Raw genomic sequence first — 110,721 nt, forward strand, 5'->3', positions numbered from 1 at the left:
AGGGAACTGAAAAGGAGACAGTCATGAACAGCATCGTATGGCTCGTTGGGGCCGTCGTTATCGTTCTCGCCGTCCTGTCCTTCATCGGCATAGGCTGATCGGTGAGAAGCAAGGCTGAAGGATATCGAAAAGGCGCCGTCCGTTTTAGGATCGGCGCCTTTTCCTTGTGAGGCTCTTTGACGTAGCGGCACTATTCCGCCAGCAGAAGCGCGAAGGGGTGGTCGCCGAACGCCCAGTTGACGGCGATGCGATCCTTGGGATCGACGACCTTGCCGGTGCAGACATCGCGATAGCGGCGGTGTCCCAGCCTTTCGGGCAGGGTTATCTCCGTTTCCGCCCAGCGTTCCGACCGGGACGGAGCAAGGCCCGCATGCAGCGCACTGAACACCAGCCGCGGGGCGATAACGATGAAGGCGTCGTCCATGTCGGCGCGGGCGAAGGCGATGACGTTGTCGGCGCGCTTCCCCGACGCTCCGAGAGGCAGGTATTCCCCCCGCCGGAACAGGGTCGGCGCCTCCTGGCGAACGCGCAGCAGGGTGGCAATGACGTGCTGCTTCAGCCGGCCGGTCTGCCATTCGTCTTCCTCGGCGGAGGCAAGCTTTTCCTTCTCCGTCAACCGTTGCTGCAGCCTGTCGAAATCCGGCTCGCGGCGGTTGTCCGGATCGACGAGGCTGAGGTCGAGGCCTTCGCTGCCCTGATAGATGTCGGGTACGCCCGGCGCCGTCAGCTTGATGATCGTCTGGGTGATGCTGTTCACCAGGCCCGCACGGATGAAGGGGCGCAAGGTATCGGTAAAGTCGGTCAGGAAGGCTTGGTTGCCAGGTGACAGAAGCGTGCGGGCGTACTCCAGGACCGCCTTCTCGTAGGTCTCATTGGGATCGCCCCAATTGGTGCGCAGCTTCGCCTCGCGCAGTGCCTTTTTGACATAGCCGAGGAAACGCGTCTCCAGCGCCTTGAGGCCTGCCGCGTCTTCCGTGTGGAGATCATCCGGCCAGGCGCCGGCGAGCGCCTGGTAGAGCATCCATTCGACCGCAGGTTCCGGAGCGGGGCCGTCGTCCAGCGCGCGGACGGCTTGGCTGTTGATCCTGCGCCAGCGATCCACGCCATCGGCCCACAGATCAGGGGCTTCGGTGATCGCATAAAGTCGGGCGCGGGCATCCTCGCCGCGCTTGGTATCGTGGGTCGAGGTGCCAGACAGCGCGTCGGGCTGTCTTTCCAGCCGCACCTGCATTTCCGCGTGGAAGCGATCGAGCGAGAAGCTGCGGGGCAGCGGATCGGCTCCGACCTCGTTGAGCGCCAGCGCCATATGCTGCCGGAAGAACAGTGTATCTTCCACGGATTTCGCCATCAGCGGGCCGGTAAGCTGCTGGAACCGGGTGCGGAAGATCGACGCCTGGCTGGCCGCCGCCTGTTCGACATCGCCGATCAGGATGCGTTCGAGGAAGGCGAGCGCCGTATCCGCCGGCGGGTTCGGGCCGTTGCGCACCTTGTCGAGAACCTTTGCCAGCATCTCCCGGCCCTCGGACGGAATGCCCTCCCGCGTGCCATAGGTGCGGTAGACCGGGAAGGCGACGAGCAGTTCCCGAAGCGCCGATTTTACCGCCGCCTCCGACAGAGCGGATTCGCGGTCCTCCGTAGGCTGGATCTGCATGGCGATATTCAGCAGCGTTGAGACCTCGCCGGCGAAATTATTGTCGGCCATCAGGAGCTTTGCGGCGCGCAGTTCGGCTTCCGTGTCGACCGGTTGGCCGGTCATCCTTTCATAGGCGCTGCGCAGTTCGTCCAGCTTGCGGCCGTCGACCAGGGCGTCGCTGACGGCTGAGATGAACTCATAGCCGGTCGTGCCGGAGATCGGCCAGTCTGCCGGGATCTGTTCGCCTTCTCCGAGGATCTTTTCGACGGTGATATAGCAATCCGGCCCGGCCTCGTGTCGAAGGCGGTCGAGATACCCCTTCGGGTCGGCGAGGCCGTCGACGTGATCGACGCGCAAGCCGTCCACCTTGCCGTCATGGACGAGTTCGAGGATCAGCCGGTGGGTATCGTCAAATACGGCGCCATCCTCGACCCGCACGCCGGCAAGCCCGGTAATCTCGAAGAAGCGGCGATAGGAGAGTTCGCGCGGTGCATCCCGCCAAGACATCAGCCGGTAGGGCTGCTGGCGGTGCAGTCTGGCAATCGCGGCGCGATCGGTGATCTTCAGCACTTCCGTCTCGCGGCCGGCGTAACTCGCCGGGGCCAGCGGATAAGACGTGTCGTAATAGGCGAAGGCCGGTTTGCCGGTTTTCGGATCGGTTTTGAGGGAAATTTCCCCGGCTTCCAGCACCTTCTCGAATGTGTTGCCGAGGAAGGGCAATGTGAGACGTCTGGTCCAGTCGATATCGAGATGGCGGGCATATCGGCTCATCTCGCCGTTTTCGACGACATCGCGCCACCAGGGGTTTTCAAGCGACGCGGCCATGTGGTTCGGGACGATGTCGAGGATCAGGCCGAGACCCTCGGCCTTCAACGCCTTCACCATGCGTTCGAAACCGTCGCGGCCGCCGATCGCGGGGTCGATCTCATTGGCGTCGGTCACGTCGTAGCCGTGGGTGGAGCCGGTCGTGGCGGTGAAGATGGGGGAGGCGTAGAGGTGGCTGATGCCGAGCCGCTTCAGATAGGGCACCAGTTCGCTGGCGCGATCGAAGGTCATGCCGTTGCGGAACTGGATGCGGTAGGTGGCGGTCGGGATCATCATGCGGCGTCTCCGACCGCTTCGAAACGGACGAGTACGGAGTTGGGGGGCAGGTCCTTCGCCTGTTCTGGCCACGCAAAGATCACCCTGCCGGGCATGTCCGGCAGTGCCTGCACCTTTTCACCGAGGTTGAGCGCCATCGAGAGCGTGCCTTTTGGAAAAGTCCACGATACGGCAAGGAAACCCTTGTCCGTTTTCACCACCTTGCCGGAGCGACCGCCTGCGGAGCCCAGCAGGGGCATCACGATCTCCCGCCGCAGCTTCAGCAACGTCCTGGTAAACTCCAGCCAGTCCTTGCCGTCCGCCGATTCCAGCTTCTTCCAATCGAGCCTGCAGGCATCGAAGGTCTTTTTGGCATTGGGGTCGGGGACCGTTTCGCCCTCGTGGCCGGCATGGCCTTCGAACTCCTTGCGGCGTCCGTCCCGCACGGCCTTGGCAAGATCGCCATGGAAATCGGTGAAGAACAGGAAGGGGTTGGTCTCGCCATATTCCTCACCCATGAAGAGAAGCGGGATATGCGGCGAGAGAAGCAGCATGGCGAGCAGTGCCTTCACCTTGTCGGGACCGCCAAGCTCGATCAGCCTCTCCCCCTGGGCGCGGTTGCCGACCTGGTCGTGGTTCTGGATGAAATCCACGAAGGCGACCGGCGGCTGATCGAGGCTGGACACGCCGCGCTTTTTACCGGTCTGCGGCGAGACTTCGCCCTGATAGGCGAAACCTTCCGCCAGCACCCGCGCCACCAGCTTTTCCGGCGCCTTGGCGAAGTCCTTGTAATAGGCATGCGTCTCGCCGGTCGCTAGGACATGGGCGGCGTTGTGGAGGTCGTCGTTCCATTCGGCGGTGAAGAGGGGCGTCTTGGCGTCCTCGTCGCGGGGATGCAGGAACGTGACGTTGCGGCTGTCCTCCGTGGTCAGGTGGATGGCGCGTTCGGGGATTTCGGCGCGGATGCGCTCGGCGATCTCGATCAGCACGTGTCTGTCGGACAGGTCGTTGATCTGGTCGATGGCATCGAAACGCAATCCGTCGAGATGGAATTCTTCCAGCCAATAGAGCGCGCATTCCGTGATGTAGCGCCGCACCGGCTCGACGTCATAGGCGATTGCGGCGCCCCAGGGCGTCATGTTCTCCTTGTGGAAGAAGGCGGGTGCCAGAAGCGGCAGATAATTGCCCTCCGGGCCGAAATGGTTAAGCACGATATCGAGAACCAACGTCAGCCCGTGACCATGGGCGGCATCGATAAAGGCCTTGAAATCCTCAGGCGGGCCGTAGGCGGCATGAGGCGCATAGAGGAGCACGCCGTCATAACCCCAGCCGCGGTTCCCGCCGAAATGGGCGACGGGCATGACCTCGATCATGGTGATGCCGAGGTCTGCCAGATGGGGGAGCTTGGCGATCGCGGCGCGGAACGTGCCTTCTTCCGTAAACGTGCCGATATGGATTTCGTAGACGACCGTTTCTTCCCAGGGCCGGCCCTGCCATTCCGGATGCCGCCAGGTGTAGCTGGTCGGGTCGATCACCAGCGACGGGCCGTTGACGCTGTCCTTCTGGCCGCGCGAGGCGGGGTCGGGCACGACCATGCCATCGGCGAGGACATAGGCATATTCGGCGCCGGGGGTGATGCCGGTGGCGAGCAGCTCGAACCAGCCATCGTCGCTGCGGCTCATCTCGGTATCTTCGCCGTTCAGCCTCAGCGCCACGGTCTCCTGGCCGGGTGCCCAGAGCCGGAACCGCACCTCGCCGGCGGCGACATATTCGGCTCCCCATGTCTTTGGAAACGCGCGAAACTCGGTGGCGGCATTCAATTCCGGCATGCTGACCAGCCCCTGGTTGAGAGAGACCGGCAAACGGTCGAAGAGGCTTCGAGTTCCATTGTGGGGCATAGGCGCAATAAAATTGCGCGTCGGGGTAACAAATAACAAGTTCAAAGGAGTAGTCGCCGACCCGGTTCGGTCCTAATTTAGCACTCATGCAAGCGGTTTCGGGGAGGAGATCAGTGCATGCTGACTGAGGAAGAAGAGCTTATCCGCTCGACTGCCGCGGAGTTTTCCCGGGAGGTCCTGAAACCCGGAGCTGCTGCGCGCGACAAGTCGCACGCGATCGAGCCGGACGTTCTGAAACAACTCGGTGAGCTCGGGTTTCTCGGCATGCGAACGGCGGAGGAATGGGGCGGCGTCGGCTGTTCCTATGTCGCCTATGCCTGTGCGCTGATGGAGATCGCTGCCGGTGACGGCGCGGTCTCGACGCTGGTCAGCGTCCACAATTCGCCAGTCTGCTCCCTCCTCGATATGCATGCTTCCAACGAGCAGAAGGAACGGTTTCTCAGGCCGCTCGCCGAAGGCCGTCATATCGGCGCCTTCGCGTTGACCGAGGCCGATACCGGTTCGGACGCGGCGGCAATCCGCACCCGCGCCATGAGGGACGGCAGCGACTATGTCGTTAACGGCTCGAAGATGTTCATCACGTCCGGCAAGATCGCCGGCACGGTGATCATCTTTGCGGTCACCGATCCAAGCGCCGGAAAACGCGGCATCTCCGCCTTCGTCACCTCGACGGATGTGCCTGGATTTTCGATTTCCAAGATCGAGGACAAGCTCGGCCAGAAGGCGTCGGATACCGCGGCGCTGATGTTCGACAACCTGCGCATTCCGGAAAGCCAGCGGATCGGGGCGGAAGGCGCCGGTTTGAAGATCGCGCTGTCCGGGCTGGAGGCGGGCCGGATCGGCATCGCCGCGCAGTGCGTCGGCATGGCGCAGGCGGCGTTCGACGTGGCGCTGACCTATGCCAAGGAGCGCAAGACCTTCGGGAAGCTGCTGCTCGACCACCAGGCGGTCGCCTTCCGGCTGGCAGATGCGAAGACGCAGATCGAGGCGGCTAAGCAACTGGTCCTGCATGCCGCGCGGCTGAAGGATCGCGGCGAGCCCTGCCTGGACGAGGCCTGCATGGCGAAACTGTTCGCCTCCGAAATGGCGGAGAAGGTCTGCTCGGCGGCGATCCAGACACTCGGGGGCTACGGCTACATTTCCGATTTTCCTGTCGAGCGCATCTATCGCGATGTCCGCGTCTGCCAGATCTACGAGGGCACGTCCGACATCCAGAAGATCATTATCGCCCGCGGCCTGGCGAACTGAGGAGAACAGGATGCGGATCGAAGGCGGAAATTTTCTGGTGACCGGTGCCGCTTCCGGCCTTGGGCTCGCGACAGCTAAAATGCTTGTCGAAGCCGGCGGTTGCGTGGCTTTGCTCGACCTCGATGAGACGAACGGTCGGGCAAGAGCCGACGAGCTCGGCAAGGGCACAATCTTCGTGAAGACCGATGTCCGCCATGGTGAGGCGGTCGAAAATGCGGTTGCCAAGGCGGAGGCCGCCAACGGACCGATCCGGGGCGCCGTCTGCTGCGCCGGGATCGCGCCGTCGGAAAAGGTGCTCGGCAGAGAAGGCGTCCATGCGCTCGAAAATTTTGCCCGCGCGCTGGAGATCAACACGATCGGCACGTTCAATGTGATCCGGCTGGCGGCGCAGGCGATCGCCCGGGTCGAGCCGAACGAGGAGGGCGAGCGCGGCGTGCTTGTCGCCACGGCTTCCGTTGCCGCCTATGACGGGCAGATCGGCCAGGCAGCGTATTCCGCCTCCAAGGCGGCGGTGGCCGGCATGACGCTGCCGATCGCCCGCGAGCTTGCCCGTGACGGCATCCGCATGATGACGATCGCGCCCGGCATTTTCGAAACGCCGATGATGGCCGGGTTTTCCGACGAGGTGCGTGCTTCGCTGGGCAAATCGGTGCCGTTTCCGCCGCGGCTCGGACGGCCGGCGGAATTTGCCCGGCTGGTGCGCGACATTATCGAAAACCCGATGCTGAACGGCGAAGTGATCCGCCTCGACGGAGCGCTCAGGATGGCGCCGCGTTGAACGACAGATTTTGATCGGTTCTTTGGGAGGAGAAACGAATGACGGATGGACAGAGACTGAGCCTGCATGTGCCGGAGCCGGAAGTGCGGCCGGGCGGCAAGCCGGATTTCTCCAACGTGCCGATCCCGAAGGCGGGCTCGGTGCGGCGTCCGGAGGTGGATGTCGATCCGAAGGAGATTCGCGACCTCGCCTATTCGATCATCCGCGTGCTCGACCGCGAGGGAGAGGCGGTCGGTCCCTGGGCCGGGTCGCTGACCGACGAAGAACTGATGGAGGGCCTCAAGCACATGATGCTGCTGCGAGTCTTCGACAGCCGCATGCTGATGGCGCAGCGGCAGGGCAAGACGTCCTTCTACATGCAGCATCTCGGCGAGGAGGCGGTCTCCTGCGCCTTCCGCAAGGCGCTTCTCCCGGGCGACATGAACTTTCCGACCTATCGTCAGGCCGGCCTGTTGATCGCCGGCGGCTATCCGATGGTCGAGATGATGAACCAGATCTATTCCAACGATGCCGATCCCCTGAAGGGCCGTCAGTTGCCGATCATGTATTCGGCCAAGGACTACGGCTTCTTCACGATCTCGGGTAATCTCGCCACGCAATATGTGCAGGCCGTCGGCTGGGCCATGGCGTCGGCAATCAAGAACGACACGAAGATCGCCGCCGCCTGGATCGGCGACGGATCGACGGCGGAGTCGGACTTTCATTCGGCGCTGGTCTTTGCCTCCACCTACCGGGCGCCTGTCGTCCTCAATGTCGTCAACAACCAGTGGGCCATCTCGACCTTCCAGGGCGTCGCCCGCGGCGGATCGGGCACCTTTGCCGCCCGAGGCCTCGGGTACGGCCTGCCGTCGCTGCGCGTCGACGGCAACGACTATCTCGCCGTGCACGCGGTCGCCAAGTGGGCGGCGGAGCGGGCTCGGCGCAATATCGGCCCGACGCTGGTCGAATACGTCACCTACCGCGTCGGCGCGCATTCCACTTCAGACGATCCTTCCGCCTATCGTCCGAAGGAGGAGTCCGAGGCCTGGCCGCTCGGCGACCCGGTCATCCGGCTGAAGAACCACCTGATCCGCATCGGCACCTGGAGCGAGGAACGCCATCGCCAGATGGAAGCGGAAATTCGCGACACGGTCGTCGCTGCCCAGAAGGAGGCGGAGCGCCACGGCACGCTGCATTCCGGTGGGAGGCCGTCGATGCGGGACATGTTCGAAGGAGTCTACGCGGAAATGCCGCCGCATCTAAAGCGGCAGCGGCAGCAGGCGGGGGTGTGAGGATGAAAGAGCTAAGTCTTCGATCGCGGCTCCCCCTCATCCGCCTGCCGGCACCTTCTCCCCGCTGGGGAGAAGAGGATATGCCGCGAGGTTTCCGATCCTCCTCTCCCCAGCGGGGAGAGGGTGGCCGAGCGAAGCGGAGGCCGGGTGAGGGGGCGGCTTGCTCCGACCTCGAGATCGCTTGCTCCGGCGTTCCAGCATCGGAGGCCCTCCCATGCCGCGCATGACGATGATCGAGGCGATCCGCAGCGCCATGGATGTCTCCATGGAGCGCGACGACGATGTGGTCGTGTTCGGCGAGGATGTCGGTTATTTCGGCGGCGTCTTTCGCGGCACCCAGGGGCTGCAGCAGAAATACGGCAAGACGCGCTGTTTCGACGCGCCGATCAACGAATCCGGCATCGTCGGCGTGGCGATCGGCATGGCGGCCTACGGGCTGAAACCCTGTGTCGAGATCCAGTTTGCCGATTACATGTATCCGGCCTACGACCAGCTGACCCAGGAAGCGGCGCGGCTGCGCTATCGCTCCAACGGCGATTTCACCTGCGGGATCACGGTGCGGATGCCGACCGGCGGCGGCATCTTTGGCGGGCAGACGCATAGCCAGAGCCCCGAGGCGCTGTTCACCCATGTCTGCGGCCTGCAGGTGGTGGTGCCGTCCAATCCTTATGACGCCAAGGGCCTGCTGATCGCCTCGATCGAAAACCCGGACCCGGTGATCTTCCTCGAGCCGAAGCGGCTCTATAACGGCCCGTTCGACGGTCATCACGATCGGCCGGTGACGTCTTGGGCCGGTCATCCGCTCGGCGAGGTGCCGGCCGAACATTACGTGGTGCCGCTCGGCAAGGCGGTGGTGCGGCGGCCTGGTTCGGCGGTGACCGTGCTCGCCTATGGCACGATGGTGCATGTGGCCGAAGCGACAGCCGAGGAGAGCGGCATCGACGCCGAGGTGATCGACCTGCGCACCCTGATGCCGCTCGACCTCGATACGATCGTCACTTCGGTGAAGAAAACCGGTCGCTGCATGGTGGTGCACGAGGCGACGCTTACCTCCGGCTTCGGCGCGGAACTGGCGGCGCTGGTGCAGGAGCATTGCTTCTACAACCTCGAAGCCCCGGTCACCCGGGTCGCTGGCTGGGATACGCCTTATCCGCATGCGCAGGAATGGGACTATTTCCCAGGCCCGGCCCGCGTCGGCCGGGCGCTGCGCGACATGATGGAGGCCTGAGACATGGCGGAAAAACTCATCAAGCTGCCGGACGTCGGCGAAGGCGTCGCGGAAGCGGAACTGGTCGAATGGCACGTCGACGTCGGCGACCTGGTCCACGAGGACATGGTGCTTGCGGCCGTGATGACCGGCAAGGCGACGGTCGAGATCCCATCGCCCGTGGAAGGCGAGGTGACCTTCCGGCACGGCGAGATCGGCGACATCATTGCAACCGGCACCGTCATCCTCAAGATCAGGACCATGGGCGAGGGCGCCGACGGTGAGGAGGAGCCGGAGATCGAGCTTCCGCTGTCCCAGCCCGAAGCCTTGTCCGTCGAACCGCAGAAGCAGTCCGACCCGGTAGTGGAAAGGCCGAAGCCTGCGCTGGAAACGGTGCCGCCAAGATCGGCCGTGCAACCCTCCGCGAGGAATGTCGGAGCCCCCCGCGCCGAGGGGGAAAAACCGCTGGCGCCGCCGGCCGTCCGTCTTCGGGCGAAGGATGCGGGCGTCGATCTCCGACAGGTGCCGGGCACCGGCCCGGCCGGCCGCATTACGCATGAGGATCTGGATCTGTTCCTCGACAGCCAGGGCGGCGGCGGGGGGGGCGCTGCCGGGCTGCAGCCGAACAAGGCGGTTCAGGAGGTTAAGGTCGTCGGCCTTCGCCGCCGCATCGCCGAGAAGATGGCGCTGTCGAAATCCCGCATCCCCCACATCACCTATGTGGAGGAGGTCGACATGACCGCGCTGGAAGAGCTGCGGACCCGCATGAACGGCACCCAGAAGCCCGGCCGGCCGAAACTCACTATCCTGCCCTTCCTGATGCGGGCGATGGTCAAGGCGATTGGCGAACAGCCGGGCATCAATGCGCTTTACGACGACGAGGCCGGCATCATCCGCCAATATGGCGGCGTGCATATCGGCATCGCGGCGCAGACGCCGTCGGGGCTCGTCGTGCCCGTGGTCAAACACGCTGAAGCGCGCGACATCTTCGACTGCGCCCGGGAAGTGGCACGCCTAAGCGATGCGGCCAAGAACGGCACGGCCTTGCGCGAGGAACTGTCCGGCTCGACGATTACCATCAGTTCGCTCGGCGCGATGGGCGGCATCGTCTCGACACCGGTCATCAACCATCCGGAAGTGGCGATCATCGGCGTCAATAAGCTTGCCGTCCGGCCGCATTGGGACGGGGCGCAATTCGTGCCGCGCAAGATGATGAACCTGTCCTCCAGCTTCGATCACCGGGTGATCGACGGCTGGGATGCCGCGACATTCGTACAGCGCTTGAAGGCGCTGATGGAAACGCCGGCGCTAATCTTCGTCGAGGAGTGAGGTGAGAGAAGAACAATGAAAGAGATCACCTGCAAGCTCCTCGTCCTCGGGGCCGGTCCGGGAGGCTATGTCTGCGCCATCCGGGCCGGCCAGTTGGGGATCGATACGGTCATCGTCGAAATGGCGAAACCGGGCGGCACCTGCCTCAACATCGGCTGCATCCCGTCCAAGGCGATCATCCACGCGGCTGACGATTTTGCAAAGACGGTCGCGATGGCGGCGGGCAAAAACGCGATGGGCATCCGCACCGACAATCCGGTTATCGATCTTGCCAAAACCATGGCCTGGAAGGACGGCATTACCGGCCGGCTGACGCTGGGCGTTGCCGGTCTCCTGAAGAAGGCCGGCGTCAAGATCGTCGTCGGCCGGGCGAAATTCCGGGACGGCAAGACCGTCGCGGTGGAAACCGAAACCGGCGAGCAGGTCATCCGTGCCGAAAACATCGTCATCGCCACAGGTTCGGCGCCGGTCGAATTGCCGATGCTGCCGTTCGCGGGCAAGGTCATTTCCTCGACCGGTGCACTGTCCCTGACCGAGGTGCCGGATAGGCTTGCGGTGGTCGGGGCCGGGTATATTGGCCTCGAACTTGGGCTCGCGTTTGCCAAGCTTGGAGCGAAGGTGACGATCGTCGAAGCGCTCGACCGCATCCTGCCGCTCTACGATACGCAGCTTACCCAGCCGGTCGCCAAGCGGCTCGCGGCTTTGGGCGTCGAGGTTCTGCTCGGCACCAAGGTCAAGGGCCTGTCTTCGAACGGCGAGGCGCTGATGGCAGAGACCGGCTCCGGCGAGGAGAAACGCATCGCGGCCGACAAGATCCTCGTCACGGTTGGCCGCAAGCCGGTGACCGAAGGCTGGGGCCGTGAAGAGCTGGAACTCGACATGGACGGCCGGTTCCTGAAGATCGACGAGCAGTGCCGCACCTCGATGCGCGGCATCTATGCGGTCGGCGACGTGACCGGCGAGCCTATGCTGGCGCACCGGGCAATGGCGCAGGGCGAGATGGTGGCCGAGATCGTCTCCGGCAAGCGCCGTTCCTGGGACAAGCGGGCCATCGCCGCCGTCTGCTTCACCGATCCGGAAATCGTTTCCGTGGGCCTGTCGCCGGACGAGGCGAAGGCGCAGGGCCGCGAGATCAAGGTCGGGCAGTTTCCGTTTGCCGCCAACGGAAGGGCGATGACGCTATCGGCAGAGGAAGGGTTCGTCCGCATCGTGGCGCGGGGGGACAACCACCTTGTGCTCGGCATCCAGGCGGTCGGGGCTGGAATCTCCGAACTCTCGGCTGCCTTCGGGCTGGCGATCGAGATGGGGGCGAGGCTGGAGGATATCGCCGGGACGATCCATGCGCATCCGACGCAGTCCGAGGCTTTTGCGGAGGCGGCGATGAAGGCACTGGGGCATGCGCTGCATATTTGAAGCGAAGGGTCTGCCCCTCATCCGCCCTGTCGGGCACCTTCTCCCCGCCTGCGGGGAGAAGGAAATTCGCGGCGCCGTTTTTCCTCTATCTCCGGCATTGCCCGAGCCAAGTTGATTGGCGCAGAGGGCGTGTCATATCCCTTCTCCTCGTTAGAACGGGGAGAAGGTGGCGGCAGCCGGATGAGGGGCTATCTCAACAAAGATGGTCCTTACAATTCCAGCAGCGCATACGGTTTGCCCGTAGGCTTCTCGATATGCGAGGCGACATTGTAGACCGGCGCGCCGCCAGGGGTCTTTCCATGATAGGTGCCGCGATGGGCATGGCCGTGGACCACGGCGGAGACCGGAAAACGGTCGATGGTTTCGGCAAGGCGCGACGAGCCGAGAAACGGGTAGATTTCCTCCGGCTCGCCGATCACGGTCTCGCGGATCGGTGCGTAGTGCAGAATGACCATGGCCCGCTCCGAGCGAACCTGGCGCAGCGCGTTTTCGAGCCGCATGGTTTCCTCGACGCTTTCGGTGACCATCGCCTTGATGGCCGGCTCGCCGAAGGACCCGAGCATGTGGCGGCCGAAACCGCCTGCGAAACCTTTGGCACCTGCAAAGCCTACGCCATTGATCTCGACGGCCTCGCCTTCCAGCAGGTGGATGCCGGCATCTTTCAGGATATGGGTGACCTCCTCGACGCAGCCGCATTCGTAATCGTGATTGCCGAGCACGCCGACGATCGGGATCGAGCAGGAGCGCAGGTCGGCGGCCAGTATTTCCGCCTCCTTCGGTTTGCCGAGATCGGTCAGATCGCCGGTCAGGACCAGGATATCGGCGGCTTGCGAAATCTCGCTGAAGAGCTCCCTGTAGGACGCCGAGCCGTGCTCCTTGATGTGGAGGTCGCCCATCGCGGCGATCCGCTGCTTGCCGTTCGCTTTCTTGGTGGATGCCTTGGTCGTGTCAGCCTTTTTTGTTTCCGTCTGGGCGGTGTCGCTCTTCGCGTCTGTCGCTTTGCTCACGCTAAGCCTCCTTGGGCCATTTCCTCTTCGACGCCGTCGCGAAGGTCACCTTCGCCGCCGACATCGGCGAAACCCCATTCCTTGACGTCGATCTCGAAATCCACGCGGCTGAACATGCGGCCGCGGCAGATCTTCATCTGCGGCAGCGGCAGTTCGCGCTGCGCCTTCAGGCGGTCGAGCAACTCGTCCAGGAGCCAGTCGGGGACCTTGTCGCGCTCGGTCGGGTAGATCCAGCGAAAATTCAGGAGGTGGATCAGCAGCACTTCCCAATGCACTTCCATATGGCTCAGCAGCCGTTCCCAATCGATCTGGTCATGGGCGCGCAGGATCATGTGGACGATATCGCCTCCGTCATAGCGGTGGCGGAGCTGCACGAAACATTTCGACCAGATGAGTTCAGTCGGCGCGATGATGCGCACCTTGTGGCCGTTCATCTCGATCTGGCGGGCGTTTTCGAACCAGGCATCGCTGATCGGCATGGTGCCGTTCGACGCGGCGAAGATGACATCGAAGAAGTGCCGGCCCTTTTTCACCTTGCCGAGCCAGCGGTCGTCCTCGACCTCGATATGATAACCCTTGTCCTTGAAATGGGCGAGGATGCGGGCGTAGTCGCCGGCCTTGCAGAAAATGTCGAGATCCTTCGTCTGACGGGTGATGCCCGTATAGGCACTGATGGCAAACGTGCCGGCCAGCAGGAACGGGATATGGCAGTTGGCGAGATCCTCGACCGCTTCGGCGACAAAGGCTTCGGAATCCGCGTCGGCAAGCGTCGGCGCAGCCTTCACCTCCATCCCCGGCATGGTGTCGACCGGATGGGTGGCCTTCTCCCTCGGCAGGTTCTGCGCGGCATTCGCTTCAGCATTCATCGAGAATCTCCAAATCTTCAACTCGCGCACCAAATCTTCAACTCGCGCAGAGGAACACCCGGGCATGCCCGGAGGTTCCGCTTCGAATTGTTTGCGAGATGTGGGAGGGGCGTCAGCGTTCGGGATTATCGGCATTGGCCATGGGGCTGGGGCGGCCGTCCGGCTGGTCCAAGTCCTCACGTTCGTCGAGGTCTTCCAGATCGGTTTCCACCATGTAGGTGTCCCCGGCGCCGAGACGAGAGGCTTCCTTGACCGCCTCCTGGTTGGTCATGTCCATCTGCGCGTGAAGCGCGTCTTCGGCGCGCTCCCGGCCATCCGTTTCAAAGCGTTCAGCTTCCTTGTCGTTGTCGATCTTGCGTTCGGCATCCATGGGATGTTCCTTTCATCAAGTTCGGGCCTGTTCCGGCAACGTCCTCTCCATCCAGAACACGCCGATGCCAGAGAGGTTCCGCCGGGCAGGGAACCAAGCATGAGCCTGCGGTGTTGGATGAGAAGTATAACAGGAGGCAGATATGCCAGCGAAATCCAAAGCACAGCAGAAGGCGGCCGGTGCCGCACTTGCTGCGAAACGCGGCGACATGAAGAAGAGCGAACTCAAGGGTGCTTCGAAGGGCATGGAGAAATCCATGAGCGAAAAGCAGCTCGAGGATTTCGCCTCGACCAAGCGCAAGGGCAAGCCGGATCACACCGCCCACCACTGACGGGATGCCGGTTTGCCTCGACGCCCAAATCTGGCTGCCGGTCCGAGACCGGAACTTCCCGGAAAGACGGACGTTCTTCGGAGCGCCCGCCTTTTCGTGGAGGAGAAAGCCATGCCGCCTGAAGAACTCGATGCCACGCTGACTGCCCTGCCGCTGAGGATCGGCGTCTACATTCCCGATGATTTGATGGAAGACTGGTTTGCGCCGGGAACGGGCATGAAGCCGGTGAGCGACGCGGCATTGAAGGCGGCCGAGGCCTATGGCCGCCGCTTCGAATGCGAATTCAAATATTATCCGGAGCGGATGGAAGGCGTTTTCTGGAAATGGGTGCCGGCCCTCTAGGCGGCTTTTAGGGCCGATGAGACCTGAAGATCGTTGAAGCGCGCCGCGCCGCTAAAAGATCGCTTGCCTCTCACAAGCGATCGGTCCGCCTATGGGCGCGGCGGCGCCTCTTTCTCATGACAACCACCTTCAAGGGCGGCACTTGGCTAAACGATCATCACGCAGCCAACCCACTCCGCAAGCCCTGCCACGGCCCCCAATGCAGGGGAAAACGAAAGGTTCCGCCCGGCAAGTGATTCGGACGGTTATTTTTCGCCCGAATCATCAAAACTCACAGAATCGCTGAGGCTCAGGCGTAACTGTCGCGAAGTGCTTCGAACTTCTGAAGCTGCTCGGCGATCAGTTCGCGCGCGGCATCCCGCTTGACGAAGACCTTGAACATCGCCGAACCCCTGGCATTCATGAACCAGACCGAGCAGGAGCGGCGGCCGTGGAAGGCGCGGTCGACGAAGGTCACGGAGGCGCAGTTCTCCTTCTTGATGTGACCGCCGATCGGGCTGTCGCCGTGGATGTTGAACCAGCCATGGCCTTCCGAACCCATCGGCAGGCTGCCTTCGGCTTCCAGCACGATGTCTTCGGTATGAACGATGAACAGGACTTCGCCCCAGGTGGTCATCTCGGCCCAGATATCCACAAACCTCTCCTTGTCGGCGATGACCGCCGCGCCCTTCGGCAGGATTTCGAGGATTTCGGCAGGCGTCACGTCGGCCTTGGCGGCGATCGCCTCGACGACGCCGTCGGGCTTCTCTGCCAACGCGGCGAGTGCCCGTTCGCGACGGTCCGGCTTGATTTCGGAAACGGCGTTCATCAGGAGCCTCAGGCTGCTACGTCGGCGCGTACGCCGTTCTTGTCTTCGTGAATGATCACTTCGAAACCTTCGAAATGCGGGCCTGACAGATATTCGACCTTGCCGCGGTTCTCGCCGGCCTTGGCATGGGCGGCGCGGAACTGTTCCGACTTCGTCCAGGCCTGGAAGTCCTCGAAGGTTTCCCAGACGGTATGGGATGCGTAGAGGGTGTGATCTTCAGCCTTGGGGCCTTTGAGCATGTGGAATTCGACATAACCGGGCAGCTCCGCGAGGCGGCCCTGGCGACCGCGCCAGATGGCCTCGAACGCTTCTTCATAGCCCGGCACGACGCGGAATCGGTTCATCGCGATATACATGGATAGTCCCTCACTTAAAGTTTCACTTTTGACTCAAGATATCTGCGGCCGGTCCCCTTGAAAAGCCTAAAAAACTTGCGTAGTCAACTCAAGTTATCGCCGCCGGCTAGGCGGACCTGAGGCCTGTTGCGCCTCGGTTTGGGCAGACAAGGAGCAGAGTATCATGGGGTCTTCCTTCACCTTGAGGGGGCTTTTCGCAGCCGTCCTCCTGGGCACCGGTCTCGTCGCGGGCGTTGCCGCTGCATCCGACAAGGGCAACCCGGAAGCCAAGCGGATCGTCTCCATCGGCGGCACGATCACCGAGATCCTCTATGCACTCGGCGCCGAGGACCGGATCGTAGCACGGGACTCGACGAGCTTCTATCCGGATGCGGCCAATTCCAAGCCCGATGTCGGTTACATGCGCGCCCTGTCTGCGGAGGGCATTCTCGGCCAGAAGCCTGACCTGATCCTGATGGAGGAGGGTTCCGGCCCGCCGCCGGTGATCGAGATCCTGAAGGCCAGCGAAGTGCCGATGGTCGTCATCCCGACGCCGCCGAAGGTGGATGCGATCGGCAGGAAGATCCGCGATGTGGGTGCGGCGGTCGGGCTTTCCGGCAAGGCCGACGCCCTTGCCGTAAAGACGGAAGACGGACTGAAGAAACTCGCCGCCGACGTTGCCAGGATCCCCGGCCCGAAAAAGAAGGTTCTGTTCGTGCTGTCGCTTGCCAATAACCGCGTCATGGCCGGCGGTGCCGACACGGAAGCGGGCGCCGTGATCGAAATGGCCGGCGGTATCAATGCCGCGCCGACGATCAACGGCTACAAGCCGCTTGCCGACGAAGCCGTCATCGCCACGAAGCCGGATGTCGTGCTTTCCATGTCGCGCGGCGACCACACGATCACGCCGGAACAGGTTTTCGCGATACCGTCGATGCAGACGACGCCGGCTGCCGCCAACAAGGCGCTGGTCACCATGGACGGCCTGCTACTGCTCGGTTTTGGCCCGCGTACGCCGGAGGCCGCCCGCTCGCTCGCGGCCCGGATCTATCCCGGGGCGATCAACTGATGATGAAGGCGCTGGCGATGCCCTTCCGCGTTGCTGCCGATGGAGACCGGACGCGCCAGGGCGTCATCGTGCTTCTTCTGCTGGCGGTGATGCTGTTTGTCGCGTGCCTGCTTTCGCTCGGCATCGGCCCGACGGGCGTCGGCCTGCGTGATCTCTGGACCTACGCGACCGGTAACAGCGCCAGCCTTTCGACCCAGGACCGGGTGATCCTCGAGGCGGTCCGCCTGCCGCGCACCGCGCTTGGCCTTCTGGTCGGCGCCGGGCTTGCCGTCTCCGGCGCGATGATGCAGGGCCTGTTCCGCAATCCGCTTGCCGATCCCGGCATCGTCGGGGTCACTTCCGGCGCGGGGCTTGCCGCCGTTGCGGCGATCGTGCTCGGCAACGGCATCCTGGCGCCGGTCGCCATGGTGCTCGGCAACCAGTTCCTGCCGCTGATGGCCTTCTTCGGCGGTCTCTTCAACACTTGGGCACTCTACATCATCGCCACCCGCGACGGGCGGACCTCGACGACGACGCTGATCCTGTCGGGCATCTCGATCGGCGCGCTTTCGGCAGCGCTCATGGGCCTGCTGATCGTCATGGCCGACGACCGGCAGCTGCGCGACATCACCTTCTGGAACCTCGGCTCGCTCGGGGGCGCCACGTTCGGCCGGGTCTTGTCCATCCTGCCTTTCGTCGGCGCGGTGATGGTGATCATGCCCTTCGTGGCGCGCGGGCTCGACGCGCTGGTGCTTGGCGATGCGGCCGCGTTCCATATGGGGATACCGGTGCAGCGGCTGAAGAAGATCGTCATCGTCGCTGTCGCCGCCGCCTGCGGCTCGACCGTCGCTGTCGCCGGCTCGATCGGTTTCGTCGGCATCGTCGTGCCGCATCTGCTGCGCCTCGTCATGGGGCCGTCGCACCGCTTCCTGCTGCCGGGTTCGGCGCTCGGCGGTGGTGCGCTGCTGCTGGTTGCCGACAGCGTCGCGCGCACCGTCGCTGCTCCGGCGGAACTGCCGATCGGCGTCATCACCGCGTTGTTCGGCGCTCCGGTCTTCCTCTTCCTGCTGCTGGGTAAAAACGGCATCACCACGCGGGACATGCCATGATTTCCGCCGAACATGTCACCGTCACCCGCTCGGGCCGCAAATTGCTCGACAATGTCGGCCTCGATCTCCAAGCGGGGCGTTTCACCGTCGTCATCGGTCCGAACGGCGCCGGCAAATCGACGCTGATGAAGGTGATCTCCGGAGAGATGAAACCCGATGTCGGTTTCGTCAGCTATCACGGCACCAGCGTCGACCTCTGCCAGCCGGTCGAACTTGCCAAGCGCCGGGCGGTATTGCCTCAGGCGACGCAGCTCGCCTTTCCGTTCACCGCGCTCGAAATCGTCCGGATGGGCGCCGTTGCTCAAGGGGCGCTCAATCCGACCGAACAGGGCCGGCAAGCCTTGTCACGCGTGGGCTTGCGCGGTTTTGAAAGCCGGCCCTATCCGTCGCTGTCGGGCGGCGAACAGCAGCGGGTGCAGTTTGCGCGCGCACTCGCGCAGGTGCCGCAGCCGGTCGCGGACGGCGTGCCGCGGGCGCTGTTCCTCGACGAGCCGACTGCCAGCCTCGACCTCGGGCACCAGATCTCGGTGCTGGAAATCGCCCGCGACTTCGCCAATGCCGGCGGGATCGTGCTCGCCATCCTGCACGACCTCAACCTGGCTGCCGAGTTCGCCGACCATCTCGTGGTGTTGAACCACGGCCGGGTGGCGGCGGAAGGCGCATGCACGGAAACGGTGAACGACGAGATCATCGCCAGCGTTTATGGAATAACCGGTGCCGTCGGCCGCCTGCCGGCAGCCCACATCCCCTACGTATTGCCGCAGTCGCGACACCGCTGACGATTGGATGGTCAGGTGTCCGGGCGGGTGACGATGAAGGTCGCCGAGCCGAGCATGACCGCGGCCACCAGCGCCGCCCGCCACAACGGCGGCGAGGTGCCGAACCAGAACACCGCGTAGCTCACCGCCATCAGCGAAATGGCGGCGATCTTCGCCTTCCGTGCGATCGCACCCTTTTCCCGCCAGCTGCGCAGCGACGGCCCGAATTTCGGGTGCTCGAGCAGCCATGCCTCCAGCCGCGGCGAAGAGCGGGCGAAACAGGCAACTGCCAGTAGGAGAAACGGGGTGGTGGGCAGGACAGGCAGGAAAGCCCCGACAACGCCGATTGCAACGAACAGCCATCCGAGGGCGAGAAAGAGAAGACGCATGAAATGACCTATGGAATATCCTGACTACGATAGACAAGTTCGGAAGTGGCGTCTCTATCCAAATTTCTGACGCTCGTCCGCCCTTCCCATTTAGGCGCCGCCGGTTATAGTGCCGCCGGCTTCAATAACCGCAGGGGAAATGATGTCAGTGAAGAAAGTACTCGTGGTCGGCGGGGCCGGCTATATCGGCTCCCATACGTGCCTGGTGCTCGCCGAGCGAGGTTATCAGCCGATCGTCTTCGACAATCTCTCCAACGGGCATGCGGAATTCGTGCGCTGGGGTGAGCTGGAAGAGGGCGATATCCGCGATCGTGCCCGGCTCGACGAGGTGTTTGCCAAACACAAGCCGGACGCGGTGCTGCATTTCGCGGCGCTGATCGAGGTGGGTGAATCGGTCAAGAACCCAGTCGCCTTCTACGACAACAATGTGATCGGCGCTCTGACGCTGCTGTCGGCGGCGATCGATGCGGGTGTGAAAGCCTTCGTGTTTTCCTCGACCTGCGCCACTTACGGTCTGCCGGATCGCGTGCCGATGGACGAGACCCATAAACAGGCGCCGATCAACCCGTACGGGCGTACCAAATTCATCGTCGAGCAGGCGCTGAAGGATTACGGCACCTACAGGGACCTGAAATCGGTCATGCTGCGCTATTTCAATGCGGCCGGCGCCGATTTCGAGGGCCGGGTCGGCGAGTGGCATACGCCTGAGACCCACGCAATCCCGCTCGCGATCGAGGCGGCGCTCGGCCGCCGTCAGGGTTTCAAGGTGTTCGGTGACGATTACGACACCCGCGACGGCACCTGCGTGCGCGACTATATCCACGTGCTCGATCTGGCCGACGCGCATGTTCGGGCGGTCGACTACCTTCTCGCCGGTGGCGAAACGGTCGAGCTCAATCTCGGCACCGGCACCGGCACGACGGTGAAGGAACTGCTCGCGGCGATCTCGGCGGTTTCCGGAAAACCGTTCCCGGTGGAATATACCGGCCGGCGCGAAGGTGATTCCACATCGCTGGTCGCCAATAACGATAAGGCGCGGGCGGTGCTCGGCTGGGAGCCGAAATACAGCCTGAACGATATCATCCGTTCGGCCTGGGATTGGCATTCCCGCTCTAACCATCATGTGATCTGAAGGGCCAAGACATGGCGGAAGGCGAGGTCAAGCTCGAGGAAAGCTGGAAACATGCGCTCGGGCCTGAGTTTTCCAACCCGTATATGAGCGAACTGCGCCGCTTCCTGGTTGCCGAAAAGGAAGCGGGCAAACGCATCTTCCCGAAGGGCTCGGAATATTTCCGCGCGCTCGACCTGACCCCGCTCGACGAGGTGAAGGTCGTGATCCTTGGCCAGGATCCCTATCACGGCTTCGGCCAGGCGCATGGGCTTTGCTTCAGCGTTCGTCCGGGCGTGCGCGCCCCGCCGTCGCTCGTCAACATCTACAAGGAGATGGAGACGGATCTCGGCATTCCGCCGGCCAGGCACGGATGCCTCGAACATTGGGCGGAACAGGGTGTCCTGCTCCTGAACAGCGTGCTGACGGTCGAGGAGGCGAGGGCGGCCTCGCATCAGGGCAAGGGCTGGGAACGGTTCACCGATGCGGTGATCCGGGCCGTCAACGACGAGTGCGACGGTGTCGTCTTCATCCTGTGGGGCTCCTATGCCCAGAAGAAGGCGGCGTTTGTTGATCAGCAGCGCCATCTGGTAATCAAGTCGGCCCATCCGTCGCCGCTTTCCGCGCATAACGGCTTTCTGGGCTCGCGGCCATTTTCCAAGACGAATGCCTATCTACAGTCGATCGGCAAGGATCCGGTCGACTGGCGCCTGCCGGAACAAGCCTAGTTCTGTGAACGATTGGCCAATAGTCGTCTACGCAGAGTGAACAATGCGTTCGGATGGTCGCGTCTATCCAATTCCCGGTCCTTCCACCATCTTTACCCCAGAACAGCAGGCCGCACAGGCGGTCCGCAGAAAAGGGGTTTAAAATGCTAGACCAGATCAAGGGCCTCCACCACGTCACGTCGATGGCGGCAAGCGCCAGCACCAACAACAAGTTCTTCACCGACACGCTCGGCCTTCGTCGGGTCAAGAAGACCGTCAACTTCGACGCTCCGGATGTCTACCATCTCTATTACGGCGACGAGGTCGGTTCTCCCGGCTCGGTGATGACCTATTTCCCGTTCCCGCATATCGCCCGCGGCCGTCAGGGCACCGGCGAAGTCGGAACGACGCTCTTCTCGGTTCCGGAAGGTTCGTTCGGTTTCTGGACCGACCGCCTGACGAAAGCCGGTGCGGAAGGCATCAAGGCCGATACGGCGTTCGGTGAAAACCGCCTGCATTTCGCCGGTCCCGATGGCGACGGGTTCGCGCTCGTCGAAGTCAAGGACGATGCCCGCAAGCAATTCGTCGGCAACGGCATTTCCGAGGATCACGCGATCCGCGGCTTCCACTCCGCTTCGCTTCGTCTTCGCGATGAAAGTGCTACCGCCGAACTCCTGAAGTTCATGGGCTATGAGCAGATCGACGACAAGGATGGCGTGCTGAGGCTTGCCATGCCGGGCGGCAACGGTGCCGATGTCATCGACATCGAAACCATGCCGAACATTGCCCGCGCCAATCTCGGTGCCGGCTCGGTCCATCACATCGCCTTTGCGGTCGAGAACCGCGCAAAGCAGCTCGAAGTCCGCAAGGCGCTGATGGATACCGGTTACCAGGTCACTCCGGTCATCGACCGCGATTACTTCTGGGCGATCTATTTCCGCACGCCAGGCGGCGTGCTGTTCGAAATCGCCACCAACGAACCCGGCTTCGACCGGGACGAGGATACCGCCCATCTCGGCGAGGCCCTGAAGCTGCCCGCACAGCACTCACATCTGCGGGCGACGCTCGAACAACATCTCGAACCGCTGGACGCCTAGTCAGCGCAGCGTCCAAGGAGACCATCATGAGCTACGACAGTTATGTGCACCGGGCGCGTCCCGGTGCATCCGGAGCGCCGATCCTGTTCGTCTTTCACGGCACGGGCGGTGACGAAAACCAGTTCTTCGAGTTCGGCGGCCGGCTTTTGGCCGGCGCCACGGTGATCTCGCCGCGCGGCGACATTTCCGAACACGGTGCCGCGCGCTTCTTCCGGCGCAAGGCCGAAGGTGTCTATGATTGCGAGGATCTTGCCCGGGCGACCGGGCGTATGAGCGAATTCGTCGCCGCCAACCGCGAGCGCTACGGTTCCTCGACCGTGCTCGGCCTCGGTTTTTCCAACGGTGCGAACATTCTTGCCAATATCATGATCGAGAAGCCCGGCCTGTTCGATGCGGGCGTGCTGATGCATCCGTTGATCCCGTTCAAGCCTGAGGACCGCAAGGCCGAAGCCAAGGCCCGCGTTCTGATCACGGCCGGCCAGCACGACCCGATCAGTTCCGTCCAGCAGACCGACGAACTCGCCGACTATTTCAGGCGGCAGGGCGACACGGTGACATTGGAATGGCACGGCGGCGGGCACGAAATTCGTCCCAACGAGATCGAAGCCGCCAAGAAGTTCTTTGCGCCCTATGGCGCCTGAACGCGACAATGAAAACGTCCCGGCATCAGGCTTGTGAAGGCTGATGCCGGGCGTATTTTTGCGGGCGCTCTCTACCAGCGGGCCGTTGCCTTGCCGAACAGATTCTGGAGGGTCGGCTTTTTCTCGTCGTCGACCGCCTCTTCGCTGTCGCCCGTTTTGCCCTCTTCCTCTTTGAAGTATTTCGCGACGGTCTGCATGTGCCACTGCATCAGCTCATAGCAGTATATCACTTCCCGCTCGCCCGACGACCAATAGGCATTCGGCTCGCCGCATTCGGCGGCCGTCAGCTTGATGCCGTCCTCCAGCTTGTAGAGCCCCGAGAGAAGCTCGGCGAGAATATCCAGAACCTTCGCCGTCTTCGTCAGGTCCGCATAGTCCTCGAGTTCCTTGTTGTCCGGCTTCTTGTAGGTGATCGTAAACTTGTTGTTCTGCCCGTCGGTCCGCAGGTGCGGTTTCAGGAGGCCGAACCAGCTGTCATGGGCTTTCAGATATTCGTCGACGCACTGCCTGCGGCGTCCCTCCGGAAATTCGAGGCTGTCGGCCGATTCCTTGAATTTCTCCGCATCCTTGCCGACCATCATGCAGACCATGCTGAAGGCGCGCTGGCGGTCGAGCGCGTGGACGTCCCACATGGCCAGTTCCTGTTCGGCCGCCTCGCTGGCCTCTGCGGAAAATGTCCAGCCATCGACTGAATCGGTTAGCGCCGTGTCGAAAACTTCGTCGTCGGCCTCCAGCAGGAGCAGTGTGGAAAGCGTGTCCACCGCATCCTCCTCACGGCCAAGAACCGGCAGGTTGAATTCTGAAACCAGCATGTGTCCGGCTTCATGAAACAGGAAAAACAGCGCATTGCCGAATGCGAACTCGACGCTGTCCTCGACCTGCTGCTTGGAAAGACCCTGAAGATCGTCGGTGAGGGCTGTCGCTTGTGCGCCGGGCATGGGCAGCGCAAAAAGCCCGAGAAGGGCGAGAGGGAGAAGGCTGCGTCGCATCGGGCCTGCCTGCTTTCTGAAAGCCGTGTTGATCTGTCGCGTCGATGGCCCAGCGTTGCGGAAAGTCGCTTGGTCGTCGCAAGGTCGATCTATTCCATAACATCGAGCTTTTAAGTTCGGATGAAGCGGTATTGTTGCTGATATGTTTCGATGAGTTTCACGAACATTTAAGATTTATTGAATCGCCCGGCTTTCCCTGGCCTGCAAGAGCAAAGACGTCGGCTGCCGAGCGCTGCGTGGCGATGGAACAGGCCTCCGCACTTCGTCTTTTCGAGGCATCCGGCGGGCTTGCGAGGCCGATGGCGATGGCCGATAGTGGCTCACCATTTCCTCGACGCGCGGAGGTTTCCCATGAGCAACCACTTGAAATTCTTCATCGACGGTGTCTGGGTCGAGCCGGTCATTCCGGTCGCGCTCGACGTCATCGACCCGTCCACCGAAGAGGCCTGTACGCGGATCGCGCTCGGTTCCAAGGCGGATGTGGACAAGGCCGTCGCAGCCGCCAAGGCCGCTTTCGCGTCTTTCTCTCAGTGGTCGAAGGAGGAGCGGCTGGCGCTGCTCCGCCGTATCCTTGCCGAATACGAAAAGCGTTACGAGGATATCGCGCAAGCCGTTTCCCAGGAAATGGGCGCGCCGATCGGCTTTGCCCGGGACGCGCAGGCCGCCGCCGGGCAGGGGCATCTCAAGGCGACCATCGAGGCGTTCGAGGCCTACGAATTCACCGAGACGCGCGGCACGACGACCATCGTGAAAGAGCCGATCGGCGTCTGCGCTCTCATCACGCCGTGGAACTGGCCGCTCAACCAGATCGTCTGCAAGGTGGCGCCGGCGATCGCCGCCGGCTGCACGATGGTGCTCAAACCCTCCGAGATCGCGCCGATCAGCGGCATCATCTTTGCGGAAGTGATGGAGGCCGCCGGTACGCCGAAGGGTGTCTTCAACCTCGTCAACGGCACCGGTCCGGACGTGGGGCAGGTGATGGCCGGCCATCCGGACGTCGACATGGTGTCCTTCACCGGTTCGACCCGCGCCGGGGTGATCGTCGCCAAGACGGCCGCCGATACCGTGAAGCGTGTGGCACAGGAACTCGGCGGCAAGTCGCCCAATATCATCCTGGCGGATGCAGAATTCGAAAAGGCGGTCGCGGAGGGCGTGACCGCCTGCTTTGCCAATTCCGGCCAATCCTGCGACGCGCCGACCCGGATGCTGGTGCCGGCCAGGCGTCACGACGAGGCGCTTCAAGTTGCCAAGGCTGCGGCCGAAAAGCTCAAGACCGGCGATCCGCGCGCCGACGGGATAGATCTTGGCCCGGTGGTCAGCCAGGTCCAGTTCGACAAGATCCAGCGGCTGATCGAGGCGGGCATCACCGAAGGCGCGACGCTGGTCACCGGAGGCCCCGGCCGGCCGGAAAATCTCAACCGCGGTTATTACATCCGCCCGACCGTGTTCGGAAACGTCACCAACGACATGACCATCGCCCGCGAGGAGATTTTCGGGCCGGTCCTGTCGATCCTCCCTTACGAGACCGAGGAACAGGCAATCGAGATCGCCAACGACACGCCCTACGGGTTAGCCGCCTATGTCCAGTCCGGCGACCTTGCCCATGCCCGCAAGGTGGCGGCGCGGCTGCGGGCCGGTTCGGTGTTCATCAACTATCCCGAATGGGATCTCTTCGCGCCCTTCGGCGGCTTCAAGCAATCCGGCAACGGCCGCGAATACGCCGACTGGGCCATTCACGACTTCCTCGAAATCAAGGGTATCGTCGGTTATGGCATTTAAGACCTTCAATCCGCCTTCCGTCCGCAAGCCGTTCGGCGGCTACAATCATGGCCTGCTCGTGCCGCCGGGCGCAAGCCTGCTCGTCACTTCCGGCCAGCTCGGCATTTCGCCGGAAGACAGGATCCCGCCGGACGTGGCAGGGCAGGCCGAACTCTGCTTCAAGGCGATCGGCGCGATCCTCGAAGAGGCGGGCATGACCTATGCGGATGTCATCCGCATTTCCGGCTTCGTCACCAGCCGCGAGGATTTTCCCGCCTACATGATGGTGCGGGACCGCTATACGCTCGATCCGAAACCGGTCTCGACCCTGATCGTCGTCGGTGGCTTCACCCGCGCCGAATTCCTGGTCGAAGTGGAGGTGACGGCGGCGAAGGTGTTTTGAAGCAACGCCGAATAGAGATAACTCTCCCAAGTCATCCGCATCGCGGGCATGCGGCACATATTCAGTCTTTGTTGATCACGTATTGTCTTGTTGCGGCGATGGCGGATGCATTTTTGATTTTACGCCGAATACCGTCCTCCATTTTAAATATTCCTTGAGCTGAATGGGGTATTTTTTGCTCCAGGGTTTTTTATTGGGGGTTTTCTATGCGTCGTATCGTAATGGGAGCCATGGCGCTCTTCTGTGCGCAATTTCTCGCACCCGCTGCTTTTTCTGCAAGTCTTGTTGCCAGCGTCAGCCTCTCGTCGCAAACCATGACCGTCGAGCAGGATGGCGTGGTGGTTTACGAATGGAAGGTCTCGACCGCGCGTTCGGGTTATTCGACGCCGACGGGGAACTGGCGCGCCAAGTGGCTCTCCAGGGATCATCGTTCGCGCAAATACGACAACGCTCCGATGCCGTTTGCGGTGTTCTACAACGGCGGTTATGCTGTCCATGCGACCTTCGAGACGAAGCGGCTCGGCCGACCTGCCTCGCATGGCTGCATCCGCCTGCATCCTGAAAATGCAGCGACATTCTTCTCGCTCGCCAGCCGGCACGGAGTGTCGAACACGCGCATCGTCGTCAGCCGCTAGGTTTCGCCTTAATAGCCGCAGCTTCTGAGCTGCGCTTCGTATTTGGCGGCCATGCCGGCGGATTTCTGGGCGGTCTGCTTGACGCCGTTGCCGAACTGGCCGCGTGCGTAGCCGGCCTGGCCGGTATAGTAGGCGAGGTAGAGGTTATAGCTGTCGGCGAGCGGGATGCCGTTCTTGAGATGGCTCTGGTTGTGATACCAGCCGACGAAATGGACGGCATCGCCGAAATCGGTGCGGCTGGCGCTCCAGCGGCCGGTATCCTTCTTATAGCTCAGCCACGTGCCGTCGAGAGCCTGGGCGTAACCATAGGCCGTCGAAGCGGGTGTCCAGGGGATGAAGCCGAGCAGCTTGGTGCGCGGCGGCCGGGCATAGGGCTGGAAACCGGATTCCACATAGATCGTCGCCATCAGGATCGGCACCGGCACGCCGAATTCCCGCTCCGCCTTCTTGGCGTCGCGCGCCCAGTTGTTGAACAGCCCGTCGCGCTGCTCGAAGATCGCGCAGGCATTGGTGACCCGGTTTGGCGCAGACGCGCAGGCAGACAGGGACACGGTCAGGAGGGCGATGAAAAACGCAATACGCATCGCTTAATCTCTCGGTTTCCAGAGATTAATAACCGGTAAAATTTAAGGAAAAGTTTAATGGTCGGGATGAGATGTCGGTGGCGCTAAATAAGCGCGGCCGGCAAAGAGATTTCGTACGATGACGCCGAGCGCAGTCGTGCCCGCGATGCCTTCCAGACCGAGCCCGATTGCCGGCGCAACCAGCGTCAGAACAGCAAATACCGCGAGCGTGAAACGCGCCGGGCCGATGCAGACATAGCGGTCGCGCACGAACCACAGGCTCGCCAGATAGATCGCGACCGGGATCGCCACCGCATAGTCGCCGACGAGGATGGAGACCTCGGAATGGTGGGTGATGATGTCGACGAGCACGGCAAAACCCGCGCCGACCGCCGCGCCCGACGTGAAGATGAAGAAATGGCCGTAGCCCCAGAGAAGCGAACGTCTCAGGTGATGGCTGCCGAGTTGTTCCTCGCGGGCGAAATAGACCCACCAGAGCGAAAAGACGATGACCAGGGCCGATAGTGCCGTATGCACCAGCATCAGGTTGAATTCGCCGGCGAACTGGCGCAACGCGATTGAGCCCGCAAGCAGCGTCTCGCCGAGCACGATGATGTTGAGCAGGCCGTACCGTTCGACGATGTGGTGGCGATGCCACGGTGTGTTGGCGGTCAGCCGCTCCGCGACGGCCGGCACGGCCAGTTCCAGAACCACGGCGAACGCCCAGAGGATGTAGGATACGCCGAAGGTGAGGGGCTGCAGAAAGAGGAAGCTCAGCCAGAGAAGCTGGACGAGGAAGATCCCGATCGCATAACCGAGCGCGGTGGGGCGGCAGCCCGGGTCGTGATAGGCGGCCCGCAGCCACAGGATGATCATGGCGATGCGCATGACCGCGTACCCGTAGATCACCAGCGTGAAATCCGGTGCCTCCGTAAAGAGTGCCGGAATGCCGGCGGCAATCGTCAGCGAGCCGCCCATCAGCACCATGGTCAGCAGCCGATAGACGACGTCGTCATTGTCATAGGCAGACGAGAACCAGGTGAAGTTCATCCAGGCCCACCAGATGGCGAAGAAGGCCATGATGAAGGTCATCACGCCCTGCGCCGCATGGTTTTCTGCAATCGCGTGATGCAGCCCGGCCGCGGCGGAAGCGATCGCGATCACCGACACGAGGTCGAACAGAAGTTCGAGCGGAGTGGCGACCCGGTGATGCTCGTCGGGATCCCGGGGGTGCAGGGGACGCAGGATAGTGGCAAGTGGTGAAGCCTGGTTCGTCATCGTTTGCCTGCCCCCGAGCATCAAGATTCGCGATCGAGGGAAATAGCGCAAAAAAGCGTGTTCAAGTAAAGAGTGGCAGGCGATATCGCGATGATCGAGGCTTGGGATGCGCGACGTTCTTGAGACGGAAAGGCTGATATTGCGGGAAATCGGCAAAGCCGACCTGCCGATCTTGTTTCGCATCTTCGGTGATGCCGAGAGCATGCGCTTCTACCCGCGCGCCAAGAGTTTCGAAGAGACCGAAGCATGGTTCGAAAAGCTCGCCTTCAGGAGCTATGAGGAACACGGTTTCGGTCTCTGGGGTATCGTCGAGAAGGCAACCGGCGAGCTGATCGGTGATTGCGGCATTACCCTTCAACCGACGCCCAAGGGCCTGGAGCCGGAGATCGGCTATCATCTCCGGCGAGAATGGATCGGCCGTGGTTATGCCTTCGAGGCGGCTGCCGCCTGCCGTGATTTTGGTCTCGGCGGCCTCGGTTTCGCGCGGATCGTCTCGATCGTCAGCCCGGAAAATATCCCGTCGCTCCGGGTTGCTGCGAGGATCCATCAGCGGTGGGAAATCTATCGGACGGTGACGGCGGCTGGGGCGCAGGTGGATCGGTTTCTGTTCATCTCCGAGCGGGATGCATCGGACGCTGACGGCCAGGACGCCTCCACACGGGTGGCGATGGTGGAGGCGGCGGCTCTTCTGTCGACGCGCCGCCGTGAGATGGGGAGCTAGAACCGCTCCATCTCCCGCTTCACCTTGTCCAGAAACGCCGCGCGTGTCTCCGGCGTGCAGTTGTTCATGTCGTAATGGGCGAGAAACGTCACCGGCCGGGCCGGGTTGGTCTGCACCCGCAGAACGCGTTTCGACAGCTTTCGCGGTGGGTCGCCGGCGAGGAAGGCGCGCCAGCGGGTGGCGCCGTAGGTGGTGACCACCGCCACCTTGTCAATATGCAGCTTTCGCGTCAGCCTGCCGTCCTTCAGCTCGAAGGTGATGCCCGGTAGCCAGACGCGGTCGAAATAGCCCTTCAGCATGGCCGGCCAACCGAAATTCCAGACCGGGGTGACGATCACCAGGCCTTCCGCCGCCTGTAGGCGGTCGACATAGGATTTCACCAGCGACAGGTTGTTCGGGTAATCGTGATAGGTCATCCGGTCATGGCGCGACATGACCGGATCGAAACCTTCGGCATAAAGGTTGCAGTCGTCCACCTCGTGGCCGGCCTTCAGAAGGCTTTCACGCGCCTGCCTGTGCAGGGCGGCGCCATAACTTTCCTCGACCGGATGGGAATGGACGAGCAGGACCCGCATCAGCCACCTGCTGCGGCAAGGCCCGGGAAGAGGTAGTTCTTGCCGGCGGAAAAATCGAAATCGGGATTGTCCCAGGCGATCATCTTGCCGGGGTTGAGCAGCCCCTTCGGATCGGTCTCCTTCTTGAAGGCGAGCTGGACGGTATCCGTCTGTTTCATGCCGCCTTCTTCCAGCGTATAGCGGTGCGGGTTGAAGATCGGGCAGCCGTTGTCGCGATGGATCTGCATGATCTCCTCCAGCCGCTCCCTGGTCGTGTAACGGACGAGAGGCAGGCCGGAGCACTGCATGCGACCGTCGAACTTGATGAATTCCAGATGGCCCGGCACCTCGTCGCCAAACAGTTTCGTCATCTTCTCGACCTTGGCGACGTGGTCCGGCCCCGGATACTGGACCTGGAGATAGGTGAAGCCGGGATCGACTTTCAGGGCGCGCAGCGTCGTGTGGTTCCAGGCGAGTTCATAGGCATGCGGAATGCCCTTCATGCTTTCCACCTTGTCGGAGCGGAATAGGATCTCGCCCTTCTGGCGCTCGGCAAAGGCGGTGAAGGCATCCATCGAATGCGGCGCGATCATCAGCACGACGATCGACTGGTTGCGGTCGCGCAGGAACGGCTTGTGGCGCGGGAAATAGTCGTAGGGGATCGGCGCCGCGATCGGCGCAATTTCCTTGATCAGCAGGCCGTTCTTGTGGGCCAGTGCATCGCCGAAGCGCACCGCGTCCATGAAGTCGTCGTAACCGACCAGCACGTCCACCCAGTCATAGGCGGGAGCCAACGGCATCTCGACCTCGACGATGATGCCGTTGGTGCCGTAGGCATGGGTGACCTTCTGCAGGTCCCAGGCGGTCAGGTCGAGCACGCGCGGCTCGGCCTCCATGGTGACGACGCGCAGGCGCAGGATATTGCCGAGGTCGCGCAACCCGCCCCAGTGGATCGAGCCGACGCCGCCGGAGCCGCCGGCGACAAAGCCGCCGATCGTCGCCGTCTGCGCGGTGGAGGGGTGGAAGCGCAGTTCCTGGCCGGAATGCGCTCTGGTCTGGCGGTCGAGTTCGGCAATCACGGTGCCCGGCTCGGCGATGACGCGGCCCGGATGGATTTCCTTGACCTTGTTCATGTTGATGAGGTTGAGCACGATGCCGCCCGAGAGCGGCATGGCCTGGCCGTAATTGCCGGTGCCGGCACCGCGTGGCGTCACCGGCACGCCATGCGCATAGGCGACCTTCAGCACCCGGATCACCTCCTCCTCGCTCTTCGGCGAGACGACGAGATCGGCGGTGACGCTCTCGAGTTCTTCCTTGAGGATCGGCGAGTACCAGTAGAAATCGCGGCTCTTCTGGCGCACCAGCGCCGGATTGTCCTCGACCGCGAGGCCTTCGAGTTCGTTCTTGATCTGTGCGTAATCCGGCATGTTCACTTGTCCAAAATCGGGTCCAGGTCACGGTAATCCGGCAGGCGACGGTCGATGCCCATGCCATTCCGCATCACGATGCGGTCGGCCTGCGGACGGGAAAGGAATTCGCTCCAGCGCCTTGCACTGAACAGTACGAGATCGGCGGGGCCGCCTTCGGCAATGACGCCGATATCCGGCCGCCCGAGGATTTCGGCGGGCGTCGAGGTGACGACGCGCGCGGAGGTATCGAGCGGGTGGTCGAGATGCAGGATGCGGACCGCCTCGCGGAAAACCTCGACCGGATCCATGTCGCCATAGGCGTAGAACGGATCGCGGGTATTGTCGGAGGAAACGGCGGTTTTCACGCCAGCAGCCGTCAATTCATGGAACAGCGTGACGCCGCGCCAGCGCGGCGTGCGGCCGGCATGGCGGTCCTGCAGGTACATGTTGCACATCGGTAGCGACACGACCGAAATGTCGGCCTTGGCGACCTTGTCGATGACGCGCCTTGCGGTCTCGTCATCCTGCCGTGCCAGCGAGCAGCAATGGCCGACGGTCACCGAGCCTTCGAAACGGTTGCGGAGTTTTGCCTCGGCAATGGCTTCCAGGGTCAGGACCTGCTTGTCTTCCGTCTCGTCCACATGCAGGTCGATGTCGAGGCCATTGTCGGCGGCGGCCTTGAAGAGCGTATCGAGGATCCGCTCGAAATCCGGCAGGATGCGGGTGGCGCCGCCGAGCAGCCCGCCATAACGCCTCGTCGTCGCGACGATGCCGCCGAAGACGCTCTCGTCGAGCACGTTTTCCAGTGGCAGCAGGGCGACCGCCTGCAGCGCGATCCTGTCCTTCCACTCGGCGCGAAGCTCGTCGAACAACGGGAAGGAGATATCCGGCTGCGGCGGGATGCTATCGAGATGGGTGCGGATCAGTTTCGTCCCGTGGGCATAGGCGCTTTTCAACGAGAATTCGAAGCGGGCGCGGATATCCTCGGCCGTCCAGTTGGCGATCCGGTCCTCGCGCACATTCATCAGTGCGCCTTCGAACGTGCCGTCCGGGTTCGGGCGGCGGTCCCAGAAATGCCCCTTGTCGAGATGCGTATGCATGTCGGCGAAACAGGGCCAGACCATGCCGCCGCGCATATCGGCGGAGACCAAATCGGCGGGCGCCGAGCCCTTTGGCAGGATGGCCTCGATCTTCCCGTCCGCGATGACGAGATCGGCCTCCATGAGGCCGTCCTTTGCGACAGCCGGCAGGCCCTTGACGAGGACGGCCGGCAGCGTCGCATTGGTGAGCGCGAAACGGCGAGCATCGGGAAGCGTCATGAAGGCAGTCATCAGTTTTCTCTTTTCAGGCTGCTTTCATGCCAGCGATGCAGGAAAAACCAGGAGATGAAGGAGGTGATCGCAAAAATCACCACGCCGAGCAAGGAGAGCAGGATCAGTGCCGCAAACAGGCGCGGAATGTTGAGGCGATACTGGGATTCGAGCAGCCGGAAGGCAAGGCCGGAACCGGCTCCCGCCGAGCCCGCCGCGAACTCCGCGACGACGGCCGCGATCAGCGCCAGGCCTCCGCCGATCCGAAGCCCCGTCATGAAATAGGGGAGCGAGGAGGGGAGTTTCAGGTAGAGCAGCGTCTGCCAGCGCGAGGCACCGTAGAGATCGAAGAGGTTGAGCAGGTTGTGGTCGACGCTCTTCAGGCCCTGGACCATGTTCGACAGGATCGGGAAGAAGGCGACGAGGAAGGCGCAGATCAAAAGCGCCACCTGGGTCGTCGGCGCATAGATCAGGATCAGCGGCGCGATCGCCACGATCGGCGTCACCTGCAGGATGACCGTGATCGGGTAGAAGGCGGTCTCGATCCATTTCGACTGGATGAGGAAGACGGCGATGCCGACGCCGCCGATCAGCGCCAGCGCCAGCGCTTGCATGGTGATCTGAGTCGTCACCCAGAGAGCGGGGGAGAGCGTGCCCCAGTCGTTGTAGAGCGAGTTCGCAACCGCCAGCGGCCCCGGCAGTATGTACTGTGGAATGCTGTTGACGGTGATGATGAATTGCCAAAGGAGGACGAGGCAGACCACCACGCAGATCGGGACGAGCGTGCGCAGCAGCGTGTCGCGGTTGCGGCTGAGGAAGCCCGGCTTCGGCGGCACGAGGGCGGTATCGGTGTCGGCCATCAATGTTCCTCCCCGCCGATTGCTTCGATGAGCATGGTCGAGACCTTTTCGCAGGCCTGGCGGTATTCTTCCGAGGTGCGGTAACGGGCATCGCGCTCGAGGCTCGTGACCAGCGGGAAATCCGCATGCACCCGGCCGGGCCGCGCCTTCATCACCACGATGCGGTTGGAAAGGTAAGCGGATTCGAACACGGAATGGGTAACGAAGATCACCGTGATGCCGGTCTCGCGCCACAGACGCAGCACGTCGTCGTTGAGTTTCTGGCGGGTGATTTCGTCGAGCGCCGCGAACGGCTCGTCCATCAAGAGCAGCTTCGGTTTGGTGACCAGCGCACGGGCGATCGAGACGCGCATCTTCATGCCGCCGGAAAGTTCGCGCGGATAGGCGTCGGCAAAGTCCTGGAGGCCGACGGTCGCCAGCGTGTCCATGATTTCGCCGCGGGCGGCGGACTTGGAGACGCCGCGCAGTTTCAGCGGCAGGTAGACGTTGCCGAACACCGTCTGCCACGGCATCAGCGTCGGCTCCTGGAAGACGAAGGAAATGTCGCCTTCCGGCAGGCCTTTGGAGTTGATGCGCGAACTCGGCCAGTCGATCGTGCCTGTCGAGACGTCGCCGAGCCCGGCAATGATGCGCAGTGCCGTCGATTTGCCGCAGCCGGAAGGGCCGAGCAGACTGACGAATTCGCCCCCCTCGACCGTCAGCGACATGTCGGAGAGCGCCAGCGTGCCGCTGGAGAATGTTTTCGAGACGGAGCGCATGACGACCAGCGGGCGTCTGCGTGTCTCCCCGGGGGCGGGTATCAGCGGGGCTTGGGACATGCTCATTGCGGGCCTTGAACTTAGTCGGGACAGGGCGGCAATTCCCTCTCTCCCGTGACAGGCACAGCAAAGAGGGAATGAACCGTTGCGCTCTTCCGAGACTACTTTTTCAGCGCCATGCCGACGCCCTTGCAGACGAACTTGGTCGAATAAGCCTTCTTGTAATCGAGGTCGGCCGGCTGGACACCGATCGCGACCATGGACTCGAAGAACTTCTTGTAGCGCTCGTCGGTGATGCAGCCGATGCCCTTGGTCTCGGCGTCGCCGGATACGACGATCCCGTATTCCTTCATCTTGGCGATGGAATAGGCGAGCTGGCCATCCGTCATTTCCGGATTGTCCTTCTTGATCAGGTCGTTGGCGGCCTTGTTGTCACCATAGAGATAAGTGTACCAGCCTTCGAGCGAGGCATCGACGAAACGCTGCACGACATCCGACTTCTTGTCGATCATCGTCTGCGTGGTGGTGATCATCGTCGAATAGGGGCCGTAACCGGCATCGGCGATCAGGAAGACTTTCGGCGTCCAGCCGGCCTGCTTGCCGATCTCGTAGGGTTCGGAGGTCAGGTAACCCTGCTGTGCGGAGGCCTTGTCGGCGATGAAGGGGGCCGGGTTGAACGTGTAGGGCTTGAACTGCTCGTCCTTGAAGCCTTTGAAGTTCTTCTTCATCCACTCGAAATAAGTGGTGTAGCCTTCCTTGCCCATGAAGATGGTCTTCATCTTGGCGAGGTCCTCGAACTTTTCGACGCCCGCGTCGGGATGGGCGAGCAGGACCTGCGGGTCCTTCTGGAAGATCGAGGCGACGCTGACCAGCGGGATGCCTTGCTTGACGGCATCCATGTCGCCGAGCGGACCGCCCATGTAGAAATCGACCTTGCCGGCGATCAGGAGTGCGCGGTTGGCGGCATTCGGGCCGCCCTGCACGATCTTCACCTTCAGGCCGCGCTTTTCATAGGTGCCGTCGGCGACGGCCTGGTAGAAGCCGCCATGCTCGGCCTGGGCAAGCCAGTTGGTGCCATAGGAGACTTCATCGAGAGCCGCAGCCGGTTGGGCGGCCAGCGCTACCGCCGAAAGGCCGACGGCGGCAAAAAAACTCTTCATCATCAAGGATTTGGACATGTCGCTTTGTTCCCCTGTTAAACCGTGCGGCATCGTGAGAGCAGCTTATGGTGAGCATTTGTACGGTTGCGTTGCTCTTTGAAAAGCATCAAAATTCGTTCACATTGATGCCTTTAGGGCAGCGCTCGAATTTTAACCTGCCAAATTGTGGTGCATGATCAAAAAACATGCAATGAGGGGCTTCGGAGAAAATGCTGCACTCGCGAAAACTTCAATATATCGACGAAATCGCCCGATGCGGATCGATCCGCAAGGCGGCGGCCCGGCTGAACGTCGCGTCGTCGGCGATCAACCGGCAGATTCTGGCCTTGGAGGAAGAGTTCGGGGCGCCGCTTTTCGAGCGGATGCCGCGCGGGCTGAAGCTGACGGCGGCCGGGGAACTCTGCATCGAGCATATCCGGGAGGTGCTGAAGACCTATGAGCGGATGGAAGCGCGCATCCGCGGCCTCAAGATGCCGCAGGCCGGCAAGGTGACGCTGGTTTCGACCGTGGGGCTTGCCGCAGGGCCGCTTCCCGAGATCATAGCCCGCTTCGTCGCGCAGCATCCCCGCGTGCGGGTTCTCCTGCGCAACGACGGGCCGTCGAACACGATGCAGCCGGTGATCACGGGGGAGGTGGATTTCGGGCTCGGCTTCAACATCCCCGCGACGCCCGGCATCCGCACGCTCGCCAACTTCGACATACCAATCGGCGTTGTGATGCCGCCAGGGCATCGGCTGGCGGCGGAAGAGGGGCCGGTCGACCTTGCGGATGTGGTGCAAGAGCCGCTGGTGCTTGCACAGTCGGGCACCAGCCTGCGCAACATCATCAATCTGGCGCTATCGCCGCTGTCGATCGCGGTGGAGCCGCTGGTGGAAAGCAACGCCTCGGAAATGCTGAAGAAGCTGGTCAAGGCGGGCACGGGCCTGACGCTGCTCAATCCGCTCGACGTGCTGTCGGAATGCCGCCGCGGCGAGCTGATCTTCCGGCCGATCGCCAACCCGCACGCGCGCCACCAGCCGATGAAGCTTTTCGCCCGCGCTCGCACCACGCTCGATACGGCGACCAGCCTATTCGTGGAATTCCTGCTGTCTGAACTGGCAGCCATGGTGGCCGAATTGCAGGCCAAGGGCCACCTGCCGCCCCAGCCGCATGGCCGGGACGCGCAGCGCGACGAGGGTTAGCGGGAATAGAGTTCGTCAAGCGGGAAGGTTTCGAATTCCCGCAGCATCTCGATGAAGCCCGCGACCTGATGGCGGCAGATAGCCGCGCCTTTTTCGGCGGTGCCCTTCGAGGCGTCGCCGACGACGCCGTTGGGGTTCAGGTCGTGCGCCACCCAGGACAGCACGTGCGGCGGGGCCGGCTGCATGTATTTCGAGCGGCTTTCCGCCTTGGAGACGAAGTTCTGCGCGTTCTCCATCCGCACCAGTTCGGGGCGGAAATGCAGCATCAGCGAGGTTTCGACTTCGCCGCCATGGATACCGTATTTCTGCTCGTGCTCACTGATCAGGCCCGGCGGGTTGCCGAAGCGTCCCCATTGCGTGCCGATCACCGCCATCTTGTAGCGGACGCGCAGTTCGCGGCCGACAATGCTCATGATATCGACATTGCCGCCATGCGAGTTGACGAAGACGAGCTTCTTCACCCCGGCTTCCGCCACCTTGGCGCCGATCGCGGTCCAGGCGGGGATCAGGATTTCCGGGCCGAAGGAGAGCGAGCCGGGCCCATAGACGTGTTCGTTCGCCTTGCCGATCTCCTGGGTGGGAAGCACCAGGAAATCGAGGTTGTCGGGGCGTTTCGCCTTCAATTCCGCCAGCATGCCGTTGGCGATCGCCACGTCGGTTGCGATCGGCAGGTGGGGGCCGTGCTGTTCGGTCGAGGCGATCGGCAGGATGGCGATGGTCTTGTCGGGCGAAAGGCCGGCGAAATCGAGTGAATTGAGTTCGTTCCAGTAAAATGGCTTGCCCATGCTGTCCTGCCTTTCTGCATCTCGTTTTTGAGGGTTAGGAGATCGGGCACATCTCGAAAAGCATCAATTTCCGCCTACTCCGCTGCCTTTTTGAGCGCGCTGTTTCGAGCCTTCTGTATCAAGTCGGGAAAAAAGCTGATTTCACTAAAATTGCAGCTATCCGTTTAAGCGCCCCGAAAAACCCGAGCGCTAGGGTGAACTCATCCAAGAAACGGCATCCAAGCCGCCTGAAGAAAAGGGTGCAGCCATGATCAAGAAGCTCATCATTTCCGCCGTGGTCCTGACGGCGCTGATTGTCAGCAAGGAATCACGTGCAGCGGGTGTTGGCGGTTTGGCTCGCGTGCTGTCCGAAAATGTGGCGTCCGAACGCCATGACGGCGCGATCATCGACATGCCGGTCGATCCGGTGCCGAGCCCGATCCGCGAGCGCCGCCCCATCATTCCGGCCCATCACCACATCTGATCCGGAGCGTCTCTCCTGCGCTCCCGTCCGTTGCAGCACGACGGACCGGCCCGTCTCCCTCCTCGGGGAGGCGGGTTTTCGCGATTCGGCAATCGGGCTGCTTCAAGCTTCCAAAATGATTCCGCAGGCCTTTGGAATGCGTTGTATTTAATTGAATATTTAACGTTCTACGCGAAGTTGGGCCCTCTTTCCCGTGCAAGTCCGGAAAGCCGCCGAACCAGCCAACCCCGCGGCGGTTGTTTGAAATAAGGAGTGATGCAGGTGCGGATTTCAATCAAGCATACTTTGATACTGGCTTTTGTTGTCTTGAGCCTGGGCATTTTGGGTCTCATGGGCAAGATGCTGTCTGAGGAGATAGGCCGCTACCGAAATTCCACCCAGCTCTCCGAACTGGCACAGCTTGACGAAGCCCTTTTCAATGCGTTGCTCGGGCTGCGCGGCGAGCGCGGCGCCATCTCCTCCGCCATCAAGCTGGAACCTGCAGAGGTCGCGTCCAGCCGCAAGAACATGGATACCGGCCGCGAGTCGATGGACAAGGCCTTTTCGGCGGTGAAGACCCTGGCCGCCGACGTCGAGCAGGCAAGCCTGCGCGGTGCGATCTCTCCCGTCCTCAACGCCTATACGCAGTGGGCCGGTTACCGTGCAAATGTGGACACGGCGCTCACACAGGCGGTCAAGGATCGCGATCCGGCGCTCGGCAAAGCCGTGCTCGGACTTGCCGATACGATGCTGGCCGATCTCGAAAAGGCCGCCAATCAGGTCGAGGCCACCATCAATGCGCGCGGGCCGGGGATGATCATGTTCACCCAGATCCGCTCGCTTGCCTGGACGGCGCGCACCCAGCTCGGCACCGCCAACTCCACCTTCGTCAGTGCCCTGATCGCCAAACAGCCGCTTGCGGCAGAGAAACTGACCGAAATTGCGGTTCAGGATGCGCGCGTGGCAACCGCATGGGATGTCATTACCCAGCTCTCCAACGCGGACACGACCCCGGAGAAGATCAAAACGCTTCACCGGACAGCCCAAACGACCTATTTCGGCGGGCCGTATGCCGAGCAGCGTAATGCCGCCCTCAAGGCATTCCAGGCCGGCAAACCCTTCGACATGGCGGTCGACGACTGGCGCAAGCCCGCTGCTCCCGCACAGTCTTCGATCGCCGATATGGCGTCTGCCTCGCTCAACGAGATGACGAGGCTAACGGCAGAAGAGGCTGCTTCCGCAAAGCAATCCATCATCGTCTACAGTGTTGCGACCGTTATCGCTTTTGCGCTTTCGCTTCTCGGCATCTACACGGTCATCGTGCGGATCGCCAACCCGATCAGCCGGTTGACAGGTGTGATGCGGACGCTCGCCGGCGGCGACCTTTCCGTCGAAATCCCGGGGGCCGCCCGCACCGACGAGATCGGCGACATGGCGCGCGCCGTGGAAATCTTCCGCGAGGCTGCACAGCAGAACCGCCAGCTCGAGGCGGATGCCGAACACTCCCGCAAGGCGGCCGAAGCCGAACGCATCGAATTCCAGCGCAGGGCAGAGTCCGAGGCCGAGGTGCGGCTGACCCAGGCCACCTCGGAACTCGCCTCCGGTCTGCAGCGCCTTGCTGCCGGCGATCTGCTGTGTGAGATCGACAAGGAATTTTCCGCGCAGTTCGAAACCTTGCGCCATGACTTCAACAGCTCGGTCCGCCAGTTGCGCACCGCGCTCGAAGGCGTGAACCGGACCGCCCAAAGCGTTCGCAGCGGCAGCGACGAAATCTCGACCGCGTCCGACCAGCTTTCGAAGCGTACGGAACAGCAGGCTGCATCGCTGGAAGAGACGGCGGCGGCGCTGGAAGAAGTTACCACTAACGTGAAGCAGACCTCCGAAAGGGCGAGCGAGGCACGGGAAATCGTCCGCGACGCGAGCTCCCGCGCGCAAAACTCCAGTACGGTCGTTTCCAATGCGGTCAATGCGATGCAGAAGATCGAGATGGCGTCGAACCAGATCAGCCAGATCATCGGCGTCATCGACGAGATAGCCTTCCAGACCAACCTGCTTGCCCTCAATGCAGGCGTGGAAGCCGCTCGCGCAGGCGAGGCGGGCAAGGGATTTGCAGTCGTTGCCCAGGAAGTCCGCGAACTGGCGCAGCGCTCGGCCAAGGCCGCCAAGGAGATCAAGACGCTGATCGGCAATTCCGAAGCTGCCGTCAACCAGGGCGTGGTTCTCGTCAATGATACCGGCGACGGTCTCAAGGAGATCGCCAAGCTTGTCGCGGCGGTCAACCAGCATATGGAGGCGATCGCCATTGCGGCAAACGAGCAGGCATTAGGTCTCTCGGAGATCAACACGTCCGTGAACCACATGGACCAGATGACCCAGCAGAACGCCGCCATGGTCGAGGAAATGAATGCGGCCGGCGCTACTCTTGCCGAGGAAAGCAGCCGTCTTTCCGAACTGCTGGCGCGCTTCGAAGTGAGCCGAAACAACGTGCGCGACCAGCGCTCGTTCGCCCCCGGACGACTGGCCATGGCCAGCTGAGGAGCACTTTCGAACAGCCGGCTCCCCAATGCCTATGCAGGCGGCGGGATATCACCGGTCGAGGATCTGAAAACCGTCGGCTCCTTTGCAGGGGCCGGCGGTTTTCGTTTCCAGCAGGACTAACGGTCCATATGGGGTTTTCCCCATTCGGCGATGGCGATGCCGCCGAGTGCCAGCGCCAGCGCGACGACATGGAAGAGCTGCAGGCTTTCACCGATGATGGCGACCGAGAGCAGCGTGCCGAACACCGGCACGAGATTGATGAACAGTCCGGCCCGGTTGGCGCCGATCTCCTCGACGCCCTTGATGTAGAGCACCTGCGCGATCAGCGAGGCGAAGATGCCCGTATAGAGAACCACGACCCAGCCTTCCGCATCCGGCCAGATCAGGCGATCGGCCGAATATTCCCAGAATACCAGCGGCAGCGAGAAGACCATCGCGAAAAAGGCGGGGACCGCCATCAGCGTTCGCCAGTCGATCTTCGGGCGCCATCTGAGAGCCACCGTATAGATCGCATAGGCGGCGACGGCGATCATCATGATCGCATCGCCGAAGTTGACGGTCAGCGTCACCAGGGCGCTCAAGTCGCCGTGGATGGCGGTGATGATGCCGCCGAGAAGCGTCAGGGTGAAGCCGAGGATCTGCGCCCAGGAGACCTTCATCCGGAACAGGGCGAAGTTGATGAGGAAGATCAGCATCGGGATGACCGCCTGCTCGACCGTCACGTTGATGGCCGTCGTGTAATTGACGGCGGTATAGAGCGCCGCATTGAAGACGACATAACCGACGACGCCGAGGAAGAGGAGAATCGGCAGGTTCTTCCTGACGACCGGCCAGTCCTTGATGAGCTGCGGCACGGAGATGGCGAAGATGATGGCGACGGCGAAAAACCAGCGCCAGAAGGTCAGCATCATCGGGCTCACATGGCCGACGGCGAGCTTGCCCGCTACCGCATTGCCGCCCCAGGCCAGAGTTGCAATGACGAGCGAGAGATAGGCCTTTTTATGCAAGATGGTCTCCGGCGCCGGAAAATGACGGTGATTTCAGGAAATAACGGGCGGGAATAGCGTGCAGTCCACGGTTTTGTCACGTAAAAACCACGCCCGAGTGACAAACAGGTCGCTTTCCGTTGGCCGAGGCTTTATAGATGCGGCCGTTTGCAATGCCTCTGAACGGTTTCCATCCGCCAAAGGCGGTGCATGTAAAATCAAACTGGCGCATCGACCGTATATCAATATTGATCTACGGAAGGTGTGCGTGTGGTCGCGTGGGGCATTGCCCGCAATACAGGAAGCACAGATGACGAATGTAGTCGTGGTTGGTTCGCAATGGGGTGACGAAGGCAAGGGCAAGATTGTCGACTGGCTTTCCGAACGTGCCGATATCGTGGTGCGTTTCCAGGGCGGTCACAATGCGGGCCATACGCTCGTCATCGACGGCGTCAGCTACAAGCTGTCGCTGCTGCCCTCCGGCATCGTCCGCCCGGGCAAGATCGCGGTGATCGGCAATGGCGTCGTTCTCGATCCGCATGCGCTGCTGGCGGAAATCGAAAAGCTAGGCGCACAGGGCGTGAAGGTCACGCCCGAGAACCTGCGCGTCGCCGACAACGCCACGCTGATTCTCTCGCTGCACCGCGAACTCGACGGCATGCGCGAGGATGCCGCCTCCAACAGCGGCACCAAGATCGGCACCACCCGCCGCGGCATCGGCCCGGCCTATGAGGACAAGGTCGGCCGCCGCGCGATCCGCGTCATGGACCTTGCCGACATGGAGACGCTGCCGGGCAAGGTCGACCGCATCCTCACCCATCACAACGCGCTGCGCCGTGGCCTTGGAGAGAAGGAAGTCTCGCACGAGGCGATCATGCAGGAATTGACCTCGGTCGCCGACCGCGTGCTGCCCTTCCGCGAAACCGTCTGGGAACTGCTCGATAAGCAGCGCCGCAAGGGCGCCCGCATCCTTTTCGAAGGCGCTCAAGGGTCGCTGCTCGATATCGACCACGGCACCTATCCGTTCGTCACCTCGTCGAATACGGTCGCGGGCCAGGCGTCTGCCGGCTCAGGCATGGGGCCGGGTGCGCTCGGCTATATTCTCGGAATCACCAAGGCCTATACGACTCGCGTCGGCGAAGGCCCGTTCCCGACCGAGCTGAAGGACGAGATCGGCCAGTTCCTCGGCGAGAAGGGCCATGAATTCGGTACGGTCACGGGCCGCAAGCGCCGTTGCGGCTGGTTCGACGCAGCGCTGGTACGCCAGTCGGTCGCCACCAACGGCATTACCGGCATTGCGCTCACCAAGCTCGACGTTCTCGATGGCCTCGACGAGTTGAAGATCTGCGTCGGCTACATGCTCGACGGCGAGCAGATCGATCATCTTCCTGCAAGCCAGGGCGCCCAGGCTCGTGTAGAGCCGGTCTATGTCACCCTCGAAGGCTGGAAGGAATCGACGGTCGGGGCTCGCTCCTGGGCGGACCTGCCGGCCCAGGCGATCAAATATGTCCGCCAGGTCGAGGAATTGATCGGTGCGCCGGTTGCCCTACTTTCCACCAGCCCGGAGCGGGACGACACCATACTTGTGACCGACCCGTTTGAAGATTAAAGTCAAGAATTGATTACCATTCGGCCGGCCTTCGGGCCGGCTTACATGAGAAAGTGCTGATGGCTGATTTTGTAGCGGTGATCCGCCGCGCCGTTGACGGTCTGGCGAACAATACGCCAGAGATGCGTGCGAAGGTTTATGAAAAGGCTCGTGGCGCCGTGCAGCGGCAACTCGAGAACATGAAGCCGCGTCCGCCTGAAGACATGCTGCGGCGGCAGCTCGACAAGCTCGAAGCCGCCATCGTCGACGTCGAGAGCGAACATGCCGAAGCACTGGAACCCATAGCCGACGGCGCAAGTGCCGCAGATGCCGAGACGGCCGGTGAGGCCGCCCCGGCCGAGCGGGTCTCGGAATATCAGGACGACCAGCAGCACGCTGCCGAATCGGCTCAGGCGCCGGCCGCCCATGAGCCGGAAGAGACGCCGGCCGCATCCGAATCAGCCCCCGCCGTTCGCACAGAACGGCCCGTCTTTTACGAAGACGGTTATGAAGAGCCGGGACAAGCCGTCGTTCACGCCGAACCCGCCGAGCCGGAGCCCGTCGCGCAGGAACCTGCCGAGGTGGAGCCTCCGGTCTCCGAACCGGCCGTCCTCCACCAGGAGGAAGAGGCAACGACGGTTTCCGATCAGCAGGAGCCCGCAGCCCAGCAATATGGCGACTGGCGGGACGACGTGCCGTCGGAAGAGACGCCAGCCGAACCGGCACCCTACGAACATTCCGAACAGGCGCCCGAACCGTCGCAGGCTTTCGACGAGAGCACGATCGAATTCCCGACGGCCGCACCCCTGCCGGCCTCGGAGCCGGTTGTGCCGGAACCGGTCGATGCTGCCGCCGAGCCGGCCGATACTGCCGCAAGCGAATCGGCCGACGATGATTTCCCCTATCCGACACGCGGTGAGCAGGCTGTTCAGCAGGCCGCTCCCGAGTTCGTGGAGGCATGGCACAACGAACCGCATCCGTTTGAAGATCAGCATCCGGTCGAGGACCGGATGGAGGTCGAACAGCCTGCCGAGGCCCACCAGGCGCCGGAACCGGCCAAGCCGGTAGACGAGGATTGGGGCTGGGAGGTGCCGGCCCCGGCCGAGCCTCCGGTGTCGAGCCAGGAGACGGTTGCCGCCGCTGCATGGAACGATGTGCCGGAACTGATCACGGCCGGTCCCGTCGTGCCGATCGATCATGGGCACGGCGGTACCGCAACTCCGGCCGACGCTCATTTCGATTTGGAGACCCATGTATCGGCCGATTCGGTCCGCATGCCGCCGGTTGCCGATCTCCCGGAGCTCGCGGAGCAATCCGCCGCGGCGGCAGGAGTGGCAACGGCTGCCGGCATTGATCCCTTCGCCGAATATCTCGATGAGCAACATTCCAAGAAGACCACTGCCGCGCCGGCGAAAACAGCCGACAGCGATCCGTGGGGTGATCTCGAGGAGCTGATCGGCTTCAACAAGGATGCGCCGTCCTCTTCGGGCGGTGGCGCGCGCAGCACGCTCCACACCGATGCCGATGCGGACGATCTGATGCATGCGCCGGCCAGACCCTATCGGGTCACTCCGGTACGCAAGCGCAATTATGCCGGCATCGTGCTGGCGGTTGTCGGTCTGGCACTTGTCGGCGGCGGTGGTTATGCGATCTGGCTGAACCGCGACTCGCTGAACGACATGGTCGACGGCCTGATCCAGTCGAGCGCGCCCGGAAGCCAGACGGCGCAGCAGACACCGGCGCCCGCACCCGCGACGCCGCAACCCAACCGCACCCCTTCGACGCCTTCCACCCCTGCGACGCCGCCACAGAACGGTGCGGCCAATACGCCTGCCGCGCCGCGAACGGCGGACGGATCGACGGCCGGGACCAAGTTCACGCAGCGGCTGATGGCAGACGGCCGCGAGGTCGACGAGGGGCCGGGTGTCACCGCCGGGCTGGCGCAGAATGCGGAAGGCCAGTCGGTCGCGCAGCTCAATGCCCCGCCCGCCAATCCTCCGGCGCAACCGGCGCCCACTCCGAGCACGCCGAACGGCAGCGCCAATGCGGTGCCGCCTCAGACGCAACCGGCTGTGCCGGCTCCGAATGCCGCCACGCCGCCCGCCAGCCCGCCCTCGGCGGCTCCGGCGAATACTCCGGCGGTCGCAGGCGAAAAGATGTTCCTTTATGAGGAGCGGATCGGCCAGACGGCGCCGACGGCCATCGAGGGCTCGGTCTCCTGGTCGCTGCAGCGTGAGGCAGGCGCCAACGGCCGGCAGGAACCGGTCGTTCAGGGACGTATCAACGTGCCGGGCAGGGGCCTGACGGCGCTGATGACCTTCAAGCGCAATACAGATCCGTCGCTGCCGGCGAGCCACCTGGTCGAGATCGTCTTCGCAGTGCCGCCGGATTTCGAAGGCGGTGCGATCGAAAGCGTGCAGCGCATTGCCATGAAGGCGAGCGAGCAGGATCGCGGCAACGCATTGATCGCAGTGCCTGCCAAGATCACCGACGACTTCCACATGATCGCGCTCAACGATTTCCCGGATGCACGCTCGACCAATCTGGAACTGCTGCGCAGCCGCAACTGGATCGACATCCCGATCGCCTATCGCAACGGCCGCCGTGCGCTGCTGACCCTCCAAAAAGGCTCGGATGGCGAACGCGCCTTCAACGACGCGATCCGCGAGTGGGGCACGCTCGGTGCCACTGCCAGCGGGCAGTGACCAGGCAGGCCCTCCCTGGGTGCGGACGAGATTGACGTACTACGCTGAGCGTAGTACGTTCATCCATGATCAAGTCGTGGGCGAGTAGTTCTACCCGCCGCTTTGCCGAGGACGGCAAAGCCAAGTTTTCGGGGATGGACGAAGAGGCCGCGATCGAGTTGCTGGCGGCGCTCCACGCGGCATCGTCGCTCAACGATCTCAGCCCATTGCGGTCCGTCGGCCTTCACAAGCTTTCCGGAAATCGCTCAGGGCAGTGGGCAATGACGATCAACGGGCCGTGGCGAATCTGCTTCACGTTCAGGGATGGAGATGCCTGGGATGTGGAGATCGTCGATTATCATTAGGAAGGATATGCAGATGATGGCAGTTCATCCTGGTCGCATTTTGAAACGCGAACTGACCGCGCGCAGTCTGTCGGCCAACCAGCTCGCCCTTTCACTCCGCCTGCCTTCAGGGCGGATCACCGACATCCTTAACGGAAAGCGCGGCATTTCTCCCGATACGGCCCTGAGACTGGCGCGGTATTTTGGAAACACCGCTCGTTTCTGGCTCGATCTGCAGACGGCCTATGAGCTTGCTCTTGCCGAACGGGAAAATGGCGCCCGGATCGCGGAAGAGGTCAAACCGTCCGAAGCAGCCTGACGTTCCAGGCGGTGTCGCCCGACCGGCTCCTCTCCCTACACATGCCAAACCGTGGTTTTGTATCGCCTAGAGAAGCGTATGGCCGGCCGCCTGCAGCAGCTCGCGGCCCTGCGGTTCGTCGGCCGTTTTGATCAGCAGGTGGTCGCCGTCGAATGTGGAGACCACGAAAATGCCTATGCCGTTTTCCGAAAGCGGCCGGATCACCGAGAGCACGATGCCGGTTTCTCCGAACGCGAACGGCCCCTGGAACTTGTAGCAGGTCCAGCCGCCGTCCTGTTTGATGCCGGAAGGCACACGCTCCTCGCGGCAGACGATGGAGAGCTCATCCTCGGTGCGGCTGATGCTGACGAAACCTTCGCCATCCGCCCATGCGGGAATGCGGTCGGCGGGTTCAAGCCTGGCGATGGCATAGCTGCCCGCAAGTTTCCTGAGCGTGATCTGCGCTGCCATCCCTGCTTCCCCATTTCCAGTCCACGGATACCGGATAAAGAAAAGGGGCCGCCGAAGCAGCCCCTTTTATATCGTCAGCGTCGCGCGTGATTAAGCGTCGACGACGCGCAGGGCGTTCGCCTGGGCGAGCGCTTCCTTCTGAACGGCTTCCTGCACCTTTTCGAAGGCGCGGACCTCGATCTGCCGGACGCGTTCGCGGCTGATGTCGAACTCGGACGACAGTTCCTCCAGCGTCACCGGATCGTCGGCAAGACGACGGGCTTCGAAGATACGGCGTTCGCGGTCGTTCAGCACGCTCAGAGCCTTGGCCAGCATGCGGCGGCGCGTGTCGAGCTCGTCCTGCTCGATCAGCACGGCTTCCTGGCTTTCGTGGTCGTCCACCAGCCAATCCTGCCACTGGCCGGATTCGCCTTCGGTGGCGCGGATCGGCGCGTTCAGCGAGGCGTCGCCCGAAAGGCGGCGGTTCATGGAAACCACTTCCTCCTCGGAGACGTTCAGCTTGGTGGCGATTTCTGCCACCTGGTCGGGCTTCAGATCACCTTCGTCGATCGCCTGGATCTTGCCCTTCAACCGGCGCAGGTTGAAGAACAGCCGTTTCTGGTTGGCGGTGGTGCCCATTTTCACGAGCGACCACGAGCGCAGGATGTATTCCTGGATCGAGGCCTTGATCCACCACATGGCATAGGTCGCCAAACGGAAGCCGCGTTCCGGGTCGAATTTCTTGACGGCCTGCATCAGGCCGACGTTACCTTCGGAGACGACTTCGCCGATCGGCAAGCCATAACCGCGATAACCCATGGCGATCTTTGCCACGAGACGCAGGTGGCTGGTGACCAGCTTGTGGGCCGCATCCCGGTCGGCATGTTCGGCATACCGTTTCGCCAGCATGTATTCCTGCTGCGGTTCCAGCATGGGAAACTTGCGGATTTCGTCGAGATAGCGGTTGAGGCCGGCTTCACCGGCAGTAATGGAAGGCAGAGTATTGCGGGCCATAAAGCACCCCTTTCCGATCTATATATCGGCTCCCTTTTTGATCTTGCTGTACATGCTGAAGGCGAGCCAAGCGGCGCAGGTCATTTTCGACCCCACACCGACCCAAATGACAGATAAGTACGGCAGAACAGTGATTCAAGTCATCACAGAAGCGTTATATCATTACAATATCGTAATATACAGCGCCTTGGTTTGACGCGCTGGGAAGCAAGACGATTGTGATCGTCCAGGATCCCAGAAGTGTATCTTGCCTCACCCATCTCCGTCGGGTCAAAGGCATTTGCGTTCCAGTCCCTGCGCGTTGGAGCGGCGGTAGCGGCTGACGTCGCCGTAAGCTTGGCCGCGCGAGACGCCGATATCTTTCAACTGGTCGTCGGTCAACTCCAGCAGCGCCACACGGTTGCGGCGTTGGCGAATTCTTCTCACGATGGCTGCGACCACCCGGCGCAAGGGCGACGGCTTGGCCGATGCATCGTCGGCGGCGAGCGGCTGGCATGCCGCTGCGGGCGGCAGTTCCATGACAAGGTGATAGCGTTCCGATGCGCGGTCAAAGACCGCCCGGTTCTCGTTCTTCATGATCTTTCTCCTGAAAGAGTGCCGGGCAATGCGCGCGGCTGGTGTTTAGGAGGCGGGCGACTGGCGCCCGCCTCGATGTCGGTACCGGTGCCGGTTTTTACTTGCTGGCTGCCTGGGCCGTGCGGGTCGCGACTTCCGCTTCCCGCAGGGCTTCAGCGCATTCCTCGCAGCAGACTTCGACCGTCTTGCCGCCGATCTTCACGGCGATCCGGGTCGAATCGAGTTCGCAGTCGCAGGCGGCGCAGGTGTTCTCTTTCATGGTGGCATCTCCCGATGTTGATCTTACGGGAAGAAGAAAAGCATTTTGGCAGGGGCTTCCGCTGTCAAAATCTTTAGCGACTTTTGTGGCTGCTATCTCAAGCCCGCAAAGCGCTGGAATTCCGCCGGCGTCCGCCCATAAGCGTGGCGAAAAGCCGACGAGAAGTGGCTGTGGCTGGAAAAGCCGAGTTCCAACCCAAGCTCGGTCAGGTCGTCATAGGTGCCGAGCAGATCGAGCGCCCGGGCCAGCCGCAGGCGAAGCTGGTAGCGGTAGAGCGGCGTGCCCTCCACCTGCTGGAAGACCTGGGTGAGATAGACCGGTGAGACGCCGGTTTCACCGGCAATCTCGGCGAGCGTCCAGCGGCGGGCGAGATCGGAGGAGAGGGCGAGCTTGGCGCGGTCCACCAGCTTCTGGCGGCCGGCGCTGGCGGTCGCGGCGCGCGCGGTCCGCACACCGACGGAGCGGCGCACCAGCGTCATGGCCAGCGTTTCGGCTTCCAGGGTCTCGGCGGCGCCGCGCATCAGGCTGTGGCGCAGCAGCGCTACCAGCGCCTGGGCTCGTTCGTCGATCCTCAGCCGCTGCTTGTTGAAGACGAAGCGCGATCCTCTGGGATTGCGGTGCTCGGCCGGGACCAGTTCCTCCAGCATCGCCTCGGGCACGTCCATGCTGAGGCAGGAATCGCCGCCTTCGACCGGGTGGCTGATCTGGTAGGCCTCGTCGCAGTTGAAGAACAGGACCTGGTTGGCCTCCGCCACCGTGTCGTCGATGCCGACATGGCGCATGAAGACACCGCGATAGGGGAAGACGAGGCTCGTCGCATGCGAGCATTCCTCGTCGCTGCGGTGCCGGCATTCGCCGTTGCACATGACGTCGCGGACCTTGATCAGGTCCGTGTCGAGGAGCTTTCTGACGGCGAGTTGGCTCATGGAGGACCTTGGGACGCCTCGTGAATGTCGAGAGTTATATACTCTTCGACGGTGCCTCAGGCCACCCGTTTCATGCCTTAAGCGCTTCGATCAACTCCGCCATGTCGTCGGGCATCGGTGCTTCGAATTCCATCACCTCGCCGGTGCGGGGATGCTCGAAGGCGAGCAGGAAGGCGTGCAGCGCCTGGCGCGGAAAACGGTTGACGACGCCCTTGGCGAAATCCGGCAGCAGGTTTGCCTTGGTCTTGAAGCCGGCCGAATAATCCTGGTCGCCGATCAGCGGGTGGCCGATATGGGCCATATGAACACGGATCTGGTGGGTGCGGCCGGTCTCCAGCCGGCATTCGATCAGCGCGGCGAGTGCGGTCGCATCCGGCTTTTCGTGGAAACGCTCGATCACCTGGTAGTGGGTGATGGCCTCGCGGGCGTCGCTGCTGTCTTCCTTCTGCACGGCGCGCTTGGTGCGGTCTCCGGCACGGCCGAGAGGCGCGTCGATCGTTCCCTTCAGGCCGCGCGGACGACCCCAGACGACCGCCTGATAGGCGCGCTCCAGTGGACCCGAGCGGCCATGGTCGGCGAACTGGTCGGCAAGGTGGCGGTGGGCGATGTCGTTCTTGGCGGCGACCATTACGCCGCTCGTATCCTTGTCGAGCCGGTGGACGATGCCGGGACGCTTGACGCCGCCGATGCCCGAAAGGCTCGCGCCGCAATGATAGATCAGCGCGTTGACCAGCGTGCCGGTCCAGTTGCCGGCGCCCGGATGCACGACGAGGCCGGCGGGCTTGGCGATGACGATCAGGTCGGCATCCTCGTAGAGAACCTGGAGCGGGATATCCTCGCCCTTGGGCTCCGGATCCTCGGGTTCCGGAAGATCGATCTCGACGGTGTCGCCGGCATTGATCTTCTTCTTCGGCTCGGTGACCGGCTTGCCGTTGAGGCTGACAGCGCCCTGTTCGATCAGCGCCTTGATCCGGTTTCGCGAAAACTCACCGTCCAGCACGGAGGTCAGCCAGGCGTCCAGCCGTCCTTCGGCCTCGTCGGAGGCGGTGAGGACTTTCCTTGCACGCTCGGCTTCTTTAAAGGGATCGTTCATTCAATCATTCCGATAGCATTCGACAAGAACAAGGACGCCGCCCTCATGCCCCAACCCGAGATCGAGGAACAGGAAGAGCCGCTTGATCCGGCAATGGAGAAAATCCGCCGGAAGATGGTGCTTCTGATACTCGTTTCGGGCGGGATCTTGTTCGTCTGCTTTATGGCGGTCCTTGGCGCCATTGTCTACAAGGTCACGCAGCGGCCTGCCACGCCCGGGACGATCGCTTCGACAGGCGGGTTCTCGGTGCCCGCCGGCCAGCCGCTTGCGGCAACTGCGGAACTGCCTGCCGGCTTCGTCGTGCAGGGCGTATCCCTCTCCGGCAGCCAAATCCTGTTCTACGGACTGCTGACCGGCGACCAGAAGGTCCTGATCTACGATATCGCTGCCGGCCGCATCGTCGCCGATGTGACGGTGGCGATACCACAATAATGGCGCCGATCCGCATCGATGACGCGGACGATCCGCGGATCGCCGAATTCCGGTCGATCCGCGAGCGGGACCTCACCGGGCGGGAAGGGCGGTTCATCGCGGAAGGAACCGTGGTGCTCAGGATGCTCGCCGCCGCACATGGGTCCGGCGGCGATTTTCTGACCGAGAAGATCCTGCTGCTCGAAAACCGGGTTGCGGGGCTTGCCGAGATACTCGCAGGTTTTCCGGCAGACATTCCGGTCTACGTGGCCTCGGCCGCGGTGCTCGATCAGATCGCCGGTTTCCATCTGCATCGCGGCGTGCTGGCGCTTGGACGCCGCCGGCAGGAGAGGACAGCCTCCGAGCTGATTGCCGTGTTGCCGGAGAAGGCGCTGGTGGTCGCGGTCTTCGGCATTTCCAATCACGACAATATCGGCTCGATCTTCCGCAACGCCGCAGCCTTCGGCGCCGATGCGGTGCTGCTCGATCAGGGTTGCTGCGACCCGCTCTACCGCAAGTCGCTGCGCGTCTCCGTTGGAGCGGTTTTGTCGGTGCCCTATGCGCGGCGCGGCACGACGACGGATATCCTGGCCGTGCTGATGGAGAAGGGCTTTGCCGTCTGGGGGCTTTCGCCCACGGGTTCCGTGGAAATCCGGGATGTACCGCCTTCCGAGCGTATGGTGCTGATCACCGGCACGGAAGGCGAGGGACTGCCCGCACACGTCCTCAGCCGCATCCGATCGGCCAGGATCGCCCAGGCGCCAGGCCTCGACAGCCTCAATGCGGCGACGGCGACCGGCATCGCGCTCTACGAGATCGCCATGGCCCAAGGTCGCCTATCTCAGGGCAGGTTATAGAAGTCTCAGGTGTTTGCGTCCTGGCTGGTCGCGAGCGTCTTCTTCGATCTCGCGGCCAGGCTTTCCCGGTTGCTGTTTCCGGATTTGCCGGACAGGATCTTGAAGATCGGTGAGCCGGAACCTTCGGACGCTGCCGTCAAGGCCACCATGCTGGCGGCTATGGAGGCCAGTTCCTGGCGAATGGCGTCGTCGCTGCCGCTGCCCTTCGCCAGGCGTTCGGAGAGCGCCGCTGCCCGGTTGCGGGCCTCTTCAGCCATTCTGGCCACGACGGGATCGACATCCGGCTGCCCGGAAACCCGGGCTTGTCTCGGAGGCGGGGCGTGCGGAATTTCGCGCAGGTTGATGTCCTCCGGAGTGATCTTCTTTCTCGGCGTCGCTTTTATAACAGGGCGGACAGCCGTCGAATCGCGAAGGGCGCGACTGGAATCGCGCGCTTCGGCACTGGCGCCTTTCAGCTTGTCCCGCAGTCGGCCGATCTCGGCAAGCCGGCGCTCCAGCGCCGTCTCCCTGTCGGCACGGTCGGCGATCTCCTTGGCAAGCTTGTCCTCGAGCCGCTGAACGCGATGCTCTTCCTGGGCGAGCCGTGCCTCGGCATCCTTGGCGCGGGCAGTCTGCTGCCGGACGTCGTTGCGCAGCGTATCCCGTTCGTCGCGCAAGGCGGTGACGCGGAATTTGAGGTTCTCCACCTCCGTGTCGCGGGTGGAAAGATCGATCCGGAAATTGTCGGCGTCGGCGATCATCAGAAGCTGGCGCTGCTGCAGCTTCTCGATCTCCAGATCCTTGGCGGCGACGGTTTGCTCGGCGGTTTCGAGCGCCGCCTTCAATTGCTGGATATAGCTGTCTTCCTGACGCAGGCGCGAACGGGCGTCGGCAGCCTCGACATCCATGGTGTCGATCTGGGCGCGCAGGTCGGTGATCTCGGACAGCAACTGCGTGGCTTCCTCGGCCAGCCTATCGCTCTTGATCTGCAGCGCGACCGCCTTGTCCCTTTCCTGGACGAGTTCCTGCTTGGTGCGGGCATTCTCGGCCGCATAGACGGCGCGGGCCATGTCCCGCTGGGCGCGGACTTCCTGCGGGCTGATCGGCAGCGTCGCCTTGATGCGGTTTTCTGTGTAGCGCACGATGCGATTGTGGACCGCCGGTGCAACCAGCATCACCGCAAGCGCGGCGCTCAGGAAACCCAAGCCGAACAGAAGAGCAAACTGGATCACGATGAGGCCGTTTCGCGGTCTGGATGGGAATGCGCAGGCTGTTTAAGCATGGTCACATTCAACCGGCAAGCGCCCTTCAGGCGGAAGGCCGGATTACCGGCCGCTGTGGCGCAAAACATCAAATTCCCCTCCGTTGTCCGGAGAGGACAATGGCGAATTTCAGAAAGGGTTCCAGGTCGGCGACTGGGTGAGCTTCAGATAACCGACGTTGATGCCGAGGCGAGCACCGAGGCCGGTGCGAATCGGCACGAGAATCATGTTGTTGTTGCGCAGCACCGTCATGCCGACGCCGGCGACCACGAAGGCGGAGCCCGACACGCCGCCGAAGCGGGCATAGAGGCTGTTCACCGAGGGAAGGTCGTAGACCAGCATCATCGCGCGGGTGCCTTGGCCGCCGTAGTCGATGCCGAGCGAAGGGCCCTGCCAGAAGACCGGGTGCTGTCCGGCGTTCTTCGTGTAGAGCTCGCCCTCGCCATAGGTCAGGCCGGCGATGAATGCGCCCGAGCCTTCCTGGCCAAGGATATAGCCGTTCGGCAGGCCGTATTGCGAAAAGGCATTCTCCACAACCTTGGCAAGGCCGCCGCTGGTGGAGCCGAAGAAGCCGTGGCCGGCATCGACGATTTCTTGGGCGGAATATTGGTTGGAGCGCTGCTGGGCGGCTGCCGGGCCTGCGAAGACCGCCACGGCTGCGATCACGGCAAACACAGTCGCGGCGAAACGGGCGAGGGCGGAAGGGGTGTGGATGCGCATTGTCAGATCCATGATTGTATCATCCAGGGGCACGCCTTTTGCATCATGCTTAAGGCCCGGCCATTTTGAAGCCATGATCTTAATAATCGGTTTACCAAATATGGTGTCATTATGGCCAGGAACATTGCCACATCCTCGCGCAACCTTCAGATGGCAAGGCGAATACGGGGGGAGCATTCCCAAACAGGAGACCTACATGCCGAAGAATCCGAATCTTACCCTTGCCGGGCCAGATCTCGCGGCACTTCTGTGCAGCCGTGTCTGCCATGACGTGATCTCCCCGGTCGGCGCGATCAACAACGGCCTTGAGCTTCTCGACGAGGGTGCGGCCGACGGCGATGCGCTCGACCTCATCCGCACCTCGGCCCTGAACGCCTCGGTACGTCTCAAGTTCGCGCGGCTCGCCTTCGGTGCTTCCGGCTCGGTCGGCGCCTCGATCGATACGGGCGAGGCCGAGAAGGCCGCCAAGGATTTCGCCATTGCCGAAAAGAAGACCGAGGTCACCTGGAACGGCCCGCGGGCGATCATCGCCAAGAATCGCGTCAAGCTGCTCCTCAACCTCTTCCTGGTCGCCTATGCGGGCATTCCCCGCGGCGGCTCGATGGACGTGACGCTGGAAAATCCGGAATACGACGCGAAATTCATCCTCACCATCAAGGGACGGATGATGCGCGTGCCGGCCAAATTCGTCGAGATCGCCAGCGGTACTCTCGAAGAGCCGATCGATGCTCATTCGATCCAGCCCTATTACACGGTGCTGCTCGCGGAAGAGTCCGGCATGGAACTGAGCCATGTGGTTTCTGAAGACAAGATCGTTTTCATCGCCGAGACCGTGGCGGCTTGAGACGATCTGCGGTTGTTTGGCACCCAAGGGTAACCATTCATTAGTGCCATCCCCTTAATGATGGATGCTCGGAACCAGAGAGGGTTCGGCGTCAGGGGGATACGATGCAGCGTTTAATGATTGCCGACGGATCGGACATCGTACGCACGGTCGGAAAGCGAATCCTGTCGGAACTGGGCTTCCTCGTGATCGAGGCCGACACTGCGCGCGAGGCGGCGACGCGCTGCAATGCCGAGCTTCCCAATTTCCTGATCGTCGATGCAGCGCTGGAAGGCGCGCTTGAACTGATCGGCACCATCCGTGCGATGCCGAACGGCAAGAGCATCCGCATCTTCTATTGCGTCATCGAAGCGGACCTGAAGAAGATGATGGCCGGCAAGCGCGCCGGTGCGGACGATTTCCTGCTGAAGCCGTTCGATCGCAAGATCCTGACTTCGGTCTTCTCGGCTCTGGCGCAGGCCGCCTGATTTTCAAAGCCGATACATCCACTCGACTAGCGGCAGCCTGCATGGTTGCCGAGCCGCGTTTCGTTTTGGGTCCGCAGGCGGATCAAAACAAAACGTCCGCCTGGCAGCCAGGCGGACGTTTTCGATAAGGGGATTTTCAGGCAGCTCAGGCGGTTTCGGCGTATTCCGCCTCCGGTTCGCGCAGCACGTAGCCGCGGCCCCAGACGGTTTCGATATAGTTTGCGCCACCGGCGGCATTGGCGAGCTTCTTGCGCAGCTTGCAGATGAAGACGTCGATGATCTTCAGTTCCGGCTCGTCCATACCGCCGTAAAGGTGGTTCAGGAACATTTCCTTGGTGAGCGTGGTACCCTTGCGGAGCGAGAGCAGCTCCAGCATCTGGTATTCCTTGCCCGTCAGGTGAACGCGCTGGCCGCCGACTTCGACGGTCTTGGCGTCGAGATTGACGATCAGTTCGCCGGTGACGATGATCGACTGTGCGTGACCCTTGGAACGGCGCACGATCGCATGGATGCGAGCGACCAGTTCATCCTTGTGGAAGGGCTTGGTCATATAGTCGTCGGCGCCGAAACCGAGACCACGGACCTTGTCTTCGATGCCGGCCATGCCGGACAGGATGAGGATCGGTGTTTTGACCTTCGAAAGCCTCAGAGTGCGAAGCACTTCATAGCCCGACATGTCGGGCAGGTTAAGGTCGAGGAGAATGATATCATAATCGTAGAGCTTGCCGAGGTCGACGCCTTCCTCACCAAGGTCGGTCGTATAGACGTTGAAGCTTTCCGATTTCAGCATTAGCTCGATGCTCTGGGCAGTCGCGCTGTCATCTTCGATGAGTAGAACCCGCATATTTTTCCCCTTTACCGCCGCGTAAGGTATCTTTGCCCCCTTACTCGATACGGATCCAGACTGAGCCTGATTTGGAAGCTGCCACTAAATGGTTAACAAATTATGATTCAACCTGGCAAGGTTCATGATTTCGTTAAGCAAGATTAGTAGCAACCTGTTTTCCCTTCAAGTTTGGCCATCACCAGGATTGAATCCGCGGATGAGGAAATTCCGCTAAGTGATTCATTCGACTCATACATTGTCGCGGCCAATTTAGGCCCTGGCATTTACCGACCCTTAAACGATCCGGTTTATCATTAATGATGCCCGTAAACCAAAGGTTAACGCGAGCCTTAATTTATTAACGCTGCGAGAATTTTTTGATCCTGAGTGTACCAATCCGGATACACGGGCCTGGGTCTCGCTATCCACGGAGTATTGCGTATGAAGTCGCGTGACAGCATGGTTCGCCTGAAAAGCTTTCAGGTCACCGAAAAGCGCCGTCAACTGCAGCAATTGCAGATGATGATGGCCGAATTCGAGAGAATGTCTAAAGAACTCGAGCACCAGATCACTCTGGAAGAGAAGAAATCCGGTATTACCGACCGGAATCACTTCGCTTATCCAACCTTCGCAAAGGCTGCCCGCCAGCGCGCGGACAATCTTCAGGTCTCGATTCGCGAGCTGAAGGCCCAGGAGGAAAGCGCCGAATTGGCGCTCGAGGAAGCGGAAGCGGAATTCGCCAAGGCTTCGGCGCTCGAAGAGCGCGATGGCGGAATGCGCGCCCGGGCTTAACAAAGTCGGGCGGCATCATCGACGGAAATGTCATAATCTGGGGCGGTGCCGCGGTGCCAGGCCCCATTTCCGTATTTTTGGCTCTCGTTAACGTTTGTGATTCGGGTTCGGCATCCCCGTGTTAACGAAGGATATCCTGCCAGTCGGGATGGCGTTCCGCCTGCGCCTTGAAGAACGGGCAGAGCGGGATGATCTTCCAGCCGCCCTTGCGGGCTTCTTCGACCGCATGCAGCGCGAGCGCCTGGCCGACGCCCTTGCCGCGAAGCGCATCCGGAACCCCGGTATGATCAACGATGACAAGTTCCGGAGATGCGCGCGAATAGGTCATTTCGGCATAATGCCCCTCGACCTCGGCCACATAACGACCGCCCGACCGTGTCTCTTCCAAAGTAATATTCATGATGGTCCCGCTTTTGTCCGTTCGCCGATGGTGTAATACGGGGAGGGCCGAAGGGAAATAGCCCGGGCTGCCCCACCAAGGGTGACACACCGTCAACGGAGAAAGCGATGAACTGGCTGCGGCCGCTTCTTCTCGCGCTGGCCGCGATCTTTCTGGGGCTCGGGCTCTTTTTGCCGATCATCCGTTTCGAGCGGCTCTATTTCTTCAGCGAAACGCCGTCCCTGCTGGAACTCGTCGCGGCGCTTTTCCGGGAAGGAGACCTGGCGCTGTCGCTAGTGGTCGGGTTGTTTTCGATCGTTTTTCCGATCGTTAAGCTGGCTGGGCTGGCGGCGCAGATTTCCGGACGGGTGGGGGAGGCAGGATTTTTCCGCCGCGCGATGCCGCATCTTTCGAAATGGTCGATGATGGACGTGATGCTGGTGGCGATCGTGGTGTTTGCGGCAAAGAGCAGCGGCCTGGCTGTTGCGGTCTCGCAGCCGGGCCTCTGGTTCTATGCCGCTTCAGCCGTCATCGCCGGGCTTCTGCCGTCGCTGTCCCGGATCGGATCCGGGCAGAATTGAGCCGTCTTTCAGAAACCGAAAGGTGCCGTTGCGTTCGTTGCAGCGGCACCTTTTGGTTTCCGGTGCGGGCTTGACGCCCGCGAATTCGGCGTCAGTGGCGATATTGCTGGATGCGTGTGGTGCGCAGACCGGCCAAGCCGTGATCGTTGATGGAGGACTGCCAGGACAGGAATTCCTCGACGGTAAGCGTGTAACGCTCGCAGGCTTCTTCCAAGCTCAACAGGCCGCCGCGAACCGCGGCTACCACCTCTGCCTTGCGCCGGATGACCCAGCGGCGCGTATTGGCCGGCGGCAGGTCGGCGATCGTCAGGGGGCTGCCATCGGGGCCGATGACATATTTTACTCGGGGACGTATCATTTCGGTCATTGGACTCTCTACACAACGCAAGACCACGCCGGTGAGCCTAGCTGCCCAGTTTTAATATTTGACTAAACAGGCAGCAGCATTTGTTCCCACTGCGGCAACAATCGCGCTGCGTGTCCTAAGGCAGGACGAAAAAGGCTCATTTGTCCGGAAAAGAAGGTGTTTCGGCGATTGAGCGGTCGCTTGGAAGCGGCTGGTCAGAAGCCTTTGCCGCCCCGAAATTCGGCAAGCAGCGTGCCGAGCACGATACGCAGATCGAGGAAAATGGAGAAATTGTCGATATAATAGAGGTCGTATGCGATACGGGCGCGCGCCTTGCCGGGGCGGTCCGTCGGTCCGCGAAGACCGCGCATCTGGGCCAGGCCGGTCATGCCCGGCCGCATCGAATGGCGGCGATGATAACCCGCAACCAGGCTCTCGTAAGGGATGCCGGCAGCCAGCATGTCGATCGCGTGACAGCGCGGACCGACCAGCGACATGTCGCCTTTCAGGACATTCAGCAACTGCGGCAGTTCATCGACATTGGCCTTGCGGATGAGGGCGCCGACGCGGGTGATGCGCGGATCGTCCCTGACCGTCTGGGCTATCCCTCGCGCATCGCCGAGATTGGTGCGCATCGAACGGAACTTGTAGACCCGGAACCTGCGGCCATCCTTGCCCCAGCGCATCTGGGTGAAGAGCGCCGGCCCGTCGCTGTCGATGCGGATCGCCAGCGCGACGAGCAGCATCAGAGGCAGGAGCAGGATCAGCGCCGAAAGCGAGACGCCGATGTCGATCGCCCGCTTTGCCGCGAGCTGCGTTCGGAGGCTGCCGCTGGATTTGTGAGGTAAGCCCGAGTGCCGGATGAGGATTGGCAGCGGCTCGATGCGCCAGCCGCTCGACCCGTCGGTGGTGTCGTCATGCAGATCAGGAACACTCAAAACCAGCCACCCCACCCCACGCCCGACGCCCTGAGGGCAGCCGCAACTCTTGATAGAATACCTCTCGTCCGGAGTCATCAGCCAAGTTAACCATCCGTTAAGGATGAATATAATTTAGAAGTTGCTGTTATTGCAGCATTGCCAAAGATAATTCTGTTTTTCCAGCGCCCAATTCCAGTTGTGCCGTTCCGGCATGCCCGAGCGTCAGGTAATCCCCCGCGGAAAAGGAAAAGATTCCCGTTACGGACTGCATTTGTGCTCCACCGGCGGCGCCATTCGTCAGAATAAGTGTCTGCGTTGCATTGAGCATCAGGCTGGCCGCATGGCCGGACGAGGAGAACACCGCGAGATTGAGCGCGACGAGGTACACGCCGTCGGCCGGCACCACGAGCCGGTTGCCGCCGCCGTCGATCGCAGCGCCCAGCGAAAAGCCGCCGCGGTCGAGCGCAAGCGTGGTGAAGCCGCTCTGCTGGCCGGCGGTCGGGGTGAAACTCGTGCCGGTGCGGTAAGCGCGGGCGGCCGGCTGGTTGGGTTGCGAGACATGGCCGCTGGGCGAGATCGACAGCCCGGTCTTCCATGTCGTCCCATCGCTGACCTTGACCGAAAACTCGGTGTTGCCGGCCAGGCCCATTTCCGCATGACCCGTCCAGTTCGACTGGAAGAGCAGCGAGGCCGTGTCGGTGGATGCGGCCTTGTTGACCTTGATTTGGTGGCCGTTGCCGGCGTGGTTGAACAGGCTTGCCGGAGAGGCGAGCGTGAGCCGGTTGGTGCTGTCGGGCGTTGCATTGATGCCGAGCTCGTCGACGCGGCCGACGGCGGGCAGGGGGATGTCCTGCCAGAGCGCGCCCGAAAACACCTTGAGTTTTTCGGAAGCGGCGAACCAGGCCCGCCAGCCGACGCGCGGGATCAGGAATGCCCAGTAGCCGTCCTGCCAGGAAGCGACACGTCCCGCCTTGCCGGCCCAGACGCCGGTCGCTCCGGTCGCTACCAGGTAACAGGCGCCTTCTTCGGATGCGCCCGGCGGGCTCTCGAGTTCCGCGACGATCGTCAGATGCACCAGCGCGTCGAGCCGCAGCAGCGCCTCGTTGTGGGTCACGTGTTTCTGCGCCTGCGAAGGCAGGATGAAGGGCATGTTCAGATTTGTGGTCGTATCGGCCATGGCTGTCTCCGTTCGGTTGCCCGGAGTCTAGGGCCAATGGCGGAGACGGGGAGGCGGATGCGGCCAAGCCTTTGAAAAGCCTGAAGCGGCCCTTGGGAAACATGCTCGCTTCGACGTGCCGTGCCTTTGGCGCAACGCCTGCGCGTTTCGTCGCATGCGGGCTTTTCGATGTCCTGATTGCGCTTGTCCTTTGTCTCGCATATGCGAATGTGAGCGCGGCGAGAGACAGGGAAAAGCATGCGTTATTCGGCCTATTCGATCTTCAAGGAAGCGCTGTCCGGCAACCGGATGTGGAAGCCGGCCTGGCGCGAACCGCAGCCGAAGCCGCATTACGACGTCATCATCGTCGGCGGCGGCGGGCACGGGCTGGCGACGGCCTATTACCTGGCCAAGGAATTCGGCATCACCAATGTCGCTGTGCTCGAAAAGGGCTATCTCGGGTCGGGCAATGTCGGGCGCAACACGACGATCATCCGCTCCAACTACCTGCTTGAAGGCAACAATCCGTTTTACGAGTTTTCGCTGAAGCTGTGGGAAGGGCTGGAGCGGGATTTCAACTACAACGCGATGGTCTCCCAGCGTGGAATGCTCAACCTCTTTCATTCTGACGGCCAGCGGGACGCCTATGCCCGCAGGGGCAACGGCATGCGCATCCATGGCGTCGACGCCGAACTGCTCGACCGCGAGCAGGTGCGCAGAAAAGCGCCCTATCTCAATTTCGACCACGCCCGTTTCCCAATCATGGGCGCGCTCTATCAGAGGCGCGCCGGCACGGTGCGGCATGACGCCGTCGCCTGGGGTTACGGCCGCGGCGCCGATGCCCGCGGCGTCGATCTGATCCAGCATTGCGAGGTGACCGGCATCCGCCGCGAAAACGGTCTCGTCACCGGTGTCGAGACGACCAGGGGGTTCATCGGCTGCAACAAGCTGGCGCTCGCGGCTGCCGGAAATACCACCACAGTCGGGCGGATGGCCGATCTGGAACTGCCGATCGAATCGCATGTGCTGCAGGCCTTCGTCTCGGAAGGGCTGAAGCCAGTGGTCGACCATGTGATCACCTATGGCGCCGGCCATTTCTATATTTCGCAGTCGGACAAGGGCGGGCTGGTGTTCGGGGCCGAGATCGACTTCTATTCCTCCTATGCGCAGCGCGGCAATCTGGCGACCGTCGAGCACACGATGGAGGAGGGGGTGTCGCTGATCCCCGGCCTCTCGCGTGCCAAGGTGCTCAGAAGCTGGGGCGGCGTCATGGACATGTCGATGGACGGATCGCCGATCATCGACCGTACGCCGATCGACAATCTCTATCTGAACTGCGGCTGGTGTTACGGCGGCTTCAAGGCGACGCCGGCCTCCGGTTTCTGTTTCGCCCACCTGATCGCCAAGAACGAGACGCACCACGTCACCCGCTTCATGCGGCTCGACCGGTTCGAGCGCGGCTACACGATCGACGAAGCGGGCCGCGGCCCCCAGCCGAACCTTCACTGAGCAAGATCCCCCATGGCAAGCCTCATCACCTGTCCGCATTGCGGTACCAGACCCAAGGAAGAGTTTTCGATCCGCGGCGCCGCCGCGCCGAAACGCCCTTCGCCGACCGCCAAGGACGAAGCCTGGCACCGTTACGTCTATATCCGGGACAATCCGAAAGGGCGCTATCAGGAGTATTGGCATCACGTCGCCGGCTGCCGCCGTTTTCTGGTGGTCGAGCGGGATAACCTCACCCACGAGGTTTTCGGCGTGACCGATGCCGCGGAGTTTGAGCGCGCGGGAGCTGGCGAATGACCTCCTATCGTCTCGGGTCCGGCGGCGCGATCAATCGCGGCCAATCGCTCACCTTCACCTTCGACGGCCGCAGCTACAAGGGGTTCGACGGCGATACGCTCGCCTCGGCGCTGCTTGCCAACGATCAGATGCTGATGGCCCGCAGTTTCAAGTACCACCGCCCGCGCGGCGTGGTGACGGCAGGGTCCGCCGAGCCGAACGCGCTGATGACGATCGGGTCCGGCGCGCGGGCCGAGCCGAACGCCCGTGCGACGGTGGTCGAGCTTTACAATGGCCTTGCTGCCGCCAGCCAGAACCGCTGGCCGTCGCTGAAACACGATTTCGGCGCGGTGAACGATCTCTTCTCGCCGTTTTTCGGCGCCGGTTTCTACTACAAGACCTTCATGTGGCCGGGCGTGCTCTGGGAAAAGCTCTACGAGCCGCTGATCCGCCGTGCCGCAGGCCTCGGCAAGGTCACCATGCTGGCGGATCCCGACCGTTACGAAAAATCCTGGGCGCATTGCGACCTGCTGGTGATTGGCGCGGGGCCGACCGGTCTCATAGCGGCGCTCGCCGCCGGCAGGGCTGGGGCGCGGGTCATTCTGGCGGACGAAGGCTTCAGGTTCGGAGGTTCGCTGCTGTCGGAAAGCGCCATGGTCGGCGGCCGGTCGGCTGCGGAATTCGCGGCTGACGTCGTCGAGGAACTGACGTCGCTGCCGAACGTGACGCTGATGGCGCGTACGACCGTGTTCGGCTGGTATGACGACATGGTGTTCGGCGCCGTCGAGCGGGTGCAGAAACACGTGGCCTCGCCATCGCCGGACCTGCCGATGGAGCGGCTGTGGCGCATCGTGGCCAAGCAGGCGATCCTTGCCACCGGTGCCGAAGAGAGGCCACTCGTCTTCGGCGGCAACGACAAGCCGGGCGTGACGACGGCCGGGGCTGCGCGCACCTATCTCAACCGCTACGGCGTTGCTGTCGGCGGCAAGGTAGCCGTCTTCACCAATGGCGGCTCCGGGTACCGCACGGCCGCCGACCTCCTCGCTCAGGGTATCGACGTCACCGCGATCATCGACGCGCGGCCGCAATCGGCCGACCCGGTGCCGGAGAGTGTTCGCGTCATCCGCAGCGGCTCGGTCATCGCGACCAGGGGACGCCACCGGATCGAGGGGCTGATCGTCGAGCGCTCCGGGTTCGAGGAGGTGATCGACTGCGATGCGCTGGCGATGTCCGGCGGCTGGTCGCCGATCGTGCATCTGATGTGTCAGCGCGGCGCCAAGCCTGTGTGGTCCGACGAGAAGCAGGCATTTCTGGCGCCCGACGTCGGCGGAGCTTTTGCGGCTGCCGGCTCGGCTGCCGGCCAGGTGTCGCTCGGGGCTTGCCTGAAGGATGGTTCGGCCAAGGCGCATGCCGCACTCGACGCGCTGGGCAGGCTGGTCGGCACGCTTGAAACGCCCGAGGTCGAGGGCGAATACGATCCGTCCTTCGCGCCGCTCTGGTACGTGCCGGGCGCCCGGGACAAGGCCTTCGTCGATTTCCAGAACGACGTGCATGTCGGCGACCTCGGTCTCGCCCAGCGGGAGGGTTTCCGTCATATCGAGCACACCAAGCGTTATACGACCGCCGGCATGGCAACCGACCAGGGCAAGCTCGGCAATGTCAACACGGCCGGCATCGTGGCGGGCATGCGCGGCGTGTCGCCGGCCGAGATCGGCACCACCACATTCCGGCCATTCTACACGCCGGTCTCGTTCGGCGCTCTGGCCGGCACTGCGCGAGCCGAGCACGCGGCCCCGGTGCGTACCTCGCCGCTGCATGGCTGGGCGAGAAAGAACGGCGCGACCTTCGTCGAATCAGGTCTCTGGTACCGCTCCGCCTGGTTCCCGCAGGAGGGCGAAAAGACCTGGCGGGAAAGCGTCGACCGGGAGGTCTTGAACGTTCGCACCCATGCCGGTCTCTGCGACGTCTCCACGCTCGGCAAGATCGAGATATTCGGGTCGGGCGCGGCGGAATTCCTCGATCGCATCTATTGCAACAGCTTTCTCAAGCTGCCGGTCGGAAGAGCACGTTACGGGCTGATGCTGCGCGAGGACGGCATCGTCTTCGACGACGGAACGGTAAGCAGGCTTTCCGAAAACCACTATGTCATGACCACGACGACGGCTTTTGCCGCGGACGTGCTCTCGCATCTGGAATTCTCGGCACAGACTTTCTGGCCGGAGCTCGACGTGCGCTTCGTTTCCTCGACGGATCAGTGGGCGCAGATGTCGCTCGCCGGGCCGAAGGCGCGAATCATCATGAGCCGCGTCGTGCAGGACGATATTTCCGACGCTGCCTTCCCCTTCCTCGCCGCCAAGGAGGTGATGCTGCGCGACGGGCTGAAGGCTCGGCTGTTCCGCATCTCCTTCTCGGGTGAGCTCGCCTACGAGCTCGCGGTTCCGGCCGGTTATGGCGAGGCCGTCGCCGACGCGATCATGAATGCGGGCCGCGAGGAGGGCATCTGCGCCTATGGTGTCGAGGCCCTGAACGTGCTGCGCGTCGAGACGGGGCATGTCACCCATAGCGAACTCGACGGCCGCGCTACGGCGGACGATGTCGGGCTCGGCCGGTTGATGGCGATGCAGAAGCCGGATTTCATCGGCAAGCGTCTCTCGATGCGATTCGGGTTGACAGCCGCCGACCGGCTGCAGCTCGTCGGATTGAAGCCGATCGAGGCCGACAAGGAGATCAAGGCCGGTGCGCATCTCCTGAAGGAAGGTGCAAAGCCGTCGACGGCGAACGACCAGGGTTTCATCTCGTCGGCCTGCTTTTCGCCAACGCTCGGGCAGTTCATCGCGCTCGGCATGCTGAAGTCCGGGCGCGAGCGGATTGGCGAACGGGTGACGGTCTGGGACGGGCTGCGCGGCTCGGAAGTGCTCGCGCAAGTCTGCCCGCCGGTCTTCGTCGATCCCGAAAACAGCAAACTGCATCTCTGAGGGCTGCCTGATGTCGATCAATCTTCTCCACCGGCATGTCCTTGACGATCATATCTCCGGCTTCGAGACGGATCCCAATCCGAACCATCTCTCCATCATTCGCCGGCCGGTGATCTTCTCGGTTCTCGCCCACGAGGGCCAAGAGACAGCCGTCGCCGAGGCCCTGTGGAATGCCGAGGATGTGGCGCCACGCTTCTGCGGCCCGTCCGAATGGTTCGCCGTATCGCGGACGGTCGGCGCCGAGATGGTCGCCGGCATGCTGTCCGGGATCGCCGGAGCGTCCTTCGCCGACCAGAGCGATGGCCGCGTGCTCATGGAAATCTCCGGTCCGAGCGTGCGAACGATTCTCGCCAAATGCGTGGCGATCGACTTGCATCCGGAGGTGTTCGAGGAGGGCCATTCCGCCGCGATGTTGTGCTGCCATGCGGAGGCGAACGTCGCGCGCACCGGTGCCGACAGGTTCGAGATCATCGTGCCGCGCTCGCTTGCCGGATCGGTTTTCGAGGAGATGATGGAGATGGGCCGCGAGCATGCACTGACCCGCGGCTTCGTGGACTGAGCGCTGAGCCCGCAGGGCGAGGGTCGAATCTGAATTTAACGTTAATGCAAGGACGATCTTTAATTTCGCAAACCGGGTGTCCCGGCTAATTTTTCGACAGAAGCTGCCGGTTTTTTGGAATTTCTGATCTTTGTGTTGCCAGATTGTTGAGAAGTGCTGCGATTTTGTCGGTCTCGCGGCTTTTTGTCTTCCCATTCCTTACGAAAACGTTATGGAATGCGCCAAAGAACGTAAGAACCCGCAAGGGCCAAATAAACGAGATGCGACCCTCCCGGGATCGCATCCAGGGGAAAATATATGGAGTATTTTATCCAGCAGCTCATCAACGGGCTGACTCTTGGATCCATCTATGGCCTTGTCGCAATCGGCTATACGATGGTTTATGGCATCATCGGCATGATCAACTTCGCCCATGGCGATATTTTCATGCTTGGCGGTTTTGCCGCTCTCATCGTCTTCCTGATCGCAACCTCCTTCTTCGCCGGTATTCCGGTGGCGTTGCTTCTGCTGCTGATGTTGCTCGTCGGCATGCTGATGACGGGGTTGTGGAACTGGACGATCGAGCGGGTCGCCTACCGGCCTTTGCGGGGATCCTTCCGGCTTGCGCCGCTGATCACCGCGATCGGCATGTCGATCGTGCTGTCCAACTTCATCCAGGTGACGCAGGGGCCGCGAAACAAGCCGATCCCGCCGATGGTAACCGACGTCTTCCATATCGGCGGCATCACCATCTCGCTGAAGCAGGTGCTCATCGTCATCATCACGGCGGTGCTGCTGTTCGCCTTCTGGTATATCGTCAACAAGACGCCGCTCGGCCGCGCCCAGCGGGCAACCGAGCAGGACCGCAAGATGGCGGCGCTGCTGGGCGTTGACGTCGACCGGACGATCTCGATCACCTTCATAATGGGTGCAGCGCTCGCGGCGGTCGCCGGCGGCATGTATCTAATGTATTACGGCGTCGCCTCTTTCAATGATGGCTTCATCCCGGGCGTAAAGGCCTTCACCGCAGCGGTTCTCGGCGGGATCGGGTCATTGCCGGGTGCCGTTCTCGGCGGGCTGCTGATCGGCCTCATCGAGTCGCTGTGGTCGGCCTATTTCTCCATCGCCTACAAGGACGTCGCCACGTTTGCGATCCTCGCTTTCGTGCTGATCTTCAAGCCGACCGGCATTCTCGGCCGGCCGGAAGTGGAGAAGGTGTAACATGACAGCTGCAACCGAAACCGGTCATCCGAACGTACTTGCCAAGGCGGTGCGGGAAGGTATTTTCGCCGGCGTCATCTCCTTCTTCATGTTCCTGCTGTTCGTCGGCGTCGAGACCTATCAGGACATCAACAACGCGCTCGTCTGGCGCACCCGCTGGGGTCTTCTGGCGATCTTCGTGCTGGTGGCGGCGGTCAGCCGCTTCCTCACCGTCGGGTTCATCAAGCCGCATATCGACCGTCGCAAGCTCGCCAAGGCAAAGAGCGGCGTGCTGGAAATTTCCGAGCAGAAGAACTTCTTCCACCGGCATTTCCTCAAGATCGCGCTGATCTTCCTGCTGGTCTATCCCTTCCTGTCGCTGCTTATCGTCGGCAAGCAGGGCTCGCTGAAATATGTCGACAATTTCGGCATCCAGATCCTCATCTACGTGATGCTCGCCTGGGGCCTGAACATCGTCGTCGGCCTCGCCGGACTGCTCGACCTCGGTTATGTCGCCTTCTATGCGGTCGGCGCCTATTCCTATGCGCTGCTGTCCTCCTATTTCGGCCTGTCCTTCTGGCTGCTCCTGCCGATGTCGGGCGTTCTCGCGGCACTCTGGGGGATCATCCTCGGCTTCCCGGTTCTGAGGCTGAGGGGTGACTATCTCGCCATCGTGACGCTCGCCTTCGGGGAAATCATCCGCCTGGTGCTGATCAACTGGACCGATGTGACCAAGGGAACATTCGGGATTTCGGGTATCGCCAAGGCCTCGTTCTTCGGCATCTGGTCCTTCGATACCGGCAGCGCGAACAGCTTCGTCAAGGCCTGGGGCCTGTCGGCTTCCTCGGTCTATTACAAGATCTTCCTGTTCTACATCATCCTGGCGCTCTGCATGCTCACCGCCTACGTCACCATCCGGCTTCGGCGCATGCCGATCGGCCGGGCCTGGGAAGCGCTGCGCGAGGACGAGATCGCCTGCCGCTCGCTCGGCATCAACACCGTCACCACCAAGCTGACCGCCTTTGCGACCGGCGCGATGTTCGGAGGAATCGCGGGCTCCTTCTTCGCCACCCGCCAAGGCTTCGTCTCGCCGGAAAGCTTCGTCTTCCTGGAATCGGCCGTGATCCTGGCAATCGTCGTTCTCGGCGGCATGGGGTCGCTGACCGGCATCGCGATCGCCGCGGTGGTGATGGTCGGCGGTACCGAGGTGCTGCGCGAAATGTCCTTCCTCAAGGCCGTGTTCGGGCCTGACTTCACGCCTGAACTCTACCGCATGCTGCTCTTCGGCCTGGCGATGATCATCGTCATGCTGTTCAAGCCGCGAGGCTTCGTCGGATCGCGAGAACCGACGGCCTTCCTCAAGGAGCGCAGGGCGGTCTCCGGAAGCTTTACCAAGGAGGGCCACGGCTGATGGCTCTCGGAACGACGACAATGACGAACGATACAATCCTCAAGGTCGAGCACCTGTCGATGAAATTCGGTGGCCTGATGGCCATCAACGATCTCTCGCTGGAGGTACGGCGCGGCGAGATCACGGCGCTGATCGGGCCGAACGGCGCCGGCAAGACGACGGTGTTCAACTGCATCACCGGCTTCTACAAGCCGACCATGGGCATGCTCACCCTGCAGCGCAGGGACGGCAAGGAATTCCTGCTGGAACGCCTGCGCGACTTCGAGATCCCCAAGCTGGCCGGCGTCGCCCGCACGTTCCAGAACATCCGCCTGTTCTCGGGCCTGACGGTTCTCGAAAACCTGCTGGTCGCGCAGCACAATGCCCTGATGAAGGCATCCGGCTACACGATCCTCGGGCTCCTCGGTCTGCCGGCCTATAACAGGGCCGTCGATGCCTCGATCGAAAAGGCGAAATACTGGCTAGACAAGGCGGATCTGACCGATCGTGCCGACGACCCTGCCGGCGACCTTCCCTACGGTGCCCAGCGGCGGCTCGAAATCGCCCGCGCGATGTGCACCAATCCGGAACTGCTGTGCCTCGACGAACCGGCTGCCGGCCTCAACCCGCGCGAATCTGCGGCGCTCAACGCGCTGTTGCACCTGATCCGCGACGAGGGCGCTTCGATCCTGTTGATCGAGCACGACATGTCGGTGGTCATGGAGATTTCCGACCATGTCGTGGTGCTGGAATACGGCCAGAAGATATCCGACGGCTCGCCGGACCATGTGAAGAACGACCCACGAGTGATCGCCGCATATCTCGGCGTCGAGGATGACGAGGTGGAAGAGGTGATTGCGGTAGAACTCGAGGGGGGCAATCACTGATGGCGGCCGAGAACCTTCTGAAAGTCGAGGCTGTCGAGACCTACTACGGCAATATCCGTGCACTCGCAGGCGTCGATGTCGAAGTCAACAAGGGCGAGATCGTCAGCCTGATCGGCGCCAACGGAGCCGGCAAGTCGACGCTGATGATGACCATCTGCGGCAGCCCGCAGGCTCGAACCGGCTCGATCATCTTCGACGGCGAGGACATCACCAAGCTGCCGACGCATCTGATCGCGCGGCGCCGCATCGCCCAGTCTCCCGAAGGCCGGCGCATCTTTCCGCGCATGACCGTCTACGAAAACCTGCAGATGGGGGCCGGCCTCGACAACCTCAAATATTTCAACGAGGACGTCGAGAAGATCTTCACGCTCTTCCCGCGCCTCAAGGAGCGCCAGAGCCAGCGCGGCGGCACGCTTTCGGGCGGCGAACAGCAGATGCTATCGATCGGGCGCGCGCTGATGGCGCGGCCGAAGCTGCTCTTGCTCGACGAACCTTCGCTGGGCTTGGCGCCGCTGATCGTCAAGGGCATTTTCGAGGCGATCAAGAAGTTGAACAAGGAAGAAGGGTTGACCGTCTTCCTCGTCGAGCAGAATGCGTTCGCAGCACTGAAACTCTCCGACCGTGGCTATGTGATGGTCAACGGCAAGGTGACGATGAGCGGTTCCGGAAAAGAGCTTCTCGCCAATCCGGAAGTGCGCGCCGCTTACCTTGAAGGTGGACGGCATTGATCGTTAAGGTTGTATCAATGGCAGCCGGAGGAATTTAGGATGCAGGGACTGTTTTTCGAAAGCGACAGCGGCGTGCGGTACCTCTTGCGTTTCCTCGTGCTGATCATCGGTTTCTGGACTGCCTGGCGCTCCGGCAAGGCCGCCGCCGAGGGCTGGAACGGCCATACGACGGTGGTGGTCTATACGCTGCTACTCGGCGTGGCGATGCGTTTTCTGCACTATGCGCTGTTCCAGGGGCCATTCATCAGCCCGTTCTACTACATCATCGACGTGGCCATTCTGCTCGTCTTTTCGAGCGCCGGATTCCGCATTCGGCGGACGCGCCAGATGGTGCAGAATTACTATTGGCTCTACGAGCCTGCTTCCGCTTTCTCCTTCAAGAAGAAAGATTGACAGCCGAACTTTTCTGCCCTCAGATTAGCTCGGGTTGAAACGATAAGTAACCTAGAGTGGAACATTTCCGGCGCAGTGACGGTGGGTATTGCGCCCGGTTTCGAAAAATCAGCTCACCTAAAAAATTGGGAGTAACTCGATGAAGAAGTCTCTTCTTTCCGCGGTTGCGCTGACGGCCTTGGTCGCCTTCAGCGGTAGCGCATGGGCCGACATCGTTATTGGCGTCGGCGGTCCGCTCACGGGTCCGAACGCCGCCTTCGGTGCGCAGCTCCAGAAGGGTGCCGAACAGGCCGCAGCCGATATCAATGCCGCCGGCGGCATCAACGGCGAAAAGATCAAGATCGTCCTCGGCGACGACGTGTCGGACCCCAAGCAGGGCATCTCGGTTGCCAACAAGTTTGCATCCGACGGCGTCAAGTACGTGGTCGGCCACTTCAACTCCGGCGTTTCGATTCCGGCTTCCAAGGAAGTCTATGCCGAAAACGGCATGCTCGAAATCACCCCGGCTGCGACCAACCCGGTCTTCACCGAGCGTGGTCTGTGGAACGTGTTCCGTACCTGCGGTCGTGACGACCAGCAGGGCGGCGTTGCCGGCGCTTACCTCGCCGACAAGTTCAAGACTGCCAAGATCGCCATCATCGACGACAAGACGCCTTACGGTCAGGGCCTTGCCGAAGAGACCAAGAAGGCAATGAACGCCAAGGGCCTCAAGGAAGTCATCCGCGAAGGCGTCAACGTCGGCGACAAGGACTTCTCGGCGCTCATCTCCAAGATGAAGGAAGCCGGCGTCACGATCATCTACTGGGGCGGTCTCCACACCGAAGCCGGCCTGATCATCCGCCAGGCCAAGGACCAGGGTCTCAAGGCTACGCTCGTTTCGGGTGACGGCATCGTCTCCAACGAACTGGCTTCGATCGCTGGCGACGCCGTCGCAGGCACGCTCAACACCTTCGGCCCGGACCCGACGCTGAACCCGGCCAACAAGGACCTGGTTGCCAAGTTCAAGGCAGCCGGCTTCAACCCGGAAGCCTACACGCTGTATTCCTACGCAGCCGTGCAGGTCATCGCTGCCGGTATCAAGGCAACCGGCAAGGCCGACGACGCCGAAGCCGTTGCCAAGGTGCTGCATGAAAAGGGCCCGTTCAAGACCGTTCTCGGCGACATTGCCTTCGACGCCAAGGGCGATCCGAAGATCCCGGGCTACATCATGTACGAATGGAAGAAGGGTCCGGACGGCAAGTACAGCTACTTCCCGCAGGGCTGAGCTGTTATCGGCAACCGTATCTTAGAAGGGAGCCCGGTCAAAAGCCGGGCTTCTTTGCGTTTGGGGCACCTATAGGCGGCACGCTGGAGTTCCACTAAACTGGCAGCTGAATTCCGGACTTGGAAATCTCCATTATCTGGCATATCAAGGGTCAGGGCCTGTTAAATTCAGCCGAACCCGAAGGACGAGATGGGTTTCGCGCTTGGACTGCGTCGGGAAGATTTGAAAATGTGCGAACATTTCCTGCATCTTCCCTCCTAGCCGGGCACGAAATCCGTCACTTAGATTGGATGAATTCAACAGGTCCTGAGCCTGGATAATCCAATTTGAGGAGAGGTAATGTTATGGATCTGAGTGCCATTATTGCCCAGATTATCGGCGGTGCCGTCGGCGGGACCGCGGGTGGGAAAATCCTGAAGGATACCGATCTCGGTCAGATCGGAAATATAATAGCCGGCGCGGTCGGAGGAATTGGCGGTGGTTCAATCCTCGGCTCGCTTCTTGGAGCCGGCGGCGCGGCGGCCGGAGGCGTCGATTTAGCGGCGCTCGCTGGTCAGCTCGTCGGGGGCGGTATTTCCGGGCTTGTCGTCCAGATCGTCGTTGGTCTGGTCGTCAACAAGTTTTTCAAAAAAGCCTGACTGTAGCGAAGCGTCTGTCGTCGCCACGCAGCGGAGCTTGTTCGTCGCTCGAAACGGTTCGCCGGATCGTTCTCGGGCTACGCTGACCGTTACTCGCTATGCAGCACATGTGCCGCCTTGACGGCTGCCGACGCGCGGTTCTCGACGCCGAGCTTCACATAGATCTGTTCCAGATGCTTGTTCACCGTGCGGGCAGAGAGGCCGAGGATGTCGGCGATGTCGCGGTTCGATTTGCCCTTGGCGATCCACAGCAGCACCTCGGATTCCCGTTGGGTCAGGGGGAAATGCTGGCGCAGCACCTCGTCGTCCGGGCGCTTGTTGGCGGCCGTGAGGCGGAAGAGATGTTCGTCGGCGCCGATCGCGCCGAGGAAGGAGAATTGCAGGCTCGCCTGGCCGTTCTGGACGAGGGCGAAGGCGGCGTCGCGGGCAAAGCCCGGCTTGTCGCGCTCTGCCATCCAGGCGGAAATCCGGTGGGAGACGATGTCGAGCCCATCGTCGCTGTTGGTCGCTGCGTTGATCAGCCGTGTCGCCTGGGGGGTCGACCAGTGGATCGCGCCACTCGCCTTGACCGCCAGCAGATGGCGGCCGGCGGCGTCGAGCGCCACGCGAGCGCTCTGGGCCGAACGGGCATTGGAAAGGTGCACCCGGATGCGGGCGCGCAGTTCGTCGATATTGATCGGCTTGGTCAGATAATCGACGCCGCCGGAATCGAGCGCGTTGACCACATGTTCGGTCTCTGTGAGGCCGGTCATGAAGATCACCGGCACCTGGGCGATGCCACCGTTGGTCTTCAGCTTGCGGCAGGTCTCGAAACCGTCCATGCCGGGCATGACAGCGTCGAGCAGGATGAGGTCCGGGGTAATGCGCTCGACGATGTTGAGCGCCGACTGGCCGGCGGTTGCGATCAGCACCGAAAAGCCGGATTTTTCGAGCGCTTCGGTCAGGAAGCCCAGCGTTTCGGGACTGTCGTCCACGAGAAGGACGATATCGCGCGGCAGAGCAGTTTCAGCCATCACTCGTCCTTTCTGCCTCAAGGCGGCTCAGGAATTTCATATAACCGGCAAGATCGAAGGCCTGTACGTAGGCGCCGAGTTCTTCCGTGAAGGGGCGGTGTTCTTCCTCCCGGGCGAGATCGGCGAGTTTCGCTTCGATACCGCGCACGTAGCCGATTTCGCCGAGCCGCAAAAGGTCCTGGACGTGGTTCGTCCCCGGACTTTTGATCGGTTTCTTCGGGCCGACGACCGCCGGAATCACCGTTTCGTTCTCGTAGATCCAGACGAGGCCGAGATGGGCGGCGAGCTTGTCGGCGAGCCTGCGGATATCGACCGGTTTGGCGATCGCGTCGTTGTGCCCCTCGTCGCCGGAATGGGTGGCGACACCGTCGCCGATATTGGCCGAGAGCATGACAATCGGCGCCACCTGGCCGATCTCGCGCAGCCGCGAGACGAGCTGCCAGCCGCTCATGCCGGGCATGGAGATGTCGACCAGGAACAGGTCCGGCGTCACGCCCTCGATGAGGGTCAGGCAGTCCGGCCCGCTATTGGCGGTCAGCACGACGAAATCCATCGGTACCAGCACTTCGCGCATCAGGTCGCGGTGGTCTTCGTTGTCGTCGACGAGGACGATGGTGCGGCGCGGGCCGGTATAGGAGACGATCTTCTTTTCCGCCGCCGGCGCGGTGTTCGGCCGCTCGATGGCGGACAGCATCAGCCGCACCTTGAAGATCGAGCCTTCGCCCTTGGTGCTGGCGACCGCGATCTCGCCGCCGAGCGTGTTGGTGAGGAGCTGGGTGATGGTGAGGCCGAGACCGAGGCCGGGCATGGGCCTGATGCTCTCCGCCTCGCCACGCTGGAAGGGCTCGTAGATGCGGCCGAGATCCTTTTCGGCAATGCCCCGGCCGGTATCGGAGACGGTGAAGGTGGCGACCTGGCTGCGATAGGCGACGTCGAATTTCACGGTGCCTTCGTCGGTGAACTTGATGGCATTGGAGAGCAGGTTGACGAGGATCTGGCGCAGCCGCTTTTCATCGGTGCGGACATATTGCGGTAACGCCCTCGCGCGCTCGTGCTCGAAGGTGAGGCCCTTGGCCTGCGCCTGCAAGCCGAACATCTCGACGATCTGGTCCAAAAAATCCTGGATGTTGATCTCGTTGGAATAGACCTGCAGCCGGCCGGCCTCGATCTTGGAAATGTCGAGCAGACCGTCGATCAGGCCTGACAGATGGTCGGCCGAACGCTTGATGACCTTGATCGCCGATTGGCGCGGCGCGGGGATCGTCTCGTCGCGCTCGAGGATCTGGGCGTAACCGAGCACGGCGTTGAGCGGCGTTCGCAGCTCATGGGAAAGGCCGACGACATAACGGCTCTTGGCGCGGTTGGCGGATTCGGCCGTCTCCTTGGCCTCCTGGAGCGCCGCGTCGGTCTTCTTATGGGCGGCGATTTCCTTCAGCAGCAGCGTGTTCTGGCGAGAGGATTCCTCTTCCGCCACCACCCGGCTGTCATGGGCGAGCACATAGAACCACGAGACGATGCCGGCGATGATTGCAAAGACGAAGAAGACGATCAGCACCGTGCCGTAGATCACCTCGGCATTGACGGGTGCGGCCCGGCTGACCTGATAGGCGATCATGCCGAGGATCGTGCCGATCACCGAGATCGACAGCACGGCCGTCGTCGCATAACGGCCAAGGCGCGTCGTCAGCCGGGTGATGACGCTGTCCGGCAGGAAGGATCGGGCGACGGTGCCGATCTGGGTGTTGAGCCGTGCATGCGGCTTGCACATGTCGTGGCAGCGGCTGTCGAGCGAACAGCAGAGCGAGCAGATCGGCGCGGCATAAGCGGGGCACCAGGCCATGTCCTCGTGCTCGAACGGGTGCTCGCAGATGGAGCAGGTGATCGAGCCGACATGTCTCCAGCTCTGGCGCGGTTTGCGTGCGAGGTAGAATTTGCCCTTGGTGGCAAAGGCGAGCGCCGGCGAGATCAGGAAGGCGACCAACGTCAGGTAGGTAGCGAGCGAGGCCATCAACGGGCCGAACAGGCCGAAATGGGCGGCGAGCGCTATCGCGGCTGAACCGAACATCGCTCCCAAGCCCACCGGGTTGATGTCGTAGAGATGGGCGCGCTTGAACTCGATGCCTTCGGGCGACAGGCCCAGCGGCTTGTTGATCATCAGATCGGCCGAGATGGTGCAGAGCCAGGCCATGGCGACGATCGAGAAGATGCCGAGCGTCGCTTCGAGCAGCCGGTAGATGCCGAGCTCCATCAACAGCAGTGCGATCACCACGTTGAAGACCAACCAGACGACGCGGCCGGGATGGCTGTGGGTGAGGCGCGAGAAGAAGTTCGACCAGGCGAGCGAGCCCGCATAGGCGTTCATCACGTTGATCTTCAGCTGCGAAACGACCACGAAGGCCGCCATCAACAGCAGGGCGGCCGTATCGTTCGGGATCATGTAGCCGAAAGCCGCGAAATACATATGCGCGGGATCGGCGGCCTCGCGGATCGGCACGGCGGTCGAGAGCGTCAGCACCGCGAGGAACGAGCCTGCTAGGAGTTTCGGCACGCCGACCACCACCCAGCCGGGGCCGGCGAGAAAAACGGCGAACCGGTGCCGCCACTTGTCGAGGCCCTCCGGCGGCAGGAAGCGCAGGAAGTCTACCTGCTCGCCGATCTGCGGCATCAGGGCGAGGATGACGGCGGAGGCCGCGCCGAACTCGACTAGGTTGAAGGGCGCCGGACCGGCCACCTCGGCGTTCGAGTGGCCGATCCCGGCAAAGGCGCGCCAGAGATCGAACTTCTCCCAATCCATGAAGGCGATGAACACGAAGGGGAGGATGTTGAGGATGATCCAGAACGGCTGGGTGATAAGCTGAAAGCGGGAGATCAGCTGCACGCCGTAGATGACCAGCGGGATCACCACCACGGCGCTGATGATATAGCCGATCCACGGCGGAATGCCGAAGGCGAGGTCCAGCGCGCCGGTCATGATCGAGGCCTCGATCGCAAACAGCATGAAGGTGAAGCTCGCGTAGATCAGCGAGGTGATGGTCGAGCCGATGTAACCGAAGCTCGCGCCGCGGGTCAGAAGATCGATATCGACGCCGTGGCGGATCGCGTAACGGCTGATCGGCCAGCCGATCGCCAGCATGGCGATGGCGGCTGCGACGATCGCGAAAATTGCGTTGGTGGTGCCGTAGGAGAGGGTGATCGTGCCGCCGATGGCCTCCAGCGCCAGGAAGGAGATGGCGCCGATGGCGGTCTGGGAAATGCGGCTGGAGGAAAACCGGCGGGCACTCTTGGCGGTGAAACGGAGGGCGTAGTCCTCCAGCGTCTGGTTGGCGACCCAACGATTGTATTCACGCCGAACGGGAATGATGCGTTGCCGCGCTGCCATGCCTAATTTCTAGCACCTTCTGAGGGAAGACTGTCAATTGTGCACTTTCGGCTGAGGCGCGGCGTTTTGCAAGCAAAGTATGATGCGGTGCGGTAAATCCCCACCGCATCCTGGAAGCCGGTCACATGGTGCGGGTTGGGCGCACCACAATCTCGTTTGTATCCACGTCTTCAGGCTGGTCGATAACATGGAGAACAGCGCGGCCGATCGCATCGGGCGTCAGGGCGATGCTGCGATAGGTCTTCATCGCGTCCGCCGCGACCGGATCGGTGATCGTCCCGGCAAGCTCGGACTCCACCACGCCCGGATAGACGCAGGTGACGCGGATCTTGTCGTTCTCCTGGCGCAGTCCGTCGGAGATTGCCCGCACCGCGTATTTGGTGGCGCAATAGACCGCCGCGGTCGGCACCACGCCGAGGCCGCCAATCGACGAGATGTTGATGATCTGGCCGTACCCCTGGCCGTTCATGATCGGCAGAACGGAAGCGATGCCGTAGAGCACGCCGCGGATGTTCACGTCGATCATCCGATCCCATTCCTCGACCTTGAGCGACGACATCAGCGACAGCGGCATCAGCCCGGCATTATTGACGATGACGTCGATGCGGCCGAATTCGGCAAGCGCGAATTCCGCGAACGCCTGAAAATCCTGCCGATCGGTGACGTCGAGCCGGCGAATCCGCGCCGTGCCGCCGGCCGCGGCGATCTCTTCCGCCAGTACTTCCAGCCGGTCGGTGCGGCGGGCGCCGAGCACGACCTTGGCACCGGCCGCGGCGAGAATGCGCGCCGTGCCTTCGCCGATGCCGCTGCTGGCGCCGCTGATAAGAACCGCCTTTTCAGTGATTTGAGTCATGTTGCTGATCCTCTGTGGCAGGCAGCGGCGGCATGCCGCTGCGGGCAGGGGATCTATGCCGCGGATGTGCGGGAAAGTGGTATCAAGGTCCTCCGCAGTTCTTGCACGATCGTCCGAGCCTGCATCTGCTGCTATTTCAGTAGTGGCCAGAGCGTTAGGACCAGCAGTAGCGCCATGACGAAGTTGAACCATTTGAGCCGCGCCGGATCGGACAGGAACCGCCGAAGCGCCACGCCGAAGCCGGCCCAGACGGCGACGCTCGGCAGGTTGACGATGGCGACGACGAGCGTGATCAGCACGACCGACACGAAGGGGTTTTCGGCGCTGGCATAAGCGGCCATGGCAGTCAGCGCCGCGACCCAAGCTTTGGGGTTCACCCACTGGAAGGCTGCGGATTCGAGGAAGGTGAGGGGGCGGGCGGCGCTGGCGTCACCATGGGGGACGGAGCGGGACATGGCGATCCGCCAGGCAAGGTAGAGCAGGTAGGCGCCGCCGGCGATCTTCAATGCCAATGCGAGCGGCGGATAGGCCGTCAGCAGGGCGCCGAGGCCGAAGCCGACTGCCAGCAGCACCGATGAAAGGCCGATGGTGATGCCGAGGATTTGCGGCACGGTGCGCCGGAAGCCGAAATTGGTGCCCGAGGCAAGCAGCATCAAATTGCTCGGTCCCGGCGAAACCGAGCCGACAAGCGAGAAAAGGGCGATTGCAAGAATGGTTTCAAAGGCCATGGCAAAGGGTCTCCCACGCGGGGAGGCTGCTCCCGGCGGCGTCAGGGTGTCTGGTTGTTCAATCGAGATTCCGGTGGTGGCGAGATTCTAGAGGTGGCGGATGCCGAGCTTGCTGCCCCATTTGCCGTTCAGGTAGTCGCAAACGAGCCGGCGATGGCAATGGTGCGGCTTGTCTTCCGAGCAGAGCAGACAGGAGCCATCGAACTCTTCCGCCTTGAAGTGATCTTCCACCTTGCGTTCAGTCATCAAGCCAAGGAAATCATTCTGGAAAACATTCCAGTCGCCCTTCTGCTTCTTGAAGGCAGTCATGATCTCCTCGGTCGGCGCAAGCAGCGGTTCGTGCACATAACCGGCGCCGCAGATCGTTTTCAGGAAGAAGGCGAGGTCGTCGGATTTGGCAAAACCGGCGAGCTGCGAGGTGTTGTGGAGGCGCACGTCCAGGACCCGCTTGACGCCGGCCGCCCTGATGCGACCGAAGAAATCTTCGGCGGTCGTCTTGGTGAAGCCGATCGTGGTGACATCCATGCTCATGCGTCTCTTCTTATCGCAACGGGCTCGGTTAGGCGACGTTTTCAGGCTGATATTCCCCCACGCGGGCTCGGTTGCCCATTGTCAATATTGACAATGTTGATAGTATTTTTGCCATGAAACTACAGATCCTTGCGCTCGATCCCGTCTTCGATACCGGCCTGTCGACCATGCTCGACGTGTTCACCATGGCGAACGAGCTTGCGGCGATGCTGTCGCTCGATGTGCCGGCCTTCGACGTGGCGGTGATCGGCGTGCGCAGACAAGTGAAGACGGCGCACGGACTTGCCGTGCCGATCTCCGGAAGTTTCGATCCAAAGGCCGGCGGCTGGCTGGTGGTGCCGGCGATTGCCTGCAAGATGCCGGACGTGCTGGTGCCCGCCCTCGGCCGTCCCGACATCCGCGATGCGGGGGCGGTGCTGCGCGAGGCCAAGGCGGCGGGCATGAACATCGCCGCCGCCTGTATCGGCACGTTCGTTCTGGCCGAATCCGGCCTTCTCGACGGTGAGAAATCGACGACCAGCTGGTGGCTCGCGCCCCTCTTCCGCCAGCGTTATCCCTCCGTGCAACTCGAAGACGGCCATATGCTGGTGAAATCCGGCTCGCTGGTGACGGCGGGCGCGGCACTCGGCCATATGGACATGGCGCTCTGGCTGGTACGGCAGGTGAGCCCGGAGCTTGCCGGCCTTGTGGCGCGCTACCTCATCGTCGACAATCGGCCGTCGCAGTCCGCCTACGTGATCACCGACCATCTTTCTCATGCCGATCCGCTGGTGCAGCGTTTCGAGCGCTGGGCACGCGGTCGTCTCGGGGAGGGGTTTTCGCTGGACGACGCGGCCGATGCGGTCGGCGCCAGCAAGCGGACGCTGGCGCGGCGCATGCAGCAGGTGCTCGGCAAGACGCCGCTCTCCTATTTCCAGGATCTCCGTGTCGAGCGCGCCGTGCATCTCCTGAAGACCAGCGACAAGAGCCCCAACGAAATCGCCTCACTCGTCGGTTATGCGGATGGCGTTACGTTGCGGGCATTGCTGCGACAAAAGACAGGCCACGGTGTGCGCGAGGTGAGGGGCGGGCGGCTAGGCTAGACCTCCTTGCGCCGCAGCAGGTAGTCCAGACCGCCGACCCGGAACCACCGAGAGGCATATGCATCGAGCAGGAGCCGGTGCCGGCCGTTGGCGTCCGCCTCGCTGTTGCCGCCGTCCGCGATATCGATGAGCAGATCGCCGTGTTCGCCGACACCGACCACGAACGTGACTTCGACCGGCCTCGAATGCAGGTTGTGGACGATCAGCACCGAATTGTCGCGCCAGTCATAGCGGAGCGCCAGCACTCCGTTGTCTCCGGTGTTGAGGGCGGTGCAAGCGCCCCAGCCGATCTCTGGCACTTCCTTGCGCATGCGGATCAGGCGTTCCGTCCAGTTCAGCATCGAGTCGGGATCGCGTCGCTGCTCCGCGACGTTCAGATATCTGAAGCCGAGCGGCCCTGCGCTGATGACCGGCAGGACCGGCTTGTCGTTCTTGGTGAACCCGCCATGCGGCTCGGCCGACCATTGCATCGGCGTGCGGGCGCAGTTGCGCTCCGGCAGCGACAGGTCGTCGCCCATGCCGATCTCGTCGCCGTAACGCAGGACGGGCGTGCCGGGCAGCGAAAACAGCAGGCTGTAGGCGAGTTCCAGGCGCCTCCGGTCGTTCTCCAGCATCGGCGCCAGCCGCCGTCGGATGCCGCGGTCGTAAAGCTGCATGTTCTTGTCAGGCCCGAATTCCGAAAACACTTTCTGGCGCTGTTTTTCGGTCAGGCGACCAAGATCGAGTTCATCGTGATTGCGCAGGAACATGCCCCATTGTCCCGTTTCAGGCCGATCGCTGGTATTGACGATCGCTTTTGCCAGCGGCCGGGCGTCTCCCGAGGCAAGCGCATAAAACAGGGCCTGGTTGACGTGAAAATTGAACATCATCTGCATGCGGTCGCCATCGTCGCCGAAATAGGCGAGGTTCTCCTTCGGCACGACATTGGCTTCGGCAAGGATGATCGAATCTCCGAGCCGCCATTGCAGGAATTCGCGAAAAACCCGGAGCATGTCGAACTGCGCCCTCGGCTTTTTCACGTCGGCGCCCTTTTCGGCGATCACGAATGGCACGGCATCCATGCGGAAACCGGAAACGCCGAGCTGGATCCAGAAACCCATGATCTTGAGGATTTCCGCCTGTACATGCGGATTGGAGGTGTTGAGGTCCGGCTGAAACTCGTAGAAGCGATGAAAGTAATATTGTTTGGCCTTTTCGTCATAGGTCCAGGTCGTCTTCTGCACGCCCGGAAACACCATTCCCTCGTTGGCGTTCGCCGGTTTCTTGTCGGACCAGATATACCAGTCGCGATAGTAGGATTCCGGATTGCTTCGGGCGTCCTGGAACCAGGGGTGTTCAATGGACGTATGGTTGACCACGAGGTCTATCAGCACCCTTATGCCGCGCTGCCGGGCGCCGTGGGTGAATTCGACGAAATCGCCGAGCGTGCCGTAGCGCGGGTCGACATTATAGTAGTCGGAGACGTCGTAACCGTCGTCCCGGCCGGGCGAGGTCTGGAACGGCATCAGCCATACGGCGCTGACGCCGAGACCGGAGATATAGTCCAGCCGCCGTTGCAAGCCCTGGAAATCCCCGATCCCGTCGCCATTGGAATCCATGAAGGTCTCGACGGAGAGGCAATAGACGACGGCGTTCTTGTACCAGAGGTCGTTGATCACGGGTTCGAGCTCCTCGGGTGGTTGGCGGATCCGGGGAGGCAAGCGCGTGAGGCGCAGAAATGTTCCCGAGAGGGAACGGCCTGGCCGAAGATTTACGCGGCGCGGTCTCCCCGCAGCGGGTGCCAGACTGAAATGTCGCGCGGGCTGGCGAGCAGATCCGGCAGGGCCGCGTGCCAGGCTTCGCGATAGGGACGCTGCAACTGCACGTCCAGGACGTCCTGATGATCCTCCCATGTCTCGTGGAGCATCACGTGGTTCTCGTTGTCGGGATCGGCATGCAGCATGGCATTGTGGAACATCGGTTCGTGCCGCAGGGCATCGAGCACGCCGTTCAGAAGAACCATGAAGCGATCGCGCTGGGCTGGGAGGATATCGAAACGGATGACATAGGTGATGGGCATGGGCTGATCCTTTCACGCTGCAAAGCTGGATCCTGGGATAGATGCCATCGGTCGCCGGGTCGATTACCTCGGAGGTCATATATCGCGCGCGCAATGCTCGCTTGCCGTCAAGGATGACGGTCTCTTACCGGAAGAGAGACAGGATGTTTTGCGCGTCCGAATTGGCGATGGAAAGCGACTGGGTCGCGAGTTGCTGCTGGACTTGCAGTGCCTTGAGCCTGCTCGACGCCTCGCTCATATTCGCATCGACGAGGCGCCCGATGCCTCTGTCGAGACTGTCCGCGAGACTGTTTCCAAATGCTTCCTGCATCGCGATCCTCGACCTGAGCGAGCCAAGGTAGGCGCCGGCCGATATGACCTTCTGCTGCATCTCGTCGAGAACCAAGGTAATTGTCGGAAAATCGATGTCGGGATCGGTGACGTCGATATCGAGAATATCGATACCCTCCGGCGGCAGCGTCCGGGTGTGGACGGGCGGCTGGACGGTGATCAGCTCTGCGGCGAGAGGAATGATGGCGCGAAAGAAGATATTCGGCGTCCCGCCCTGAGCCGTCAACAAGGCGTCGGAGGGCGCCTTGTTGAGAAACGTTGCCTGCTGGAGGACTTTCGCCCAATCGGCAGCGCTTTCAATATCTCCGTCGAAGCCGTATCCTATTTCCCCTCCGAGCGCCTGATCGACGACACTTTTGGTGATGACGAACGTATCGTTCGACGTACCCACCGAAAAGTCGACCGTGATGACATCGAATTTCGTGATCGTGAAGGGTTGGTCGAATGCCGGGCCTGGCACGTCGCCATAACCCGATGTCGAAAATCCGAGCAACCCACCGAGCGTGCCGAGGCCATAACCGAGATCCGGATCAGGCTCCTTCTGCAGAATTCCGCCGCCGCCATTCTTGAACAGTGCGACTTTCGACAGATCGACGTCGATGGTCCCGACGGAGACGGTTCCATCCTCGCTGCGATCGAACGATGATACGACAGACGTCTTCGCGCCTGCTTCGCTAACCTCGCCCTGCATGTCCGACCGCAACCAGTTCTGGCCGGCGAAGCTTGCGGAGTTGGATATCGAGACGATCTGCTGCTTCAACTGATCCAGCTCTTCCTGGATCTTGTTCTTGTCTATTCCGTCCTGCTGGGCGGAAACGACCTTGGCCATGAACGCCGCCAGGATATCGGTGGTCGCAGCAATGCCTTCATAGGCCGTCTCGACCTTTGCGGCTCCGAGGCCAAGGGCGTCCTGCACGGCCGAGAGGGCGCCATTGTCCGATCGCATGGTGGTAGCGATCGACCAGTAGGCGGCGTTGTCTGAGGCTTGGTCGACACGCAAGCCGGTCGCGACCTGCCGCTGCGTGCCCAACATCTGGCTGTCGAGGGAACGAAGCATTTGGAGCGCAGAAGCAGCTCCAGCATTCGTGAGGATGCTACTCATGGGATCTACACCGAAACAACTCCCCCGCCCTACATAAGCGTTGGGTTATAAAATCCAAATATGGTTAATATATCATGAGTATGATCGATAGGGGCCTTGCCGGCGCTATCTGACCTGAAGCGTGCCAGCTGATCATGGGATTTCCCCCGCGGCGCAGTTCTTCCCCCTTCTCCCCCTCCGGTACGTCATTCGACGTATACGGTTTTGCGATGCAGCAACGGATAGTCGCTTAAGCAACGGTTAAGTTCTTCGTTGCGGACGAACGAGAAGAGGGGTTCGAACCAATGACATTCAAATCCAAACTGGGTGGCGCGCTGCTCGCTGCCGTAATGTCGACGACGGCGCTGCAGGGTGCTTTCGCCGCTGACGACACCATCAAGATCGGTGTTCTGCACTCGCTTTCGGGCACCATGGCCATCTCTGAGACCACCCTCAAGGATGTCATGCTGATGCTCATCGCCGAACAGAACAAGAAGGGCGGCGTGCTCGGCAAGAAGCTCGAAGCCGTCGTCGTCGACCCGGCCTCCGACTGGCCGCTGTTCGCCGAAAAGGCCCGTCAGCTGATTTCCAAGGACAAGGTTGCCGCCGTTTTCGGTTGCTGGACCTCGTCTTCGCGCAAGTCGGTCCTGCCGGTCTTCGAAGAGCTGAACTCGATCCTGTTCTACCCGGTCCAGTACGAGGGTGAAGAATCCTCGCGCAACATCTTCTACACGGGTGCCGCTCCGAACCAGCAGGCGATCCCTGCCGTCGACTATCTGGCCAAGGAAGAGGGCGTCAAGCGCTGGGTCCTCGCCGGTACCGACTACGTCTATCCGCAGACGACCAACAAGATCCTCAAGGCCTATCTGATGTCGAAAGGCGTTGCCGAGTCCGACATCATGATCAACTACACGCCGTTCGGTCACTCCGACTGGCAGACGATCGTCTCCGATATCAAGAAGTTCGGCTCGGCCGGCAAGAAGACCGCCGTCGTCTCGACCATCAACGGCGATGCCAACGTTCCGTTCTACAAGGAACTCGGCAACCAGGGCATCAAGGCTGAAGACATTCCGGTCGTCGCCTTCTCGGTCGGCGAAGAAGAGCTCGCCGGTCTCGACACCAAGCCGCTCGTCGGTCACCTGGCCGCCTGGAACTACTTCCAGTCCGTCGATGCCGATGTGAATGCCGAATTCATCAAGGAATGGAAGGCTTTCACCAAGAACGACAAGCGCGTCACCAACGATCCGATGGAAGCCGCCTATATCGGTTTCAACGCCTGGGTAAAGGCCGTCGAAGCCGCCGGCACCACCAATACCGATGCCGTGCTGGACTCGATCATCGGCGTCTCCGTTCCGAACCTGTCGGGTGGCACGTCCACCGTCATGCCGAACCACCACATCACCAAGCCGGTGCTGATCGGTGAAATCCAGGCTGATGGCCAGTTCGACATCGTTCAGGAAACTGCGCCTGTGGTCGGCGATGAGTGGTCCGATTACCTGCCGGACAGCAAGAACCTGATCTCCGATTGGCGCAAGCCGATGTCCTGCGGCAACTTCAACGTTGCTTCCGGCAAGTGCGGCGGCAAGGGCAGCTGATCCGATCGCCTCTCGATGTTCATCGACATCATCGCGGGCGGCGTTCAGTCGCCCGCGATCTCGCAAGGGGGTTCCAATGACGAGCAAAGTTCCTTTCCGCGTTCTGCAGAGCCTTGGTCTTCTGCTCTGCCTGATGTTTTCCTTCGCCGCGCCGTCGTTCGCGCAGCAGACCGATCCCAAGCCGCTGATCGACGCGCTCTCCAAGGCGGATTTCGGCGAAGCTGAAAAACTGATCGGCCAGCTCGCTGCCACCGGTGATGCGCGGCTCGTGCCGGCGCTGAATGCCTTTTCCGAGGGTGACCTCTATTTCCGCAAGTCCGATAACCTGGTGTTCATCGGCAAGGCAGCCGGCTCCAATTACGAACTGATCGATCCGGTCACCGGTGTTTCCGCCGGACAGGCCGCCAAAAACACGGTCACCAAGATCAAGATCAACAACAGTCTTCGCCGCGTCATCCGCTCGGCCATGGGCGGCCTGACGCTGATGAGCCCGGATCGCGGGGTCCGGCTGCAGGCGGCCGATGCGGTGCTCCGCTCGCCGAGCGCCGAAAACCTCGAACTCCTCGAAACCGCGATCTCCAAGGAGACCGACGGCGAGGTCAAGGCCCGCATGGTAGAGGCGCGCGCCGTGTCGCTGCTTTCCTCCGACCGCTCCATCGATGAAAAGCGGGCCGCGATCCAGACGATCAAGAATTATGGCGGCCGCAACGCGATCGGCATTTTGATGGGCGCATCCGCGTCGCTCGATCCGAGCCTCAAGGGCGATGTCGATGCGGCGATCGCCAGCATCGAAAGCGGCCAGAGGCTCTGGGATGTCGGCCAGAACGTCTGGTACGGCGTTTCGCTCGGTTCGGTCCTGCTTCTGGCGGCGATCGGGCTCGCGATCACCTTCGGCGTCATGGGCATCATCAACATGGCGCATGGCGAAATGGTCATGCTCGGCGCCTATTCCACCTTCGTGGTGCAGCAGGTCATCCGCGACCATGCGCCCGGCCTGTTCGACTGGTCGCTGGCGATCGCGCTTCCGGTTGCCTTCCTCGTCACCGGCGCCGTCGGCATGGTCATCGAGCGCGGCGTCATCCGCTTCCTCTACGGCCGGCCGCTCGAAACGCTGCTTGCCACCTGGGGCGTCTCGCTGATCCTGCAGCAGACGATCCGCTCGCTCTTCGGGCCCACCAACCAGGAAGTCGGCAATCCGTCCTGGATGTCCGGTTCCTTCCCGGTCGGCGGCATGACGATCACCTGGAACCGCATGTGGATCATCGCCTTCTCGCTGTCGATCTTCGTGGCGCTGCTGGTGGTGATGAAGAAATCCTCCTTCGGCCTCAACATGCGCGCCGTCACCCAGAACCGCCGCATGGCGTCATCGATGGGCATCAAGACGCCCTGGGTCGACGCTTTCACCTTCGCCCTCGGCTCCGGCATCGCCGGCATCGCCGGTGTCGCGCTCTCCCAGATCGACAACGTCTCGCCGAACCTCGGCCAGAGCTACATCATCGACAGTTTCATGGTCGTGGTGTTCGGCGGCGTCGGCAATCTCTGGGGCACGCTGGTCGGCGCACTGTCGCTCGGGGTACTCAACAAGTTCCTTGAACCCTCGGTCGGCGCCGTGCTCGGCAAGATCCTGGTTCTGGTGCTGATCATCCTGTTCATCCAGAAACGTCCGCGCGGCCTGTTCGCGCTCAAGGGAAGGGCGGTGGAAGCATGATTTCCGGGTTTGTCTTCCGCGCCCTCGAGGGCCGCATCGTCGTAGCCGTCGGCATCCTTCTCGGTATCGGCATCCTGGTGCCGGCGCTCAACCTCTTGACCCCTGCAGATAGCGCCCTTCACATCCCGACCTATGCCATGTCGCTGTTCGGAAAGTATCTCTGCTATGCGCTGCTGGCGCTGGCGCTCGATCTCGTCTGGGGTTACTGCGGCATCCTCTCGCTCGGCCACGGTGCCTTCTTCGCGCTCGGCGGTTATGCGATGGGCATGTACCTGATGCGCCAGATCGGCCCGCGCGGCGTCTACGGCAACCCGATCCTGCCGGATTTCATGGTGTTCCTGAACTACAAGGAACTACCGTGGTTCTGGCATGGCTTCGACTGGTTCGTCTTCGCCATGGCGATGGTGATCGTCGTTCCCGGCCTGCTTGCCTTCATCTTCGGCTGGTTCGCCTTCCGCTCCCGCGTCAACGGCGTCTACCTGTCGATCATCACCCAGGCGATGACCTACGCCCTGCTGCTTGCCTTCTTCCGCAACGACATGGGGTTCGGCGGCAACAACGGCCTCACCGACTTCAAGGACATCCTCGGCTTTTCCGTCCAGGCGGACGGCACGCGTGCGGTTCTGTTCTTCATGTCGGCGCTGATGCTGTCGCTCTGCCTGATCCTTGCCTCGGCTATCGTCCGTTCGAAGTTCGGCAAGGTGCTGGTCGGCGTGCGCGATGCGGAAAGCCGGGTGCGCTTCCTCGGCTTCCGGGTCGAGAACATCAAGCTCTTCACCTTCGTCGTCTCTGCCATGATGGCCGGGATTGCAGGCGCGCTCTTCGTGCCGCAGGTCGGCATCATCAATCCCGGCGAATTCGCGCCGGCCAACTCGATCGAAGTGGTCGTCTGGACGGCCGTCGGCGGCCGCGGCACGCTGATCGGCCCGATCATCGGCGCAATCCTCGTCAACGGCGGCAAGAGCTTCTTCACTGGCGCCTTCCCGGAAGTCTGGCTGTTTGCGCTCGGCGGCCTGTTCATCGCCGTGACGCTCTTCCTGCCGAAGGGCATCGTCGGGACGATCCAGCACGGCTTCAAAGCCCGCAAGGCGATGAAGGCTGCGGCGGATGCCGAAAAGGGCAGGGGCGGTACTGAGACGGTCGCCCAGGCCCAGGCGGCGGAATAGGGGCACGCAACCATGAACATGATTTCCGAAACACGACAGAAAAGCCTGCTCTATCTCGAAAACGTCTCCGTCTCCTTCGACGGCTTCAAGGCGCTGAACTCGCTGTCCTTCGTGGTCGAACCCGGGGAACTGAGGGCGATCATCGGCCCGAACGGCGCCGGCAAGACGACGATGATGGACATCATCACCGGCAAGACACGGCCTGATACCGGCACGGTCCTGTTCGAGGATACGATCGACCTGACCAAAAAGGACGAGGCGGACATCGCCCAGCTCGGCATCGGCCGCAAATTCCAGAAGCCGACCGTGTTCGAAAGCCACACCGTCTGGGACAACCTGGAACTGGCACTCAACCGGTCGCGCGGCGTGTTCGCCACCTTGTTCTACACGCTGTCGGCGGAGGATAAGGCTCGCATCGAGGAGATCCTCGAGACGATCCGCATGACCCACCGCAAGAACGAGTATGCCGCCAATCTCAGCCACGGCCAGAAACAGTGGCTGGAGATCGGCATGCTGCTCGCCCAGGAACCGAAGCTGCTTCTGGTCGACGAACCTGTCGCCGGCATGACGGATGCGGAGACGGCCGAGACGGCGGTTCTGCTCAAGGAAATCGCCAAGACCCGGTCGGTGGTCGTCGTCGAACATGACATGGGCTTCATCCGCGAACTCGGCGTCAAGGTGACCTGCCTTGCGGAAGGTTCGGTACTTGCCGAAGGCTCGATCGATTTCGTCTCGAGCGATCCGAAGGTGATCGAGAATTATCTGGGGCGCTAACATGCTGACAGTCAACAACGTCAATCTTCACTATGGCGCAGCGCAGGCGCTGCGAGGCGTTTCCATTCATGCGGATATGGGCAAGATCACTTGCGTGCTGGGGCGGAACGGCGTGGGGAAGAGTTCTCTTCTCCGCGCCGTCACCGGCCAGCATCCGGTCAGCGCCGGTACGATCAGCTTCCAGGGGGAAGTCCTGAACGGTCTTGCGCCCTATAACCGCGCCAAGCACGGCATCGGCTACGTGCCGCAGGGCCGGGAAATCTTTCCGCTCCTGACAGTCCAGGAAAATCTCGAAAGCGGTTACGCGCCGCTCGCCCGCAAGGACAAGTTCATCCCGGACGAGATCTTCTCGCTGTTTCCGGTGCTGAAATCGATGCTCGGCCGGCGAGGCGGGGACCTGTCAGGCGGCCAGCAGCAGCAGCTTGCGATCGGCCGCGCCATGGTCACCCGTCCGAAGATCCTCGTGCTCGACGAGCCGACCGAAGGCATCCAGCCGTCGATCATCAAGGATATCGGCCGGGCGATCCGCTACCTGCGCGATTCAACCGGCATGGCCATTCTCCTGGTGGAACAGTATCTGGACTTCTGCCGGGAGCTGGCCGACCAGGTCTACATCATGGATCGTGGCGAGATTGTGCACGAAGGGGCGGCCGAGACTCTGGATACGGCAGAAGCAAGGCGGCATCTGACCGTCTGAGACCAGTATTTTTACTGGTGAATGTTTGTATCACGTTGCAGCACTTCGTGCGTTTCAAGGGCCGCTAATATATGTTAACAACACTGCGTTTTCAGGGCATTCCGCATATTTGTTGACAACCCCCGCACCCCATGATGAGGCGCTGATGGTCTTTGCACGCGTTGCCGGTTTCTTCTCTCGTTCCGCTCTTACACGCATGGTTGCTGTAGGAGCGGTTTTTTTGGGCGCCACGACCTTTCTCGGGTCCATGACCGGCAGCGCCCTTGCCGCAGGCTGCGGCCAGCCGATGGAAGCCGGTCGCCACAGGATCACCATCGAGACCGACGGCATCGCCCGTTCGGCCATCTATTTCATTCCATCGTCCTATACCGGCAAGGACAAGGTTCCGCTGGTTTTCGATCTCCATGGTAGCCACAGCAACCCTGAAGGGCAGCTGAACAGAAGCTCCTGGGACAAGATCGCGGAGAAAAACGGCTTCATCGTTTTGGCGCTGCAGGGCAGCCTGCCTGGAAGCTCCGCCGGCACCTATGCCTGGAACGTGCCTTTCGTCACCGTACAGCAGGGCGGCCTCGACGAGATCGCATACATCAAGCAGGCCCTGAATACCGCAAAACAGCAGTTCTGCGTCGATCCGGCCCGCATCTATGCCTCCGGTTATTCCGGTGGCGGCCGCATGTTGTCGGCCTACCTCTGCTCCGGTCATGACGATTTCGCAGCCGCCGGCTTCGTGCATTCGCTGCGCGCCGGCCGTCCGGTCGAGGCCGACGGCAAATGGGCTCCGGATGCGCAAGGCTGCAATCCCGCCAGGCCCATCTCGATCATGGCCTTTGCCGGCGTCAAGGATGCAGCCAACCCTTACGCGGGCGGCGGCAATACCTATTGGCAATACGGATTCAAGACAGCAATCCAGCGGTGGACCGAACTCGACGGCTGCAAGGGCAATGGCGACGTAAAGACCGTCGACGGCGTGACCTTCAGTCTCTACGGTACCTGCAAGAACGGGGCACGCGTCGCATCCTACGTCTTCGCCAACGGCACGCATGACTGGCCGAAACCGGTTGCCGCCACGGAAGCTGTGATCGCTGCCGCCAAGGACGGTGCCGCGAGCGTCACCAAGGTGGCCGCGGTCACCGTTGCCAAACCGGCGTTCGACGCCAATGTTGATCCGGCTTCACGGATGTGGGAGTTCTTCGGCAAGGCCGACAGCACCGACGTGATCGCCACCGCAGCACCCGCCAAGATCGGTTCGGCGGCCAAGTCTGGCACGGGCGTTGCATCGGGCTGCGGAACCGAAGCCGATCTTCAGGGGACGACGTGCAACAGCAACCAGCCGATCGATATGCGCCGCAGCGGGCAAGGGGTGCAGGACGCCTTGTAACCAAGGCTTTCGGCGGGCGGACACGGCTCGCCGAATTCTACCAGGAAGGCTGCGCAAAAATTCGCCTTCCGGAAACATTTTCGCCTGAAATGGAGGCGATTTTAATCAATACGTCGGGGGGACTGACGGGCGGCGACGTGATCGAATGGTCCGTCGCCGCTGCCGCTTCCACAAGACTGGCGGTCACCACCCAGGCGAACGAGAAGATCTACAAAGCCTCGTCCGGCACGGCCTCCGTCTCCACCCATGTCACCGTCGGCGAAGACGCCTCGGTCCACTGGCTCCCCCAGGAAACCATCCTTTTCGACCAATCCTCGCTGACCCGCCGGCTCGACGTCGATCTTTCCGAAAGGTCCGAATTCCTGGCCGTCGAGGCGGTTTTGCTCGGTCGCAAGGCGATGGGCGAGGCGGTCGCGAACGGTTTCTTCCGCGACCGCTGGCGGGTGCGCCGCTCTGGCCAGTTGATCCATGCGGAAGAGATGAAGTTCGAGGGCGAGATCGAGCAGCTTTCCCAGGCCGCCGCCGTGCTCTCCGGTCAGGTCGCCTTCGCGACGCTGTTTTACACCGGCCCGCTCGCCGAAATGCTCTTCCCGAAACTCCGCCAGATTGTCGACGGCACGCCCGGCGGAGCCAGCCTGTGGACCGGCGGAGCCAGCTACTGGAACGGCAAGCTGATCGCCCGGCTGGTGGCGCCAACCGGCTTCGACTTGAGAAAAATCCTGACACCGGCAATTTCCGTATTGCGTAACGGCGCGCCAGTGCCGAAAGTCTGGAACATCTGATCTTACAGCGGGATTCCCATGAACCTGAGCCCACGAGAAAAAGACAAACTGCTGATTTCCATGGCGGCGATCGTCGCGCGACGCCGGTTGGATCGCGGGGTCAAGCTCAACTATCCGGAAGCGATCGCCCTGATTACCGATTACGTGGTGGAAGGTGCGCGCGATGGCCGTTCGGTCGCAGACCTGATGGAGGCCGGCGCCCATGTCGTCACCCGCGACCAGGTTATGGACGGCATTGCCGAGATGATCCACGACGTGCAGGTGGAGGCGACTTTCCCGGACGGCACCAAGCTCGTCACCGTCCACGAACCGATCCGCTGAGGAGGAGGTCCATGCTGGAACTGCGCCCCAATTGCGAATGCTGCGACAAGGATCTGGCCCCGGAAAGCCGCGAGGCGATGATCTGCACCTTCGAGTGCACGTTCTGCGCCGATTGCGCCACCGACGTGCTGAAGGGCACCTGCCCGAACTGCGCCGGCGAGCTGGTTCGCCGGCCGGTGCGCACGGCAGCGGCGCTCGCCCGCCATCCAGCCTCCACCAAACGTGTTCTGAAGGCTGAGGGCTGCGCGCCCAAGGCGGCTTGAAGGAGAATGCCATGATCCCCGGTGAAGTGATTGCCGCAGAAGGCGAAATCGAGCTCAATGCAGGTCTTCCGACGGTGACCATAAAGGTCGCCAATACCGGCGACCGGCCGGTGCAGGTGGGCAGCCATTACCATTTCTTCGAGACCAATAACGGGCTCTCCTTCGACCGGGACAAGGCGCGCGGCATGCGTCTCGATATCCCGGCCGGCACGGCTGTCCGTTTCGAACCCGGCCAGATGCGGGAAGTGACGCTGATCCCGCTTTCGGGCAAGCGCGAGGTCTATGGCTTCCAGCAGAAGATCATGGGTGCGCTGTGAAGCCCGCATTCGCGTTTTCCGCCGCGTTCATGGCGCTTCTTGCCATGCCGGCGGTGGCACAGGAGCCAAAGGCAAATTGCAAGAACCCGCAGACGCAGATGGAGATGAACATCTGCTCGCAACGCGACTACGAGGCCGCCGACAAGGCTCTTAATGCCCAGTACCAGACAACCCGCAAGGCGATGAAAAAATGGGATGCGGATAGTTCCGCGGACCTCAAAGGCGCCGAGGATGCGCTCGTCAAGGCGCAACGCGCCTGGGTCGTCTATCGCGACGCGCAATGCATCTCCTCCGGCTTCCAGGCCCATGGCGGCTCGATGGAGCCGATGCTGATTTCCGGATGTCAGGCGGACCTCACCCGCAAGCGCATTGAGGAACTCAAAGAGCTGACCGAGGCGATGGGGAACTGACACGCATGTGTGGAGAAATTGCCAAGGTAGGGAATTTTTGATAAGTAGGGAGAAGTAAGAAAGTTAGGGAGCGATGGCAATGGGTAGATTCGAGGCGAAGACATCCATGAAGGGACAAGCCACAATTCCGGTCGAGGTCAGGAGGGCGCTCGGCTTGCCTCCGGGCGGTCTGGTGCAGTTCATCGTCGACGACAACGGCAAGGTTTCGGTCGTGGCGAAGAAGAGCGGGCTTTCGCACATCAAGGGAATTTTCGGAAAGGCGGATGGCCCTATCGACATCGACGAGGCTATCTACGAGACTGTGAGGCGCCGCACGGCCATCGACCGGCAGGAGGATGATCCTTGATCGGTATCGATACCAATGTCCTGGTGCGCTACGCCCTTGACGATGATCCACACTGGTCGCCGATCGTCACACGGTTCCTCGATACGCAACTATCCCCGCAACGGCCGGGTTACATTAATCCCATCACCCTTGTCGAACTAGTGTGGACACTGCGGCGCAAGCCCGAATACGACCGCTCCAAACTTGCCGATCTCATCGAAAGCCTTCTCGCATCGGACAGTCTCGTACTTGGCGAGGCTGAGGCGGTCGAGCGCGCCGTTGCAGCTTTCAGGCAAGGGGGAGCGGGCTTTGCCGATTATCTGATCGCCGAGCTCAATGAAGCCGCCGGTGCTTCTCCAACCGTTACCATCGATCGCGGCGCGGCCAAGAAGGCGCCCTTTGTTTCACTTTCCGAGAAGGTCTGAACCATGCCCCACAAGATGTCCCGCGCCTCCTATGCCAGCATGTTCGGTCCGACCACGGGCGACAGGGTGCGGCTTGCCGATACCGAATTGTTCATCGAGGTGGAGAAGGATTTCACCGTCTATGGCGAAGAGGTGAAGTTCGGCGGCGGCAAGGTCATTCGCGATGGCATGGGGCAGAGCCAGGCGACGCGGGCGGAAGGCGCCGTCGATACGGTCATCACCAATGCGTTGATCGTCGACCATTCCGGCATCTACAAGGCTGACGTCGGTTTGAAGAACGGCCGCATCCACGCGATCGGCAAAGCCGGCAATCCGGATACCCAGCCGGGCGTGACGATCATCGTCGGCCCGTCCACCGAGGCGATCGCCGGCGAGGGCAAGATCCTGACGGCCGGCGGCATGGATGCACATATCCATTTCATCTGCCCCCAGCAGATCGAGGAGGCGCTGATGAGCGGCGTCACGACCATGCTTGGTGGAGGCTCCGGCCCGGCACACGGCACGCTTGCCACCACCTGCACCGGCGCCTGGCATATCGAGCGGATGATCGAGAGCTTCGATGCCTTCCCGATGAACCTCGCGCTCGCCGGCAAGGGCAATGCGTCGCTTCCCGCACCGCTGGAGGAAATGATCCTCGCCGGTGCCTCGTCGCTGAAGCTTCACGAGGACTGGGGTACGACGCCGGCCGCGATCGACAACTGCCTGACGGTTGCCGACGCCTTCGACGTGCAGGTGATGATCCACACCGATACGCTGAACGAAAGTGGTTTCGTGGAGGATACGGTCGCGGCCATCAAGGGCCGCACCATCCACGCCTTCCACACGGAAGGGGCGGGCGGCGGCCACGCGCCCGACATCATCAAGATCTGCGGCAATCCGAACGTCATCCCGTCCTCGACCAACCCGACCCGGCCCTACACAATCAACACGCTTGCCGAACATCTCGACATGCTGATGGTCTGCCATCACCTGTCGCCGTCGATCCCGGAAGACATCGCCTTTGCCGAAAGCCGCATCCGCAAGGAGACCATCGCTGCCGAAGACATCCTCCACGATCTCGGCGCCTTCTCGATCATCTCCTCCGACAGCCAGGCCATGGGCCGCGTCGGGGAAGTGGCGATCCGCACCTGGCAGACGGCCGACAAGATGAAGCGCCAGCGCGGCAGCCTGAAGGAAGAAACCGGCAATAACGACAACTTCCGCGTCAAGCGCTACATCGCCAAATACACGATCAACCCGGCGATTGCGCACGGCGTTTCCCACGAGATCGGCTCGGTCGAGATCGGCAAGCGGGCGGATCTGGTGCTCTGGAGCCCGGCCTTCTTCGGCGTGAAGCCGGAAATGGTGCTGCTCGGCGGCTCGATCGCGGCCGCACCGATGGGCGATCCGAACGCCTCGATCCCGACGCCGCAGCCGATGCACTATCGGCCGATGTTTGCGGCCTACGGCAAGCTGCGCACCAATTCGTCCGTCACCTTCGTCAGCCAGGCTTCGCTGGATGCCGGCCTTGTCCAGCGCCTCGGCGTTGCCAAGAAGCTGGTGGCCGTCAAAAACACCCGCGGCGGCATCTCCAAGGCCTCGATGATCCACAATTCGCTGACGCCGCATGTGGAGGTCAACCCGGAGACATACGAGGTACGGGCCGATGGCGAACTCCTGACCTGCGAGCCCGCAACCGTGCTGCCGATGGCGCAGCGCTATTTCCTGTTCTGAGGCGCAGGCACCTCGGAGCCCACTCATGAAGACGTTTTTGCGCCGGCTCCTCGCTGCGGTTCTGTTCTTGGTTGTCGCGGTGGCAGGCGGGACGTTCATTCCGCGGCCGCTGTTTGCGCCGAGCCGGGCGGCGGAACCGGCGGCGCAAAGGCGCATCCTGGTTCTGTCCAATCCGATCCACACGGACATCGCCATTCCGCTGGCTGAGGATACCCGCGCCGCCTTTGCTTTTCTGGAGCGGTCCGGAATCCCCGTTGCCAATCCCGGTGCGGAATGGCTGGTGCTCGGTTGGGGTGGGCGGGCCTTTTATCTTGAAACGCCGACCTGGGCGGACTTGAAACCGCTTCCGGTGTTGCGGGCGCTGACGATCGATAGTTCGGTCATGCATGTGGATGTTGCCGGCGGGATCGATGAAAGCCATCCGGCGGTGATGCCGATCGACCTGGAGACGGCGGAATACCAGCGGCTTTTGGCGTTCATCCAGACGAGCTTCACCCGTCAGGCAGGCGAGGTGGCTGTGGTGCCGGAGGCGGGTTATGGCGATAATGACCGGTTCTTCGAGGCGAACGGCTATTTCAACGCGGTTGTCGGCTGCAACACGTGGGCAGCCGCGGCACTTCGCGCCGCCGGATTGCGCACCGGCCTCTGGAATCCGTTGCCACAGACGCTTACCCTCTCACTCAAGCTTTTCAATTGACCCCGGAGTTTCCCATGCAGCACGTCCACTCCTATCACCCCGCCGGCGTGGTCACCGATCCGCCGGTCGATATCGTCACGCTGCCGCATGATCTGCGGCATCTGCGCCGCAAGCTGCTGCATCTCTCCAATGGCGAGATGGTGATGCTCGATCTCAAGGAGGCCGTGCTCTTCCATCACGGCGACCGGCTGGTGCTTGAGAACGGCGATACGATCGAGGTACATGCGGCTCCGGAAAAACTCTTCGAGATCAAGGCGCGCGGCACGCTGCACCTGATCGAACTCGCCTGGCATCTCGGCAACCGGCACCTTCCGGCGCAGATCGAGGAAGGCCGCATCCTCATCCTGCGCGACCACGTGATCCGCGCCATGCTGGAAGGGCTTGGTGCGGCGGTTGCCGAGGTCGAGGAAGGTTTCCAGCCGGCTCGCGGCGCCTATCATTCGCATGGTTCCCACGGCCACGACCATCATGGACATTGAGGCTTCGTGACCAACCTCGATACCAAGGCGCTTCTGAGGTTGATGGCCTGGCTCTCGCCGGCCTTTCCGATCGGCGGTTTCGCCTATTCGGGCGGGCTCGAACGGGCGGTGCACGATGGCCTCGTCAAGGATGCCGCAGGTCTGATCGCCTGGCTGACGAGCCTGCTGCGGCACGGCGCCTTGTGGAACGACGCCGTGCTGTTCGGCGAAGCCTGGCGGCGGTATGAGGACGGGGCTGCGTTGAAGGAGATAGCCGAACTGGGGCTGGCGCTTGCCGGCTCTGCAGAGCGTCACGCGGAGACATTGTCGCTTGGCAAGGCATTCGCTGCGGCGGCCTCCGCATGGCCGCATCCGGTTCTCTACCGCCTGCCGCCAGCCGTACCGTTTCCCGTCGCAGTCGGTGCGATTGCGGCAGGGCATGGCGTGCCAGCAGCCCAGGCGCTTGCCGCCTATCTGCATGCGGCCGTCTCGCAATCGGTGTCTGCCGGTATCAGGCTTGGGGTTTCCGGGCAGGTGGAAGGGGTGGCCGTGCTCGCCGAGATCGAGGGTCTGGTCGCCGACATTGCGGAGAAGGCAAGCCTTGCCACTCTCGACGATCTCGGCGGTGCGGCAGTGCAGGCGGAAATCGCCTCTCTTCGGCATGAAACACAGCATTCGCGGCTTTTCCGCTCGTAGAAGCGGGCCTAAGCTGAAATCTGGTAGAATGAAAGGACGACACATGAAATCGGCGAATGGACCTCTGCGCGTCGGCATCGGCGGCCCTGTCGGTTCGGGCAAGACGGCGCTGACCGAGAAGCTCTGCAAGGCGATGCGGGAGGATTATTCCGTCGCGGTCGTGACCAACGACATCTATACCAAGGAGGATGCCGAAGCGCTGGTGCGCTGCCAGGCGCTGTCTTCCGACCGCATCGTCGGCGTCGAGACCGGCGGGTGCCCGCATACCGCCATCCGCGAGGACGCGACGATCAATCTGCAGGCGATCGCTGGTTTGAACGAGCGCATACCGGACCTTGACGTGGTGTTCATCGAATCAGGCGGCGACAATCTCGCGGCGACCTTTTCGCCCGATCTCGCCGATATCACCATCTATGTGATCTCCACCTGCCAGGGTGAGGAAATCCCGCGCAAGGGCGGCCCAGGCATCACCCGCTCCGACCTGTTGATCATCAACAAGAAGGATCTGGCGCCTTACGTCGACGTCGATCTCGACGTGATGGACCGCGACGCGTATCGCATGCGCGAGGCCAAGCCGCATCTGTTTACCGATTTGAAGCGCGGCGTTGGCGTGGACCATGTGGTCCGGTTCCTGAAGGAGCAGGGCGGGCTTTAAAAAATTGAGGCCGGTGGCCCCTCGAAGCCACCGGCCTTATCTGCATGCCGCGGTCCCGCCGCCAGTGTCACAACATGCATCCAAAGAAAGCCCGGACCCGCCCGTCCGGTCTCGCTTCGTTTAACTTCAAATCTCGCGCAGGGCCTGCACGTCGCCGACCTGGATCACGCGCCCGCGTACCGTCACTCCTGTGCGCCGGAGGGTGGAGAATGCGCGCGAGAGCGCCTCGGGAGCGAGGCCCAGCATGCCTGCGAGCAGGTTCTTCTGGAAAGGCAGGCGAATGGACGCCGGGCCGCCGTCCACCGGGCACCGCGTCAGGATATAATTTGCCACCCGCTGCGGCGCGGTGTGCAACCTGTCGTTGGCTACGCAGTCCATCGTGGTTATGAGGTGTTTCGACAGCGAGGTGATCACGGCCTTGGCAATATCCCGTTCCTGGTCGGCCAGATCCCGCACCGCCTGCATGTCGAAGCGGGCAAGCGTCGTAGCTTCGGCCGTCTGGGCATGATGGCGATACTTGGTGCCGCCATAGAGAAGGCATTCGGCGAATGTGTCGCCCGGGCTGCAGATGCGGATATCCGCCTCGCGGCCGTCACGATTGAGCTGGTAGAGTCGTACGTAGCCGCTGAGAACGCAGTAAAAAGCGTCGGCATTCTCGCCCTCGCGAAAGATCGACTTGCGGTTCGTCAGACTGATGACACTCATGGTCGACATCATCTGGACGAGAGAGTTGCCGGTCAGGCTGGTCAGGAAAGGCGTCTTCATCAGGACGGCCCGGTCCCTGTTGTTGAGCTTGAAATTGCTGTTCATCATGTCCGCTGTCTCTTCCATAACCTGAACCGCCGCGCATTCCCGATATCGCTAAAATAACAGGTTCACGAAATCTAAATTTGACATCGATCAAATCCGTGAAATTTTTCTGCAATCTCCGCGAGTTGGCGTGTTCCAACGAAAAACGCCGGGCACAAGGGCCCGGCGTTGTCGAAAATACGGTTCGGAGATGGGGTTATTCGGCGGCCAGCGGCGGCAGGCGCAGCACCTTGCTGCTGGCTTGCGCCCCGGGAGACCGATCGTCGTTGGCGCTCGTCTGCCGTTCCATCTGGTTGAGGCGTTCCTCCAGGGATGCGATCGACTGCGCGTTCTTGCGAGCCTCCTGGCTGAGTTCCTCGTTTGAAAGACCGAAGTCCTCCTGTTCTTTCTTGCCGACCATGCGGCCGAAAATCTTGCCGAGCAGGCGCGACAGGTCATCCATGATCAGGAAGAAGGACGGCACGACGAGGAGCGAGAGCACCGTCGAGACGATGATGCCGCCTATTACCGCGATCGCCATCGGCGCACGGAAGGAACCGCCTTCGCCGACGCCGAGCGCCGAGGGCAACATGCCCGCGGACATGGCGATCGACGTCATGATGATCGGACGGGCGCGCTTGCGGCCGGCCTCGACCATGGCATGAACCCGTTCCAGGCCTTGCCGCTTCATCTCGATCGCGAAGTCCACCAGAAGGATGGCGTTCTTCGTGACGATACCCATCAGCATCAGGATACCGATCAGGACCGGCATCGACAGCGCGTTCTGGGTAATGATCAGCGCCACCGCCACGCCGCCGATAGCAAGCGGCAGCGAGAACAGGATGGTGAAGGGCTGGATGACGTCCTTGAAGAGCAGGATCAGCACCACGAGCACCAGCATCAGGCCCATCAGCATCGCATTGCCGAAGCTCTGCTGCATTTCGGCCTGCACTTTGGCGTCACCGCTTTCGGCCAGACGAACCGTCTTCGGCAACTCGGTCTCGCCGACGATCCGCTTGAACTCGGCCGATGCGGTATCGAGCGCCGTGCCGAAGGGCACGTCGGAACCGATCGCCACGACGCGATTGCGGTCGTTGCGCTTGATCGAACTCGGGCCTTCCGAATAGTCGATGTCGGCGACATTGTAGAGCGGCACGCTGGCACCGGCCGCGGTCTTGATCTTGAGCGCCCGGATCGAGGCCAGATCGCGCCGCACGTCGAGCGAGGCCTGGACGCGGATCGGGATTTGCCGGTCGTCGAGCGAGATCTTCGCAAGGTTGGCATCAACATCGCCGATGGTCGCGACGCGGACCGTCTCGGCGATCTGCTGCGGCGTGATGCCGAGGCGCGAAGCCTCCGCCATGCGCGGCCGGATCTGCAGTTCCGGACGGGGCAGGGCGCCTTCCGAAGAGACGTTGAAAAGGATCGGCGAGGCTCGCAGCTTCGATTCCAGCGTGCTGACGGCGTCGTTCAGGTCCGCCTCGTTGGTGGAGAGGAAGTTGAACGAAAGGTCGCGCTCGGCGCGGTCGTTGACCTTGGATATCCGCACGTCCGGAATGGAGCGGACGGCAGCGAAAATGTCCTTTTCGACATCCCACTGCGGGCGCGTGCGGCCATTTTCCTTGATTTTCGGCACGACGTCACGGATCAAGGGGATCGATCCCAGGCCCTTGTTGACCAGGGTCTTTACCAGCGAATGGTCGAGGTTCTGCAGGATGACGCGCACAGTTGCGCGGCGAAGTTCGAGATCGCCCTTGGGCGACGCTCCGCCGAGGATGAAGACGCTCTCGACACCGTCGATATGGCGAATCGCGTCATAGATGACGTCGGTGCTGGCGCCCGTTTCGTCGAGCGTCGCATTCGGCGGCAGTTCCACCGACAGCACGACGCGAGAGTTGTCGTCCGGCGGCAGGAAGCTGCCGGGGACCTGCGATAGCAGCATCACGGAACCGATTAGGAAGCCGATTGCGGCGAGCATCGTCGTATAACGCCAGTACCAGCGGCGGGTCGTGCCGGTGACAAGGCGCGTATAGGCCTTCATGATCCAGCCGTCGTTGTCGTGATGGTCTTCCATCCCGTCTTCTGGGCTCATCAGATAGGCGGCCATCAGCGGCGTGATCAGTCGCGCCACCGCGAGCGAGAAGAACACCGAGAAGGCAACAGTCAGGCCGAACTGGATAAAGTACTGGCCCGGAACGCCCGGCATGAACGACACCGGCACGAACACGGCGATGATCGTGAAGCTGGTGGCGATGACGGCGAGGCCGATTTCGTCGGCGGCTTCGAGCGCCGCCTTATAGGGCGATTTGCCCATCTTGATATGCCGCGCGATGTTCTCGATCTCGACGATCGCGTCGTCGACGAGAATCCCGGTCGCGAGGGTCAGCGCCAGGAAGCTTACGAGGTTCAGCGAGAACCCCATGAGGTCCATGATCCAGAAGGTCGGGATCGCCGACAGCGGCAGGGCAACCGCTGCGATCAGCGTCGCACGCCAGTTCCTCAGGAACAGGAAGACCACGATGACGGCGAGGACCGAGCCTTCCACCAGCGTATGGAGGGCAGCTTCGTAATTTCCGTAGGTGAAGTAGACCGAGTCGTCGACCATTTCGATCGCGACGTTCGGATTGGCCTTGCGGACTTCGTCGAGGCTGGTGGCGACGGTTTCGGCGACCGAGACCTCGCTTGCACCCTTGGCGCGGAACACGGCGAAGGTGACCGACGGCGTGCCGTTGAAGCGCGAGAAGGATTTAGGCTCCTCGTAGGTGTCGGTGATGGTGCCGAGTTCGGTCAGCTTGACGAACTGGCCGTTGGGCAGCGTGATCGTCGTGTCGGCAAGCTGAGCGACGCTGCGGGCATCGCCGAGCGTGCGGATCGTCTGTTCGTTGCCGGCCACTTGGCCGCGGCCGGAGCCGAGGTCGACGTTGGTGCCGCGCATCTGGGTGCTGACATCGGCAGCGGTAATGCCGTAGGCATCCAGCTTGGCGGGGTTCAGCGACACCCGGACTTCACGGTCGGAGCCGCCGTAACGGTCGATACGGCCGACGCCGGCTTGGCCCTGCAGGGCGCGCTTGACCGTGTCGTCGACGAACCAGGAGAGCTCCTCGAGGGTCATGTTCGGCGAGGAGACGGCGAATGTCTGGATAGCCTGACCTTCGACGTCGACCTTGGTGACGACGGGTTCCTCGATGCCGGCGGGCAGGTCGCTGCGGATCTTGTCGATCGCGTCCTTGGTGTCCTGCACGGCCTCTGCGGTCGGCTTTTCGATGCGGAACACGACGACTGTCTGCGACTGGCCGTCCGTCACCGTGGACTGGATTTCGTCAATGCCGCTGATCGAGGCGACCGCATCCTCGATCTCCTTCGTCACCTGCATTTCCAGCTCGGCGGGGGCGGCCCCGCTCTGGGTGACGGTGATCGACACGACCGGAACATCGATATTCGGGAAACGGGTAATCGGCAGCGCGTAAAACGACTGAATGCCGACAACAAGCAGCAGGGCAAAACCGAGCATCGGCGCTATCGGATTGCGGATCGACCAGGCGGAGAAGTTCATGCGGCTCAACCTCAGTTCGCAATAGCGGCGGGTTCGGCCGGGACCGGGGCGATCTTGTCGCCGTCCCGAACGAAGGCGCCGGCCTTCGCAACGACAATGTCACCGGCCGTAAGACCGCTGACGACCTGCACGAAACCGCCATCCTGGATGCCGGTTTCAATCTTCACCTGCTTGACCACATTGTCCTCGACCTTGCGGGCGGTGGAACCGTCCCGCCCGGTGGTGACGGCGGAGAGCGGCAGCGCCAGGGCATTGGTCTCGGCGATGACGATTTCGGCGCTGGCATACATGCCCGAGCGCGCGCCGCTCTTGTCGTCGATGATGATATGCACCGCCCCGAGGCGGGTCACCGGATCGACCGTCGGGGAGACGAGCCGAACCTTGCCCGCGATCTTCACCTTGCCGCCGGCGACCGTGACGATCGCCTTCTGGCCGGCCTTGATCTTCTGGATGTCGGTCTCGGAAAGATCGGCGACCAACTCGATCGCGCTATCCTTGATGATCGTGAAGAGCGGATTACCGGTGCCGCTGGCGATCGCGCCGACCTTGGCATTGCGGACGGAAATGATACCGCCGACAGGCGCCTTCACGCCGGTGCGGGCGAGCTTCAGGTTGATGTCCTCGATCTGGGCGTCAACCACCTTGATGTCGGACTGGCCAACCGCCACCGCCTGCTTGGCGGCGTTCAGCTTGGCGTCGGATACCTCCACGAGCGCGTTTGCCTGTTCGAGCTGCGAAACCGTGCTGGTGCCGCTCTGGCTCAGGCGTTGCGTGCGGTCGCGCTGGCGCTTGGCGTCGGCAAGGTTGGCTTCCGCCTCGATCACCTGCGCCTTGTACTGCGCTAGACCGGCCTCAGCTTTTGCCTTGTTGGCCTGCAGCTGGCTTTTCTCGAGGATCAGCGCGTCGTCGTTCAACGTCGCAAGGACGCTGTCTGCCTTCACCTCGTCACCGACATCGGCATTCAGCGTCTTGATCGACAGGGCATCGACGAGCGGCTGGACATAGACTTCCTCGACGGGCCTGACAGTGCCGGTGGCGATGACGCGGTCGATGAGCGGCTTTTCGATCGCTTCCGTCACAATGATCGAGGGCAGCTTGATTTCCGTCTGCGCCGGGGCCGGCTTGGCCGCGTCCTGCGCAACGGCAGAATTGGGGATCAATGCGGAGCCTGCGGCAAGCGCGATGCTGGCGCCGAGTGCAAGGCGAAGAGCCGGGATACCGGCGGACTTGGTAAACTTGCGAAACATGCGATTACTTTCAAACTGAAGTAAGGGGCAAATATTCCGCTGGGAACCGCTCCGGTCACGTAACGCCCCCTCAGCGCACGATAACCCGGATCAAGGTGGTAACCGCGCAAAACGGTTACAAGACCGGCAGCGAAAGATTCATCAACGCCGCACTTTTACGTGTTTGCGTTGCACAAATCAATCCGTCGCCCTTATGAGACGAATGAGTTTTAGTTATGTTTTGAGTGAGAAAAATTTCAAAAACGCGCGGCGGGTAGCCGCGCGTTCTCTTTTAGCAGGCCAGCGGCGATTATTATTTCAATGCCGCGTCGGTGATCTCGCTCGTATAGGCGCCTTCCGGCTTCTTGGTGATGATCTTCTGGTCAAGCAGCGCCTTGACCGTGCGGTCGTAGGTGGCGGCGTCGAGCTTGCCGGTCGCGGTGCCGACCAGCTTGGCCACTTCGCCCATCATCCGCTTCTGGTGGTTCTCGTCCTGGCCGCCATTGTCCATGACGATCCCGGCTGCTTCACCCGGATTGGCGATGGCGTATTTCCAGCCCTTCATCGACGCACGGACGAACTTCACCATGGTTTCCTTGAACTTCGGATCCTTGAGCTTGGTGTCCATCACGTAGAGACCATCCTCGAGCAGGTCGTTGCCCATGGCGGAGAAGTTGAAGACGACGAGCTGGTCCGGCTTGAAGCCGGCATCGATCGCCTGCCAGTATTCGTTATAGGTCATGACCGAGATGCAGTCGGCCTGCTTCTGGATGAGCGGCTGCACGTCAAAACTCTGCTTCAGAACGGTCACGCCGTCCTTGCCTCCGTCGGTCTTCAGGCCGAGCTTGTTCATCCAGGCGAAGAACGGGTATTCGTTACCGAAGAACCAGACGCCGAGCGTGCGGCCCTTGAAGTCGGCTTCGGTTTTCACCGGGCCGTCCTTGGGGCAGATCATCTGCAGGCCGGACTTCTGGTAGGGCTGGGCGATGTTGATGAGCGGCACGCCCTTTTCGCGGGCAACCAGCGCGCCGCCCATCCAGTCGACGATCACGTCGGCGCCGCCGCCGGCGATCACCTGCTCGGGGGCGATGTCCGGGCCGCCCGGCTTGATCGTGACGTCGAGTCCTTCTTCCTTGTAGAAGCCCTTGTCCTTGGCCACGTAATAACCGCCGAACTGGCCTTGAGCCACCCATTTCAGCTGCAGGGTCACCTTGTCGGCGGCCATCGCAGCTTGGGCTGCTGCGAGCGACATGGCGCCCGCCATCAATGCAACGAGAATTTTTCTCATGTTTTTTATCCTTCCCTCTGAGGTTTGCCGGTTCCGCCGAAGCGGGCCGGATTTTTCGCGTTTAACCACCGCGGTTAGACGGATGCCAGAACGTCGTCGCTCTTTCACCAAGCGCCACGACACCATAAAAAACTGATCCGACCAGCGCTGCAACAGCGATTTCGGCCCAGACCATGTCGACATTCATGCGGCCGATCTCGGTCGAGATCCGGAACCCCATGCCGACGATCGGCGTGCCGAAGAATTCCGCGACGATCGCACCGATCAGCGCCAGCGTCGAGTTGATCTTCAGCGCGTTGAAGATGAAGGGCATGGCGGCCGGCAGGCGCAGCTTGATCAGCGTCTGCCAGTAGTCGGACGCGTAGGAACGCATCAGGTCGCGTTCCATGGCGCCCGAGGCTCCGAGCCCGGCCACCGTGTTCACCAGCATCGGAAAGAAGGTCATGATGATGACGACGGCCGCCTTCGAATGCCAGTCGAAACCGAACCACATGACCATGATCGGTGCGACGCCGATGATCGGCAGCGCCGACATCAGATTGCCGATCGGCAGCAGCCCTCGGCGCAGGAAAGCGATGCGATCGGCAAGGATGGCGACGACGAAGCCGGAGGCGCAGCCGACGACGTAACCGAACAGCACCGCCTTGAAGATCGTCTGCTGCACGTCGGCCCAGAGGATCGGCACCGAGCTTACGAGCCTCGCACCGATCGAGGATGGCGGCGGCAGGAGAATGAAGGGGATGCCGGCGCCGCGGGTCGCCGCTTCCCATAGGATCAGGATCCAGGCACCGAAGATCGCGGGGATCAGCAGCCGGAGAAAGGTGTCGCCGGTTTTGGATTTGGCGCGGATACCGGACAGGACGGTGACGCAGCGCCAGGCAATCAGCCAGCAGGCCGCGATCATCAGGAAGAAGGCAAGCGTCGCCTTGCCCTCGTTGCCGGCGATGCCCGCAAGCAGCAGCCAGACGGCGAGATGGGCCGTGAGGAACAGGACCGCTGCGAGGAGGGGCTGAGAGAGCCTGGTGAACGAGACCAGCGCCGCGCCGGCGACGAGCAGAAAGATCACAGCGAGGGCGCCGGCGCCGAACGGTGAGGGGGCATCCACCGCCATCAGCGGCAGAGAGGCGAGGGCGGCGAGACAGAGGAGCAGGGCAAAGGTGCCCTGCCAGGAACGAAGAGCTACTGTCATGCCGGTCTCCCGCCCATGGAGCGATCGACGATCTTGGCGATGATCCCGACGATGGCAACGAGAGCCGCCGCCAGCACTGAGCCTGCGATCAGCGCCGCCCAGATATCGATCGTCTGGCTGTAATATGCCCCGGCCAGCAGTTTCGAGCCGATGCCGGCGACGGCGCCGGTCGGCAGTTCGCCGACGATCGCGCCGACCAGGCTCGCGGCGATCGCCACCTTCATCGAAGTGAACAGGAACGGAATGGACGCCGGTACCCGGAGTTTCCAGAAGGTCTGGGCACCGCTTGCATAATAGGTGCGCATCAGGTCGAGCTGGATAATCTCGGGCGAACGCAGGCCCTTCACCATGCCGACTGCCACGGGGAAAAAGGAGAGGTAGGTCGAGATCAGCGCCTTGGGAACGAGCCCGGTGACATTGATTGCGCCGAGCACGACGATCACCATCGGCGCCACCGCGAGGATCGGCACGGTCTGCGAGGCGATGATCCACGGCATCAGGCTGCGGTCGAGCGCCTTCAGATGCACGATGCCGACGGCGATCAGGATGCCGGTCAGCGTGCCCATGGTGAAGCCGACCACGGTCGATGATAGCGTTACCCAGGCATGGTAGACGAGGCTCCGGTTCGACGTGACGCTGCGCAGAAACGTATTCTCGAAGACGTTGCTCACCACCTGATGCGGCGCCGGCAGGATCGGCTTCGGCTGCGCCATCGTCTTGCCGATGAACTCCATCGCCGTCGAGGTGACGTTGGCGCGCCGGTCGAGATCCCGCTGGAACGGCGCGTTCATGAAATAGGCGGCGACGTACCAGACGGCGAGAATCACCACGAGGATGGTGAGGACGGGGATGATCCGGGATTTGAGGGAGTCGGGTTTCATACGAACTCCTTCTTCAAAAAAGGCGTGACGTGTTTTTCGATGGTCGTGAAGACGTAGTCGGGTCCGTCGAGAACTTGATCGTTGTCGAACCTCATCACGGTAAACTCCTGACCTCTTAGAAAGGCGTTCCTCCTAAGATCATGCCGGCGACCATGATCGGTCTCGTGGCTGTCCCCGTCGACTTCCACGACGATACGTGCCGCAAGCCAGGCAAAATCAGCAATGTAGGGACCGATCGGTGTTTCGCGCCGGAAGCGGGCGCCATAGGGCCGGAAATCGCGGAGCATGTCCCACATCGCGGATTCGGCCTTGGTGAGCTCGCGGCGGAGCGTTTTGGCGCGTGTTCTGGTCTGGGGAGCGATGTTGGAGTGAGGCATTCAGATTGCTCCTCGAACATCAGGGAAAAAGACCCCGCCCCAACCCCTCCCCACAAGGGGGAGGGGCTTTACCTGCGGCGGCCTTCTCATTCCCTTTGCGGCGGTGCGTCTTGATGCAAGGGTGTTGTGTGACGGGACGGTGCGGCCCGGGAAGTCTCTCCCCCTTGTGGGGAGGGGTTGGGGAGGGGACTTGCCTCCGCAATACCGAGGATGGGCCTCCTGCATCTGCAAACCCTCACTCCTCATAACTATGCCCCGCTCTCAACCCCTCGCGCACCCGATGTGCGATCTCCAGGAATTCTGGCGTCTCGCGGATTTCGAGCGGGCGTTCCCTGGGCAGGGTCGATTCGATCACGTCGGTCACCCGGCCCGGACGCGGCGACATGACGACGATGCGGGTCGAGAGGTAGACGGCCTCCGGGATGGAGTGGGTGACGAAACAGATGGTCTTTTCGGTGCGCGCCCACAGCTTCAGCAGCTGTTCGTTCAGGTGATCGCGGACGATCTCGTCGAGCGCGCCGAAGGGTTCGTCCATCAAAAGCAGGTCGGCGTCGAAGGCGAGTGCACGGGCGATGGAGGCGCGCTGCTGCATGCCGCCGGAAAGCTGCCAGGGGTATTTCTTGCCGAAGCCGGAAAGGTTGACGAGATCGAGGGTTCGCTCAATGCGCGCTTTGCGATCCGCTGACGAATAGCCCATGATTTCCAGAGGCAGAGCGATATTCTTCTCGATCGTCCGCCACGGATAAAGCGCCGGCGCCTGGAAGACGTAACCGTAGGAGCGCGATTTGCGTGCCTCTTCCGGCGTCATACCGTTGACGGTGATCTCGCCGGCCGTTGCCTTTTCGAGATCGGCGATGACGCGCAGGAAGGTGGTCTTGCCACAGCCGGACGGGCCGATGAAGGAGACGAAATCCCCCTTGTTCACCGTGAGATCGACATTCGACAGCGCATGTACCGGCCCGTCACCGGTCTCGAAGGTGAGGCCGAGCTTTTTGGCCGAAACGACGGAGGATGGAGCATTGTTCATCGGCATTTGGGCATGGGTCCGAGTTTGGTACCGTCCGGGAAGCTGACGGTATAGCCTTTGGCGGATCTGGTGAGCGTGGCAATGTCTTCCGGTCCGACTTCCCCATCGGCCTCGCATGCTGCCTTGATGGTGAAACCGTTCGCCGTCTTCTTCGGCATGCCCTTGAATTCGCAGGCGGAAACGGAAGTCGTCACGCCGTCGTCCTTGAGCAGCAGGAAATCGTCGGCACCGGACGATTCGCCGGTTCTGGCGTAAATGCAGCCTTCCTTGCTGCCATAGGCGCCGTCGAGGAAGGTCGCGGCCTTGGCGGGAACGGCAATCGAGATCGCGGCAAGGACCGTCGATGCGATGCCGAAGCGGATTGTATTTAATGACATTTCCCGAAAGGCCCCCATTCAAGTCCGTCTGCGAAGCCTACAGTATAGACATCGCCGTTGCGCAGGATATCGATCATTGCGGTGTCCACGAGCTCTCTCTTTTCGTTTGTCTCGGCTGCCGCTCTCAAGCCGGCGTGATATGCTGGCGGCAGATCCCGTTCGACGGAGGAAACTGGCGATGGACAGTGCATCAAAACTCACCTGCCGTGTCGTCAAGCCCGGTGCGACCTACGACGGCAAGCAGGGCCTGAGCTATTTCGAGGGGATTGCGGCGGAAACGGTCGGTTCCAAGGGCATTTGCATGCATCTTATCACCATCCCGCCGGGCGCACGGGCGAAGGCCCATCTGCATGAAACCCACGAGACGGCCATCTGCGTGCTCTCCGGCTCGGCCATCACCTGGTATGGCGAGCGGCTGGAGGAATGTGCCGAACTCTCGGCCGGCGAGATGATGTATATCCCCGCCGGCGTGCCGCACCTGCCGGCCAACATTTCCGACGCTCCCTGTTCGGCGGTCATCGCCCGCACCGACCCGAACGAACAGGAAAGCGTCGTGCTTCTGCCCGAGCTGGACGGGTTGGTGAAGGGGTGACCTCTGCGGAAAGGACATCGTTTCCCGTTCAAACCCCGCTGGCCGGAATGCCTGCGCGTTCCACCTTGCGCGGCGAGGTCAGTTCCTTCCAGGTCGACAGCGCCTTGTTGACCGCCGGATAAGGCTCGCGCTTGACGAACTGGCCATGGCCTTCCTGTGTCCTGATCGCCCCGTCCTCGATCGCGACCACGCCGCGGGTCAATGTGTAGCGCGGCAGGCCGGTCACTTCCTTGCCCTCGAAGACGTTGTAGTCGATCGCCGACTGCTGGGTCTTGGCCGAGATCGTCTTCGACTTTTTCGGATCGAGAACGACGATATCCGCGTCGGCTCCGACCAGGATGGCGCCCTTCCTCGGATAGATGTTGAGGATTTTCGAGATATTGGTGGAGGTGACCGCCACGAACTCGTTCATGGTGATGCGGCCGGTTGCGACGCCATGGGTCCAAAGCATCGGCAGGCGGTCTTCGAGGCCGCCGGTGCCGTTCGGGATTTTTCTGAAATCGCCGAGACCGGTCCGCTTCTGATCGGTCGTAAAGGCGCAGTGGTCGGTCGCCACCACCTGCAGCGAGCCGGAGGCAAGGCCCGCCCACAGGCTGTCCTGGTGCTGCTTGCTGCGGAACGGGGGCGACATAACCCGGCGGGCCGAATGGTCCCAGTCCTTGTTGAAATATTCGCTTTCGTCGAGCGTCAGGTGCTGGATCAGCGGCTCGCCATAGACGCGCATGCCGTTCTGGCGGGCGCGGCGGATCGCTTCATGGGCCTGTTCGCAGGAGGTGTGCACGACATAGAGGGGGACGCCTGCCATGTCGGCGATGATGATGGCACGGTTGGTCGCCTCGCCCTCGACGGAGGCGGGCCGGGAATAGGCGTGTGCTTCGGGACCGTTATTGCCCTCGTCCATCAGCTTGGTCTGCATGGCGGCGACGACGTCGCCGTTTTCGGCATGGACGAGCGGCAGGGCGCCGAGCTCGGCGCAGCGCGAGAACGAGGCGAACATCTCGTCGTCGTTCACCATCAGCGCGCCCTTGTAGGCCATGAAATGTTTGAAGGTGTTGATGCCGTGATGTGCGACGACCGCCTTCATCTCGTTGAAGACCTGCTCGCCCCACCAGGTGACCGACATGTGGAAGGAATAGTCGCAATTGGCGCGGGTCGCCTTGTTGTCCCAGCGCTTCAGCGCGTCGAGCAGCGACTGGCCGGGCTCGGGAAGGCAGAAATCGACGACCATGGTCGTGCCGCCGGCAAGTGCTGCCCGCGTGCCGCTCTCGAAATCGTCGGCGGAATAGGTGCCCATGAACGGCATTTCCAGATGCACATGCGGATCGATGCCGCCCGGCATGACATAACAGCCGGCGGCGTCGAGCGTGGTGTCGCCGAAAAGGTTCGGGCCGATCTCGATGATCCGGCCAGCGTCGATCTTCACGTCCGCCTTGTAGGTCAGGTCGGCCGTGACGATGGTTCCACCCTTGATGACTGTGGTCATTGTTGTTCCCCTGTCTTGTCAATTTCGGTGAGATTTGACGGATAGAAGCGCGCCGTGTCGCAGTGCTCGGTCATTTGACCCACCAATGCGGCCAATACCGTGTCCAGTACGGCGCGTCGTTCACGGGTGATCTCGTGGTTCCAGAAGCGCAGAACGGAATAGCCATTGGCGTTGAGCCATCGTGTGCGTGCTATATCATATTGGCTCTCTGCGTGATGGAAGCCATCGATTTCGACGATCAAACGTTCTTCGCGGCAGAGAAAATCGACGACATAAGGTCCCAGCGGAACCTGGCGCGAGAACTTGTAGCCGTTCAGAAGGCGGTTTCGCAGCTCACTCCAAAGGCGGTATTCTTCCTCGGTTTCGTTCCGACGAAGCCGCCGCGCCTGCGTTGTTTTTCCGGGGCGCCGTTTTGTGATGTCATCGCCGAGCATTGCGTGCACCCCCTCATCCGACCCTTCGGGCCACCTTCTCCCCGCTGGGGAGAAGGTGGAGCATGCCGCGCCCTCGGCGTCAAATCCACGGACTTTTGCTCGGAGCCCAACGAAGGCTGCTGGCAGCCAGGCACATACCCTCTTCTCCCCAGCGGGGAGAAGGTGGCCCGAAGGGTCGGATGAGGGGGGCTTCGCCAAAGGCAAGGCGCCGTTCACGGAAGAAAGCATCAGCTCACTCCACAATCTCCGCGGTCTCCAGCACGGCATGGAACAGCACATCCGCGCCGGCTGCCGCCCATTCCCTGGAGATCTCCTCCGCCTCGTTGTGCGAAAGTCCGCCGACGCAGGGGCACATGATCATCGTCGCGGGCGCCACCTTGGCGGCCCAGCAGGCGTCGT

116 protein-coding genes (2 of these 116 cut by a window edge) are annotated in these 110,721 nt (G+C 62.2%); 63 read left to right on the forward strand and 53 right to left on the reverse strand.

The window, feature by feature from the left end; translation table 11 throughout:
• The 3 genes from C5J26_RS32495 to treZ form a co-directional block, all read right to left on the reverse strand.
• Positions 1–34, reverse strand: partial view of a hypothetical protein gene (locus tag C5J26_RS32495; RefSeq protein WP_172724267.1) — the 5' portion only. It extends 140 nt beyond the left edge of the window; only the first 34 of its 174 coding nucleotides appear in the window; the start codon lies at positions 32–34; the stop codon falls past the left edge of the window.
• Between the two features lie 156 nt (positions 35–190).
• Entirely contained in the window at positions 191–2,734 is a 2,544-nt protein-coding gene (gene treY / locus C5J26_RS01900) for a malto-oligosyltrehalose synthase (RefSeq protein ID WP_105400282.1), read from the reverse strand.
• The gene (treZ, locus tag C5J26_RS01905) at positions 2,731–4,542 is read right to left on the reverse strand and encodes a malto-oligosyltrehalose trehalohydrolase (RefSeq protein WP_245441035.1); all 1,812 of its coding nucleotides are present in this window, start codon (positions 4,540–4,542) and stop codon (positions 2,731–2,733) included. Before treZ ends, treY begins: the two co-directional genes overlap by 4 nt.
• A gap of 186 nt (positions 4,543–4,728) precedes the next feature.
• Between treZ and C5J26_RS01910 the strand changes: the two genes are divergently transcribed.
• From C5J26_RS01910 to lpdA, 6 genes are all read left to right on the forward strand, one after another.
• Positions 4,729–5,859 (forward strand): acyl-CoA dehydrogenase family protein, encoded by a 1,131-nt coding sequence (locus C5J26_RS01910; protein ID WP_105400284.1) that lies wholly within the window; start codon positions 4,729–4,731, stop codon positions 5,857–5,859.
• 10 nt (positions 5,860–5,869) lie between these two features.
• The gene (locus tag C5J26_RS01915; RefSeq protein ID WP_105400285.1) at positions 5,870–6,637 is read left to right on the forward strand and encodes an SDR family NAD(P)-dependent oxidoreductase; all 768 of its coding nucleotides are present in this window, start codon (positions 5,870–5,872) and stop codon (positions 6,635–6,637) included.
• A 38-nt stretch (positions 6,638–6,675) separates the two neighbouring features.
• Positions 6,676–7,908: a 3-methyl-2-oxobutanoate dehydrogenase (2-methylpropanoyl-transferring) subunit alpha gene (locus tag C5J26_RS01920; RefSeq protein ID WP_105400286.1), complete on the forward strand. Its 1,233-nt coding sequence runs from the start codon at positions 6,676–6,678 to the stop codon at positions 7,906–7,908.
• Between the two features lie 214 nt (positions 7,909–8,122).
• The gene (locus C5J26_RS01925; protein ID WP_105400287.1) at positions 8,123–9,136 is read left to right on the forward strand and encodes an alpha-ketoacid dehydrogenase subunit beta; all 1,014 of its coding nucleotides are present in this window, start codon (positions 8,123–8,125) and stop codon (positions 9,134–9,136) included.
• A gap of 3 nt (positions 9,137–9,139) precedes the next feature.
• Entirely contained in the window at positions 9,140–10,444 is a 1,305-nt protein-coding gene (locus C5J26_RS01930) for a dihydrolipoamide acetyltransferase family protein (protein ID WP_105400288.1), read from the forward strand.
• A 15-nt stretch (positions 10,445–10,459) separates the two neighbouring features.
• Positions 10,460–11,857 (forward strand): dihydrolipoyl dehydrogenase, encoded by a 1,398-nt coding sequence (gene lpdA / locus C5J26_RS01935; RefSeq protein WP_105400289.1) that lies wholly within the window; start codon positions 10,460–10,462, stop codon positions 11,855–11,857.
• A gap of 209 nt (positions 11,858–12,066) precedes the next feature.
• Here lpdA and C5J26_RS01940 read toward each other — a convergent pair whose 3' ends face one another.
• The 3 genes from C5J26_RS01940 to C5J26_RS01950 all read right to left on the reverse strand — a co-directional run bounded on the left by C5J26_RS01940 (position 12,067) and on the right by C5J26_RS01950 (position 14,100).
• Positions 12,067–12,753 (reverse strand): metallophosphoesterase, encoded by a 687-nt coding sequence (locus tag C5J26_RS01940; RefSeq protein ID WP_105400896.1) that lies wholly within the window; start codon positions 12,751–12,753, stop codon positions 12,067–12,069.
• A 107-nt stretch (positions 12,754–12,860) separates the two neighbouring features.
• Entirely contained in the window at positions 12,861–13,730 is an 870-nt protein-coding gene (locus C5J26_RS01945) for a nucleotidyltransferase family protein (RefSeq protein ID WP_245441036.1), read from the reverse strand.
• 112 nt (positions 13,731–13,842) lie between these two features.
• Positions 13,843–14,100, reverse strand: a complete 258-nt coding sequence (locus tag C5J26_RS01950; RefSeq protein ID WP_105400290.1) for a hypothetical protein — start codon at positions 14,098–14,100, stop codon at positions 13,843–13,845.
• A 142-nt stretch (positions 14,101–14,242) separates the two neighbouring features.
• On the opposite strand from C5J26_RS01950, the gene C5J26_RS01955 reads away from it, so the two are divergent.
• Both C5J26_RS01955 and C5J26_RS01960 read left to right on the forward strand, forming a co-directional pair.
• Positions 14,243–14,431 carry a DUF3008 family protein gene (locus C5J26_RS01955; protein WP_105400291.1) on the forward strand — a complete coding sequence of 63 codons (189 nt, stop codon included), beginning with the start codon at positions 14,243–14,245 and terminating at the stop codon, positions 14,429–14,431.
• Positions 14,432–14,542: 111 nt separating this feature from the next.
• Positions 14,543–14,773: a hypothetical protein gene (locus C5J26_RS01960; RefSeq protein ID WP_105400292.1), complete on the forward strand. Its 231-nt coding sequence runs from the start codon at positions 14,543–14,545 to the stop codon at positions 14,771–14,773.
• 289 nt (positions 14,774–15,062) lie between these two features.
• Here the strand turns inward: C5J26_RS01960 and hutX are convergent, their stop codons facing one another.
• A complete protein-coding gene (gene hutX / locus C5J26_RS01965) occupies positions 15,063–15,581 on the reverse strand; it encodes a heme utilization cystosolic carrier protein HutX (protein ID WP_105400293.1) in 519 nt (172 codons plus the stop codon).
• Between the two features lie 8 nt (positions 15,582–15,589).
• Entirely contained in the window at positions 15,590–15,937 is a 348-nt protein-coding gene (locus C5J26_RS01970) for an antibiotic biosynthesis monooxygenase (protein ID WP_046635025.1), read from the reverse strand.
• 163 nt (positions 15,938–16,100) lie between these two features.
• Between C5J26_RS01970 and C5J26_RS01975 the strand changes: the two genes are divergently transcribed.
• The 3 genes from C5J26_RS01975 to C5J26_RS01985 are packed head-to-tail and all read left to right on the forward strand — an operon-like array spanning position 16,101 to position 18,852.
• Positions 16,101–16,985 carry a hemin ABC transporter substrate-binding protein gene (locus C5J26_RS01975; protein ID WP_105400294.1) on the forward strand — a complete coding sequence of 295 codons (885 nt, stop codon included), beginning with the start codon at positions 16,101–16,103 and terminating at the stop codon, positions 16,983–16,985.
• Positions 16,985–18,073 (forward strand): iron ABC transporter permease, encoded by a 1,089-nt coding sequence (locus C5J26_RS01980; protein WP_105400295.1) that lies wholly within the window; start codon positions 16,985–16,987, stop codon positions 18,071–18,073. The genes C5J26_RS01975 and C5J26_RS01980 overlap by 1 nt, the downstream gene beginning before the upstream one ends.
• On the forward strand, positions 18,070–18,852 hold the full coding sequence (locus tag C5J26_RS01985) for a heme ABC transporter ATP-binding protein (RefSeq protein WP_105400296.1): 783 nt from the start codon (positions 18,070–18,072) through the stop codon (positions 18,850–18,852). The genes C5J26_RS01980 and C5J26_RS01985 overlap by 4 nt, the downstream gene beginning before the upstream one ends.
• Before the next feature lie 11 nt (positions 18,853–18,863).
• On the opposite strand, the gene C5J26_RS01990 is transcribed toward C5J26_RS01985, so the two are convergent.
• Positions 18,864–19,220, reverse strand: coding sequence for a YbaN family protein (locus tag C5J26_RS01990; protein WP_046666743.1), 357 nt, complete (start codon positions 19,218–19,220; stop codon positions 18,864–18,866).
• A 142-nt stretch (positions 19,221–19,362) separates the two neighbouring features.
• Here C5J26_RS01990 and galE point away from each other — a divergent pair, with 142 nt between their 5' ends.
• From galE to C5J26_RS02010, 4 genes are all read left to right on the forward strand, one after another.
• Positions 19,363–20,352 (forward strand): UDP-glucose 4-epimerase GalE, encoded by a 990-nt coding sequence (gene galE / locus C5J26_RS01995; RefSeq protein WP_105400297.1) that lies wholly within the window; start codon positions 19,363–19,365, stop codon positions 20,350–20,352.
• An 11-nt stretch (positions 20,353–20,363) separates the two neighbouring features.
• Positions 20,364–21,056, forward strand: a complete 693-nt coding sequence (gene ung / locus C5J26_RS02000; RefSeq protein WP_105400298.1) for a uracil-DNA glycosylase — start codon at positions 20,364–20,366, stop codon at positions 21,054–21,056.
• A 143-nt stretch (positions 21,057–21,199) separates the two neighbouring features.
• Positions 21,200–22,132 carry a VOC family protein gene (locus tag C5J26_RS02005; RefSeq protein ID WP_105400299.1) on the forward strand — a complete coding sequence of 311 codons (933 nt, stop codon included), beginning with the start codon at positions 21,200–21,202 and terminating at the stop codon, positions 22,130–22,132.
• 26 nt (positions 22,133–22,158) lie between these two features.
• The gene (locus C5J26_RS02010; RefSeq protein WP_105400300.1) at positions 22,159–22,773 is read left to right on the forward strand and encodes an alpha/beta hydrolase; all 615 of its coding nucleotides are present in this window, start codon (positions 22,159–22,161) and stop codon (positions 22,771–22,773) included.
• Between the two features lie 71 nt (positions 22,774–22,844).
• Here C5J26_RS02010 and C5J26_RS02015 read toward each other — a convergent pair whose 3' ends face one another.
• Positions 22,845–23,762, reverse strand: a complete 918-nt coding sequence (locus tag C5J26_RS02015) for a DUF4344 domain-containing metallopeptidase (RefSeq protein WP_105400301.1) — start codon at positions 23,760–23,762, stop codon at positions 22,845–22,847.
• Between the two features lie 351 nt (positions 23,763–24,113).
• Between C5J26_RS02015 and C5J26_RS02020 the strand changes: the two genes are divergently transcribed.
• The 3 genes from C5J26_RS02020 to C5J26_RS02030 all read left to right on the forward strand — a co-directional run bounded on the left by C5J26_RS02020 (position 24,114) and on the right by C5J26_RS02030 (position 26,558).
• Positions 24,114–25,541, forward strand: a complete 1,428-nt coding sequence (locus tag C5J26_RS02020) for an aldehyde dehydrogenase family protein (RefSeq protein ID WP_105400302.1) — start codon at positions 24,114–24,116, stop codon at positions 25,539–25,541.
• Entirely contained in the window at positions 25,531–25,923 is a 393-nt protein-coding gene (locus C5J26_RS02025) for a RidA family protein (RefSeq protein ID WP_105400303.1), read from the forward strand. The genes C5J26_RS02020 and C5J26_RS02025 overlap by 11 nt, the downstream gene beginning before the upstream one ends.
• Before the next feature lie 206 nt (positions 25,924–26,129).
• Positions 26,130–26,558 carry a L,D-transpeptidase gene (locus tag C5J26_RS02030; RefSeq protein ID WP_105400304.1) on the forward strand — a complete coding sequence of 143 codons (429 nt, stop codon included), beginning with the start codon at positions 26,130–26,132 and terminating at the stop codon, positions 26,556–26,558.
• 8 nt (positions 26,559–26,566) lie between these two features.
• Here the strand turns inward: C5J26_RS02030 and C5J26_RS02035 are convergent, their stop codons facing one another.
• On the reverse strand, positions 26,567–27,142 hold the full coding sequence (locus C5J26_RS02035) for a transglycosylase SLT domain-containing protein (protein ID WP_105400305.1): 576 nt from the start codon (positions 27,140–27,142) through the stop codon (positions 26,567–26,569).
• Between the two features lie 54 nt (positions 27,143–27,196).
• Positions 27,197–28,399, reverse strand: a complete 1,203-nt coding sequence (locus tag C5J26_RS02040; RefSeq protein WP_105400306.1) for a low temperature requirement protein A — start codon at positions 28,397–28,399, stop codon at positions 27,197–27,199.
• A gap of 106 nt (positions 28,400–28,505) precedes the next feature.
• On the opposite strand from C5J26_RS02040, the gene C5J26_RS02045 reads away from it, so the two are divergent.
• Positions 28,506–29,120 carry a GNAT family N-acetyltransferase gene (locus C5J26_RS02045; RefSeq protein ID WP_105400307.1) on the forward strand — a complete coding sequence of 205 codons (615 nt, stop codon included), beginning with the start codon at positions 28,506–28,508 and terminating at the stop codon, positions 29,118–29,120.
• Here C5J26_RS02045 and C5J26_RS02050 read toward each other — a convergent pair.
• The 6 genes from C5J26_RS02050 to C5J26_RS02075 form a co-directional block, all read right to left on the reverse strand.
• Entirely contained in the window at positions 29,117–29,695 is a 579-nt protein-coding gene (locus C5J26_RS02050) for an NAD(P)H-dependent oxidoreductase (RefSeq protein WP_105400308.1), read from the reverse strand. The two genes, C5J26_RS02045 and C5J26_RS02050, sit on opposite strands and share 4 nt — an antisense overlap.
• Entirely contained in the window at positions 29,695–31,101 is a 1,407-nt protein-coding gene (locus tag C5J26_RS02055) for an FAD-binding oxidoreductase (RefSeq protein ID WP_105400309.1), read from the reverse strand. The genes C5J26_RS02050 and C5J26_RS02055 overlap by 1 nt, the downstream gene beginning before the upstream one ends.
• Positions 31,102–31,103: 2 nt before the next feature.
• Complete coding sequence (locus C5J26_RS02060; RefSeq protein ID WP_371681879.1) at positions 31,104–32,414, reverse strand: cytosine deaminase; 1,311 nt, start codon at positions 32,412–32,414, stop codon at positions 31,104–31,106.
• Positions 32,414–33,253 (reverse strand): ABC transporter permease, encoded by an 840-nt coding sequence (locus C5J26_RS02065; protein ID WP_046632217.1) that lies wholly within the window; start codon positions 33,251–33,253, stop codon positions 32,414–32,416. The genes C5J26_RS02060 and C5J26_RS02065 overlap by 1 nt, the downstream gene beginning before the upstream one ends.
• On the reverse strand, positions 33,253–34,077 hold the full coding sequence (locus C5J26_RS02070) for an ABC transporter ATP-binding protein (protein WP_046666726.1): 825 nt from the start codon (positions 34,075–34,077) through the stop codon (positions 33,253–33,255). Before C5J26_RS02070 ends, C5J26_RS02065 begins: the two co-directional genes overlap by 1 nt.
• Before the next feature lie 95 nt (positions 34,078–34,172).
• Positions 34,173–35,189: an ABC transporter substrate-binding protein gene (locus C5J26_RS02075; RefSeq protein ID WP_046635066.1), complete on the reverse strand. Its 1,017-nt coding sequence runs from the start codon at positions 35,187–35,189 to the stop codon at positions 34,173–34,175.
• A gap of 191 nt (positions 35,190–35,380) precedes the next feature.
• Between C5J26_RS02075 and C5J26_RS02080 the strand changes: the two genes are divergently transcribed.
• On the forward strand, positions 35,381–36,352 hold the full coding sequence (locus tag C5J26_RS02080) for a LysR family transcriptional regulator (protein ID WP_046635069.1): 972 nt from the start codon (positions 35,381–35,383) through the stop codon (positions 36,350–36,352).
• Here the strand turns inward: C5J26_RS02080 and C5J26_RS02085 are convergent.
• Positions 36,349–37,137: a creatininase family protein gene (locus C5J26_RS02085; protein ID WP_105400311.1), complete on the reverse strand. Its 789-nt coding sequence runs from the start codon at positions 37,135–37,137 to the stop codon at positions 36,349–36,351. The genes C5J26_RS02080 and C5J26_RS02085 overlap by 4 nt on opposite strands.
• A 247-nt stretch (positions 37,138–37,384) precedes the next feature.
• Between C5J26_RS02085 and C5J26_RS02090 the strand changes: the two genes are divergently transcribed.
• Positions 37,385–37,600 carry a hypothetical protein gene (locus C5J26_RS02090; RefSeq protein WP_105400312.1) on the forward strand — a complete coding sequence of 72 codons (216 nt, stop codon included), beginning with the start codon at positions 37,385–37,387 and terminating at the stop codon, positions 37,598–37,600.
• 255 nt (positions 37,601–37,855) lie between these two features.
• Positions 37,856–40,114, forward strand: coding sequence for a methyl-accepting chemotaxis protein (locus C5J26_RS02095; protein ID WP_245441037.1), 2,259 nt, complete (start codon positions 37,856–37,858; stop codon positions 40,112–40,114).
• 119 nt (positions 40,115–40,233) lie between these two features.
• On the opposite strand, the gene C5J26_RS02100 is transcribed toward C5J26_RS02095, so the two are convergent.
• Positions 40,234–41,124: a DMT family transporter gene (locus C5J26_RS02100; protein WP_105400313.1), complete on the reverse strand. Its 891-nt coding sequence runs from the start codon at positions 41,122–41,124 to the stop codon at positions 40,234–40,236.
• 289 nt (positions 41,125–41,413) lie between these two features.
• On the opposite strand from C5J26_RS02100, the gene C5J26_RS02105 reads away from it, so the two are divergent.
• The 4 genes from C5J26_RS02105 to C5J26_RS02120 all read left to right on the forward strand — a co-directional run bounded on the left by C5J26_RS02105 (position 41,414) and on the right by C5J26_RS02120 (position 46,038).
• The gene (locus C5J26_RS02105; RefSeq protein WP_105400314.1) at positions 41,414–42,712 is read left to right on the forward strand and encodes an adenylosuccinate synthase; all 1,299 of its coding nucleotides are present in this window, start codon (positions 41,414–41,416) and stop codon (positions 42,710–42,712) included.
• A gap of 59 nt (positions 42,713–42,771) precedes the next feature.
• Entirely contained in the window at positions 42,772–45,396 is a 2,625-nt protein-coding gene (locus tag C5J26_RS02110; RefSeq protein ID WP_105400315.1) for a hypothetical protein, read from the forward strand.
• A 65-nt stretch (positions 45,397–45,461) separates the two neighbouring features.
• Positions 45,462–45,740: a type II toxin-antitoxin system RelE/ParE family toxin gene (locus C5J26_RS02115; RefSeq protein WP_105400316.1), complete on the forward strand. Its 279-nt coding sequence runs from the start codon at positions 45,462–45,464 to the stop codon at positions 45,738–45,740.
• Between the two features lie 13 nt (positions 45,741–45,753).
• A complete protein-coding gene (locus tag C5J26_RS02120; RefSeq protein WP_105400899.1) occupies positions 45,754–46,038 on the forward strand; it encodes a HigA family addiction module antitoxin in 285 nt (94 codons plus the stop codon).
• Between the two features lie 66 nt (positions 46,039–46,104).
• Here the strand turns inward: C5J26_RS02120 and C5J26_RS02125 are convergent, their stop codons facing one another.
• The 6 genes from C5J26_RS02125 to C5J26_RS02145 form a co-directional block, all read right to left on the reverse strand.
• Complete coding sequence (locus C5J26_RS02125; protein ID WP_105400317.1) at positions 46,105–46,488, reverse strand: ACT domain-containing protein; 384 nt, start codon at positions 46,486–46,488, stop codon at positions 46,105–46,107.
• 90 nt (positions 46,489–46,578) lie between these two features.
• Complete coding sequence (gene rpoH / locus C5J26_RS02130; RefSeq protein ID WP_046666717.1) at positions 46,579–47,481, reverse strand: RNA polymerase sigma factor RpoH; 903 nt, start codon at positions 47,479–47,481, stop codon at positions 46,579–46,581.
• 270 nt (positions 47,482–47,751) lie between these two features.
• Positions 47,752–48,057, reverse strand: a complete 306-nt coding sequence (locus tag C5J26_RS02135; RefSeq protein ID WP_371681880.1) for a DUF1127 domain-containing protein — start codon at positions 48,055–48,057, stop codon at positions 47,752–47,754.
• Between the two features lie 97 nt (positions 48,058–48,154).
• Entirely contained in the window at positions 48,155–48,316 is a 162-nt protein-coding gene (locus C5J26_RS32500) for a hypothetical protein (protein ID WP_172716939.1), read from the reverse strand.
• Between the two features lie 92 nt (positions 48,317–48,408).
• Positions 48,409–49,242: an AraC family transcriptional regulator gene (locus C5J26_RS02140; protein WP_105400318.1), complete on the reverse strand. Its 834-nt coding sequence runs from the start codon at positions 49,240–49,242 to the stop codon at positions 48,409–48,411.
• 70 nt (positions 49,243–49,312) lie between these two features.
• On the reverse strand, positions 49,313–50,335 hold the full coding sequence (locus C5J26_RS02145) for an RluA family pseudouridine synthase (RefSeq protein WP_105400319.1): 1,023 nt from the start codon (positions 50,333–50,335) through the stop codon (positions 49,313–49,315).
• 45 nt (positions 50,336–50,380) lie between these two features.
• Between C5J26_RS02145 and C5J26_RS02150 the strand changes: the two genes are divergently transcribed.
• Together C5J26_RS02150 and C5J26_RS02155 are read left to right on the forward strand one after the other, a co-directional pair.
• Positions 50,381–50,767: a hypothetical protein gene (locus C5J26_RS02150; RefSeq protein ID WP_037076826.1), complete on the forward strand. Its 387-nt coding sequence runs from the start codon at positions 50,381–50,383 to the stop codon at positions 50,765–50,767.
• Positions 50,767–51,603 (forward strand): RNA methyltransferase, encoded by an 837-nt coding sequence (locus C5J26_RS02155; RefSeq protein WP_105400320.1) that lies wholly within the window; start codon positions 50,767–50,769, stop codon positions 51,601–51,603. The genes C5J26_RS02150 and C5J26_RS02155 overlap by 1 nt, the downstream gene beginning before the upstream one ends.
• A gap of 5 nt (positions 51,604–51,608) precedes the next feature.
• On the opposite strand, the gene C5J26_RS02160 is transcribed toward C5J26_RS02155, so the two are convergent.
• Entirely contained in the window at positions 51,609–52,814 is a 1,206-nt protein-coding gene (locus C5J26_RS02160) for a hypothetical protein (RefSeq protein ID WP_105400321.1), read from the reverse strand.
• Between the two features lie 159 nt (positions 52,815–52,973).
• Complete coding sequence (locus C5J26_RS02165; RefSeq protein WP_371412573.1) at positions 52,974–53,576, reverse strand: DUF1134 domain-containing protein; 603 nt, start codon at positions 53,574–53,576, stop codon at positions 52,974–52,976.
• Positions 53,577–53,760: 184 nt separating this feature from the next.
• On the opposite strand from C5J26_RS02165, the gene chpT reads away from it, so the two are divergent.
• Together chpT and C5J26_RS02175 are read left to right on the forward strand one after the other, a co-directional pair.
• Positions 53,761–54,408: a histidine phosphotransferase ChpT gene (gene chpT, locus C5J26_RS02170; protein WP_046603646.1), complete on the forward strand. Its 648-nt coding sequence runs from the start codon at positions 53,761–53,763 to the stop codon at positions 54,406–54,408.
• A gap of 104 nt (positions 54,409–54,512) precedes the next feature.
• Positions 54,513–54,875 (forward strand): PleD family two-component system response regulator, encoded by a 363-nt coding sequence (locus C5J26_RS02175; RefSeq protein WP_105400322.1) that lies wholly within the window; start codon positions 54,513–54,515, stop codon positions 54,873–54,875.
• A gap of 145 nt (positions 54,876–55,020) precedes the next feature.
• On the opposite strand, the gene ctrA is transcribed toward C5J26_RS02175, so the two are convergent.
• Positions 55,021–55,719, reverse strand: coding sequence for a response regulator transcription factor CtrA (gene ctrA / locus C5J26_RS02180; protein WP_007769464.1), 699 nt, complete (start codon positions 55,717–55,719; stop codon positions 55,021–55,023).
• Positions 55,720–56,142: 423 nt separating this feature from the next.
• Between ctrA and C5J26_RS02185 the strand changes: the two genes are divergently transcribed.
• Positions 56,143–56,493 (forward strand): flagellar export protein FliJ, encoded by a 351-nt coding sequence (locus tag C5J26_RS02185; RefSeq protein WP_105400323.1) that lies wholly within the window; start codon positions 56,143–56,145, stop codon positions 56,491–56,493.
• 121 nt (positions 56,494–56,614) lie between these two features.
• Here C5J26_RS02185 and C5J26_RS02190 read toward each other — a convergent pair whose 3' ends face one another.
• Positions 56,615–56,893, reverse strand: coding sequence for a GNAT family N-acetyltransferase (locus tag C5J26_RS02190; RefSeq protein ID WP_105400324.1), 279 nt, complete (start codon positions 56,891–56,893; stop codon positions 56,615–56,617).
• A gap of 107 nt (positions 56,894–57,000) precedes the next feature.
• On the opposite strand from C5J26_RS02190, the gene C5J26_RS02195 reads away from it, so the two are divergent.
• A complete protein-coding gene (locus C5J26_RS02195; RefSeq protein WP_105400325.1) occupies positions 57,001–57,453 on the forward strand; it encodes a paraquat-inducible protein A in 453 nt (150 codons plus the stop codon).
• A 91-nt stretch (positions 57,454–57,544) separates the two neighbouring features.
• On the opposite strand, the gene C5J26_RS02200 is transcribed toward C5J26_RS02195, so the two are convergent.
• The 3 genes from C5J26_RS02200 to C5J26_RS02210 form a co-directional block, all read right to left on the reverse strand.
• Entirely contained in the window at positions 57,545–57,820 is a 276-nt protein-coding gene (locus tag C5J26_RS02200; RefSeq protein ID WP_018327815.1) for a DUF1153 domain-containing protein, read from the reverse strand.
• Between the two features lie 194 nt (positions 57,821–58,014).
• Positions 58,015–58,668, reverse strand: a complete 654-nt coding sequence (locus C5J26_RS02205) for a sugar transferase (protein ID WP_371681892.1) — start codon at positions 58,666–58,668, stop codon at positions 58,015–58,017.
• 196 nt (positions 58,669–58,864) lie between these two features.
• The gene (locus C5J26_RS02210; RefSeq protein WP_105400326.1) at positions 58,865–59,896 is read right to left on the reverse strand and encodes a DUF2793 domain-containing protein; all 1,032 of its coding nucleotides are present in this window, start codon (positions 59,894–59,896) and stop codon (positions 58,865–58,867) included.
• Between the two features lie 237 nt (positions 59,897–60,133).
• Here C5J26_RS02210 and C5J26_RS02215 point away from each other — a divergent pair, with 237 nt between their 5' ends.
• From C5J26_RS02215 to C5J26_RS02265, 11 genes are all read left to right on the forward strand, one after another.
• The gene (locus C5J26_RS02215; RefSeq protein ID WP_105400327.1) at positions 60,134–61,384 is read left to right on the forward strand and encodes a sarcosine oxidase subunit beta family protein; all 1,251 of its coding nucleotides are present in this window, start codon (positions 60,134–60,136) and stop codon (positions 61,382–61,384) included.
• 12 nt (positions 61,385–61,396) lie between these two features.
• Entirely contained in the window at positions 61,397–61,678 is a 282-nt protein-coding gene (locus tag C5J26_RS02220; protein WP_105400328.1) for a sarcosine oxidase subunit delta, read from the forward strand.
• Positions 61,675–64,632, forward strand: coding sequence for a sarcosine oxidase subunit alpha family protein (locus C5J26_RS02225; RefSeq protein WP_105400329.1), 2,958 nt, complete (start codon positions 61,675–61,677; stop codon positions 64,630–64,632). The genes C5J26_RS02220 and C5J26_RS02225 overlap by 4 nt, the downstream gene beginning before the upstream one ends.
• A gap of 10 nt (positions 64,633–64,642) precedes the next feature.
• Positions 64,643–65,191 carry a sarcosine oxidase subunit gamma gene (locus C5J26_RS02230; RefSeq protein WP_105400330.1) on the forward strand — a complete coding sequence of 183 codons (549 nt, stop codon included), beginning with the start codon at positions 64,643–64,645 and terminating at the stop codon, positions 65,189–65,191.
• A gap of 297 nt (positions 65,192–65,488) precedes the next feature.
• Positions 65,489–66,391, forward strand: coding sequence for a branched-chain amino acid ABC transporter permease (locus C5J26_RS02235; protein ID WP_038544603.1), 903 nt, complete (start codon positions 65,489–65,491; stop codon positions 66,389–66,391).
• A gap of 1 nt (position 66,392) precedes the next feature.
• Positions 66,393–67,781, forward strand: a complete 1,389-nt coding sequence (livM, locus tag C5J26_RS02240) for a high-affinity branched-chain amino acid ABC transporter permease LivM (RefSeq protein WP_046610038.1) — start codon at positions 66,393–66,395, stop codon at positions 67,779–67,781.
• The gene (locus tag C5J26_RS02245; RefSeq protein WP_046625208.1) at positions 67,781–68,647 is read left to right on the forward strand and encodes an ABC transporter ATP-binding protein; all 867 of its coding nucleotides are present in this window, start codon (positions 67,781–67,783) and stop codon (positions 68,645–68,647) included. The genes livM and C5J26_RS02245 overlap by 1 nt, the downstream gene beginning before the upstream one ends.
• Positions 68,647–69,375: an ABC transporter ATP-binding protein gene (locus C5J26_RS02250; RefSeq protein WP_046600928.1), complete on the forward strand. Its 729-nt coding sequence runs from the start codon at positions 68,647–68,649 to the stop codon at positions 69,373–69,375. Before C5J26_RS02245 ends, C5J26_RS02250 begins: the two co-directional genes overlap by 1 nt.
• A 39-nt stretch (positions 69,376–69,414) precedes the next feature.
• Positions 69,415–69,768: a DUF6867 family protein gene (locus tag C5J26_RS02255; protein WP_105400331.1), complete on the forward strand. Its 354-nt coding sequence runs from the start codon at positions 69,415–69,417 to the stop codon at positions 69,766–69,768.
• Positions 69,769–69,907: 139 nt separating this feature from the next.
• Positions 69,908–71,032 carry a branched-chain amino acid ABC transporter substrate-binding protein gene (locus tag C5J26_RS02260; protein WP_105400332.1) on the forward strand — a complete coding sequence of 375 codons (1,125 nt, stop codon included), beginning with the start codon at positions 69,908–69,910 and terminating at the stop codon, positions 71,030–71,032.
• 344 nt (positions 71,033–71,376) lie between these two features.
• Positions 71,377–71,670 (forward strand): hypothetical protein, encoded by a 294-nt coding sequence (locus C5J26_RS02265; RefSeq protein WP_105400333.1) that lies wholly within the window; start codon positions 71,377–71,379, stop codon positions 71,668–71,670.
• 89 nt (positions 71,671–71,759) lie between these two features.
• On the opposite strand, the gene C5J26_RS02270 is transcribed toward C5J26_RS02265, so the two are convergent.
• The 5 genes from C5J26_RS02270 to C5J26_RS02290 form a co-directional block, all read right to left on the reverse strand.
• Positions 71,760–72,683 (reverse strand): response regulator transcription factor, encoded by a 924-nt coding sequence (locus C5J26_RS02270; RefSeq protein WP_105400334.1) that lies wholly within the window; start codon positions 72,681–72,683, stop codon positions 71,760–71,762.
• Positions 72,676–76,062 carry an ATP-binding protein gene (locus C5J26_RS02275; protein WP_105400335.1) on the reverse strand — a complete coding sequence of 1,129 codons (3,387 nt, stop codon included), beginning with the start codon at positions 76,060–76,062 and terminating at the stop codon, positions 72,676–72,678. Before C5J26_RS02275 ends, C5J26_RS02270 begins: the two co-directional genes overlap by 8 nt.
• A 121-nt stretch (positions 76,063–76,183) precedes the next feature.
• A complete protein-coding gene (locus tag C5J26_RS02280; RefSeq protein ID WP_105400336.1) occupies positions 76,184–76,915 on the reverse strand; it encodes an SDR family oxidoreductase in 732 nt (243 codons plus the stop codon).
• Positions 76,916–77,046: 131 nt separating this feature from the next.
• Entirely contained in the window at positions 77,047–77,643 is a 597-nt protein-coding gene (locus C5J26_RS02285) for a LysE family translocator (protein ID WP_105400337.1), read from the reverse strand.
• A gap of 87 nt (positions 77,644–77,730) precedes the next feature.
• Complete coding sequence (locus C5J26_RS02290) at positions 77,731–78,168, reverse strand: DUF488 family protein (protein ID WP_105400903.1); 438 nt, start codon at positions 78,166–78,168, stop codon at positions 77,731–77,733.
• A gap of 119 nt (positions 78,169–78,287) precedes the next feature.
• On the opposite strand from C5J26_RS02290, the gene C5J26_RS02295 reads away from it, so the two are divergent.
• Positions 78,288–79,256, forward strand: coding sequence for a GlxA family transcriptional regulator (locus tag C5J26_RS02295; RefSeq protein WP_105400338.1), 969 nt, complete (start codon positions 78,288–78,290; stop codon positions 79,254–79,256).
• Here the strand turns inward: C5J26_RS02295 and C5J26_RS02300 are convergent.
• The 3 genes from C5J26_RS02300 to C5J26_RS02310 all read right to left on the reverse strand — a co-directional run bounded on the left by C5J26_RS02300 (position 79,253) and on the right by C5J26_RS02310 (position 82,747).
• Positions 79,253–80,914 (reverse strand): alpha-amylase family protein, encoded by a 1,662-nt coding sequence (locus tag C5J26_RS02300; RefSeq protein WP_105400339.1) that lies wholly within the window; start codon positions 80,912–80,914, stop codon positions 79,253–79,255. The two genes, C5J26_RS02295 and C5J26_RS02300, sit on opposite strands and share 4 nt — an antisense overlap.
• A 92-nt stretch (positions 80,915–81,006) precedes the next feature.
• A complete protein-coding gene (locus C5J26_RS02305) occupies positions 81,007–81,315 on the reverse strand; it encodes a putative quinol monooxygenase (protein WP_105400340.1) in 309 nt (102 codons plus the stop codon).
• A 124-nt stretch (positions 81,316–81,439) separates the two neighbouring features.
• Complete coding sequence (locus C5J26_RS02310; RefSeq protein WP_105400341.1) at positions 81,440–82,747, reverse strand: flagellin; 1,308 nt, start codon at positions 82,745–82,747, stop codon at positions 81,440–81,442.
• Between the two features lie 284 nt (positions 82,748–83,031).
• Here C5J26_RS02310 and urtA point away from each other — a divergent pair, with 284 nt between their 5' ends.
• The 18 genes from urtA (at position 83,032) to ureG (ending at position 97,106) form a co-directional block, all read left to right on the forward strand.
• Positions 83,032–84,321 carry an urea ABC transporter substrate-binding protein gene (gene urtA, locus C5J26_RS02315; protein WP_046603671.1) on the forward strand — a complete coding sequence of 430 codons (1,290 nt, stop codon included), beginning with the start codon at positions 83,032–83,034 and terminating at the stop codon, positions 84,319–84,321.
• 133 nt (positions 84,322–84,454) lie between these two features.
• A complete protein-coding gene (gene urtB, locus C5J26_RS02320; RefSeq protein WP_105400904.1) occupies positions 84,455–86,029 on the forward strand; it encodes an urea ABC transporter permease subunit UrtB in 1,575 nt (524 codons plus the stop codon).
• A complete protein-coding gene (gene urtC / locus C5J26_RS02325) occupies positions 86,026–87,195 on the forward strand; it encodes an urea ABC transporter permease subunit UrtC (protein WP_105400342.1) in 1,170 nt (389 codons plus the stop codon). The genes urtB and urtC overlap by 4 nt, the downstream gene beginning before the upstream one ends.
• Before the next feature lie 12 nt (positions 87,196–87,207).
• Entirely contained in the window at positions 87,208–87,969 is a 762-nt protein-coding gene (urtD, locus tag C5J26_RS02330; protein WP_105400343.1) for an urea ABC transporter ATP-binding protein UrtD, read from the forward strand.
• A gap of 1 nt (position 87,970) precedes the next feature.
• Positions 87,971–88,666, forward strand: a complete 696-nt coding sequence (gene urtE, locus C5J26_RS02335) for an urea ABC transporter ATP-binding subunit UrtE (protein ID WP_007762131.1) — start codon at positions 87,971–87,973, stop codon at positions 88,664–88,666.
• A gap of 220 nt (positions 88,667–88,886) precedes the next feature.
• On the forward strand, positions 88,887–90,044 hold the full coding sequence (locus tag C5J26_RS02340; protein ID WP_172745734.1) for a PHB depolymerase family esterase: 1,158 nt from the start codon (positions 88,887–88,889) through the stop codon (positions 90,042–90,044).
• Positions 89,981–90,826 (forward strand): urease accessory protein UreD, encoded by an 846-nt coding sequence (locus C5J26_RS02345; protein WP_105400345.1) that lies wholly within the window; start codon positions 89,981–89,983, stop codon positions 90,824–90,826. The genes C5J26_RS02340 and C5J26_RS02345 overlap by 64 nt, the downstream gene beginning before the upstream one ends.
• An 18-nt stretch (positions 90,827–90,844) precedes the next feature.
• A complete protein-coding gene (locus C5J26_RS02350) occupies positions 90,845–91,147 on the forward strand; it encodes an urease subunit gamma (RefSeq protein WP_105400346.1) in 303 nt (100 codons plus the stop codon).
• A gap of 11 nt (positions 91,148–91,158) precedes the next feature.
• Positions 91,159–91,410, forward strand: a complete 252-nt coding sequence (locus C5J26_RS02355) for a DUF1272 domain-containing protein (RefSeq protein ID WP_046635148.1) — start codon at positions 91,159–91,161, stop codon at positions 91,408–91,410.
• Positions 91,411–91,421: 11 nt separating this feature from the next.
• Entirely contained in the window at positions 91,422–91,727 is a 306-nt protein-coding gene (locus C5J26_RS02360) for an urease subunit beta (RefSeq protein WP_038544563.1), read from the forward strand.
• A 29-nt stretch (positions 91,728–91,756) separates the two neighbouring features.
• Positions 91,757–92,137 (forward strand): lysozyme inhibitor LprI family protein, encoded by a 381-nt coding sequence (locus C5J26_RS02365; protein ID WP_105400905.1) that lies wholly within the window; start codon positions 91,757–91,759, stop codon positions 92,135–92,137.
• Between the two features lie 79 nt (positions 92,138–92,216).
• Positions 92,217–92,483 (forward strand): AbrB/MazE/SpoVT family DNA-binding domain-containing protein, encoded by a 267-nt coding sequence (locus C5J26_RS02370; RefSeq protein ID WP_046600988.1) that lies wholly within the window; start codon positions 92,217–92,219, stop codon positions 92,481–92,483.
• Positions 92,480–92,887, forward strand: coding sequence for a PIN domain-containing protein (locus C5J26_RS02375; RefSeq protein ID WP_105400347.1), 408 nt, complete (start codon positions 92,480–92,482; stop codon positions 92,885–92,887). The genes C5J26_RS02370 and C5J26_RS02375 overlap by 4 nt, the downstream gene beginning before the upstream one ends.
• Positions 92,888–92,890: 3 nt before the next feature.
• The gene (ureC, locus tag C5J26_RS02380) at positions 92,891–94,600 is read left to right on the forward strand and encodes an urease subunit alpha (RefSeq protein WP_105400348.1); all 1,710 of its coding nucleotides are present in this window, start codon (positions 92,891–92,893) and stop codon (positions 94,598–94,600) included.
• A gap of 25 nt (positions 94,601–94,625) precedes the next feature.
• Positions 94,626–95,297: a TIGR02117 family protein gene (locus C5J26_RS02385; RefSeq protein WP_105400349.1), complete on the forward strand. Its 672-nt coding sequence runs from the start codon at positions 94,626–94,628 to the stop codon at positions 95,295–95,297.
• Positions 95,298–95,311: 14 nt separating this feature from the next.
• Positions 95,312–95,776 carry an urease accessory protein UreE gene (gene ureE, locus C5J26_RS02390; protein ID WP_105400350.1) on the forward strand — a complete coding sequence of 155 codons (465 nt, stop codon included), beginning with the start codon at positions 95,312–95,314 and terminating at the stop codon, positions 95,774–95,776.
• 42 nt (positions 95,777–95,818) lie between these two features.
• Positions 95,819–96,451, forward strand: a complete 633-nt coding sequence (locus C5J26_RS02395; protein ID WP_105400906.1) for an urease accessory protein UreF — start codon at positions 95,819–95,821, stop codon at positions 96,449–96,451.
• A 43-nt stretch (positions 96,452–96,494) separates the two neighbouring features.
• Positions 96,495–97,106 carry an urease accessory protein UreG gene (gene ureG, locus C5J26_RS02400; protein ID WP_046635165.1) on the forward strand — a complete coding sequence of 204 codons (612 nt, stop codon included), beginning with the start codon at positions 96,495–96,497 and terminating at the stop codon, positions 97,104–97,106.
• 126 nt (positions 97,107–97,232) lie between these two features.
• Here the strand turns inward: ureG and C5J26_RS02405 are convergent, their stop codons facing one another.
• The 9 genes from C5J26_RS02405 to C5J26_RS02450 form a co-directional block, all read right to left on the reverse strand.
• Positions 97,233–97,916: a Crp/Fnr family transcriptional regulator gene (locus tag C5J26_RS02405; RefSeq protein ID WP_172745761.1), complete on the reverse strand. Its 684-nt coding sequence runs from the start codon at positions 97,914–97,916 to the stop codon at positions 97,233–97,235.
• A gap of 196 nt (positions 97,917–98,112) precedes the next feature.
• Positions 98,113–101,448, reverse strand: coding sequence for an efflux RND transporter permease subunit (locus tag C5J26_RS02410; RefSeq protein WP_105400907.1), 3,336 nt, complete (start codon positions 101,446–101,448; stop codon positions 98,113–98,115).
• Between the two features lie 11 nt (positions 101,449–101,459).
• A complete protein-coding gene (locus C5J26_RS02415; protein WP_105400352.1) occupies positions 101,460–102,695 on the reverse strand; it encodes an efflux RND transporter periplasmic adaptor subunit in 1,236 nt (411 codons plus the stop codon).
• A 292-nt stretch (positions 102,696–102,987) separates the two neighbouring features.
• On the reverse strand, positions 102,988–103,962 hold the full coding sequence (locus C5J26_RS02420; RefSeq protein WP_105400353.1) for an ABC transporter substrate-binding protein: 975 nt from the start codon (positions 103,960–103,962) through the stop codon (positions 102,988–102,990).
• 61 nt (positions 103,963–104,023) lie between these two features.
• On the reverse strand, positions 104,024–105,151 hold the full coding sequence (locus C5J26_RS02425; RefSeq protein ID WP_105400354.1) for an ABC transporter permease: 1,128 nt from the start codon (positions 105,149–105,151) through the stop codon (positions 104,024–104,026).
• Complete coding sequence (locus C5J26_RS02430; RefSeq protein WP_105400355.1) at positions 105,148–106,032, reverse strand: ABC transporter permease; 885 nt, start codon at positions 106,030–106,032, stop codon at positions 105,148–105,150. Before C5J26_RS02430 ends, C5J26_RS02425 begins: the two co-directional genes overlap by 4 nt.
• Complete coding sequence (locus tag C5J26_RS02435; RefSeq protein ID WP_105400356.1) at positions 106,029–106,409, reverse strand: endonuclease domain-containing protein; 381 nt, start codon at positions 106,407–106,409, stop codon at positions 106,029–106,031. The genes C5J26_RS02430 and C5J26_RS02435 overlap by 4 nt, the downstream gene beginning before the upstream one ends.
• Before the next feature lie 235 nt (positions 106,410–106,644).
• The gene (locus tag C5J26_RS02445) at positions 106,645–107,436 is read right to left on the reverse strand and encodes an ABC transporter ATP-binding protein (protein ID WP_046635176.1); all 792 of its coding nucleotides are present in this window, start codon (positions 107,434–107,436) and stop codon (positions 106,645–106,647) included.
• Positions 107,433–107,813, reverse strand: coding sequence for a hypothetical protein (locus C5J26_RS02450; protein WP_172745735.1), 381 nt, complete (start codon positions 107,811–107,813; stop codon positions 107,433–107,435). Before C5J26_RS02450 ends, C5J26_RS02445 begins: the two co-directional genes overlap by 4 nt.
• A gap of 178 nt (positions 107,814–107,991) precedes the next feature.
• Between C5J26_RS02450 and C5J26_RS02455 the strand changes: the two genes are divergently transcribed.
• The gene (locus C5J26_RS02455; protein ID WP_105400359.1) at positions 107,992–108,405 is read left to right on the forward strand and encodes a cupin domain-containing protein; all 414 of its coding nucleotides are present in this window, start codon (positions 107,992–107,994) and stop codon (positions 108,403–108,405) included.
• Positions 108,406–108,433: 28 nt separating this feature from the next.
• Here the strand turns inward: C5J26_RS02455 and hydA are convergent, their stop codons facing one another.
• The 3 genes in view from hydA to C5J26_RS02470 are tightly spaced (at most 4 nt apart) and all read right to left on the reverse strand, a layout consistent with a single transcriptional unit that may run on beyond the window.
• Positions 108,434–109,888, reverse strand: a complete 1,455-nt coding sequence (gene hydA / locus C5J26_RS02460; RefSeq protein ID WP_105400360.1) for a dihydropyrimidinase — start codon at positions 109,886–109,888, stop codon at positions 108,434–108,436.
• Positions 109,885–110,550, reverse strand: coding sequence for an endonuclease domain-containing protein (locus tag C5J26_RS02465; RefSeq protein ID WP_105400908.1), 666 nt, complete (start codon positions 110,548–110,550; stop codon positions 109,885–109,887). Before C5J26_RS02465 ends, hydA begins: the two co-directional genes overlap by 4 nt.
• Positions 110,551–110,554: 4 nt before the next feature.
• Positions 110,555–110,721 carry the 3' end of a Zn-dependent hydrolase gene (locus C5J26_RS02470; protein WP_105400361.1) on the reverse strand. 1,087 nt of this gene lie beyond the right edge of the window, so 167 of the gene's 1,254 nt are visible here — the last part of the coding sequence; its start codon lies off the right edge, out of view; its stop codon occupies positions 110,555–110,557.

This window comes from Neorhizobium sp. T7_12 (assembly GCF_002968535.1).
Taxonomy (GTDB): Bacteria; Pseudomonadota; Alphaproteobacteria; order Rhizobiales; family Rhizobiaceae; genus Neorhizobium; species Neorhizobium tomejilense.

Coding starts and splice junctions, on each gene's coding strand:
- treY (WP_105400282.1), bottom strand. CDS start 2,734: ATGATGATCCCGACCGCCACCTACCGCATCCAGTTCCGCAACGGCATG.
- treZ (WP_245441035.1), bottom strand. CDS start 4,542: ATGCCGGAATTGAATGCCGCCACCGAGTTTCGCGCGTTTCCAAAGACA.
- C5J26_RS01910 (WP_105400284.1), top strand. CDS start 4,729: ATGCTGACTGAGGAAGAAGAGCTTATCCGCTCGACTGCCGCGGAGTTT.
- C5J26_RS01915 (WP_105400285.1), top strand. CDS start 5,870: ATGCGGATCGAAGGCGGAAATTTTCTGGTGACCGGTGCCGCTTCCGGC.
- C5J26_RS01920 (WP_105400286.1), top strand. CDS start 6,676: ATGACGGATGGACAGAGACTGAGCCTGCATGTGCCGGAGCCGGAAGTG.
- C5J26_RS01925 (WP_105400287.1), top strand. CDS start 8,123: ATGCCGCGCATGACGATGATCGAGGCGATCCGCAGCGCCATGGATGTC.
- C5J26_RS01930 (WP_105400288.1), top strand. CDS start 9,140: ATGGCGGAAAAACTCATCAAGCTGCCGGACGTCGGCGAAGGCGTCGCG.
- lpdA (WP_105400289.1), top strand. CDS start 10,460: ATGAAAGAGATCACCTGCAAGCTCCTCGTCCTCGGGGCCGGTCCGGGA.
- C5J26_RS01940 (WP_105400896.1), bottom strand. CDS start 12,753: ATGGGCGACCTCCACATCAAGGAGCACGGCTCGGCGTCCTACAGGGAG.
- C5J26_RS01945 (WP_245441036.1), bottom strand. CDS start 13,730: ATGAATGCTGAAGCGAATGCCGCGCAGAACCTGCCGAGGGAGAAGGCC.
- C5J26_RS01950 (WP_105400290.1), bottom strand. CDS start 14,100: ATGGATGCCGAACGCAAGATCGACAACGACAAGGAAGCTGAACGCTTT.
- C5J26_RS01955 (WP_105400291.1), top strand. CDS start 14,243: ATGCCAGCGAAATCCAAAGCACAGCAGAAGGCGGCCGGTGCCGCACTT.
- C5J26_RS01960 (WP_105400292.1), top strand. CDS start 14,543: ATGCCGCCTGAAGAACTCGATGCCACGCTGACTGCCCTGCCGCTGAGG.
- hutX (WP_105400293.1), bottom strand. CDS start 15,581: ATGAACGCCGTTTCCGAAATCAAGCCGGACCGTCGCGAACGGGCACTC.
- C5J26_RS01970 (WP_046635025.1), bottom strand. CDS start 15,937: ATGTATATCGCGATGAACCGATTCCGCGTCGTGCCGGGCTATGAAGAA.
- C5J26_RS01975 (WP_105400294.1), top strand. CDS start 16,101: ATGGGGTCTTCCTTCACCTTGAGGGGGCTTTTCGCAGCCGTCCTCCTG.
- C5J26_RS01980 (WP_105400295.1), top strand. CDS start 16,985: ATGATGAAGGCGCTGGCGATGCCCTTCCGCGTTGCTGCCGATGGAGAC.
- C5J26_RS01985 (WP_105400296.1), top strand. CDS start 18,070: ATGATTTCCGCCGAACATGTCACCGTCACCCGCTCGGGCCGCAAATTG.
- C5J26_RS01990 (WP_046666743.1), bottom strand. CDS start 19,220: ATGCGTCTTCTCTTTCTCGCCCTCGGATGGCTGTTCGTTGCAATCGGC.
- galE (WP_105400297.1), top strand. CDS start 19,363: ATGTCAGTGAAGAAAGTACTCGTGGTCGGCGGGGCCGGCTATATCGGC.
- ung (WP_105400298.1), top strand. CDS start 20,364: ATGGCGGAAGGCGAGGTCAAGCTCGAGGAAAGCTGGAAACATGCGCTC.
- C5J26_RS02005 (WP_105400299.1), top strand. CDS start 21,200: ATGCTAGACCAGATCAAGGGCCTCCACCACGTCACGTCGATGGCGGCA.
- C5J26_RS02010 (WP_105400300.1), top strand. CDS start 22,159: ATGAGCTACGACAGTTATGTGCACCGGGCGCGTCCCGGTGCATCCGGA.
- C5J26_RS02015 (WP_105400301.1), bottom strand. CDS start 23,762: ATGCGACGCAGCCTTCTCCCTCTCGCCCTTCTCGGGCTTTTTGCGCTG.
- C5J26_RS02020 (WP_105400302.1), top strand. CDS start 24,114: ATGAGCAACCACTTGAAATTCTTCATCGACGGTGTCTGGGTCGAGCCG.
- C5J26_RS02025 (WP_105400303.1), top strand. CDS start 25,531: ATGGCATTTAAGACCTTCAATCCGCCTTCCGTCCGCAAGCCGTTCGGC.
- C5J26_RS02030 (WP_105400304.1), top strand. CDS start 26,130: ATGCGTCGTATCGTAATGGGAGCCATGGCGCTCTTCTGTGCGCAATTT.
- C5J26_RS02035 (WP_105400305.1), bottom strand. CDS start 27,142: ATGCGTATTGCGTTTTTCATCGCCCTCCTGACCGTGTCCCTGTCTGCC.
- C5J26_RS02040 (WP_105400306.1), bottom strand. CDS start 28,399: ATGACGAACCAGGCTTCACCACTTGCCACTATCCTGCGTCCCCTGCAC.
- C5J26_RS02045 (WP_105400307.1), top strand. CDS start 28,506: ATGCGCGACGTTCTTGAGACGGAAAGGCTGATATTGCGGGAAATCGGC.
- C5J26_RS02050 (WP_105400308.1), bottom strand. CDS start 29,695: ATGCGGGTCCTGCTCGTCCATTCCCATCCGGTCGAGGAAAGTTATGGC.
- C5J26_RS02055 (WP_105400309.1), bottom strand. CDS start 31,101: ATGCCGGATTACGCACAGATCAAGAACGAACTCGAAGGCCTCGCGGTC.
- C5J26_RS02060 (WP_371681879.1), bottom strand. CDS start 32,414: ATGACTGCCTTCATGACGCTTCCCGATGCTCGCCGTTTCGCGCTCACC.
- C5J26_RS02065 (WP_046632217.1), bottom strand. CDS start 33,253: ATGGCCGACACCGATACCGCCCTCGTGCCGCCGAAGCCGGGCTTCCTC.
- C5J26_RS02070 (WP_046666726.1), bottom strand. CDS start 34,077: ATGAGCATGTCCCAAGCCCCGCTGATACCCGCCCCCGGGGAGACACGC.
- C5J26_RS02075 (WP_046635066.1), bottom strand. CDS start 35,189: ATGTCCAAATCCTTGATGATGAAGAGTTTTTTTGCCGCCGTCGGCCTT.
- C5J26_RS02080 (WP_046635069.1), top strand. CDS start 35,381: ATGCTGCACTCGCGAAAACTTCAATATATCGACGAAATCGCCCGATGC.
- C5J26_RS02085 (WP_105400311.1), bottom strand. CDS start 37,137: ATGGGCAAGCCATTTTACTGGAACGAACTCAATTCACTCGATTTCGCC.
- C5J26_RS02090 (WP_105400312.1), top strand. CDS start 37,385: ATGATCAAGAAGCTCATCATTTCCGCCGTGGTCCTGACGGCGCTGATT.
- C5J26_RS02095 (WP_245441037.1), top strand. CDS start 37,856: ATGCAGGTGCGGATTTCAATCAAGCATACTTTGATACTGGCTTTTGTT.
- C5J26_RS02105 (WP_105400314.1), top strand. CDS start 41,414: ATGACGAATGTAGTCGTGGTTGGTTCGCAATGGGGTGACGAAGGCAAG.
- C5J26_RS02110 (WP_105400315.1), top strand. CDS start 42,772: ATGGCTGATTTTGTAGCGGTGATCCGCCGCGCCGTTGACGGTCTGGCG.
- C5J26_RS02115 (WP_105400316.1), top strand. CDS start 45,462: ATGATCAAGTCGTGGGCGAGTAGTTCTACCCGCCGCTTTGCCGAGGAC.
- C5J26_RS02120 (WP_105400899.1), top strand. CDS start 45,754: ATGATGGCAGTTCATCCTGGTCGCATTTTGAAACGCGAACTGACCGCG.
- C5J26_RS02125 (WP_105400317.1), bottom strand. CDS start 46,488: ATGGCAGCGCAGATCACGCTCAGGAAACTTGCGGGCAGCTATGCCATC.
- rpoH (WP_046666717.1), bottom strand. CDS start 47,481: ATGGCCCGCAATACTCTGCCTTCCATTACTGCCGGTGAAGCCGGCCTC.
- C5J26_RS02135 (WP_371681880.1), bottom strand. CDS start 48,057: ATGAAGAACGAGAACCGGGCGGTCTTTGACCGCGCATCGGAACGCTAT.
- C5J26_RS32500 (WP_172716939.1), bottom strand. CDS start 48,316: ATGAAAGAGAACACCTGCGCCGCCTGCGACTGCGAACTCGATTCGACC.
- C5J26_RS02140 (WP_105400318.1), bottom strand. CDS start 49,242: ATGAGCCAACTCGCCGTCAGAAAGCTCCTCGACACGGACCTGATCAAG.
- C5J26_RS02145 (WP_105400319.1), bottom strand. CDS start 50,335: ATGAACGATCCCTTTAAAGAAGCCGAGCGTGCAAGGAAAGTCCTCACC.
- C5J26_RS02150 (WP_037076826.1), top strand. CDS start 50,381: ATGCCCCAACCCGAGATCGAGGAACAGGAAGAGCCGCTTGATCCGGCA.
- C5J26_RS02155 (WP_105400320.1), top strand. CDS start 50,767: ATGGCGCCGATCCGCATCGATGACGCGGACGATCCGCGGATCGCCGAA.
- C5J26_RS02165 (WP_371412573.1), bottom strand. CDS start 53,576: ATGGATCTGACAATGCGCATCCACACCCCTTCCGCCCTCGCCCGTTTC.
- chpT (WP_046603646.1), top strand. CDS start 53,761: ATGCCGAAGAATCCGAATCTTACCCTTGCCGGGCCAGATCTCGCGGCA.
- C5J26_RS02175 (WP_105400322.1), top strand. CDS start 54,513: ATGCAGCGTTTAATGATTGCCGACGGATCGGACATCGTACGCACGGTC.
- ctrA (WP_007769464.1), bottom strand. CDS start 55,719: ATGCGGGTTCTACTCATCGAAGATGACAGCGCGACTGCCCAGAGCATC.
- C5J26_RS02185 (WP_105400323.1), top strand. CDS start 56,143: ATGAAGTCGCGTGACAGCATGGTTCGCCTGAAAAGCTTTCAGGTCACC.
- C5J26_RS02190 (WP_105400324.1), bottom strand. CDS start 56,893: ATGAATATTACTTTGGAAGAGACACGGTCGGGCGGTCGTTATGTGGCC.
- C5J26_RS02195 (WP_105400325.1), top strand. CDS start 57,001: ATGAACTGGCTGCGGCCGCTTCTTCTCGCGCTGGCCGCGATCTTTCTG.
- C5J26_RS02200 (WP_018327815.1), bottom strand. CDS start 57,820: ATGACCGAAATGATACGTCCCCGAGTAAAATATGTCATCGGCCCCGAT.
- C5J26_RS02210 (WP_105400326.1), bottom strand. CDS start 59,896: ATGGCCGATACGACCACAAATCTGAACATGCCCTTCATCCTGCCTTCG.
- C5J26_RS02215 (WP_105400327.1), top strand. CDS start 60,134: ATGCGTTATTCGGCCTATTCGATCTTCAAGGAAGCGCTGTCCGGCAAC.
- C5J26_RS02220 (WP_105400328.1), top strand. CDS start 61,397: ATGGCAAGCCTCATCACCTGTCCGCATTGCGGTACCAGACCCAAGGAA.
- C5J26_RS02225 (WP_105400329.1), top strand. CDS start 61,675: ATGACCTCCTATCGTCTCGGGTCCGGCGGCGCGATCAATCGCGGCCAA.
- C5J26_RS02230 (WP_105400330.1), top strand. CDS start 64,643: ATGTCGATCAATCTTCTCCACCGGCATGTCCTTGACGATCATATCTCC.
- C5J26_RS02235 (WP_038544603.1), top strand. CDS start 65,489: ATGGAGTATTTTATCCAGCAGCTCATCAACGGGCTGACTCTTGGATCC.
- livM (WP_046610038.1), top strand. CDS start 66,393: ATGACAGCTGCAACCGAAACCGGTCATCCGAACGTACTTGCCAAGGCG.
- C5J26_RS02245 (WP_046625208.1), top strand. CDS start 67,781: ATGGCTCTCGGAACGACGACAATGACGAACGATACAATCCTCAAGGTC.
- C5J26_RS02250 (WP_046600928.1), top strand. CDS start 68,647: ATGGCGGCCGAGAACCTTCTGAAAGTCGAGGCTGTCGAGACCTACTAC.
- C5J26_RS02255 (WP_105400331.1), top strand. CDS start 69,415: ATGCAGGGACTGTTTTTCGAAAGCGACAGCGGCGTGCGGTACCTCTTG.
- C5J26_RS02260 (WP_105400332.1), top strand. CDS start 69,908: ATGAAGAAGTCTCTTCTTTCCGCGGTTGCGCTGACGGCCTTGGTCGCC.
- C5J26_RS02265 (WP_105400333.1), top strand. CDS start 71,377: ATGGATCTGAGTGCCATTATTGCCCAGATTATCGGCGGTGCCGTCGGC.
- C5J26_RS02270 (WP_105400334.1), bottom strand. CDS start 72,683: ATGGCTGAAACTGCTCTGCCGCGCGATATCGTCCTTCTCGTGGACGAC.
- C5J26_RS02275 (WP_105400335.1), bottom strand. CDS start 76,062: ATGGCAGCGCGGCAACGCATCATTCCCGTTCGGCGTGAATACAATCGT.
- C5J26_RS02280 (WP_105400336.1), bottom strand. CDS start 76,915: ATGACTCAAATCACTGAAAAGGCGGTTCTTATCAGCGGCGCCAGCAGC.
- C5J26_RS02285 (WP_105400337.1), bottom strand. CDS start 77,643: ATGGCCTTTGAAACCATTCTTGCAATCGCCCTTTTCTCGCTTGTCGGC.
- C5J26_RS02290 (WP_105400903.1), bottom strand. CDS start 78,168: ATGGATGTCACCACGATCGGCTTCACCAAGACGACCGCCGAAGATTTC.
- C5J26_RS02295 (WP_105400338.1), top strand. CDS start 78,288: ATGAAACTACAGATCCTTGCGCTCGATCCCGTCTTCGATACCGGCCTG.
- C5J26_RS02305 (WP_105400340.1), bottom strand. CDS start 81,315: ATGCCCATCACCTATGTCATCCGTTTCGATATCCTCCCAGCCCAGCGC.
- C5J26_RS02310 (WP_105400341.1), bottom strand. CDS start 82,747: ATGAGTAGCATCCTCACGAATGCTGGAGCTGCTTCTGCGCTCCAAATG.
- urtA (WP_046603671.1), top strand. CDS start 83,032: ATGACATTCAAATCCAAACTGGGTGGCGCGCTGCTCGCTGCCGTAATG.
- urtB (WP_105400904.1), top strand. CDS start 84,455: ATGTTTTCCTTCGCCGCGCCGTCGTTCGCGCAGCAGACCGATCCCAAG.
- urtC (WP_105400342.1), top strand. CDS start 86,026: ATGATTTCCGGGTTTGTCTTCCGCGCCCTCGAGGGCCGCATCGTCGTA.
- urtD (WP_105400343.1), top strand. CDS start 87,208: ATGAACATGATTTCCGAAACACGACAGAAAAGCCTGCTCTATCTCGAA.
- urtE (WP_007762131.1), top strand. CDS start 87,971: ATGCTGACAGTCAACAACGTCAATCTTCACTATGGCGCAGCGCAGGCG.
- C5J26_RS02350 (WP_105400346.1), top strand. CDS start 90,845: ATGAACCTGAGCCCACGAGAAAAAGACAAACTGCTGATTTCCATGGCG.
- C5J26_RS02355 (WP_046635148.1), top strand. CDS start 91,159: ATGCTGGAACTGCGCCCCAATTGCGAATGCTGCGACAAGGATCTGGCC.
- C5J26_RS02360 (WP_038544563.1), top strand. CDS start 91,422: ATGATCCCCGGTGAAGTGATTGCCGCAGAAGGCGAAATCGAGCTCAAT.
- C5J26_RS02365 (WP_105400905.1), top strand. CDS start 91,757: ATGGCGCTTCTTGCCATGCCGGCGGTGGCACAGGAGCCAAAGGCAAAT.
- C5J26_RS02370 (WP_046600988.1), top strand. CDS start 92,217: ATGGGTAGATTCGAGGCGAAGACATCCATGAAGGGACAAGCCACAATT.
- ureC (WP_105400348.1), top strand. CDS start 92,891: ATGCCCCACAAGATGTCCCGCGCCTCCTATGCCAGCATGTTCGGTCCG.
- C5J26_RS02385 (WP_105400349.1), top strand. CDS start 94,626: ATGAAGACGTTTTTGCGCCGGCTCCTCGCTGCGGTTCTGTTCTTGGTT.
- ureE (WP_105400350.1), top strand. CDS start 95,312: ATGCAGCACGTCCACTCCTATCACCCCGCCGGCGTGGTCACCGATCCG.
- C5J26_RS02395 (WP_105400906.1), top strand. CDS start 95,819: ATGGCCTGGCTCTCGCCGGCCTTTCCGATCGGCGGTTTCGCCTATTCG.
- ureG (WP_046635165.1), top strand. CDS start 96,495: ATGAAATCGGCGAATGGACCTCTGCGCGTCGGCATCGGCGGCCCTGTC.
- C5J26_RS02405 (WP_172745761.1), bottom strand. CDS start 97,916: ATGAACAGCAATTTCAAGCTCAACAACAGGGACCGGGCCGTCCTGATG.
- C5J26_RS02410 (WP_105400907.1), bottom strand. CDS start 101,448: ATGAACTTCTCCGCCTGGTCGATCCGCAATCCGATAGCGCCGATGCTC.
- C5J26_RS02415 (WP_105400352.1), bottom strand. CDS start 102,695: ATGTTTCGCAAGTTTACCAAGTCCGCCGGTATCCCGGCTCTTCGCCTT.
- C5J26_RS02420 (WP_105400353.1), bottom strand. CDS start 103,962: ATGAGAAAAATTCTCGTTGCATTGATGGCGGGCGCCATGTCGCTCGCA.
- C5J26_RS02425 (WP_105400354.1), bottom strand. CDS start 105,151: ATGACAGTAGCTCTTCGTTCCTGGCAGGGCACCTTTGCCCTGCTCCTC.
- C5J26_RS02430 (WP_105400355.1), bottom strand. CDS start 106,032: ATGAAACCCGACTCCCTCAAATCCCGGATCATCCCCGTCCTCACCATC.
- C5J26_RS02435 (WP_105400356.1), bottom strand. CDS start 106,409: ATGCCTCACTCCAACATCGCTCCCCAGACCAGAACACGCGCCAAAACG.
- C5J26_RS02445 (WP_046635176.1), bottom strand. CDS start 107,436: ATGAACAATGCTCCATCCTCCGTCGTTTCGGCCAAAAAGCTCGGCCTC.
- C5J26_RS02450 (WP_172745735.1), bottom strand. CDS start 107,813: ATGTCATTAAATACAATCCGCTTCGGCATCGCATCGACGGTCCTTGCC.
- C5J26_RS02455 (WP_105400359.1), top strand. CDS start 107,992: ATGGACAGTGCATCAAAACTCACCTGCCGTGTCGTCAAGCCCGGTGCG.
- hydA (WP_105400360.1), bottom strand. CDS start 109,888: ATGACCACAGTCATCAAGGGTGGAACCATCGTCACGGCCGACCTGACC.
- C5J26_RS02465 (WP_105400908.1), bottom strand. CDS start 110,550: ATGCTTTCTTCCGTGAACGGCGCCTTGCCTTTGGCGAAGCCCCCCTCA.